A 115,343-nucleotide genomic window follows, 5' to 3' on the forward strand; every position below is an offset into this window, starting at 1 on the left:
ACGAGGGCTTCCGCCCGGCACGCCGAGAGCACGCACCAGACGCCGCGGGGCCCGCCCTCCGGGCGGACGACGGGACTTTGCGGACACGACCTAGGTCCACATGTAGCGATGAAATCGGCGCAGTTCAGAGGAGTCCCCCTCGTCTTCTCGTAGAAGTGCCGGGCTTCCTCAGGTTGGTCGCACGTCAGGACCATGCGGTGCGGGGCACACGCCAAGTGGGACGGGAGCTGCCATCCAGCGAAGCTGCGCGGCTGCCACAGGGAGAAGGCGGCACCTACCGGATCAATCAATGTCGCCGTGCGCCCCTGATCGCCCACGTCGAAGGGAGGTACGACAAGACGAGCGCCGTTCGCCGTCGCCACTTCGGCGCGGTGATCGACGTTGTCGACTGCCAAGTAGTAGGCGATGTGGGCGGGTGTTCCCGGTGGGTAGACCGGGTTCGCCAGGTCGCTCACGCTGCCGATCAGGTGGCCATCGACGGTTATCTTGGTGGCCTTTCGCCAGTCCTTCTCGTCCACCGCGAAGCGCCAGCCCAGCGTCTTCGAGAAGAAGGTGGTGGTGCCGGCTAAGTCACGGGTTTTGAGGTCCATCCAGCAGAACTCGTTCAGTGAACCCAGACGCGTCGTCATCCTGTGCTCCTTGTCGTCTCGATGCTGGGTATCGGGTGCTCAGACCACGCCGCAAGAGATTTTCGGCTGCGCTGCGTAGCAGGGCCGGCGGCAACCCGGTTCCCGCCACACCGATTCGAGCCTTCGCGGGCTTGTCCAGTCTTCGCCGGTCTGGATCAAGCTGCGGCCGTCAGGGGGCGTCCGCCCCAGCGAATGCCTTTCTCGCTGCGGATGCGGGCGCGTTCCTTGTGCTGAGCGGCAAGTACGTCGAGGTGGCGGGCGTTGGCGTTGCGCCAGCGCAGGTAGCGGTGCAAGGCCCAGGTCTGTGCAGGGTGGCTGCGGTGGTCGGAGTTGGCCAGGGTGAACTGCCTCAGCGGTCCGAAGTGCGCTTCGATGGGGTTGGCCCAGGAGGCGTAAGTCGGGGTGAAGCACAGCTCGACCTTGTTCTTCTTCGCCCAACGGCGGACGTCCGTGCCGGTGTGGGCGGAGAGGTTGTCCAGAATGATGTAGATCGGGGCTCCGTCGGGCCGGGCGGCGCGGATCGACTTCAGCGCGGTCAGGGTATTGGCGGTGCCCTTGCGGCGGCGATTGACGCCCCAGAGTGTGTCGTCGCCGACGGAGTAGCAGCCGTGGAAGTAGGTGACACCGTGAGTGCGGCGGTAGGTCGCCGGCAGGCGGTCGGGCTTGCCCTGCTTCGCCCAGCAGGAGCCCGCGGTGGGCCGGATCCCAAGGGGGCCGAACTCGTCGATGGCGAAAACCCGGTCCGGGAAGCGTTCCAGCACCTCCTCGATGCGGTCCAGCTTGGCCTCGCGTTCGGGGTCGGGGGACTCTTTCCAGGTCTTGGTGCGCTGGAAGGTGATGCCGCGGCGACGGAGCAGGCACCGTAAGGCTTCGCGGCCGATGCGGATGATGCGTCCGTGGATGCGGCGCAGGTAGGCGGCGAGTTTACGGATCGACCAGCGGGTGAAGGGCTGGCCGAGCTTGGTGGGGCGGGTGGTGGCCGTCTGGATGACGAAGTCCTCGTCGTCAGGGCTGAGCAGGCGGGGACGACCTCCCGCCCATCGAGGGTCCAGGCAGGCCAGGCCGATCTCATTGAACCAGTGGCACCGGCACTTCAAAGCAGCCACCGGCATGAGCCCGCTCAAGTACCAGAAACACCTGCGCCTGCAGGAGGCACGGCGGCGCCTGGTCGTCGGCGACGCCACCGCGGCCCAGGTCGCGCAGGCAGTCGGTTACGTGAGCGCCAGCCAGTTCAACCGCGAGTACCGCAGCACCTACGGCCTCCCGCCCGGCCAGGACGCGGCCCGCCTGCGCGCCCGACTCACCCACACCCCCGCTGCCACCACCCGGCAGGCATAGGCGGGGTCATCCTCCTCGGCCGGTCGACGCCGGGCACCCTGCAACTTTCGAGGTTTTCCGACCGTGTGCTGTCACCAGACGATGAGTGCCCGGCAAGGAGTTGCCGGACAACACACCGCACGGCACCAACGGGAGGAACCCATGTCCAAGATCCGTACCATGATCGCCGCTGGTGCGGCGACGGCCGCTCTCGCGGGTGGGCTGGCGCTGTCCACCGGATCGGCGGGCGCACAGCCGGTGGGCGTGCTCGCCAAGTGCAACACCGAGCATCACGCGGAGACCAGCGGAGCCGAAGCCGACTGGACCATCAACTGCTCGGGCGGCAAGGTCGACGTATTCGGCAACGTCACCGACAAGGCGGCCGACGGCGAGTGCGCCCGCGTCTACGCGGTCTACAACGACGGCTCCAAGCAGTACAGCGCGAAGGCCTGCCCCAAGGGGCAGACCAAGGAGTTCGACTTCACCGCGAAGTCGTACACCGATTCGAGCAACGCCGTGAGGGTGTACCTCCAGGAGCTCTGAGTCACATGGCGCGGCCCTCCGGTTCGGCCTGCCGGCCGGGCGGGAGGGCCGTTTCGCCGTGTGCGGCGGCCGCCAGGTTGCCGCAGACGGCCCCGGTGCCCTGGGGCTCCCCGCCGCCGCGGGGCGGGCGGCCCCCGTCCGCGCCGGACTCGGCCCTCGGCAGATCGAAGAGCTGCTGCCTCGTGGCTACTCTGATCTGGCCTGGTCCGCCTTGGATTCCATGGGTGAAAGACCCGCTTCCATTTGCAGGTCGGACAGATCCGCGTTCAGCGCAGCCATCAGCTCCTCCATCTGCTGCAGCAGCCCCTTCGGCTGACCGGCGCCGCCGGCCTGCTGCGGTGCGATTTCCTCGGACATGACGGCCTCCTCGGCCTCCGGCCCCGGACAGAGATGGGCCGAAACGGTGACGCCCCGGCGGTCGACGGCCGGAGCGGGAGCCGGCCGGTCCGGCTCCGCCGAGGCCAACGATCACCGTCGGGGGCGGTCACTGGCCCGGGCGAGGGGCGGCAACCGCATGGCGGGAATTCACTCGACCGGGGACACGGGAGGCCGGGGGACCGGTGCGGTCGGCCGGTGCGTCGGCGTGCAGGATGGAGGTATGGATCTTCGCATCTTCACCGAGCCCCAGCAGGGCGCCACCTACGACACCCTCCTCACCGTGGCGAAGGCCACCGAAGACCTTGGATTCGACGCGTTCTTCCGTTCGGACCACTACCTCAAGATGGGATCCGTCGACGGCCTTCCCGGCCCCACCGACGCCTGGATCACCCTCGCCGGCCTCGCACGCGAGACCAAGCGCATCCGCCTCGGCACCTTGATGACCGCCGGCACCTTCCGGCTGCCCGGCGTGCTCGCCATCCAGGTCGCGCAGGTCGACCAGATGTCCGGCGGCCGGGTCGAACTCGGCCTGGGAGCGGGCTGGTTCGAGGAGGAGCACAAGGCGTACGGCATCCCGTTCCCGAAGGAGAAGTTCGGGCGGCTGGAGGAGCAGCTCGCCATCGTCACCGGGCTGTGGGCCACCGAGGCCGGCCGGACTTTCGACTTCCACGGCACCTACTACGACCTCACCGACTCGCCGGCCCTGCCCAAGCCCGTCCAGGACAAGATCCCGGTCCTGATCGGCGGACACGGCGCCACCCGTACGCCCCGGCTCGCCGCCCGGTACGCCGACGAGTTCAACATGCCGTTCGCCTCGATCGAGGACAGCGAGCGGCAGTTCGGGCGCGTCCGGGCCGCCGCCGAGGAGGCCGGCCGCAAGGGTGACGAACTCGTCTACTCCAATGCCCTCGTCGTCTGCGTCGGCAAGGACGACCACGAGGTCGCCCGTCGCGCCGCCGCGATCGGGCGGGAGGTCGACGAGCTGAAGCTCAACGGGCTCGCCGGCTCCCCCGCGGAGGTCGTCGACAAGATCGGCCGGTACCAGGAGATCGGCTCGCGGCGGATCTACCTCCAGCTCCTCGACCTCGACGACCTGGACCACCTGGAGCTCATCTCCTCCCAGGTCCAGTCGCAGCTGTCGTAGACCACGAGCTGTCCAGTCGCCGTCCGGCGGATCGGCCGATGAGGACGATCCGCCGGAAGCGTCCTCACCTCTTGTGGCCGACCCCCACATACAGGGGTATCTCCTCGCCCCCGTGCCGCTCGCCGAGCTCGGGGTGCCATTCGGAGGCGAGCACCACGCCCGGGTCCACCAGGTCGAGCCCGGTGAAGAAGCCGGCGAACTCGGCGCGCGAGCGCACCTGCGCCGGGGTGCCGCCCTTGCGGTACACCTCGACGACGCGCTCCCAGGTCTCCGGGTCGAAGTCCCCCGTCGCATGGGACAACGTCAGGTGGCTTCCCGGCGGGAGGGGTTCGAGCAGCTCGCGCACGATCCGGCCGGGTTCGTCCTCGTCCACCACCAGGTGCAGCAGTGCCACCAGGGACAGTGCGACGGGCTGTGTGAAGTCGAGGGTCTCCCGCGCCGCCGCGAGGATCCTGCCCGGCTCCCGTACGTCGCCGTGGACGTAGGCCGTCCTTCCCTCGCGGGTGCTGTGCAGCAGGGCCTCGGCGTGCCTGAGGACGATCGGATCGTTGTCCGCGTACACCACCCGGGCGTCGGGGACGATCCCCTGCACGATCTGGTGGAGGTTCGGCTCGGTCGGAATCCCGGTTCCGATGTCGAGGAACTGGCGCACACCCCGCTCGGCCAGCAGCCGTGAGGCGCGCTGCATGAACCGGCGGTTGGTCCGCGCCATCTCCCGTACGGCGGGGAAGAGGGAGATCACCTGCTCGGCCGCCTCCGCGTCGACCGGGTAGTTGTCCTTCCCGCCGAGGAAGTAGTCGTACATGCGGGCCGAGTGGGGCTTGCTGGTGTCGATGGGGGTCGCGCGTAATCCGGCGTCTGTCATGTGAGGCCTCCGCTTCCGGTCATGCGTGGGCGATCGGTCGTGCGTCGTTCGAACGCCCGGACGGTTCCGGAGGCTAGCGAAAATTTACGGGTGCTGCCGTTGCCCGCTCTGTACGGTGTGCGTATCCGCAGTTCAGACCCCTACTCCAAGGCCTGCCCACCGTGTTCCTGACCATCACCACCACCGGCTCTCCAGAGCGCCCGGCCACCGACCTCGGCTACCTGCTGCACAAGCACCCCGAGAAATCCCAGGCGTTCTCCACCTCCTACGGCAAGGCCCACGTCCTCTACCCGGAGGCGGACGCCGAGCGCTGCACGGCGGCGCTGCTGCTGGAGGTCGACGCGGTGGCGCTGGTCCGGCGGGGCAAGGGCAAGGGCCGGGGCGGCGCACCCGACGCGGCGCTCGCACAGTACGTCAACGACCGCCCGTACGCGGCGTCCTCGCTGCTCGCGGTCGCGCTCAGCGGTGTGTTCTCCAGCGCGATGCGGGGCGTGTGCAACGCCCGCCCCGAGCGCGCCGCCCAGCCGCTGCCCCTGCGCATCGAGGTGCCGGCGCTGCCCGCACGAGGCGGCCCGGAGCTCGTACGACGCCTGTTCGAGCCGCTCGGCTGGGCGGTGACAGCCGAACCCGTGGCGCTGGATGTGCAGTTCCCCGAGTGGGGCGACTCGCGCTACGTGCGCCTCGTACTGGAGTCGGAGGCCCTGACCCTCGCCGAGGCCCTGCGCCACCTCTACGTCCTGCTCCCGGTCCTCGACGACGCCAAGCACTACTGGGTCTCGTCCGACGAGGTCGACAAGCTGCTGCGGGCAGGTGAGGGCTGGCTGCCGGACCACCCGGAGCAGAAGCTGATCACCAGCCGGTACCTGTCGCGCCGCTGGTCGCTGACCCGCGAGGCGATGGAGCGGCTGGAGCTGGTGCGGCTCGCGGAGGCCGACGACAGCGAGGTCGAGGCCATCGACAACGCCGTGGCCGACGAGAGCGAGGCCGAGGAGAAGCCGACGCCGCTCGCCGTGCAGCGACGGGACGCGATCATCGCCGCGCTCAAGGCGTCCGGTGCCGCCCGTGTGCTCGACCTCGGCTGCGGGCAGGGCCAGCTGGTGCAGGCCCTCCTCAAGGACCCGGCGTTCACCGAGATCGTCGGCGTGGACGTGTCCATGCGGGCGCTCACCATCGCCGGGCGGCGGCTGAAGCTGGACCGGATGGGCGAGCGGCAGGCCTCACGCGTGAAGCTCTTCCAGGGCTCCCTCGCCTACACCGACAACCGGCTCAAGGGCTACGACGCCGCCGTGCTCAGCGAGGTCATCGAGCACCTCGACCTGCCCCGGCTGCCCGCCCTGGAGTACGCGGTGTTCGGCTCGGCCCGCCCGAGGACCGTCCTCGTGACCACCCCGAACGTCGAGTACAACGTCCGCTGGGAGTCCCTCCCGGCCGGGCACGTCCGGCACGGCGACCACCGTTTCGAGTGGACGCGCGAGGAGTTCCGGGCGTGGGCGACGGCGGTCGCCGAACGGCACGGCTACGGCGTGGAGTTCGTGCCCGTGGGGCCGGACGACCCCGAGGTGGGACCGCCCACACAGATGGCCGTGTTCGACATGAAGACAGCCGACATGAACACAGCCGACATGAACACCGGCACCCGGAGCAACCCGAACGACGAGAAGAAGGAGGCGAAGGCCGCATGAGCGAGACCACCCAGGCAAGGAACGGGCGTGTCCTGCCCGTCACCGACCTCTCCCTCGTCGTCCTCGTCGGCGCCTCCGGCTCCGGCAAGTCCACCTTCGCCCGCCGGCACTTCAAGCCCACCGAGGTGATCTCCTCCGACTTCTGCCGCGGCCTGGTCTCCGACGACGAGAACGACCAGAGCGCGACCCGGGACGCCTTCGACGTCCTGCACTACATCGCGGGCAAGCGCCTGGCCGCCGGCCGCCGCACGGTCGTCGACGCCACCAGCGTGCAGCAGGACGCCCGGCGGCAGCTGATCGACCTCGCCAAGCGGTACGACGTGCTCCCGATAGCCATCGTGCTCGACGTACCGGAAGAGGTGTGCGCCGAGCGCAACGTGGCCCGCACCGACCGGGCGGACATGCCGCGCCGGGTCATCCAGCGGCACATCCGCGAACTCAGGCGGTCCGTACGGCACCTGGAGCGCGAGGGCTTCCGCAAGGTGCACGTCCTGCGCGGTGTGGAGGACGTCGAGAACGCCACCGTCGTCACCGAGAAGCGCTTCAACGACCTCACCCACCTCACCGGCCCCTTCGACATCGTCGGTGACATCCACGGCTGCGCCTCCGAACTGGAGTCGCTGCTGGGCAAGCTGGGCTACGTCGACGGAGCGCACCCGGACGGCCGTACCGCCGTCTTCGTCGGCGACCTCGTCGACCGCGGCCCGGACAGCCCGGGCGTGCTGCGCCGCGTGATGTCGATGGTGAAGTCGGGCAACGCGCTGTGCGTGCCGGGCAACCACGAGAACAAGTACGGGCGGTACCTCAAGGGCCGCAAGGTCCAGCACACACACGGACTCGCCGAGACCATCGAGCAGATGGAGACCGAGAGCGAGGAGTTCCGGGCCGAGGTAAGGGAGTTCATCGACGGGCTCGTCAGCCACTACGTCCTCGACGGCGGCCGCCTGGTGGTCTGTCACGCCGGTCTGCCGGAGAAGTACCACGGCCGTACGTCCGGACGGGTCCGTTCGCACGCGCTGTACGGCGACACCACCGGGGAGACGGACGAGTTCGGGCTGCCGGTGCGCTACCCGTGGGCCGAGGACTACCGGGGCCGCGCGGCCGTGGTGTACGGCCACACACCGGTGCCGGAGGCCACCTGGCTGAACAACACCATCTGCCTGGACACCGGCGCGGTCTTCGGCGGCAAGCTGACCGCACTGCGCTGGCCGGAGCGGGAACTGGTCGACGTACCGGCCGAGAAGGTCTGGTACGAGCCGACCAAGCCGCTGCGGACGGAGGCACCCGGCGGACACGACGGACGGCCGCTCGACCTGGCGGACGTGCACGGGCGCAGGGTCGTGGAGACCCGGCACCAGGGCCGCGTCTCGATCCGTGAGGAGAACGCGGCGGCGGCCCTGGAGGTCATGAGCCGCTTCGCGGTCGACCCGCGTCTGCTGCCGTACCTCCCGCCGACCATGGCGCCTACGGCGACCTCGCACATCGAGGGTTACCTGGAGCACCCTGCGGAGGCCTTCGCGCAGTACGCGCAGGACGGCGTCGAGCGGGTCGTGTGCGAGGAGAAGCACATGGGCTCGCGGGCGGTGGCCCTGGTGTGCCGGGACGCGGAGGCGGCGCGCAAGCGGTTCGGGGTCGACGGCCCGACGGGGTCGCTGTACACCCGCACCGGACGCCCGTTCTTCGACGACGAGTCGGTGACGGAGACGATCCTGGAGCGGGTCCGGGCCTCGGTGAGCGCTGCCGGCCTGTGGGAGGAACTGGAGACGGACTGGCTGCTGCTCGACGCCGAGCTGATGCCCTGGTCGCTGAAGGCCTCGGGCCTGCTGCGCTCGCAGTACGCGGCGGTCGGCGCCGCCTCCGGGGCCGCGTTCCCGGGTGCGCTGGCCGCGCTGGAGGGCGCTGCGGCGCGCGGCGTCGACGTGTCGGCCCTGCTGGCCCGCCAGCGAGAGCGGGCCTCGGACGCGGCCGCGTTCACGGAGGCGTACCGCCGCTACTGCTGGACGACGGACGGCCTGGACGGCGTACGCCTCGCTCCGTTCCAGATCCTGGCGGTCCAGGGCCGCAGCCTCGCCGCGCTCCCGCACGACGAGCAGCTCGCCCTTCTCGACCGGCTGGTGGAGCACGACGGCAGCGGGCTGCTCCAGACCACCCGGCGGCTGTACGTCGACACCGGGGACCCGGAGTCGGTACAGGCCGGCGTCGACTGGTGGCTGGAGATGACGGGTCGCGGCGGCGAGGGCATGGTCGTCAAGCCGCTCGGCGCGGTCGTACGACGGGGGTCCCCCCGCTCGAGCGAAGCCGAGAGTGGGGGAGGGGAGGGGCGCCTGGTGCAGCCCGGTATCAAGTGCCGGGGCCGTGAGTACCTGCGGATCATCTACGGTCCGGAGTACACGCGCCCGGACAACCTGGACCGGCTGCGCAAGCGGTTCCTCAACCACAAGCGGTCCCTCGCCATCCGCGAGTACGCGCTGGGTCTCGAGGCCCTGGACCGGCTGGCCGAGGGCGAGCCGCTGTGGCGGGTGCACGAGGCCGTGTTCGGAGTGCTGGCGCTGGAGTCGGAGCCGGCGGACCCGCGGCTGTGACGGTCAGCGGCGGTGACGGCCGGCGCTCCAGGCTCAGTTGACGAGGCGCAGACGGTCCCGGCACACACCCAACCGGACCGTCTGCCCCCAGGTCAGCTCGACCGCGTCCGTCTCCATCCCGTCACCGAAGGCGACCAGCCGCTCGGACTCGACCGTGATCCGGAGACGGGTCGCGGCGCCGAGTTCCCCGGCCACCAGCGACGTACCGGTGGCCGGGGACGGCCAGGCCTCGCGGACGTACCACAGCAGGCGGTCCTCCGTCGGGGCGGGCAGCCGCAGCCGCCGGCCCCGCTCCTGCCACACCGACCGGATCCAGCCGGTCGCCCCCGTGCCCGTACCGACGATCACCCCTGACGAAGCCTGGGCCTCGACGACACCCCCGTCGTCCTCCAGGCCCAGGCGGTATCGGGCCGTCTGATGACCGGCGGCGCCCAGGTAGATCTCGTTCAGTGCCACGAGGCGTTGCGTGTCGTCGGTGACGGCCTCGACCATGATGAGTTCGTCGCAGGGGACCCCTCCCGACTGCGTGGCGGCGAGCAACGGGCCGGCGTCCTCGGGACGGTGCCGTACCAGGACGCCCGGGTTGCGGCCGGGGTCGGTGTCGATGCCCAGCACCGGCTGTCCGGCGAGGTACTTGGCCACGTTCGCGACCAGCCCGTCCTGCCCGACCACGACCACCACGTCCTCCGGCGCGAACAGGAACCGGTCCAGGTCGGCCCGCTCCACCCAGGCCTGACGCCAGGTCAGCGGGATCGCCGCGGCAACCTCCGTCAGCGCCTGGCGCGTTCGGTGGTGGCGTTCCGCGATCTCCCCGATGTCGCGGCCCCGGGACGAGAGGAAGAAGGCGGCCTGGCCGTGCGTGCCGTGCCGGGCCACCAACTCCTCGTACTCCGTGGTGCGATGGACGAGGACGACCCGGGGCGCGAGGCTCACGACTGGTCCTGGATGCCGAGCCTGGCGAGCAGCCCCGTCAGGACGTCCGGCGACACCGTCACGCTGTCGATCCGCGGCAGGTTCTCCGCCAGCCGGGTCCCGGTCAGGGCGTGCAGCGTCGCCACGTCCACCTCCCCGTGCACCCGCAGCCAGGCCGCCTGGGCCTGCGCCCGCGCCTCACCGACCTCACGCGCGCCCTCGGCCTCCGCCCGGGCCAGCCGCACGGACCGGGTGGCCTCCGCCTCCGCGAGCCGCACCGTCCGCGCCGCCTCCGCCTGCGCGAGCCGTACGGTCCGTGCCGCCTCCGCCTCGGCCCTGACCGCGTCGGCCGCCGCGTGCTCCTCGGCCTCGCGGCGCGCGTTCGTGCCCCGCTGATCCACCAACTGCTCCTCGCGGCGGGCGAGTTCGATCTGGCTGGCCAGTTCGTTCTCGGCGATGGTCCGCTCCCGCTCGACGGCCACCGCCCGGCGTTCGTACGTCGCCCGGTCCGCCTCCTGCTGGATCTGCTCACGGGCCGGGGTGCGCAGCGCCCGCTCCACCTCGGGCTCCGGCCGCAGCGCCATGACGCGTACGGCGACGACCTCGATGCCGGTGGCCGGGAGGCGGGGCTCCCGGGCGAGGCCCGCCGCGATCCGCTCCCGCACCGCCGTGACCCCGTCGACCAGGGCCGCCGACAGGGGTGTGCGCGCCAGGACGTCCAGCGCATGCTGCTGGGCCGTCTCCGTCAGGAGCGTCCCCAGCTGCTCCAGCGGGGTGCCCCGCCACGCGCCCGTGTCCGGGTCGATCGAGAAGTCCAGGCGCGTCGCGGCCACCGCCGGGTCGCTGATCCGGTAGGTGACCGTCGCCTGTACGGACACGTCCTGGAAGTCGGACGTACGGGCATGGAAGGTCATCGCCAACTCGCGGTCGTCGACCGGGACTTCGGACAGCGCGGCGGTCAGTGCCCGGAACCAGAAGCTGAGCCCGGGGCCGTCGTGCAGCAGCTTTCCGCCGCGGTGGTGGCGGATGTGCGCCGTGGGCGCGCCGCGCAGATGGCGCCAGCCGAGGCGCCGGGTGATGTCGGCCATGTGATCCCCTCCGCGAGAGCGCGTCGCGCGTGTCGTACGCGAATCCCCTCCGCGTTTCTCGTCATTCAGACGATAATGGACGGACGCGGTTGTCGTCAAGAGGACGAAAACAAGAAGGGGGCAAGTAGGGGGTGAACGCGGCCCCCGATGGTCAGGATGGAGGCATGGCATTCCATGTCGACTCCGAGGCCGGGCGGCTGCGCCGCGTCATCCTGCACCGGCCTGATCTCGAGCTCAAAAGGCTCACCCCCAGCAACAAGGACGCGCTGCTCTTCGACGATGTCCTGTGGGTGCGCCGGGCGCGCGCCGAGCACGACGGGTTCGCCGACGTGCTGCGCGACCGTGGCGTCATCGTCCACCTCTTCGGCGACCTGCTCACCGAGGCCCTGGAGATGCCGGCGGCCAGGAAGCTCGTCCTCGACCGGGTCTTCGACGAGAAGGAGTACGGGGTGCTCGCCACCGACCACCTCCGTGCGGCCTTCGAGGGCCTGCCCTCTTCCGAACTGGTCGAGGCGCTCGTCGGGGGCATGACCAAGCGGGAGTTCCTGGAGGCGCACCCCGAGCCGACCTCCGTGCGCTTCCACGTCATGGAGCTCGACGACTTCCTGCTCGCGCCCCTGCCCAATCACCTCTTCACCCGCGACACCTCCGCCTGGATCTACGACGGCGTCTCCGTCAACGCCATGCGCTGGCCCGCCCGGCAACGCGAGACCGTGCACTTCGAGGCGATCTACCGGCACCATCCGCTGTTCCGGGACGAAACGTTCCCCTTCTGGTCGGAGGGGCAGGCGGACTACCCCTCCACCATCGAGGGCGGGGACGTCCTGGTGATCGGCAATGGCGCGGTCCTCATCGGGATGAGCGAGCGGACCACCCCGCAGGCCGTGGAGATGCTCGCCCACAAGCTGTTCGCCGCCGGTTCCGCCGAGACGATCGTGGCCCTCGACATGCCCAAGCGGCGCGCCCTCATGCACCTGGACACCGTGATGACGATGGTCGACGGCGACGTCTTCACTCAATACGCGGGGCTCGGCATGCTCCGCTCGTACACCATCGAGCCGGGCGCCGGCGACAAGGAGCTGAAGGTCACCGACCATCCGCCGGAGCACATGCACCGCGCGATCGCCGCCGCCCTGGGGCTGAGTGAGATCCGCGTGCTGACCGCGACCCAGGACGTCCATGCCGCCGAGCGCGAGCAGTGGGACGACGGCTGCAACGTGCTGGCCGTGGAGCCGGGCGTCGTCGTCGCCTACGAACGGAACTCCACCACCAACACGCATCTGCGCAAGCAGGGCGTCGAGGTGATCGAGATTCCGGGGAGCGAGCTGGGGCGGGGGAGGGGAGGCCCACGCTGTATGAGCTGTCCGGTCGAACGTGCGGCCGTATAGAAATGCCGAACATCGTATAGACTTCCAGAGTCCCTGTTCTCATACCTCTGGAGCGCCCTCATGGCGACTGTCCCGACCGCCCTCGCCGGCCGCCACTTCCTCAAGGAGCTCGACTTCACCGAGCAGGAGTTCCGTGGGCTGATCGAGCTGGCCGCCGAGCTGAAGGCCGCCAAGAAGGCCGGGGTCGAGACGCAGTACCTGCGGGGCAGGAACATCGCGCTGATCTTCGAGAAGACCTCGACGCGCACCCGCTGCGCATTCGAGGTCGCGGCCGCCGATCAGGGCGCCTCGACGACCTACCTGGATCCCTCGGGCTCGCAGATCGGCCACAAGGAGTCCGTGAAGGACACCGCGCGCGTGCTCGGGCGGATGTACGACGGGATCGAGTACCGCGGGGACAGTCAGCAGAAGGTGGAGGAGCTGGCGGCGTACGCGGGCGTGCCCGTGTACAACGGCCTGACCGACGACTGGCACCCCACGCAGATGCTGGCCGACGTGCTGACGATGACGGAGCACAGCGGCAAGCCGCTCCAGGAGATCGCCTTCGCCTACCTGGGCGACGCCCGCTTCAACATGGGCAACTCCTACCTGGTCACCGGCGCGCTGCTCGGCATGGACGTGCGGATCGTCGCCCCGAAGACCTACTGGCCCGCCCAGGAGATCGTCGAACGGGCCCGTGAGCTCGCCGAGACCAGCGGGGCGCGCATCACCCTCACCGAGGTGGTCGAGGAGGGTGTCGTGGGCGCGGACTTCGTCGCCACCGACGTGTGGGTCTCCATGGGTGAGCCCAAGGAGGTCTGGGACGAGCGGATCGCCGCGCTGGGTCCTTACGCGGTGACCATGGACGTCCTGCGCGCTACCGGCAACCCGGACGTGAAGTTCCTGCACTGCCTGCCGGCCTTCCACGATCTCGGCACGAAGGTGGGTCGCGAGATTTTCGAGAGCCACGGGCTGGAGTCGCTGGAGGTGACCGACGAGGTGTTCGAGTCGGCGCATTCGGTGGTGTTCGACGAGGCGGAGAACCGTATGCACACCATCAAGGCGGTTTTGGTGGCCACGCTGGCTTGAGAGTGCGGAGCGCCGTAGGGGTACAGGTCGTCCGCCGACCGTCGGTGGTGTGTGGCTTGTCGCGCGGTTCCTCGCGCCCCTAGGTCGGCCTTCGCTGGGCCGGGATGACCGGCAGTCGGAACCACACTGCCTTGCCGGAGTCGGTGGGCCGGTGGCCGCAGGACGAGCTGAGGGCGCGGATCAGGAGCAGTCCCCGCCCGTGCTCCTGCCAGGGGTCGGGCTCGCCCGCGGCCGGTCGGGTCAGGTTGCCCGGCGGTGCCGGGTCCGGGTCGTGTACCTCGACCTGGCAGCCGGACGGCAGCAGCTCCACCACCAGCTCTATGGGGCCGTCGCCCGCGGTGTGTTCGACGGCGTTCGCGACCAGCTCCGCCGTGAGCAGTTCCGCGGTGTCGCTGTCGGCGGCATGCTCCAGCTCGGCCAGCGCCGTACGGACCAGGGCGCGGGCGACGGGCACGGCCGCGGCGGTGTGCGGCAGCGCTATGCGCCAGGAGGCGGAGGCTGGCGGGCGATCTTGCAAGGCGGGTCCGTTCATGAGCAGGCTGTCCTGCTTTCAACCTTATGAATGGTACGGCGCCACCCGGCAGAGGCATCCGACGGGCACCGTTCGGGACCTTCGGCCCCGACTGCTGGGCGGCTTACCCAGGTGAACGGTCGGCCTCGCGCTGTCGATCCCGCCGTTACGGGGGCGTCGACGATCCGTGACGGATGTGACGGGGTCAGGTCACAGTCGAGCTCCCACCTGGGATCGCACCCGAACGGGTTATCGCGTGGTCGTGACGACAGTCAAAGTTGGGTGATAGCTTCGAGAGGTAGAGCTCGAAGGGTAGAGCTCAGTGAGCCAGTGCCCGCCGTCCGCCCGAGGAGGCCGCACGTCATGAGTCCCTTCACCGGCTCCGCCGTCCGCACCTTCGACTGGGAGCACCTGCGGGTCGAGCACGCCGACGGGGTCGCCACCGTCACCCTCGCGCGCCCCGAGAAACTCAACGCGCTCACCTTCGGCGCCTACGCCGACCTGCGCGACCTGCTCGCCGAGCTGTCCCGGGAGAAGACGGTACGGGCCCTGGTGCTGGCCGGCGAGGGGCGCGGTTTCTGCTCCGGCGGCGACGTCGACGAGATCATCGGCGCGACCCTGTCCATGGACACCGCCCAGCTGCTCGACTTCAACCGGATGACCGGCCAGGTCGTGCGGGCCGTACGGGAGTGCCCCTTCCCGGTGATCGCGGCGGTGCACGGAGTGGCGGCCGGAGCCGGCGCGGTACTGGCACTCGCGGCCGACTTCCGCATCGCCGACCCCTCCGCCCGCTTCGCCTTCCTCTTCACCCGAGTGGGCCTGTCGGGTGGCGACATGGGCGCGGCGTATCTGCTGCCGAGGGTGGTGGGCCTCGGTCACGCCACCCGGCTGCTGATGCTGGGCGAACCGGTCCGCGCTCCGGAGGCCGAGCGGATCGGTCTGATCAGCGAGCTCGTGGACGAGGGCCGGGCGGACGAGGCCGCACAGGCGCTGGCGCGTCGCCTGGCCGACGGCCCGGCACTGGCATACGCCCAGACGAAGGCGCTGCTGACGGCGGAGCTGGACATGCCGCTGGCGGCAGCGGTGGAGATGGACGCCGCCACGCAGGCCCTCCTGATGAACGGTGAGGACTACGCAGAGTTCCACGCGGCCTTCACGGAGAAGCGCCCACCGAAATGGCAGGGGAGGTAGGGATGTTGCCGGCTGACGGGGCTGTGCCAACCAAAGGGGCGCGGGGCGGTGTTGAATCTGCGACTACCGCCGCGTGGGCGCGACCAGCCACAACGCACCCGCAGCCGCCCAACGACACTGACCACCCCCTACGAGTCGCCATCATCGGCGGCGGCCCCGGCGGCCTCTACGCGGCGGCGTTGCTGAAACGCCTCGACCCATCCCGCGACGTCACCGTCTGGGAACGCAACGCCCCCAACGACACCTTCGGCTTCGGAGTGGTCCTCTCCGACGAAACCCTCGGCGGCATCGAACACGCCGACCCAGTCGTCTACGAGGCCCTCCAGCAACACTTCACCCGCTGGGACGACATCGACATCGTCCACCGCAGCACCCGCCAAACCTCCGGAGGACACGGCTTCGCGGCCCTCGGCAGAAAACGCCTCCTGCAGATCCTGCACGACCGCTGCCGCACCCTCGGCGTAGAACTCCGCTTCCGCGCCGAGGCCCCGCCCCCCGACCGGCTGGCGGAAACGCACGACCTGGTCATCGCCGCGGACGGTGTGCACAGCACCACCCGCGAGGCCTACGCCCATGTGTTCCGCCCCCATGTGGCCGAACACCACTGCCGCTACATCTGGCTCGCAGCGGACTTCGCCTTCGAAGCCTTCCGCTTCGAGATCGCCGAGACCGAGCACGGCGTGATGCAACTGCACGGCTACCCGTACGCGCCCGACGCCTCCACCGTCATCATCGAGATGCGCGAGGAGGTGTGGAACACGGCCGGGTTCGACGAAGTCACCCCGCAGGAGTCCGTCGACCGCTGCGCCAAGATCTTCACGGAAGCGCTCCGCGGACGGCCCCTCATGTCCAACAAGTCGGCCTGGACCACCTTCCGCACCGTCGTCAACGAACGCTGGTCGCACGGCAACATCGTGCTGCTCGGCGACGCCGCCCACACCGCCCACTTCTCCATCGGCTCCGGCACCAAGCTCGCCGTCGAGGACGCCCTCGCGCTCGCCGCCTGCCTGAAGGAACAGCCCTCGCTGGAGCGGGCGTTGACGGCGTACGAGGACGAGCGCAAGCCCGTCGTCGCCTCCACCCAGCGCGCCGCCCGGGCGAGCCTGGAGTGGTTCGAGAACCTCGGCCTCTACCTCGACCAGCCGCCCCGCCAGTTCGCCTTCAACCTGCTCACCCGCAGTCGCCGCGTCACCCACGACAACCTGCGCCTGCGCGACACCCGCTTCACCGAGGCCGTGGAGCGCGACTTCGGCTGCCCGCCGGGCACACCCCCGATGTTCACCCCGTTCCGGCTGCGCGGCCTGACCCTGCGCAACCGGGTCGTCGTGTCCCCGATGGACATGTACTCCGCCACCGACGGCGTCCCCGGCGACTTCCACCTCGTCCACCTCGGCGCCCGCGCCCTCGGCGGAGCCGGCCTGGTCATGACCGAGATGGTGTGCGTCAGCCCCGAGGGACGCATCACCCCCGGCTGCGCCGGCCTCTACACCGGCAGGCAGGCCGACGCCTGGAAGCGGATCGTCCAGTTCGTGCGCGCCCAGGCACCCGGAACCGCGATCGGTGTGCAACTCGGCCACAGCGGGCGCAAGGGCTCGACCAAGCTGATGTGGGAGGGCATGGACGAGCCCCTGGACGACGGCAACTGGCCGCTGGTCGCCCCGTCCCCGATCCCCTACAAGCCGTACAGCCAGACCCCGCGCGAACTCGGCCGCGCCCAACTCACCGACATCCGCGAGCAGTTCACCGCGGCCGCCTGGCGCGCCGCCCGGGCCGGCTTCGACCTCCTCGAACTGCACTGCGCGCACGGCTATCTGCTCTCCGGCTTCCTCTCCCCGCTCACCAACCGGCGCACCGACGCCTACGGCGGCACCCTGGAGAAACGACTCCGCTTCCCGCTGGAGGTCTTCGACGCCGTACGCGGCGTATGGCCCGAGGAACGGCCCATGACCGTCCGTATCTCCGCCACGGACTGGGCCGAGGGCGGCACGTCGGCCGAGGACGCCGTCGAGATCGCCCGCGCCTTCGCCGCGCACGGCGCCGACGCGATCGACGTGTCGACCGGGCAGGTGGTGGCCGACGAGCGGCCGGAGTTCGGGCGGTCGTACCAGACGCCGTACGCGGACCGGATCCGGCACACCACCGGCCTGCCGGTGATCGCGGTCGGCGCGATCTCCTCCTGGGACGACGTCAACTCCCTCATCCTGGCCGGCCGTACGGACCTGTGCGCCCTCGCCCGCCCGCACCTCTACGACCCGCACTGGACGCTGCACGCGGCGGCCGAGCAGGGCTACGACGGTCCGGGCGTCGTCTGGCCGGCCCCGTACCGGGCGGGCAGCCGACGGCCGCAGACCGGCCGCACGGACGCCCCCAAGCCCCGCCTGACGCTCGGGACTTGAGGACGTACACCCACGTCGGCGTACGACAGCTCGACCATCCCCGCGGTCAGCGTCGTCCCGTCCGCCGGGTCGATCAGAAGGAAGGCGCCGGCGACCTCACGGAAGATGTGGACGGCCTCGGACTCCAGGGCGTCCGTGCGAGAGGCTGAACCCGGTCACACCAGCCCCCGCTGCGCCGGCACCGCGTACACGGCGTCCGCGGACTCCCGGGGGGTCTGGTCCTGGGTCCTGAGGACCAGCGCCGGGTCGGCCGGCGGATCTCGTCGCCGTCGAGACCTCCAACAGTCCTCATCTCTTACCTGCGGACGACCCGACGGACGCTGGGTAAGAAACTTGAGAAGAGGCGCAGAGGAACCTGAGGCTTCCGTCAGTGGCGGATGGTGTGCCTGAGGTCACAGACCGGCGTACGTGGCTCCCGCGTCGCGCAGGCGCTCGTGCAGGCCGCGGAAGACGGCGGCCGAGCGTGCGCCCGGCCAGTCGCCCGGCAGCAGCCGGGCGGGCAGTCCGGGATCGGTGTAGGGGAGGTGGCGCCAGGAGTCGAGGGCGAGGAGGTAGTCGCGGTAGGCCTCCTCGGGCGGGGTGTCCTCGCGCCGCTCCCAGTCGTGCAGCACACGCGCGTGCCGGTCGAGGAACGCCTCGTGCTCCTTGGCGATCGCGGCCAGGTCCCACCAGCGGGCGACGGCCGCGGCGGTCGGCGCGAAGCCGAGGTGCTCGCCGCGGAAGAAGTCGACGTACTCCTCCAGCCGCAGCCGCTGCAGGGTGTGCCGGGCCTCCTCGTACAGCCGCGCCGGAGCGATCCAGACCCCGGGAGCCGCCGTGCCGAAGCCGAGCCCGGCCAGCCGGGAGCGCAGCACATGCCGCTTCTGCCGCTCCGACTCCGGCACCGAGAACACCGCGAGCACCCAGCCCTCGTCGGCGGGCGGCGCGGTGCTGTAGATGCGCTTGTCGCCGTCGTCGAGCAACTGACGGGCGTCCGGGGAGAGTTCGTACCCCGCCGCGCCCTGCGCCGTACGGGCGGGCAGCAGCAGCCCGCGCCGCTTCAGCCGCGACACCGACGAACGCACGGAGGGGGCGTCCACGCCGACCGCGGCCAGCAGTCTGATCAGCTCGGCGACCGGCACGGGGCCGGGCACATGGCGGCCGTATGCGCCGTAGAGCGTGACGATGAGAGACCGTGGTGCATGCTGGTCGGACACGTTGATCATCTTAGGTCTTACGGATCAATGCCGGTCACCCCGCGGGTGCCCGATCTCGCGCAGCCGGAACCGCTGGAGCTTGCCGGTCGCGGTGCGTGGCAGGGCGTCCAGGAAGACGATCTCGCGGGGGCATTTGTACGGCGCCAGCTCGGCCTTGACGAACGTGCGCAGCGCCTCCGCGTCCCGTCGCGCACCCTCCCTGAGCACCGCGTATGCCACCGCGACCTGGCCGCGCGCCTCGTCGGGCCGCCCCACCACCGCGGTCTCCAGCACGTCCGGGTGGCGCAGCAGCGCCTCCTCGACCTCCGGACCCGCGATGTTGTACCCGGCCGAGATGATCATGTCGTCCGCGCGGGCGACATAGCGGAAGTAGCCGTCACTCTCCCGGACGTAGGTGTCGCCGGTGATGTTCCAGCCGTGGCGCACGTATTCGCGCTGGCGGGGATCGGCGAGATAGCGGCAGCCGACGGGCCCGCGCACGGCGAGCAGCCCGGGCTCCCCGTCGGGCATTTCCCGGCCGTCCTCGTCGACCACGCGTGCCTGCCAGCCCGGTACCGGCACGCCCGTCGTTCCGGGCCTGATGTGCTCGTCGGCCGCGGAGATGAAGATGTGCAGCAACTCCGTGGCGCCTATGCCGTTGATGACGCGCAGCCCGGTCCGCTCGTGCCAGGCCTGCCAGGTGGCGGCGGGCAGGTTCTCCCCGGCGGAGACACAGCGGCGCAGGGAGGTGATGTCGTGCGAGTCGAGCTCGTCGAGCATCGCGCGGTACGCCGTCGGCGCGGTGAACAGCACGGACACCCGGTGCTCGGCGATCGCGGGCAACAGCTGCTTGGGACCGGCCTGTTCGAGCAGCAGGGCGCTGGCCCCGGCCCGCATCGGGAAGATGACGAGACCGCCGAGGCCGAAGGTGAAGCCGAGCGGGGGACTGCCGGCGAAGACATCGCCCACATGTGGTTGCAGCACATGTTCCGAGAAGGTGTCGGCTGTCGCGAGCACATCCCGGTGGAAGTGCATACAGCCCTTGGGGCGTCCGGTGGTGCCGGAGGTGAAGGCGATGAGCGCGACGTCGTCGGCCGCGGTGTCGACGGCCGGGTAGGGCACGTCGGGCGCCGGGAGACGCAGCAGATCGTCGGGGGCGTCGCCGCCGTACGCCGTGATGCGCAGGCCGGGTATCTCGGCCTTGGCCAGATCGTCGACCGCGCGGATGTCGCACAGCGCGTGCCGGACCTGGGCGATCTCACACATGGTCCGCAGCTCGTGCGACCGCTGCTGGGCCAGCACGGTGACGGCGACCGCGCCTGCCTTCAGCACCGCCAGCCAGCAGGCGGCCAGCCAGGGCGTGGTCGGGCCGCGCAGCAGCACGCGGTTGCCAGGGACCACGCCGAGGTGGTCGGTGAGCACATGTGCGAGCCGGTCGACACGAGCGCGCAGTGTGCCGTACGTCCATGTGGGGCCGGTCGGGGTGTGGAACACGGGGCGCTCGTCGTCGGGGCCGTCGAGCAGTTCGGCGGCGGCGTTGAGCCGTTCGGGGTAACGCAGCCCCGGAAGGTCGAAGCGGAGCTCGGGCCACTGGTCGGGCGGTGGCAGGTGCTCACGGGCGAAGGTGTCGACGTGCGCGGAGCGGTGCGGACCGGCCATGGCGGTTTCGCCCCCTTGCCGTGGTGGGCTGCCTTGTGGGCGTCGTGGTGGGCTCGCATGGGGAGCGTATCGTGTTGGTGACGGCAGTCAACAGGGCGCGATATCGTCGAGCTGGACCGTCGAGGAGGTCTGTCGAGAGGGCTCACCGCGGACGGCCCGCAGGGAGGTCGGCAATGCCCGCATTCTCACTCGATCCAACGCAAACCGCCTGGTGTGCCGAGCTGCGCACCCTGGCCGCCGAACGCCTGCGCCCGCTCGCGGAGAAGGGCGAACCCGGACACGTCAACCGCCCGCTGGTCGCCGAGCTCGGTCAACTTGGACTGCTGGGGCGGCTGTTCGGCTCAGGGGCGGTCGAGCTGTGCCTGATGCGGGAGTCCCTCGCGTACGCCTGCACGGAGGCGGAGACCGCGCTCGCCCTCCAGGGACTCGGCGCCCATCCGGTGCACTCCTACGGCACCCCGGCCCAGCGGGAGCGCTGGCTGCCCCGGGTGGCCGAGGGGAGCGCGGTGGCGGCCTTCGCACTGAGCGAGCCGGGAGCCGGTTCGGACGCGGCGGCGCTGGAGCTACGGGCGGAACGGGAGGCCTCGCGGCCGGGGGGACCGGCGGACACTCCGGGCGCCTCACGGCGGGGCGGGGTGGGCGGGACGCCGGGGTCCTCGTGGCCGGGCGGGCCGGGGGAGGCGCCGGTCGCCCCGCTCGCCGCCGCCCCCGACGGACCCGCCCGCTGGCGCCTCACCGGCCACAAGTGCTGGATCTCCAACGCCCCCGAAGCCGACTTCTACACCGTGTTCGCCCGCACCACCCCCGGCGCCGGTGCCCGAGGTGTCACCGCCTTCCTGGTTCCGGCCGACCGCCCCGGCCTCACCGGAGCGGGCCTGGACATGCTGTCCCCGCACCCCATCGGCACCCTCACCTTCGACGCCGTCCCCGTCACCGCCGACGACCTGCTCGGCGAGCCCGACCGCGGCTTCCGCGTCGCCATGGGCACCCTCAACCTCTTCCGGCCCAGTGTCGGCGCCTTCGCCGTGGGCATGGCCCAGGCGGCCCTGGACGCGACCCTCGCCCACACGGCCGAACGGGACGCGTTCGGCGGCAAGTTGAAAGACCTTCAGGCGGTCGCCCACCAGGTCGCCGAGATGGCCTTGCGCACGGAGGCGGCCCGCCTCATGGTGTACGCGGCGGCGACGGCGTACGACGAGCAGGCCCCCGATGTGCCGGGGCGCGCGGCGATGGCGAAGCTGCTCGCGACGGAGACGGCGCAGTATGTCGTCGATGCGGCGGTCCAGTTGCACGGTGCGCGTGCCCTGCGCCGCGGCCACCTGCTCGAGCACCTGTACCGCGAAGTGCGCGCCCCGCGTATCTACGAGGGCGCCAGCGAGGTCCAACGCGGCATCATCGCCAAGGAGTTGTACGCGAACATGGAGGCCGCCGAGTGAGTACCGAGCGCGTCAATCCGCCCGATCTCTCGCCGCCCACAGGCTTCTCCCACGCGGTGGTCGCCACCGGCTCCCGCGTGGTGTTCCTGGCCGGGCAGACCGCGCTCGACGCCGACGGGAAGGTGGTCGGGAAAACGCTGCCGGAGCAGTTCGAGCGGGCGCTCACGAACCTGCTGACCGCGCTGAAGGCGGCGGGTGGCACACCGGCCGACCTCGCCAGGGTCACCGTCTACGCCACCGATGTCGCGGCATACCGGGAACGCGCCGCCGAACTGGGCCGCATCTGGCGGCAGTCGGCGGGCCGTGACTATCCGGCGATGGCGGTCGTCGAGGTCGTGCGTCTCTGGGACGAACAGGCGATGGTGGAGCTCGACGGCTTCGCTGTGTTGCCGTAGCGCTTCACCGCTCTGCGCGCGCTGCGGTAGCGCCTCACCGCGCTGCCGTAGCGCTTCGCCGCGCTGCCACGCTGCTTGGCCGCGCTGCTGCCGTGCTTGGCCGTACGTCCGTCGATCCGGCTCACGCGGCCATCGCGAGCCGGTCGGCCGGTACCCGGTGCGGTGCGACGACGCGGCCGTCGGGGAGGAGCTCGCCGCTGTCGTCGAACACGATCGCACCGTTGCAGAGCAGGCTCCAGCCCTGCTCGGGGTGTGCGGCCACCACATGTGCGGTGAGGCTCTCGGAGGACGGGCACGAGGACTGGTGGGAACACATGGCGCACCTCCACATTGGGCGGACGAGCCGTGTATGGGTCGTCCATATGGGTAGACCATGCTCCCGCCGCGAACTCATCGGAACGGCCGGTCGTGAACCGTGACAACACGCGGACAACACTCTGACCGATCCACGAAGGTCGGGTCGGACTCGCCACCGAGTGGGTGACGGTCACGTCCGTCGGCGCGCCTGCCGGGTACGAGTGGAAGCCCCCACTCCGCTCATTCGGGAGGTCATCCCATGCATCTGCGCCCCGCTCTCGCCACCGGCGCCTTCGCCGCCCTGCTCCTGCTGGTCGCCGCCCCCTCGGCCCCCGCGAACGCCGCGGCGCCCGCCGCAGACCCCAAGGAGACCGTGACCGTCGACTCCACCGGCCGTATGTCCGCGGACGGCACCGTCACCCTGTCCGGCACCTACCGCTGCGTCGACAACGAGGGACCGGTGTTCGTGAGCTCCTCCATCGGCCAGAAGGCCGGCACCGTCCGCTACGCCATCGGCGGTACCGCCGCAGTCTGCGACGGCAAGCTGCACCGCTGGGAGAACGAGAGCAGGCCCGCACCGACCACCCTCAAGCACGGCAAGGCGGACGTCGAGGCCACCATCGTCGAACTCCACCCCGTGGGCATCCTGCCCCTGCCCCGCTTCCACGCGCTGTCGAAGGAAGAGATCTCCCTGTCGAAGCCGTAGGCGTTATCCCGCCGTACGACACCCGACACCCGACACCCGACACCCGACGCACGCGCACGACGCACGCGCACGACGCACGCGCACGACGCACGCGCACGACGCACGCGCACGACGCACGCGCACGCATACGGACTACGCACAACGCGCACCGCGCCCCTTTTCCGGCCTCCAGGTCGGGAGGGGGCGCTGCCGTGTCCCGGGACACTCCCGCGCTGCCCGACCGGCCGGCTCACGCGCGCTCCTCCGGCGGAACCGGCGCGTACGGCCGTACCACCACCGGGTCCCCGTCGGTCCGGGCCTCCAGTGCCCGCAGCACGGCCAGCATGTCCTCGCCACCTGGACCGGCCCAGTGGCCACGCTCGTGATCAGCGCCCTTTGACGGGGTGATCGTGATCGCCCGGGTGGAACAGGATGTCCGCGCGCTCACGACCGTGGCCCGCGAACTCGGGCCGCTCCTCGACGCGGCGGTGCGCGAGGACGGCTGACCGGCCGCCGCCGGCGTGATCCCGGGTGCCACGCCGAGTGTCACGCGGGGTAGGCGTGGGTCTGGGTCGCCTTCACCGCCGCCCAGACCGAGGCGCCGGTATGGAGACCGAGTTCGGCGGCGGCGACCGTGGTGAGGTCCGCGGTGAGGGTGAACGCGCCGGTCAGGGCCACGCGGATCTGGTCACCGTGGGTCTCCAGGCCGGCCACCTCGCACGGCCAGAGGTTGCGGGCGCTGGCCCCGGTGGGGCGGTCGCGGTAGAGGGTCACCGCGGCCGGGGGGAAGGTGACGAAGACCGGTCCGGTGAGGTCCTCCGTGGTCGTGATCTCCGGCCCGCCGTCCAGTCGTACGGTGTGCCCCTCGGACTGGCCCTTGTAGAGGTTCAGACCGACGAGGTGGGCGATGTAGTCCGTACGGGGATGGCGGGCGATGTGGGCCGGGGTGCCTTCCTGCACCACGTGGCCGTCCTCGATGACGACCAGGCGGTCGGCCAGGACCATGGCGTCGAGCGGGTCGTGCGTGACGAGGACCGCGACGGCCTCGAAGTCGGCCAGATGGCGCCGGAGCTGGGCGCGGACGTCGAGGCGGGTACGCGCGTCGAGCGCTGCCAGCGGTTCGTCGAGGAGCAGCAGCCGGGGGTGGGTGGCCAGCGCGCGGGCGAGGGCGACGCGCTGGGCCTGGCCTCCGGAGAGCCGGCGGGGCTTGGCGTCGGCGTGCTCGGCGAGGTCCATCCGCCGCAGCCACTCGGCGGCCCGCGCCCGTGCCTGAGCCTTGCCGGCGCCGTGGCAGCGGGGGCCGAAGGCGACGTTGTCGAGCGCGGTGAGGTGGGGGAAGAGCAGGTAGTCCTGGAAGACGACGCCGACCGGGCGGGACTCGGGCGGCGTACGGTCCAACTCGGCGCCGTCCAGGCGCAGGTGACCGCCCGTCAGTGGGACGAGCCCGGCCAGCGCGCGCAGGGCCGTGGTCTTGCCGGCGCCGTTGGGGCCGAGCAAGGCGACGACGTCACCCGGGGCGGCGATCAGGGACACGTCGAGGCGGAAACGGCCGCGGTCGACCACGAGACGGGCGTCCAGCCCCTCGTCGGCGGAACTCGGGCCGATGCCGCCCTCGGTGCCGGTGCCGGTGCCGGTGCCTGCGTCGGTACCGGCGTCGGCGTCGGCGTCGGTGTTCCGCACCCTCTCGTCGGTGTTCCGCACGTTCTTCTCGATGCCGGTCATGAGGCGGTCATCCAGCGGTCGCGCAGCCCCGCCAGGACCGCGATCGAGACGGTCAGCAGCAGCAGGCTGAGGGCGATGGCAGCCTCCGGGTCGCTCTGCAGGGCGAGGTAGACGGACAGCGGCATGGTCTGCGTACGGCCGGGGAAGTTGCCGGCGAAGGTGATGGTCGCGCCGAACTCGCCGAGCGCCCGCGCCCAGGCGAGGACGGCGCCCGCAGCGACGCCCGGCGCGATCAGCGGCAGCGTGACCCGCCGGAACGCCGTGAAGCGGGAGGCGCCGAGTGTGGTCGCGGCCTCCTCGTAGCGGGGGTCGGCGGCCCGCAGCGTGCCCTCGACGCTGATGACGAGGAACGGCAGGGCCACGAACGCCTCCGCGACCACGACCCCGGCGGTGGTGAAGGGCAGGGTGATCCCGAACCACGCGTCCAGCCACTTCCCGACGATCCCGTTGCGGCCCAGCGCCATCAGCAGCGCCACGCCCCCGACCACCGGGGGCAGCACCAGCGGCAGCGTGACCAGGGCCCGCACCAGCCCGCGTCCGGGGAACTCGACGCGCGCCAGCAGCCAGGCCAGTGGCACGCCGATCACCAGGCTCACCGCGGTGGCAGCCGTCGCGCACAGCAGGGACAGCCGCAGGGCCTGCCACACCTCGGGGCTGGTCAGCTGGTCCGGCAGGCTGTGCCAGGGGGTGCGGACCAGCAGGGCGATCAGCGGCACGATCAGGAACGCCAGGCCCACGAGCGCGGGCAGGAGCAGCGGGACGGGGACGGGACCGCGCCGGCGGGCGAGAGACGTACGGCCGCGCGGACGCCGCGGTCCGCCCGTCAGGGTGTCGGCCGCGGCGCCGGATGCGTCGGGCGGGCTCATGGCTTGAGGAACCCGGCCCCGGTCAGGACCTTCTGGCCGTCGGCGGATTGTACGAGCGCGATGAACGCCTTGGCCGCTTCGGCGTTGTCCGCCTCCTTGAGCAGGGTGATCGGGTAGTCGTTGACGGCATCGGCGGACTCGGGGAACTCCACGCCCGCCACCTTGTCACCCGCCGCCCGCACATCGGTCCGGTAGACGAGCGCGGCGTCCGCCTCCTTGAGCTCGACCTTGGTCAGGGCGGCCTTGACGTCCTGCTCGTACGACACCGGCGTGAGCTTCAGCCCGCTCGCGTCGAGGGCCTTTCGGGCGGCGGCGCCGCACGGCACCTCCTGGTCGCACAGGACGACCTTCAGGCCGGAGCCCGTGAGGTCCTTCAGGGAGTCGATCCGGTCCGGATTGCCCGGCAGGGTGGCGATCTCCAACTGGTTGCGGACGAAGGTGGCGGGCGTGCCGGAGGCGTCCCCGGCGTCCGTGACGATCTTCATCGTCTTGGGGCTGGCGGCGGCGAACACATCCGCCGGGGCGCCGCCCGTGATGCTCGCGGCCAGCGAGTCGCTGCCGCCGAAGCTGAAGGTCACCTTGGTACCTGGGTGCTCCTGCTCGAACCGCTTGCCCAGTTCCTCGAAGCTCTCCTTCAGCGAGGCGGCGGCGAAGACGGTGACATTGCCGGAGATCTCGGGGGAGCCGGACGCGGCGGGCGCGGCGTCCGACCCGGAGGAGTCCGAGTCGGAGGACGAGCAGGCGCTCAGGGCCAGCAGTGCGGCGGCGCTCGCGCCGGTCACCCGCAGCATCAGGCGGGTGCGGCGGGTCCGGCGCACGGAACGGGTCATCACGGGATCTGCCCCTTCTCGAGGACTCTCACTTGCTCACTGGGCGGGCATACGTCGAGCATACTGCCGCATATGCAAGGTGTAAGTCCCTAGTCGCTTCGTATAAGCACGCCTCAGGGTCTCGATGGTTGGTATATGCGTTTCTACAGTCACTGGGATGTCGGTTGCCGTGAAACGATCTCGCGACCTACCGTCGGGACCATGGCGGACGATGAACCCATGCGCGCGGCAAGGCTGTTGGATGCCCAGGCGAAGGCCGAGCGGCTCTTCGCGGAGATCGAGGAGCGCGGGCTCGTCGCGCCGGGGGAGGGGGAGCGGGCGGTCAGCGACCGTGTCAGGGACCTGGCGAACGAACTGTTCGGCACCACCCGGCACTGGCACAAGCGGATCGTGCGCTCGGGGCCGAACACGCTGATGCCGTACCGCGAGAACCCGCCGGACCGGGTGATCGGCGCGGACGACATCGTGTTCGCCGACTTCGGGCCGATCTTCGAGGAGTACGAGGCCGACTTCGGCCGGACCTTCGTCCTCGGCGACGACCCGGTCAAGCGGCGGCTGCGGGACGATCTGCCGAAGATCTTCGCCGCCGGGAAGCGGTTCTTCGAGAGCGACCCCGACATCACCGGCAAGCGGCTGTACGCCGAGGTCGAGCGGCTGGCCGCCGAGGCCGGGTGGGAGCTGGGCGGCTGGCATGCCGGGCACCTGGTCGGGGAGTTCCCGCACGAGTGGATCGACGGCGCCGACGTGGAGTCGTACATCGCACCCGGCAACGACACCCCGCTGCGCCGCACCGACAAGGCCGGGCGCCGCTGTCACTGGATCCTGGAGGTCCATCTCGTCGACCGGGAGCGGGAGTTCGGCGGCTTCTATGAGGAGCTGCTCACCCTCGGCTGATCGGTGGCGCCGGCTGCGCCGCCCAACTCTCCTCGTTGGCGCGGACTTCGCCGTGGGGGGGCAACGAGGCGCGACGAACGTATTGACGCCCCTGGCTCCGTGCATTTAGCGTCTGCCCGATTTCACGAACAACGTTCGACATATCGGCCGTCATCGAATGTCATCGAACGCCGTCGGACATCATGTCGTCCCGATCGAGGCACTCGCAGAAGACAGGAGTTCTCCATGGCCACGCTTCGCGCCCGGCTGTGGGCGGTACTGGTCACCGTCTGCCTGCTCCTCACCGCCCAGACCCTGGCCACGCCTCAGCGAGCCGTGGCCGCCGACCCGGGCTATCTGATGACGCACTTCATCGGAGAGGGGGCGACCGGTCAGCAGATCTACTTCTCGCACAGCACGGACGGCCTGCACTGGTCCGACCTCAACGGCGGGGGAATGACCCTGCGCTCCACGGTGGGTACCCGCGGCGTGCGTGATCCCGCTCTGGTCCGTTCCCCGAACGGCGACCGGTACTGGATCATCGCGACCGACCTGTGCATCGGCTGCGGGCAGTCCTGGGGCGACGCCATCGACAACGGCAGTCGCAACCTCGTGATCTGGGAGTCGAGGGACCTGGTCACCTGGTCGCAGCCGTGGCTGCTCAACGTCGCCGGCGCGATCCCGGACGGGCGCAACGCGTGGGCGCCGGAAGCGATCTGGAACCCGGAGACCAACGACTACGTCCTCTACTGGGCGACGAACGCGACTCTGAACGGCGTACGGAAACACCGCATCTACTACGCCCGCACCACGGACTTCCGCACCGTCACCACCCCGAGGCTCTACATCGACCGCCCCGGCACCCAGGGGATCATCGACACCCAGATCGTCGAGGTGCCGGCGGGCGTCGGAGGCCACCGCTACGTGCGAACCTCCGGCCAGATCACGATCGAAGGCGGCGACTCGATCCTCGGAACGTGGACCGAGCTGGGCAATCTCTCCGGCATCGGCCTCACCGGTTCCCAGGTCGAAGGACCCATGTGGATGAAGTTCCGCGACCGCGACGAGTGGGCCCTGTACCTCGACCAGTACGCCGCGGGGCGCGGCTACATGCCGGTCCTGACGACCGGCCCGGCCACCCCCGGCGCCTACCGGCTTCCGGGGTCGGGCACGTACGACATGGGCGGGACCAAGAAGCGGCACGGCTCGATCCTGAACCTGACGGCCGCCGAGGAGAGCCGCCTGCAGGCACGCTGGCCCGCCACCGCGGCCAACCGGCTCCAGTCGTACAACTACCAGGACCGCTACGTACGGCACGCCGACTTCGACGTACGCATCGACCCGAACGTCAGCCCCGCCGAGGACGCCCGGTTCCGGCTGCGGCCCGGCCTGGCGGGCTCCGGCACCGTCTCCTTCGAGTCGGTGAACTTCCCCGGCCACTTCCTGCGGCACGTCGGCTTCGACTTCCAACTGGCCTACGACGACGGCACCACGGCGTTCGCCGAGGACGCCACCTTCCGCCGGGTCGCCGGGCTCGCCGACTCGGGATGGTCCTCGTTCCAGTCGTACAACCACCCCGACCGGTACCTCCGCCACTACGGGTTCCGGCTGAGGCTCGACCCGATCACCACGGCGACGGGACGCGCCGACGCCACCTTCCGGGTGACGAGCTGACCCGACGCTCCGGTCACCCCGGCGGGCACTGATGTCGCTCCGCGCCCAGACGTGCGGGCGCGGAGCCTTGCGTGTGCGGCGGCAGCTGCTGCTCAGATGTCGCGGAAGGTCTCGATCTGTGCCCCGATCGAGTTCAGGCGCTCCGCGAGGTCCTCGTAACCCCGGTTGATGACATACACGTTGCGCAGCACGGACGTGCCCTCCGCCGCCATCATCGCCAGCAGCACGACCACGGCGGGGCGCAGTGCGGGCGGGCACATCATCTCGGCGGCGCGCCAGCGGGTCGGGCCCTCGACCAGGACGCGGTGCGGGTCCAGCAACTGGAGCCGGCCGCCGAGACGGTTGAGGTCGGTCAGGTAGATCGCGCGGTTGTCGTAGACCCAGTCGTGGATGAGGGTCTTGCCGGACGCGACGGCCGCGATGGCGGCGAAGAACGGGACGTTGTCGATGTTCAGGCCGGGGAACGGCATCGGGTGGATCTTGTCGATCGGCGCCTCCAGCTTGGAGGGCCGGACGGTGAGGTCCACCAGCCGCGTACGGCCGTTGTCCGCGAAGTACTCGGGCGTACGGTCGTGGTCGAGACCCATCTCCTCCAGGACCGCCAGCTCGATCTCCAGGAACTCGATGGGGACCCGACGCACCGTCAGTTCCGACTCCGTCACCACGGCCGCGGCCAGCAGGCTCATCGCCTCGACCGGGTCCTCGGAGGGGGAGTAGTCGACGTCGACGTCGATGGTCGGCACCCCGTGGACCGTCAGCGTCGTCGTGCCGATGCCCTCGACCCGGACGCCGAGCGCCTCCAGGAAGAAACACAGGTCCTGGACCATGTAGTTGGAGGACGCGTTGCGGATCACGGTGACGCCGTCGTGCCGCGCGGCGGCCAGCAACGCGTTCTCGGTCACCGTGTCGCCGCGCTCGGTCAGCACGATCGGCCGGCCCACGCGCACGGACCGGTCGACGGTGGCGTGGTACTGGCCCTCGGTCGCCGCGACGTCCAGGCCGAACCGGCGCAGCGCGATCATGTGCGGCTCGATGGTGCGCGTGCCGAGGTCGCAGCCGCCGGCGTACGGCAGCTTGAAGCGGTCCATGCGGTGCAGCAGCGGGCCCAGGAACATGATGATGGACCGCGTGCGTACGGCGGCCTCGGCGTCGATCGCCGCCATGTTCAGCTCGGCCGGCGGCACGATCTCCAGGTCCACGCCGTCGTTGATCCAACGGGTGCGCACGCCGATGGAGTTGAGCACCTCGAGCAGGCGGTAGACCTCCTCGATGCGGGCCACACGGCGCAGCACCGTGCGGCCCTTGTTGAGCAGCGAGGCGCACAGCAGGGCCACACAGGCGTTCTTGCTGGTCTTGACGTCGATGGAGCCGGACAGCCGACGTCCGCCGACGACCCTCAGATGCATCGGCCCGGCGTACCCCAGGGACACGATCTCGCTGTCCAGGGCTTCACCGATTCGGGCGATCATCTCAAGGCTGATGTTCTGGTTGCCGCGCTCGATGCGATTGACGGCGCTCTGGGAGGTGCCGAGCGCCTCGGCGAGCTGCGTCTGTGTCCAGCCACGGTGTTGCCGGGCGTCACGGATGAGCTTGCCGATGCGTACGAGGTAGTCGTCTGCCATGGGGTTGAGGTTATCTCAGATATGAGATGGCACATCCCTAGGGGGCCATTCGGGTGACAGGCCGTCAACGTCGCCTGGCGGTACGGGTGCGACGCCATCCGAAAGGTCCGGGCAAATCCACTGATGTCGTACGACGTCCGGTGCTGCTGCGGGTGTGTCGCGGGCTGTGCCCTCCGCCGGTCGTGATGGACCAGGAGCGCCGGTTGATGTTCAGCCGCACTCCCGGAAGGATCCGGAAACTCTTGCGGAACGTGAGGGGCATGGAAGCCTCCCTCCGGGTCGAGGTTTATCTCCCGATTACCCCGACTTGGCGAACTGATGGCAGAACTCGACGGGCTCCTCGAAAGTGACCGATGTCACCTGGTCGGCCGAGTGCGGTGGTGCGGCGGGAGCGACTGTGTAGTGGTGTCGGGCCACGTCTCCGTCCTCCGCTCGCAGTTCCACGACACCGGGCTCCGGACAGCACCAGGTCAGCCGGGTGACGTACTCCCCGAACCCGTTCGTCGAGCTGCTCCACCCCCGGCCGTCGGCGCGCAGCTCGAGTTCGGAACACTCCATCACGCCGTGATCGAAGGGGGCGCTGCTCCAGTGGCCGATCAGGTCGTCGTCCAGGCCGGTCCGCGGGTCGGCGGCGTCCTGCTCCGCGATCCGGAGCTGGAAGGCGGTGTCGGCCCCTCCCACGTCGACGACGCGCGTGCCGTGCATGAGCACACCCAGACCGTGCTCCTCGTCCCAGGAGCAGTCGAACTCGACGCCGACGTAGGGAATGCCGTTCCTCGCGACGGGGTGGACGTACAACGCACTGATGCCGAGGAGGTCTTCGAGTGACGGTTCCTCGCGACGCACCTCCTCGCCTTCCGGCTGAAGCGCACCGTGGTGAGCGCGCACTGCGGGCCGCAGCGCGGTGAGAAGGGCGGGCAGGTGGTCCACGACCCAGGCGGCCGACGCGATTTCGGCGTCGTCCAGGGGATGGTCCTCGCGGCCCTCGGGGGCGTAGTGCAGGGTGACCGGGTCCTCGGCGGCGGCCCAGCTGTCCGGCGGCAGCGGTACCCGCGTCGTCCACACGAACTCGTCCCTGGTGAAGTCGGCCTGTCTCACCGTGGGGAGGCCGCGTCGGCGATCAGGCGGGCGACCTGGGGAGGGGACACCCGGACGGTGTCGATGACCGTCCCCTCCCGGCTGAGCCAGGGCAGGGCCTCCCGGTATGCGGAGCGGTGGTCGAGGCGCCACTGGCGGGCCTGGGGGAACCGGGTGTTGGTCTCGCCGTCCGTCTCGATCCGCTCGGTGAGGGTGTCCGGGTCCGCGTGGAGTACGAAGTGGTGGACCGGGATGCCGTACTTGTCCAGTCCGGTGCGCATCTCCGTCCAGTACTGCTCGACCAGGACCGTCTGGGGGACGACGAGCACCCCGCCGACATAGCCGAGCAACTGCGCGGCGGTCTCCACCACCAGGTGGCGCCACGGCGGCCAGTGCTGGAAGTCGCCCAGCTGGGGGAGTTTCTCGACGTGTCTCAGCATGTAGCCGACGTACTCGGCGTCGAAGATCGCCGCGTCCGGGACGAGGTCGACCAGTTCTTTCGCCGTGGTCGTCTTGCCCGCGCCGAAGGTTCCGTTCAGCCAGATGATCACCCGGGGAGCCTAGCCACGCGGACTGATGGGCGGGCGGGAATGTCGCGAATGGGGCGAGGGGGCACGGCATGAAAAGGCCGGCTCGGCGCCCGCGGCGCCCAGCCGGCCTTCCCGGTGGTCCGTCCCCTCGCCGCCGTCAGTCCGTGCCGGACTCCATCGCGGCGCGGTCCAGCAGCGCGTCCTCCTCGGAGACCTCGCCGCGGGAGGCGATGGCCTCGGCGCCGCCCTCGGGGAGCTCCGGCATGGTGCCGATGAGGCCGGTCGCGGCCGCCTGGGAGGCGCCGACGGTGGGGCTGCCGGTGCCGATCAGGCCGAGGCCGACGTACTGCTCCAGCTTTGCGCGCGAGTCGGCGATGTCGAGGTTGCGCATGGTGAGCTGGCCGATCCGGTCGACCGGGCCGAACGCCGAGTCCTCGGTGCGCTCCATGGACAGCTTGTCCGGGTGGTACGAGAACGCCGGGCCGGTCGTGTCGAGGATCGAGTAGTCCTCGCCGCGCCGCAGCCGCAGGGTGACCTCACCGGTGATCGCCGCGCCGACCCAGCGCTGCAGCGACTCGCGGATCATCAGCGCCTGCGGGTCCAGCCAGCGGCCCTCGTACATCAACCGGCCGAGGCGGCGGCCCTCGTTGTGGTACTGGGCGAGGGTGTCCTCGTTGTGGATCGCGTTCACGAGGCGCTCGTACGCCGCGTGCAGCAGGGCCATGCCGGGCGCCTCGTAGATGCCGCGGCTCTTGGCCTCGATGATCCGGTTCTCGATCTGGTCGGACATGCCGAGGCCGTGCCGGCCGCCGATGGCGTTGGCCTCCATCACCAGGTCGACGGGGGAGGCGAACTCCTTGCCGTTGATGGTGACCGGGCGGCCCTGCTCGAAGCCGATCGTGACGTCCTCGGTCGCGATCTCGACGGACGGGTCCCAGAACCGCACACCCATGATCGGTTCGACGATCTCGATGCCGGTGTCCAGGTGCTCCAGGGTCTTGGCCTCGTGGGTGGCGCCCCAGATGTTGGCGTCGGTGGAGTAAGCCTTCTCCGTCGAGTCCCGGTAGGGCAGGTCGTGGGCGACCAGCCACTCCGACATCTCCTTGCGGCCGCCGAGCTCGGTCACGAACTTCGCGTCCAGCCAGGGCTTGTAGATCCGCAGGTTCGGGTTGGCGAGCAGGCCGTAGCGGTAGAACCGCTCGATGTCGTTGCCCTTGTACGTCGAGCCGTCGCCCCAGATCTGGACGTCGTCCTCGAGCATCGCCCGCACCAGCAGCGTGCCGGTGACGGCCCGGCCCAGCGGCGTGGTGTTGAAGTACGCCCGTCCGCCGGAACGGATGTGGAACGCGCCGCACGTCAGCGCGGCCAGTCCCTCCTCGACCAGCGCGGCACGGCAGTCGACCAGGCGCGCGATCTCCGCGCCGTACGTCTTCGCGCGGCCGGGCACCGAGGCGATGTCGGGCTCGTCGTACTGGCCGATGTCGGCGGTGTAGGTGCACGGGACGGCGCCCTTGTCGCGCATCCAGGCGACCGCGACCGAGGTGTCGAGACCGCCGGAGAAGGCGATGCCGACGCGCTCGCCGGTGGGCAGGGAGGTGAGGACCTTGGACATAGGAAGAGTATGCATGATCCCGCATGATCATGCAAAGGGGTCGTGCGGAAGCTCACGTTTCCCGGGTGTGCTCATGCGAGGACGGTGGCCCTCCGTCACATAGGGAGCGAGAACAGCCGTACTGGCCCCGAGGGCCACCGGGCGTCGTCGTGCAGGGGCGTCACCATGGTCCGCAGCGGCATGGCCGCCAGGCGGCCTTCGGGCTGTTCGACGAGTACGTCCTGGTCGAGCGGGTGCCATCCGAGGCGTTGGTAGAGCGGCACGAGGGGAGGTCGGCAGAACAGGAGTGCGTGCCGAGGGCCCATCGTGCGGGCGTGCTCCAGTGCGGCGGCGACGACGAGCCGGGCCAGGCCCTGACCTTGCATGCCGGGTGCGACGGCCACCCCGCCGACGCCCACCACCTCTGTCTCGGCGTCGCCGATCGCGACCGGCAATCGCAGCAGGCCGGCGTGCGCCACGAGCCGGCCTTCGTGCCTGATGCCGAAGTGTTCTTCTTTCGGCAGCCAGGTCAGACCGGTCGAGGCGACACCGAAGGGATCGTCGCCCTTGCCGAGGATCTCCTCCTGGTCCGCGTGCGTGTACTGGGGGAGCCGCACCACGGTCGGTGCCGCGGAGGGTCGGTTCTCAGGCATTCCCCCATGATGATCTGTCCGCCGGACACGGGCCAAGCCGTTCCGCCGACACTTGGGTGATGCCGCTCCCGGTCGGGAAGCGGAAGATCACATGCTTGACCTCGACTCCACTTGAGGTTCTACGGTCTCCGCATGACCTGCACCGACGTGCGGGCTCCGCGATCGAAGCATCAGGAGGGGACTTCCCATGACGACGGCCAGGCAGATCTCCGACGCCGAACTCGCCGGACAGCCCGCCGCCTACTGGACGGGTGTCGCCTACGAGGCGCTCATCGCGTACACCCGGGCCCGGCAGGCCGAAAAGGGCTACACCCAGCCCCAGTTCTGGCTGCTGCGCAACCTGTCGGTGAACGACATTTCGCCCGACGGGGAGGGAATGACCCTGCCCGAGTTGCAGTCGGCCATGGCCTCCTACATCCGGCCCGAGGACGACCTGTCGGCGGAGGCCGAGGTGCTCGTGGAGCGCGGCTGGCTGACTCGGGACACCGAGGGGCGGCTGTGGCTCACCGAGGAGGGGGAGCGGGCCCGCGTCGACCTCGCGCGCAACGCCCCCGCGATCCGCGCCGCCCTCCACGAGGGGATCGACGACGCGGACTACGTCACCACGGTGAAGGTGCTCCAGCGGCTGATCCGCAATGCGGGCGGGGCGACCGTCTGACGTGCCGAGAGCCGACACGGCGCCCCAACATCCCCCGGCGCGCCCCCGTACGCGACCAGGTCCACTGGCAGCGAAGCCGAAACGACGGGGTTCGTCGTCAAACGCCTGGATTGGATGGCAGCGGTCAGCGAGGGCGGGCATGACCATCCCGGCCCCATGTACTAGAGTTATCTCGACATCGAGATATCTGCCGAAGGTGCACCGCAGCCGCCACCCCCGGTAAGGGTTACCTAACTTAGCCTTACCTTAGCGGATCGGCCAAGATGCCGTGGCGGCAGGATCGTGGTGAGTACGCGCACATCAATGAAGGAGACTGTCGTGTCGGCGAACAGCTTCGACGCCCGCAGCACGCTGCAGGTGGGCGACGAGTCGTACGAGATCTTCCGGCTGGACAAGGTCGAGGGCTCCGCGCGCCTCCCCTACAGCCTGAAGGTGCTGCTGGAGAACCTCCTCCGCACCGAGGACGGCGCGAACATCACCGCCGACCACATCCGCGCCCTCGGCGGCTGGGACTCCCAGGCCCAGCCGTCGCAGGAGATCCAGTTCACGCCGGCCCGCGTGATCATGCAGGACTTCACCGGTGTTCCGTGTGTCGTGGACCTCGCGACCATGCGTGAGGCCGTGAAGGAGCTCGGCGGCGACCCCGCGAAGATCAACCCGCTGGCCCCGGCCGAGCTGGTCATCGACCACTCCGTCATCGCCGACAAGTTCGGCACCAACGAGGCCTTCGCACAGAACGTCGAGCTGGAGTACGGCCGCAACAAGGAGCGCTACCAGTTCCTGCGCTGGGGCCAGACCGCCTTCGACGAGTTCAAGGTCGTCCCGCCGGGCACCGGCATCGTCCACCAGGTGAACATCGAGCACCTCGCGCGTACGGTCATGGTCCGAGGCGGCCAGGCCTACCCCGACACCCTCGTCGGCACCGACTCGCACACCACCATGGTCAACGGCCTCGGCGTCCTCGGCTGGGGCGTCGGCGGCATCGAGGCCGAGGCCGCGATGCTCGGCCAGCCGGTCTCCATGCTCATCCCGCGCGTCGTCGGCTTCAAGCTGACCGGTGAGCTCACCCCGGGCACCACCGCCACCGACCTCGTGCTGACCATCACCGAGATGCTCCGCAAGCACGGTGTCGTCGGCAAGTTCGTCGAGTTCTACGGCGAGGGCGTGGCCGCCACCTCGCTCGCCAACCGCGCCACCATCGGCAACATGTCGCCGGAGTTCGGCTCCACCGCCGCGATCTTCCCGATCGACGGCGAGACCCTGAACTACCTGCGTCTGACCGGCCGCAGCGCCCAGCAGGTCGCGCTCGTCGAGGCGTACGCCAAGGAGCAGGGCCTCTGGCTGGACCCGAAGGCCGAGCCGGACTTCTCCGAGAAGCTGGAGCTCGACCTGTCGACGGTCGTCCCGTCGATCGCCGGCCCGAAGCGCCCGCAGGACCGCATCGTCCTCGCGAACGCCGCCGAGCAGTTCAAGCTGGACGTCCGCAACTACGTCGACGTCGTCGACGAGGCGGGCCAGGAGTCCTTCCCGGCCTCCGACGCCCCGGCCGTCGCCCCGAACGGCGCCCCGTCCAACCCGGTCACCGTGACCGCCCCCGACGGCTCGACGTACGAGATCGACCACGGTGCCGTGACGGTCGCGGCCATCACCTCCTGCACCAACACCTCCAACCCGTACGTCATGGTCGCCGCCGCGCTGGTGGCCAAGAAGGCGGTCGAGAAGGGCCTGACCCGCAAGCCGTGGGTCAAGACCACCCTCGCCCCGGGTTCGAAGGTCGTCACCGACTACTTCGACAAGGCGGGCCTGACCCCGTACCTGGACAAGGTCGGCTTCAACCTGGTCGGTTACGGCTGCACCACCTGCATCGGCAACTCCGGCCCGCTGCCGGAGGAGGTCTCCAAGGCCGTCAACGACCACGACCTCGCGGTCACCTCGGTCCTCTCCGGCAACCGGAACTTCGAGGGCCGTATCAACCCCGACGTCAAGATGAACTACCTGGCCTCCCCGCCGCTGGTCGTCGCGTACGCCATCGCGGGCTCCATGAAGGTGGACATCACGCGCGACGCCCTGGGCACCGACCAGGACGGCAACCCGGTCTACCTGACCGACATCTGGCCGACCGAGGCCGAGGTCAACGACGTCGTGGCGAACGCCATCGGCGAGGACATGTTCAACAAGTCCTACTCCGACGTCTTCGCGGGCGACCTGCAGTGGCAGTCCCTCCCCGTCCCGACCGGCAACACCTTCGAGTGGGACGCCGAGTCGACGTACGTCCGCAAGCCCCCGTACTTCGAGGGCATGGGCATGGACCCGGAGCCGGTCTCCGACATCTCCGGCGCCCGCGTCCTCGCCAAGCTGGGCGACTCGGTCACCACCGACCACATCTCGCCCGCCGGTGCCATCAAGGCCGACACCCCGGCCGGCAAGTACCTCACCGAGCACGGTGTGGAGCGTCGTGACTTCAACTCCTACGGCTCGCGCCGAGGCAACCACGAGGTCATGATCCGCGGCACGTTCGCCAACATCCGCCTGCGCAACCAGATCGCGCCGGGCACCGAGGGCGGCTACACCCGCGACTTCACCCAGCCCGACGGCCCGGTGTCGTTCATCTACGACGCCTCCCGCAACTACATCGAGCAGGGCATCCCGCTGGTCGTCCTGGCCGGCAAGGAGTACGGCTCCGGCTCGTCCCGCGACTGGGCCGCCAAGGGCACCGCGCTGCTCGGCGTCAAGGCCGTCATCGCCGAGTCGTACGAGCGCATCCACCGCTCCAACCTCATCGGCATGGGCGTCCTCCCGCTGCAGTTCCCGGAGGGCGCCTCGGCCGAGTCCCTCGGTCTGACCGGTGAGGAGACCTTCTCCTTCACGGGTGTCGAGGAGCTCAACAACGGCACCACGCCGCGCACGGTCAAGGTCACCACCGACACGGGCGTCGAGTTCGACGCGGTCGTCCGCATCGACACCCCCGGTGAGGCCGACTACTACCGCAACGGCGGCATCATGCAGTACGTGCTGCGCAGCCTGATCCGGAAGTAGTTCCGAACAGCACGGCAGCCGAGACAGCACGGCAGTCGAGGGCCGCATCCCCGGGTACGGGGGTGCGGCCCTTCGCCATGCTCGTGGCGCCGCAGGTCATCACCCACCCTCAGGTGGAACACAGGCTTCCCCAAGCGGGCGGGGACAGGATCGAGACATGAACGGCACACCCGGGTCCGGAAGATGACCGCCCTGCCGCGTCCGCGGTTGCGCACGCACTCGATGGGCACCCGCCTGCTCCTGTTCCTCGGTGCCACCCTTGCCGTCGCGTGCGCGGCGATGGCGCTCACCACCGCCCTTGCCCAGCGCGCCTATCTCATGGGCGGCCTGGACGACCGGGTCACCAACGCCGCCGAGCGCAGCCTGGACGGGGCAGGGCGGCATCCGCAGGACGAGGACAGCCTGTCCTTCCTCACCGACAACGGCCATCCCGCCGGCATGCTCGCCGCTCGCCTCGACGCCGACGGGGACATCGTCTCCGCCGCGACGGTCGGCGAGGACGCCCCTCCCCGGCACCTCACCGCCGCCCAGCGCGCCGCCCTGGCGGACATCGCCACCGACGGCTCCCGGCACACCCGGACCGTGCCCGGCCTCGGCACCTACCGGGTCACCGCCCTCGACAGCGACGGCGTCCGCGTCCTCACCGGGCTGCCGATGGACGACGTCCAGCACATGATCAGCGACCTGGCCGCGGTCGAGGCGGTCGTCGCGGGCGCAGGTTTGGTGGCGGCCGGGTCCCTGTGCGTGGTCGTCATACGACGGCAGCTGCGTCCCCTCGGCCGGCTCGCCGCCACCGCCGTGGCGATCTCCCGCGCACCGCTGGACCGCGGCGAGGTCACCGGCCTGCCCCGCGTCCCCGCTCGGCACACCCACCCCGGCAGTGAGGCCGGCCAAGTGGGCGCCGCGCTCAACCGGATGATCGACCACGTCGAGTCCTCCCACACGGCACGCCGGCGCACCGAGGAACGCATGCGGCGCTTCCTCGCCGACGCCAGCCATGAACTGCGCACCCCGCTCGCGTCGATCGCCGGCTACGCGGAGCTGATGAACCGCGGCACCGACAGGATCCAGCCGGTGCTCGCCTGGCGCCGCGTCTCCGCCGAGTCGGCGCGGATGACGGGCCTGGTGGAGGACCTGCTCCTGCTGGCCCGTCTCGACGAGGGACGCCCCCTGCACACCACCGAGGTGGACGTCTCGGCGCTGGTCGCCGAGGCGGTGCGGGACGCGCGGGCCACGGGCACCCGCCACGACTGGCAGCTCGAACTCCGCCTGGACACGGTGCCGTTGGTCTCCGGCGACGAGGCGAGACTGCGGCAGGTGGTGGCCAAACTGCTGGCCAACGCCCGTGTGCACACACCCGCGGGGACGACGGTCGCGGCCACCGTGGAGGCGCGGGACACCCGCCGCGTCGTCCTGCGCATCCGGGACGACGGCCCCGGCATCCCGCCCGACCTGCTGCCCACGGTCTTCGACCGCTTCACCCGCGCCGACACCTCCCGCGCGCGCGGCGGCCCGCACGACGGCGGATCCGGGCTCGGCCTCGCCATCGTGGCCGCGATCGTGTCCGCACACGGCGGCAGTGTCGAGGTGCGGAGCGAGCCGGGCCGTACGGAGTTCAGGATCGAACTGCCTTCGCTGGAGGCCGCGCCAGCCGCCGAGCCCCTGTCCGTGGACACGCCGTCGGGCCCGTCCGCTCCGGCACCGCATCATTCCGCCGATGTCGGCCGGACCATGAGCGAGCGCAGGACACCGGCTGCCGGTCAGCCCAGGAGCGCGGCCGTGAAGGCCCTCCTGTGATCCGCCAGCCACTCCCGCAGGCGATCCCACCGCTCCCAGCCACCCCGCTCGGCCGGCGCCCGGGCGTAGCCCGGATCACCGTCGGCCACCCGGCGCGCCATGAAGGCACGCCAGGCCCCCGTGGCCTGCTCGATGACACCGGGCAACTCGGCGCGGTCCCGCGGGCAGAGACCGTAGCCGTCGGCGAGGACCCGCAGCCTCGCGGGTGCGTCCAGGCGGGCGGGGGCTCCAAGTGCTTGACCTGGTCGAAGGTCCATCCGTCGGCCGGCGGGAACATCCAGGTTTCCTCAGTGGCCGGTCCCCGCTGGGATGTGGTCATCACTGCTCCCATGGACGCCAGTGCGGACGCCGATACGCGACGTGATCGTACGTACGAAGGACCGCCACCCGAACCGGCGAGACCACGGCGCGCCACGACAGGTGCGACCGGCGTTTACAACTGCGCCGCACGGCGCTACCGTCCGCAACAGACGGGGTGGGAGCGCTCCCATGAGTGGTGGACCGGAACCCGCCGCTCGACCGCTCCCACCTCGCGCATCCGCACACACCATCCACACGGCCCGTACCTCGAGGAACGGACTGGTCTGTCATGATCCTGACAAGCCCTGCGAGAACAAGTACGCCTGGACGCCGATTAACGCTCCCCACCCGCACCAGAGCCCTCTTCCTGGTCCTGGTCTCGCTGCTCGCCACCATCCCGGCCGTAGCCCTCGTCATGAGCACCGGCGGCGAGGCCGAGGCCCACGGCACCCCCATGAAGCCCGGCAGCCGCACCTTCCTGTGCTGGCAGGACGGGCTCACCGACACCGGTGAGATCAAGCCGGTCAACCCGGCCTGCAGGGCGGCCCAACAGGTCAGCGGCACAACGCCGTTCTACAACTGGTTCTCCGTGCTCCGCTCCGACGGCGCCGGCCGCACCCGTGGCTTCGTGCCCGACGGTGAGCTGTGCAGCGGCGGCAACACCAACTTCACCGGCTTCAACACCACGAGCAAGGACTGGCCGCTCACCCATCTCACCTCGGGTGCGACGGTCGACTTCTCGTACAACGCCTGGGCCGCGCACCCGGGTTGGTTCCACGTCTACATCACCAAGGACGGCTTCGACCCGACCCGAACCCTCACCTGGGACGACATGGAGGAGCGGCCCTTCCTCAGCGTCGACCACCCGCCGCTCAACGGCTCCCCGGGCACGGTCGAGGCCAACTACTCCTGGACCGGAAAGCTTCCCGACAACAAGTCGGGCCGCCACATCATCTACATGGTCTGGCAGCGCTCCGACAGTCAGGAAACCTTCTACTCCTGCTCCGACGTCGTCTTCGACGGCGGAAACGGCGAGGTGACCGGCATCAAGGAGCCCGGCAATCCGACCGACCCGGTGCCCGGCGAGTGCTCCGCCACCCGCCGCACGACCGGCAGCTGGAACGGCGGCTACCAGTCCGAGGTGACCGTCACCAACACCGGCGAAGTCCCGATGCTCGGCTGGATGGTCGACTGGTCGCTCCCTGCCGGCCAGAAGGTCGAGAGCCTCTGGAGCGGCAACGCGACCTACAACGGCCAGGCCGTGATGGTCCACAACGCGGATTGGAACGGCTCCCTGAGTCCCGGTCAGAGCACCACATTCGGCTACGTCGTCTCCGGTTCCGGCGGCGACAGTACGACGGCCCTGCCCTGCCGGGTGGGCTGAACCACCGCCCGGCGCGGACCCGGTGGGCGCGAGCCGTCGCCCACCGGGCCCGTCCGTGGCTCACACCTCGCCGAGGAACCCGGGATCGGCCGGGCCCAGCTGCCGGGCGAAGTCGGCGGCGACACCGAGGACTTCGCGCATCGGCAGGGCCCGCCGGCTCGTGGCCGCCAGATCGGCGTGAGCCTCCCTGGTCCACAGGAAGGGAAACACGGTGATCCCCTGGGAGTGGCTCAGGGCGGCGGCCTCCTCGCGCCAACCGGGCCAGCGCAGCCCGTCGTAGAACGTCTCCAGGCGGTCGGACAGCAGCCAGGAGATCCACGTCGAATGGCCCATGTCCATGGCCTCCCACTCCAGGGTGTCGGGAGCGAAGTAGGTCATCTGCCCGGGGGAACCCGGGCGGCCCGCGGCGGCGGGATCGTGGCCGTTCAACGCGAACACACCGCCCAGGACGTCCTGGCCGACGACCAGGCCGGTGGTGGGGTGCCAGGCGGGGTCGAAGGCCGCGGGGAAGCGGTTGACCCGGCCCAGGCTCGGCAGACCGTCAGGCGTCCGGGAGCCGCCGGCGAACACCCGCACCCATCCGTCGTCCAGGACCAGTCCGCCGCAGTTCAGTGCCAGGGCCCCGAGCGTCGATCGAGCGGTGACCTGCAGCTGCAGCAGGCAGCGGCGACCGCCGTCGGGCTCGGCGGGCAGGATCCGCACAGGCACGGCACTCCTCGCGAACTCCTCCTGAAGTACCGGCCACGCCGGATCGTCCACATCGGCCAGCTCATGGATATCGCGCACCTGAGGATGATGGCACCCACTGGCGTGAACGCTGCGACGCCCAAGGCCGTCATTGGGTGACCGGCAGGAGAACGAAGAGGTAACGGCGGGCAACTGACCGGGGGTGTCCCTGGTCTAGCTCGCATGAAGATCACCTTCCTGCTGCACAACGCCTACGGGATCGGAGGGACGATCACCACCACCTTCAACCTGGCCCAGGCGCTGGCCGAGCGGCACGACGTGGAGATCGTCTCCGTGCTGCGGCACCGGGAACGCCCCACCTTCACCCTGGACCCGAAGGTTTCCTTACGACCGCTGGTCGACCTGCGGCACGAGAAGGAACACCCCCTCCAGCTGAGACCGGCAAGAGTGTTTCCCGCCGCCGAGTACCGCCACCACCAGTACAGCGAGCTGACCGACCGGCGGATCGGCGAGTGCCTGGCGGCGATCGACGCCGACGTCGTCATCGGCACCCGGCCGGGACTCAATGTGCACCTGGCACTGCAGGCGCCCGAGCGCGTCGTCCGCATCGGGCAGGAGCACCTCACCCTCGGCAACCATCCACCCCGGCTGCGCACCGCGCTGCGCCGGGCCTACCGCCGGCTCGACGTGCTCACCACGGTCACGGAGGCGGACGCGGCCGCCTACCGGCGCAGGATGCGGTTGCCGGGAGTCCGGGTCGAAGCGCTCCCGAACAGCGTTCCCGATCCGGTGCTGCCCGCCGCGGACGGCACCGCCAAGGTCGTGGTCGCGGCGGGACGACTGGTCCCCGTGAAGCGGTACGACCTGCTCATCGAGGCGTTCGCGCTGGTTGCCGCCGAACACCCGGACTGGCACCTGCGCATCTACGGCAAGGGCGAGGAGCACACTCGACTCCGCCGGCTCATCCACCACCTCGGTCTGTACGAGAACGTCTTCCTGATGGGCGCGGCCGCACCCATGGAGGCGGAATGGGTCAAGGGCTCCATCGGCGCGGCCGCGTCCGACTTCGAGCCGTTCGGCATGACCATCGTCGAGGCGATGCGCTGCGGCCTGCCGGTCGTCAGCACCGACTGCCGGTACGGACCCGGCGAGATCATCAAGGACGGGGCCGATGGCCGGCTGGTGCCGGTCGGGGACCGTGACGCGTTCGGCGCCGCCCTCCTGGACCTCGTCCGCGACGACGAGCGGCGCCGGCGGATGGGCCGCACGGCCATGGCCAACGCGCGACGATTCGCCCCGGTCCCGGTCGTGGAGCACGCCGAGCGCCTGATGGACGAGGCGATGTCGGCCCGCCGGACCGGGCGACGGCTCGCACCGGAACGCGGCCGAATACGCGACGCCCTGGTGAGCCAGGGCTTCGCCGCACGCGACACCGCGCACGCCGCGGCTGCCCGCGTGCTGCACACCGTGCGGGGGAGAGGGCAGTGACGGTGATGACGACGGAACCGGGCGCCACGCGCGACGCACACCTTCGAGCCGACTGCACGATCGACACGGCCGGCCGGATCGCCTTCACTCTCCGGTCACCGGCGACCGCCCCGGACTCCCGGCCGCCCCGGTTGCTGCTGCGGCTGCGCCCCAAGAAGGGGCAGCCGGAGAAGGTGCTGCACGTCCTCGACCTGGAGTCCGTGGACGACGACCGACTGCGCGCCGTACTGGAGCCGCAGCTCGCCCTCGCCGAGGGCAGGTGGGACGTGTACCTGCTTCCCGGGCCGGGAGAGTCGGTGACGGGGCGGCAGCGTGTCCGTCCGGGTCTGAGTGACCTGCGGGCCCTCGTCGGCGGACAGACCCGTGACTGGCCGTCACCGCTCGCCGTACGGGTTCCGTACACCACCAAGGACGGCTGTCTCGCGGTGCGGGCCTGGCTGCGCACCGCCCACGCGGAGGTCGAGGGCATCGAGATCACGGACCGGACGATGACGGTGCGGGCCCGGCTGCACGGTGCGACGCTCGCCGAGGGGGCCGTCGTACGACTGCGTCTGCGCGGCGGGAAGGGCGTGCTGCGGACGCTGGAGCCACGGGCCGCGAGCGACGGCCGGGCGTTCTCCTTCACCGTGGATCACGGGGAGTTGGCCGCTGACCGAGGCACCGGTAGCGGTGTCTGGGACCTCTCCGTCCAGCCGCGGCCCGCTGCGGATGCCTCTCCGATCCGGATCGGCCGTCTGTTCGACGATGTGGCGGACCGCAAGGAGATATTCGTCTATCCGGCGACCGCGATCGGTGAAGTGGCCGTACGCCCCTACTACACGGTCGACAACGACCTCTCCGTGGAGGTCACCGCGGCGACGGCGTGATGTCCGTTCTCGAGCGGACCCGGTGGGCGTTGAGCCGTCGTCCACCGGGTCCGCGAGCCGGACGGGCCCGAGGGGGGAAAGAGGACCGTCCGGTTGGAGAGTGGCTTGTGCGTGAGACTGTCCGGCCGACGATCCGACAACGTTGTCGAACAGTTCCGCGCACGACTCTATCGCCTCAACGGGCAACAACGTCAATCCAGTTGGACAGCGTTCCGGATCACGCCGGTCGCTGCCCGAAGTCCAACACCTCGCACAGCCAGTCCAGTTGGCGGCGCACATGCACCTCGTCACCGCCCTCGTGGCCGTTGAACGGATAGGCGTGGATCTCCTTGCGGGGAGCGGCACCCGACAGCTCCGCATAGCGATTGAAGGCCCCGTACGCCCCGCTCGGCGGGCACACCGTGTCGCGCAGGCCCACCCCGAAGTGGGCCGGGGCATGGGCGCGCCGCGCGAAGGCGATCCCCTCCAGGTGGGCGAGGGTGTCGTACGCGGCCCGCTCGGCTCCCCGGTGCACGGAGAGGTACGCGGCGATCTCGCCGTACGGTCCCGCGTCGGTGAGGTCGAGGGCGCGCCGGATGCCGCACAGGAGCGGGGCGGTGGCCAGCAGTGCGGCGAGGTCGGGGACGAGGCCGGCGACGGCGACGGCGAGGCCGCCGCCCTGGCTGTTGCCGACGGCCGCGATCCGGGCGGCGTCCACGCCCGGCAGGTCCCGCACGGCCGTGACCGCTCGTACGGCGTCCGTGATGAGGCGGCGGTAGTGGTGGTCATGAGGCGACAGCAGCCCGCGTACCGCCGGGCCCGGGCCGCCCGGAGCCGTGGCGTGCGGGTCCGGGGTGGCGCCGCCGTTGCCGTACTGGTCGCCCTGGCCCCGGTTGTCCATCAGCAGGTGCGCGTACCCGGCGTTCACCCAGGTCAGCCGCTCATGGGGAAGGCCGCGGCCACGGCCGTAACCGGCGTACTCGACCACGCCGGGCAGCGGCTCGCGCACCCCGGCCGGTCTGCTGAACCAGGCCCGTACCGGGTCACCGGCGAACCCCCGGAAGGTCACGTCCCAGGTCTCGGTCAGCCGCAGCCCGGTCCGCACCGGGCGCGCCGACACCAACACCTCGTGCTGCGCCGCCTCCTTGAGGGTGTCGTGCCAGAACTCGTCGAACCCGGCGGGCTCCCGGGGATCCGGACGGTAGCGCTCCAGCTCCGCCAAGGGCAGGTCGAACGCGGGCACGGACACCTCCGATTGTTGCGGTCCTGGATATGAATGTTTCGTTGCCTCAGGCTCGACTCGGGCCGCAACCTCCTCAACTCACCATCCCTGTCAGCCCCATTGACAGCCATTACACCCGCCCCTAACCTCGCCGCAAAGTTGCCGGTACGACTCCGAAACTTTCGGTGCCACCGGGAGGCCCCCTGCATGAGCACCTCCACCACATCGGCTCCACCGCCCGGCACACACCAGCCGCCGCCGGCGAAAGCCCCGCCCCGCCGCAGGCGGCTGCCGACGCGCACGGGCTGGCGGCGGGCACTGCGCCGGGACTGGCAGCTGTACTCGCTCGCCCTGCTGCCACTGCTGTTCTTCCTGGTCTTCCGCTATCTGCCGATGATCGGCAACGTCATCGCCTTCCGGCGCTTCGAGCCGGGCGGGTCGATGTTCGGCGAGGAGTGGGTGGGCCTGCGCTATGTCGAGATGTTCCTGAGCGACCCCACCTTCTGGCAGGTGTTCCGCAACACCCTGTGGCTCGGCGGACTGACGCTCGTCTTCTGCTTCCCCGTCCCGATCGTGCTGGCGCTGCTGCTCAACGAGGTACGCCGACGTGCGCTGAAACGATTCGTGCAGTCGGTGTCGTATCTGCCGCACTTCCTGTCGATCGTGATCGTGGCGGGCATCACCATGCAGATGCTCGCCACGGACGGCCCGGTCAACCATGTGCTGGGCTGGTTCGGGCACGACCCGATCCGGTTCATCCAGGAGCCCGAGTGGTTCCGCACCGTCTACGTCGGCTCCGAGATCTGGCAGACCGCCGGCTGGGGCACGATCCTCTACCTCGCCGCGCTCACCACCATCGACGAGGACCTCTACGAGGCCGCCCGAATCGACGGCGCCAACCGCTGGCAGCAGATCTGGCACGTCACCCTGCCCGGCATCCGGCCCACCATGATCACGCTGCTGATCCTCAACGTCGGCACCTTCCTGGCCGTCGGCTTCGAGAAGGTCCTGTTGCTGTACAACCCGCTGACGTACCAGACCTCCGACGTGATCTCCACCTACGTCTACCGGACCGGCGTCGAGTCCAACAGCTTCAGCTACGCCGCCGCCATCGGCCTGTTCGAGGCGATCATCGGCCTGGTGCTGATCACGTCCGCCAACCAGCTCTCGCGCCGCACAGTGGGGACCAGCCTGTGGTGAAGCCGAGCCGTTCCTACCGCGTCTTCCAGGGCGTCAACGGGGTGATCCTCACCCTCGTCGTGGTCGTCACCCTGTACCCCTTCCTCAACATCCTCGCCCGGTCCTTCAGCGGGGAACGCCAGATCCGCGCCGGTGAAGTGACCCTGTGGCCCAAAGGGTTCAACCTCACCACGTACGAGATCGTGTTCCAGGACTCCATGTTCTGGCGCAACTACGGCAACACCGTGCTCTACACGGTCGTGGCGACCGCCGTCGCCATGGTGCTGACGACCTGTTACGCCTACGTCCTGTCGAAAAAGCACCTCAAGGGCCGTACCGCGCTCGTCGGCATCGCCGTGTTCACCATGTTCTTCACCGGCGGCCTGATCCCGAACTATGTGCTCATCACCAGTCTCGGCCTGAAGAACAGTGTGTGGGCGATCGCCCTCCCCAACGCGATCAGCGTCTTCAACCTGCTGGTGATGAAGGCCTTCTTCGAGAACCTGCCGACCGAACTGGAGGAGGCCGCGCAGATCGACGGGCTGAGCACCTACGGCATCCTGCTGCGGATCGTGCTGCCGCTGTCCAAGGCGGTCGTCGCGACGATGGTGCTCTTCTACTCGGTGTCGTTCTGGAACTCCTGGTTCAGCGCGTTCCTCTACATGGACCGCACCGATCTGATGCCGGTCACCGTCTATCTGCGCAACCTCATCCAGGGCGCCACCGGAGGCACCAACGCCGGTGCCGGCACTGAGCAGCTGAGCCAGGTCGGGGCGAACATCCAGGCGGTCACGATCGTGCTCACCGCGCTGCCGATCCTGTGCGTGTACCCGTTCGTCCAGCGCTACTTCGTCTCGGGCGTGATGCTCGGCGCCGTCAAGGGCTGACGCTCCGTCACCTCGCTTACGGAACAGCTCCGTCACCTCGCTTACGGAACAGGTCCGTCAACTCACTTACGGGACAAGGGAGTATCCGTGGAGAACTCAGGACAGCTGTCGCGTCGTCAGATCCTGTCCGCCGCCGGGTTCATCGGTCTGGCAACCCTCACGGGCTGCGGCAGCGGTGACGACGGAGGCGACTCCAAGGACCTGTCGAAGAAGCAGAACGGCGCGATGAAGGAGTACCGCGCCGGACAGCAGTTCAAGGCCGCCAAGCCGCTCTCCTTCTCGATGCTGCACAACAACAACCCCGTCTACCCGCTGAAGAGCGACTGGCTGTTCTGGACGGAGGTCACCAAGCGCACGGGCGTCACCATCAAGCCGGTCGACGTCCCGCTGGCCGACTACGAGAAGAAGCGCAGCGTCCTCATCGGCGCGGGTGACGCCCCCTTCCTGATCCCCAAGACGTACCACCCCTCCGAGGTCGCGTTCGTGTCGTCCGGCGCGATCCTCCCGGTCAGCGACTACGTGCACCTCATGCCCAACTACCAGGACAAGGTGAGGAGATGGAAGCTCGAGCCCGAGCTCGACTCCATCCGCCAGTCCGACGGCAAGTACTACCTGCTGCCCGGCCTGCACGAGAAGGTCAAGCCCGGCTACTCGCTGTCCTTCCGCACGGACGTCCTCGACAAGCACGGCCTCGCTCTGCCCACCACCTGGGACGAGGTGTACGACGTCCTGAAGGCGCTCAAGGCCGAGTACCCCCAGAAATACCCCTGGACCGACCGCTGGAGCACCAACACCCCGTTCCCCTGCGGCGCGTTGTTCAGCTACCTCGGCCAGGCGTACGGGGTCAAGGCGGGCTGGACGTACGACAACATCAGCTTCGACAGCAGGACGCGGAAGTTCGTCTTCACCGCCACCCAGGACGGCTACCGCCAGATGATCGAGTACCTGAGGAAGCTGGTCGCCGAGAAGCTGCTGGACCCGGAGAGCTTCACCCAGCAGGACGACCAGGCGGTGCAGAAACTGCTGGCCGAGAAGTCCTATGCCATCAGCGCCAACCCGCAGGAGCTGGTGCAGAACTACCGCTACAACCTGCAGAAGCAGGTCAAGGGCGCGCAGATCGAGATGGTGCCGGTACCGCTCGGCCCGGCGGGTCCGGTGGTGATCGGCGGGGCGCGGCTGGAGAACGGCGTCATGATCTCCAGCAAAGCCCTCAAGAGCGACAGCTTCGTCGCGATGATGCAGTTCGTGGACTGGCTCTGGTACTCCGACGAGGGCCAGAAGTTCTGCAAGTGGGGCGTCCCCGGCGTCACCTACACCGAGTCCGGCGGCAAGTACGAGCTGGAGCCGGGCATCTCCCTCATGGGCTCCGACCCGGACGCCCCGAAGGACCTCCAGAAGGACTACGGCTTCTTCAACGGCGTCTTCACCTACGGCGGCAGCTGGGCCCTGGTCTCCTCCAACTTCAGCCCGGACGAGCAGAAGTTCCAGGACGCCATGGCCGAGCGCGAGCAACTCCCCATCGACCCGGCACACCCGCTGCAGTCCTTCGAGCAGGAACAGGCGACGCTCTGGGAGACCCCGCTCAAGGACCACGCCATCCAGAACACCCTCAAGTTCGTCCTCGGCAAACGCCCGCTGTCCGAATGGGACGCCTTCGTCGCCGAGCTGAAGGCGAAGAACATGGACCAGCTCGTCGACCTGCACAACAAGGCCTACGAACGCTTCGAGAAGGAGAACGGGTGAGCCGCGCCCCGAGCCGCCGGAAGGGTCCCTCATGAGCGGCGCGCGTACGGCCGACTTCGGCACCGGAGCGCTCTCCCGTGCCGCCGGTCTGATCCACACCCTCGTCACCGTGGAGGCGCTGCTGCTCCTCGCCGCCTCGCCCGGCCTCGCCGGCCTGCTCCTCCTCGGTCCCGACCCCGCCAACCTGCCCCTCGCCGCCGGATGCCTGCTGCCGCTCGGCCCGGCACTCTCCGCGGCCCTGTACGCCCTGCACCACCGCACCGGCGATCTCACCGACCTGCACCCGGCCCGCACCTACGTCCGTGGCTGGCGGCTCAACGCCCTCCCCGCCCTGAAGCTCTGGACGCCGCTGCTGGCCTGGCTGACGGTCATCGCCTTCACCCTCACCCACTTCTCCGCCACCGGTCTGCCCGGCTGGTGGGCGGTGCTGCTCGGCGGGATCGGTATCGGCTCCCTGCTGTGGGGGGCGCACGCCCTGGTCCTCACCTCGCTGTTCACGTTCCGCGCCCGCGACACCGCCCGCCTCGCCGGGTACTTCCTCTTCCGGCACCCCCGCGCCACCCTCGGCGCCGCCTCCCTGCTCCTGCTGGTGGCCGCGTCCACCGCCCTGCTGACCGAGGCCCTGCCCGCCCTGCTGGCCGCCCCGCTGCTGCTCTCCCTGCTGCACAGCGGCCGCCCGGTGATCACCGAGACCCAGGAGGACTTCACGGCATGACCGCGCCGCGCACCCCGAAGATCCCCTACGGCGGCGACTACAACCCCGAGCAGTGGCCGGAACCGGTCTGGGACGACGACCACCGCCTGTTCGCACGGGCCCGCATCGACACCCTCACCGTCGGCGTCTTCTCCTGGTCCCTCACCCAACCCGCCCCCGAGACCTACGACTTCACGATCCTCGACCGCGTCCTCGACCGCGCCGCCACGGAGAACCGCCAGGTCTGCCTGGCCACCGGCACGGCGGCCCTCCCACCCTGGCTCGCCAGGAGACACCCGGACGTCAACCGCACCGACTTCGAGGGCCGCCGCCACCGCTACGGCCAGCGCCACAACTTCTGCCCCAGCTCACCGGCGTACCGCGACCACGCCACGGCGATGGCGTCCCGCCTCGCCGAACGCTATGCGGACCACCCGGCACTGCTGGCCTGGCACATCAACAACGAGTACGGCGGCGCCTGTTACTGCGACCTGTGCGCCGCGGCATTCAGGGAATGGCTGCAGCACAGGTACGGCACCCTCGACGCCCTCAACGACGCCTGGTGGACGACCTTCTGGTCCCACCGCTACACCGACTTCGCCGAGATCGAGCCGCCGAGCGCCCTCACCGAGCACTGGCGAGGCCCCGACCACACCGCCTTCCAGGGCATCACCCTGGACTACTTCCGCTTCACCACCGACGCCCTCCTCGGCTGCTTCCTCGCCGAGAAGGAGGTGATCCGCGCCCATGACCCCGACACACCCGTCACCACCAACTTCATGGGCATGTTTCGCCCCCTCGACTACCACCGCTGGGCGCCCCACCTCGACTTCGCCTCCTGGGACAGCTACCCGCCCCTCGACGCCCCGCCCACCTGGCCCGCCCTCGCCCACGACCTGATGCGCGGCCTCAAGGACGGCGCCCCCTTCTGGCTGATGGAACAGACCCCGTCCACGACCGCCTGCCGTGACGTCAACCCCCTGCGCCGCCCCGGCGAACTCCGCCTCGCCACCCTCCAGGCCATCGCGCACGGCGCCGACGCCGCCCTCTACTTCCAGCTGCGCGCCTCCCGCGGCGCCTGCGAGAAGTACCACGGCGCGGTCATCGGCCACGCCGGGCGTGACGACACCCGGGTGTTCCGTGAAGTCGCCGATCTGGGACGGCAGTTGGAAGTGCTCGGCGAGGCAACCCTTGGCGCGCGCACCCCGGCCCGCACCGCTCTCCTCTTCGACTGGGACAGCTGGTGGGCCCTGGAGATCTCCGACGGCCCTTCTCGGCTGGTCAAGTACCAGGAGGTGGTCCACGCCTACTACCGGGCGGCCCGTGAGGCCGGGGCGGACGTGGACGTCGTCCCGGTCACGGCCGACCTCACGGCGTACGACATGGTCCTCGCGCCTGCCCTGCACATGGTCAAGGGCGACCTGGCGCGGCGCCTGGAAGCCGTCGCCGCACGCGGCGGAACGGTCCTCACGACGTTCCTCTCCGGCCGTGTCGACGAACACGACCGCGCCTTCCTCGCCGATGTCCCCGGCCCGCTCGCCCGGCTCATGGGCGTCCGCGTCGACGAGTGGGACTCCCGGCCACGGGACTTCGTACAGCCCGTCCACCTGGGAGACTCGACCTGTGAGGCGCGCCTGGTCTTCGAGATCGTGCTCCCGCGTGGTGCCGAGCCGGTCGGCACCTACGGCGCCGACTTCTACGCGGGCACCCCGGCGGTGACCCGCAACCGCTTCGGGGAGAGCGGGGGAGAGGGCTGGTACGTCGCCACCGCCCTCGACCAGCCCGGCGTCGACTCGGTGGTCCGCCGGATCCTGGCCCGCCATGACCTGCTCGGCCCGTACGCCGACCGGCCGGCCCTGGAGACCGCGACCCGAGTGGCACCCGACGGCACCCGCCTCCTGTTCCTCCTCAACCACGCTCACGAGCCGGCGCACCTGACCTCCCACGCCACCGCCACCGACCTGCTCACCGGCAAGCGGGTCGAGGAGGGCGAGCCGCTGACACTCGACCCGCGCGGCACGGTCATCCTCCGCATTCAGTAGACGCGTTCCGTAGAAGCGATTCAGTAGATGCGTCGCCCATGTGCGTCGGCCACACCCGACTTGCGCGAGAAGTAGCTGTTGATCTGATCGCGCCACTCGCGGGCACTGCGGAGTTGTTCTTCGAACCGTTCCGTGACCCGTGCGTGGCGCGCCGGGTCCACCAGCCCGGCCAACGAGGCCCACACCTCCTGGGCCTCCGCCACCTCCGCCACGCCTTCGAAGTGCGTGTCGTATATGTGCTGGATCACCGTCTTCCCACTCCGAAGCACATGGCCGTACGACACGTGGTGGAAGAACAGCAGCAACTCGTCCGGACAGGTCTCCGGCGACTCGAACACCTCGGCCCACGCCTTTGCGTACTGGCCCGCATACCCGGTTCCCGTCGCCACGCTGCGGTCGACGCCGATGCCGTCGCGGTCGGCGAAGTGGTAGGTGCCCCACGGACTGTACTCGTAGCCGTCGACGCTCGGCCCGTAATGGTGACCCGGCTGCACCATCCAGCCCACCCCGAGCGGCGCGGTGTACTTCTCGTACGTCTGCCAGGAGCCGGCCAGCACCGCATACACCCCGGCCTCCAGCCGGGCGCTCTCCCCGGTCTTCTCCGGCGTGAAGGTCAGCCTGATCCACTCACCCAGGAGCCGGTAGGGGTTCGCGTCCGGCTGCCAGGCCAGCCGCCCGAAGGTGTACAGGTTCGCCTGGGCCAGCGGATGGCCGGTCCAGAACGGGTCGTCACCGACGTTGGACACCGCGACGAGGCCGCCGCGCGCCAACTCCCCGACGGACGGACCCTCCGGCCCTCCGGCGGGCCGGAACCGCAGCACCTTGCTCCACATCGGCCCGAGCCAGCACACATGCCGCTGCTGCCCGGTGTACTCCTGCGTGGCCTGCACCTCCACCGCGAGCCGGGTGCCCGGCATCGCGCCGATCAGCGGCGAGACAGGCTCGCGCACCTGGAAGTCCATCGGTCCGTGCTTGACCTGGAGGACGGCATTCGGGGCGAACTGCCCGTCCAGCGGCACGAAATGATCGTAGGCCGCACGTGCCCGGTCCGTCGTCCGGTCCCGCCAGTCCTGGCGGTGGTCGTAGACGAACGCCCGCCAGTGCACCGTGCCGCCGTACGGCTCCAGAGCGGCGGCCAGCATGTTCGCGCCGTCCGCGTGGCTGCGGCCGTAGGCGAACGGCCCCGGCTGCCCCTCGGAGTCGGCCTTGACCACGTACCCGCCGAAGTCGGGGATCACCTCGTACACCCGCGAGGTCGCCTCCGCCCACCAGCCCCGCACGTACTCGTCCAGCGGATCGGCCGTGGACAGCCCGCCGAGCACCATCGGCGCGGCGAAGGTGACCGACAGATGCACGCGGATGCCGTACGGCCGCAGCGCGTCCGCGATCGCGGCGACCTCACCGATCCGGTCCGTGAGCAGCTCGGCCTCGGTCTCGTGCACGTTGACGTTGTTGACCGCCACGGCGTTGATCCCGCAGGCCGCCAGCAGCCTGCCGTACGCCCGCACCCGCCCCAGCAGCTCGCCGCGCGCCCGGCCGTCCGCCCAGAACAGCGACCCACCGGCGTAACCGCGCTCCACCTGGCCCATCACCGGGTGCACGGCCACGTTGTCCCAGTGGTCGAGCATCCGCAAAGCCGCCGCGGGACGGTGCCGCTCGACCTGCCGCTCGCCGTGGAACGCCCGCTCGCCCAGCCGCACGACGTGGAACAGGCCGTACAGCAGACCGGCCTGACCCCGGGCGCTCACGGTCGTCCGGCCCTCCCGGCGCGCGTACGTGTACCCCTCGTCGCCGAGCCGGTCCGCGTCGCCGTTCAGGTCGAGCAGCAGGTCGTACGCCGTCGCGCCCGGTCCGGTATCGCGCTCTACGCGACCACCGAACCGGGCGCAGGCCTGCGCCACTTCCGCGTGCACCGTGTCCACCAGCGGACCCGAGCCGCGGATCAGGGTCCGCCGGGTGCCGATCGGCCGGAACGCCTCGTCCGGCAGCCAGGCCGGATCGACACCCCGCATGAGACCCCCAATGCACCCGATGCGTCCAATTCGCCTGCTCAGGCGAGCAGTTCGACCTCCGACAGCACCGCCTCGCCGTCGAGCACCAGGCGGTACCTCCCGAACGTACCCGGCGACCCCACGGTGAACGCCCGTGTCTGCCGGTCCCAGGTGAAGGACTGCCCGGAGCGCTCGTCGAGGGTCTGCCAGGTGGTGCCGTCCGTCGAGCCCTGGAGCTTCCAGCCGGCCGGCGCCTTCGTACGGTCCGACGGCGACGTCAGCGTGTACTGCACGGCCTTGGCGTTCTCGGCCACCGGCAGATCCACCGAAGTGACGCTCGCCTGGGTCGCCGAGGTGTTGTCGAACAGCGCCCCGTCACCCTTCAGCACGTCCGCCCGAGGCGTCGGCACCTCGTCGTCCCGGGTGATCGACACGGGCGCCGCGTTCTTGCCGGTGCCCCACGACGAGGGCCGCGGCCCCATGTCGAACTCCAGGACGCCGCCCTTCGCGATCAGCGAGTGCGGCAGCGCAGTCGACTTCCACGGAACGCCGTTGACCCTCAGGCCCTGTACGTACACATTGCGGGCGCTGTTCCTCGGCGCCTTGACGACCAGCTCCCGGCCGTTCTCCAGCTAGACGGTCGCCTTGGTGAACAGGGGCGAGCCGATGGCGTACTCGCCACTGCCCATCACCAGCGGATAGAAGCCCAGCGCGGAGAACAGGAACCAGGCCGACTGCTCGCCGTTGTCCTCGTCGCCGTGATAGCCCTGCCCGATCTCGCTGCCGACGTACAGCCGCGACAGCACCTCACGCACGTTCTTCTGCGCCTTCCAGGGCTGCCCGGCCGCGTCGTACATGTAGATCGCGTGGTGGGCGACCTGGTTGGAGTGGCCGTACATGCCCATCCGGACGTCCCGGGCCTCCGTCATCTCGTGGATGACCCCGCCGTAGGAGCCGACGAAGTCGGGCGAGGCCGTCTCCGGGGTGGAGAAGTACTCGTCGAGCTTGTCGGCGAGACCGCCGCGGCCGCCGTACAGGTTCGCCAGGCCCCGGCTGTCCTGCGGCGCGGTGAACGAGTACCCCCACCCGTTCGTCTCCGTGTAGTCGTAGCCCCACACGCGCGGGTCGTACTCCGACGACTCGACCCGCCAGTCGCCCTTCTCGTCGCGGCCCTGGAAGAAGCCGGCCTTGGAGTCGAAGAGGTTCACATAGTCCCGGGCGCGGTCGAGGAAGTACTCCGACTCCTCCTTGTACCGCTTGTCGCCGGTCTTCTTGTACAGCGCCTGCCCCATCCGCGCGATGCCGTAGTCGTTGAGGTAGCCCTCCAGCGCCCACGACAGGCCCTCGTGCGTCTCGGTGCTCGTGTAGCCGAGGAAGGGTGAGGTCGCCATGCCCTTGCGGCCCACGCCCGACGACGGCGGTACGACGGTCGCGTTCTTCACGGCCGCGTCGTACGCCGACCTCGCGTCGAAGTCGACGCCCTTGACGTAGGCGTCCGCGAAGGCGACGTCCGAGGAGGTGCCGGTCATCAGGTCGGCGTACCCGGGCGACGACCAGCGGGAGGTCCAGCCGCCGTCCTTGTACTGCTGCACGAATCCGTCGACCATGTCGCCCGCCTGGCTCGGGGTGAGCAGCGAGTACGCCGGCCACGTCGTCCGGTAGGTGTCCCAGAACCCGTTGTTGACGTATACCTTTCCGTCCACGATCTTCGCGCCCGTGTGCGTCGGGGTGTCGGGGTTCGGCATCGGCGAGAACGGCGACGCGTACCGGTACGTCGAACCGACCTTCTCGAAACCGGAGTTGGGGTACAGGTACAGCCGGTAGAGGCTGGAGTACAGCGTCGTCAGCTGCTCCGGCGTCGCGCCCTCCACCTCGACCTTGCCGAGCAGCCGGTCCCACTGGCGCTGGGCGCGAGACTTCACCGTGTCGAAGGAGGTGCCGTCGGGGATCTCCTGGCGCAGGTTGTCCTTCGCCTGGTCGACGCTGATGAGGGAGGTGGCGAGGCGGAGGGTGACGGTCCGGTCGTCACCGGCGTCGAAGCGCAGGTGCCCCTTCACTCCGCTGGCGGAGCCCTCGGTCACCGGCGTGTCGAACACGCCGTACACGAACAGCCGGGTCGCACCCGTCGACAGCCCGGACTTCACGTCCGAGTAGCCGGTGACGATCCCGTTCTCCTTGTCGAGCGTGAGCCCCGCCTGGTCCGTCACGTTGTCGAAGAGGACGCTCGCGTCGTCACCCGGATAGGTGAAGCGCAGCACCGCCGCGTGGTCGGTCGGCGCCATCTCCGCCTTCAGCCCGTTCTCGAACCGCACCCCGTAGTAGTACGGCCGCGCGGTCTCGTTCTCGTGCCGGAAGGCGAGCTCGCGGGCCTCACGCCCGGTGTCGGGGGTGCCGGCGGCCGCCGACGGCATCACCTGGAAGGTCTGCCGGTCGCCCATCCAGGGGCTCGGCTCATGGCTGGCGCTGAACGCCTGGATCGTCGGCAGGTTGTCGTCGTTGTTCGCGCGGGCGTAGTCGTACAGCCAGCTCAGCGAGCCCGCGTTCGTCACCGGCGTCCAGAAGTTGAAGCCGTGCGGCACGGCCGTCGCCGGGAAGTTGTTGCCGCGCGAGAAACCGCCGCTGGAGAGGGTGCCGCGGGTGGTGAGCGCGTAGTCGGACGGGTGGGCCTTCGGCCTCTCGGGCGCGACGGTCTTCAGCGTGATGTCGTCCAGCCAGCCCCGGAACTTCGCCGGGCCCCTGGGGGAGTCGTACGCCACGAGGATCCGGTCGACGGTCTTGCCCGCCGCGACCGAGCCGATCCGCGAGGCGACGTGGTTCCACTGGTTGACGTACAGCACCTTGGCCGCGCCCTGCCCGCGCGGCGACAGCGGGAAGCCGTGCTGGTCGGTGGCGCCGAGGTCGCTGAGGTGGGTGCCGTCGGTGAAGGCGAGGTCGACGGAGACGTTCGTGGCGTCGTAGTCGAGGTCGCGGTCCGCCATCGACGGGAAGACACGGTAGGACAGGCGGGTGTGACGGCCGACGGCCACATTCACGTCGTAGATCTTGTTGTACGAGTACGCCCGCCCGTCCGCCGTGTGCCGGCCGGCGTAGCGCAGCGCCCGCTTGCCGGTGAAGCCGGCGCCCGCCTTGGCGGTCGGGGAGCCGCTCGGGCCGCGGTCGACGAGGGAGAGCATGTCCTGCGGGACCGGGCCGTCGCTGCCGCCCGTGGAGAACTGGACGTCGGCGAGCTGGAGGATGTCGGAGGCGCCGTTGTTCCGGGTGACTTCCAGCCGGAAGTGCTGATACTCGGCCGGTTCCGCGATGTCGTATTTCTTTGTCTGGAACCGTTCGGCGAACGTCTCACCGGAGCGGGTGTCGAGGGTCTTCCAGTCCTTGCCGTCCGTGGAACCCTTCAGGGTCCAGTCCCGTGGGTCGCGCTCGGCGTAGTCATTGGCTGAGGTGAGCGCGTATTTCGCGATACGTTCTGGTTTGTCCAGGTCGAACTCCACCCACCCGGTGGGCTCGAAGACCAGCCACTTGCTGCTCGACTCCCCGTCGACGAGGTTCTCCTTCACCTCCCCGCCGCCGGTGTTCTCGCCGTTGGCCCGTACGTCCGTGACATGGTCGGTCACATTGCCCGGTATGCCGCTGCTGTAGCCGCCGTCGACGCCCGAGGCGCGCTTGGTGCCGTCCGGCGCGGTGTCGACCGTGTTGAGCCAGTCGGGTGCCGGGTCGCCGGCCTCGAACGAGGATGCGAACTCCCGGTCGGCCGCCGCAGGTGCCTCGGGCAGGGCGACCGCCACGCCCGGCGAGCCCACGGCCAAACAAAAGGCGGTCGCCGACACGACCGCCGTACCCCAGCTGTGCCGAGCTCTCTGCTGCATCAACGGGTACCCTCCCTGCGCACGGGACAACGTTGTCAACTTCGCTGCGCAAGGACCAGTTGTGGCTCAAGTGCCAAGTCTTGTCAAGGGTGTTGGCTGTGGCATTCGGGGTCTATGTCGCGGATTTTTCCGGCAAGCCGCACTCAGGCCACTCATATTTCCGCGAGGTCTCAACTCGGAAAAGACCCATGGCCAACCTTGCATTCGATCTTGCTCCGCTGGCGGGAAGTGGACTATACCTGTCGGCACTTCACATGATTCCGCACTTCCTGCACGAACCCAGCTTGACCCGATCGCGGTGCCGGGGAGGATCCGGTTCACCGCCTGAGTCCTGGAGAAGGCGAGGACTTGAGCATGGGATCCACTGCTGCCGAGAACCCTGAGAACAACGGCGCGGGCACACCGGGTGTCGGACGCCGCGATCTGATCAAGCGGTCCGCCGCGCTCGGCCTGATCTCCGTACCCACGATGAGCTTCCTGTCCGCCTGCGCCAGCGGCGGCGGAGACGGTGACAAGGTCGACAAGGGCGAGAAGACCGAGCAGAACCCGCTCGGCGTCAACGAGAAGGCGGCCATGGAGGCCGTCATCTTCGACGGCGGCTTCGGCACCCAGTACGTCGAGGACGCGATAAAGGACTACGAGAGGTCCTTCGGCAAGGTCAAGTTCACGGCCACTCAGGACATCCAGCCCCTGCTTCAGCCCCGCCTGGTCGGCGGCAACCCGCCGGACGTGATCGACAACTCCGGAGCAAAGGCGATGGACGCCGCGACCCTGATCTCCAAGGATCAGCTCGCCGACCTCACCCCGCTGCTCGACGCCCCGTCCTTCGACGATCCGGGCAAGAAGGTCCGGGACATCCTCGTGCCCGGCACCATCGAGATGGGCCAGTACGGCGACGACAAGTGTTATCGCCTGAACTACGCCTTCACCACTTTCGGAGTCTGGTACTCCAAGAAGCTGCTGGACGACAATGGCTGGGAGTATCCGAAGACCTGGGACGAGATGCTCGCCCTGTGCGCGAAGGCGAAGAAGAAGGGCATCGCAGGCTGGACGTACGCCGGTAAACACCCGTACTACATCCCGTTCACGCTCTACCCGTTCATCGCCAAGATCGGCGGGTGGGACGTGATGAAGAGCATCGACAACCTGGAGCCCAATGCGTGGAAGCACGACGCGGTGAAGAAGGCGTTCGACGCGTATTACGAGCTCGCCGCCAAGGGATACGTCCTCAAGGGCACCCCGGGTCTGGACCACATCCAGTCGCAGACCCAGTGGACCAAGGGCAAGGCCGTGTTCATCCCCAACGGTTCGTGGGTGGAGAACGAGGCCGCGCCGACCACGCCCAAGGACTTCGAGATGACGATGGCCCCGCCGTCCAGCCTCGACGCCTCCGACAAGATGCCCTTCGAGACCATCTGGGCCCAGGCCGGTGAGCCGTTCATCGTCCCCCAGCAGGCGAAGAACGTCGACGGCGGCATGGAGCTGCTGCGCATCATGCTCAGCAAGAAGCACGCCCAGAACTTCGCCAAGCTCGTCAAGTCCCTCACCTGCGTGCAGGGCGCGACCGAGGGCATGTCACTGCCGCCCGGCCTGGCCTCGTCGAGCGCGGCGCTCGACGCCGCGGGCGACAACGTGGTGAACCCGCGCCTGCCCGACTGGTACCAGACGCTGCACAAGGAGGACGTCGGCGGTGCGCTGGCCGAGATGATGGCCGGACGGATGAAGCCCGACGAGGCGATCACGAAGATCCAGGCCGCCGCCGACAAGACGGCCAAGGACGACTCCATCAAGAAGTACAAGCACGCCTGAGTGCTCGCTTCGGGGCGAGAGGAGTACGAGCATGGAGCGGGGCGGGTATGGCGACTGAAAGCCGGGTGGTGACCAAGGGCACCGCGAGGCCCACACCGGGAAAGCCGGCCGGGCAGGGGGGTTTCAAGTCCTCGCCCCGCTATCGGACCTTCGTCAAGTACCGGTTCATCGTGGGGTTCCTGGCGGTACCGCTGGCCCTGTACGCGGTGCTGGTCGTCTCGCCGTTCGTCCAGACCTTCTACTACGCATTGACGGACTGGACGGGCTACAGCAGCGACTTCGCGATGGTCGGCTTCGACAACTTCAGCAAGTTGTTCGAGGACGACCTGTTCTGGAAGTCGCTGCAGCACAACCTCGTGCTCCTCATCGGCATGCCGGTGCTCGCCATCGGGATGGGCCTGTTCTTCGCCTTCATGCTCAGCGCCGGCGGCCGGCACAAGCACGGTGAGGCGGCCACCGGCGTCCGGGGCTCGAAGGGGTACAAGATCCTCTACTTCTTCCCCCAGGTGCTGTCGATCGCGATCGTCGCGGTCCTGTGGGGCAACATCTACAACCCGCAGGGCGGCCTGCTCAACGGCGTCCTGGACGCCCTCGGGCTCTCCTTTCTGGAACAGAACTGGCTCGGCGACCCCGGCATCGCCCTGCTCTGTGTGCTGGCCGTGATGGTGTGGGCGAACGTCGGCTTCTACATCGTGTTGTTCTCCGCGGCGATGGGCTCGATCCCCAAGGAGATCTACGAGGCCGCGCTCCTCGACGGCGCGAGCCGGGTCACCACCTTCTTCCGGGTCACCCTGCCGCTGATCAGGGACAACATCCAGACCGCGTACGTGTACGCGGGGATCATGGCGCTGGAGACCTCCTTCGCCTACGTCATGATCATGACGGTCAACCAGGGCGGGCCGGACCACTCGACGCTCGTCCTGCCGGTGTACATGTACAACAAGGCCTTCCGGGACGGGCAGGCCGGCTACGCCACCGCCGTGGGCGTGGCGATGCTCATCGTCACCATGATCTTCGCGGTGCTCGCGCTGAGTATCGGACGCCGCCGTGACCGGCTCGAATTCTGAGATGAGCGGGGAGAACGCAAGGATGACCACCGCGGAACCCACCGACATCGCCACCCCGTCGAAGGCGGATCCCGGCCGCCCGGCGACCGCCGTCGGCCGGTCCGGGAAGTCTGGCGGCGGCGAGGGCAGGACGCTCAACGTGTTCTCGCAGGCCTTCCTCGTCCTGTGGGCCGTCATGGCCGCGGGCCCGCTCCTCTGGGCCTTCATGAGCGCCTTCAAGACCTCGGGGCAGATCCTGGACAGCCCCTGGTCACTGCCGGACGGCATCAGCTTCGACGCCTTCGCCCGCGCCTGGACCAAGGCCAACATCGGCCAGTTCACGGTCAATTCACTGGTCGTGGTCGTCCCGTCGGTGCTCGGCACGATGCTGCTCGGGTCCATGGCCGCCTATGTCCTGGCGCGCTTCGACTTCCCCGGCAACCGGTTCGTCTACTACCTGTTCGTCGGCGGCATGACCTTCCCGGTGATCATGGCGATCGTCCCGCTGTTCTTCGTCCTGAAGAACCTGGCCCTGCTGAACACCCCGCACGGCCTGATCCTCGTCTACATCGCCTACTCGCTGCCCTTCACGACCTTCTTCATGACGGCGTTCTTCCGCACGCTGCCGGGGTCCATCGCGGAGGCGGCGATGATCGACGGCGCCTCCCACAGCAGGGTCTTCTTCCAGGTCATGCTGCCGATGGCCAAGCCGGGCCTGATCAGCATCGGGATCTTCAACTTCCTCGGCCAGTGGAACCAGTACATCCTGCCGATGGCCCTCAACACCGAGAGCCCGGACAGCTATCTGCTCACCCAGGGCCTCGCGACCCTCGCGGTCAGCCAGGGCTACAAGGGTGACTGGTCGGGACTCTTCGCCGGGCTGACCATCGCGACACTCCCCGTACTCGTCGTGTACGCCGTCTTCCAGCGCCAGGTGCAGGCCGGCCTCACCGCCGGCGCGCTGAAGTAGGCGCCGGTCAGCGTCGAGTCACCCAGCGGCAACGATGAGCCACCCCGCCGTGGGGTGGCTCACGTGCGCGCGTGCACATTCCCGGATCCGGTTCAACCTCTTGACGGGAGGCAACCCGAACGGCTCAGCTTAGAGTTCACTAGTTGGACACGAACGGGGCCTCACCGAAGCGGCCCCGCGCGCAGGAGGTCGTCGTGGAGACTCCGGGGTCGCAGTCATCGCTGCACCGAGCCAACCTGGAGCGGGTCGTTCGGGCCGTCCGGCTGGCCGGATCCCTCACCCAGGCGGAGATCGCCAGGACCACGGGTCTGTCCGCGGCGACGGTCTCCAATATCGTCCGGGAGCTCAAGGACGGCGGAACGGTCGAGGTCACGCCCACATCGGCGGGTGGCCGCCGGGCCCGCAGCGTCTCGCTGAGCGGGGACGCCGGCATCGTCATAGGGGTCGACTTCGGCCACACCCATCTGCGCGTCGCGGTGGGGAACCTCGCCCACCAGGTACTGGCCGAGGAGTCCGAGCCGCTGGACGTCGACGCCTCCTCGACCCAAGGGTTCGACCGGGCCGAGGAGCTGGTCAACCGGCTGATCGCGGCGACCGGCGTGGACCGCTCCAAGGTCGCCGGGGTCGGTCTCGGCGTCCCCGGCCCGATCGACGTCGAGTCGGGCACCCTCGGCTCGACCGCCATCCTGCCCGGCTGGACCGGCACCAAGCCCGCCGAGGAGCTGCGCGGCCGGCTCGGCGTGCCCGTGCACGTGGACAACGACGCCAACCTGGGCGCCCTCGGCGAGATGGTCTGGGGCAGCGGCAGAGGCGTCAGAGACCTGGCCTACATCAAGGTCGCCAGCGGTGTCGGCGCCGGCCTGGTCATCGACGGCAAGATCTACCGGGGCCCCGGCGGCACCGCAGGAGAAATCGGGCATATTACCCTGGATGAATCCGGCCCGGTCTGCCGCTGCGGAAACCGGGGCTGCCTGGAGACCTTCGCGGCCGCCCGCTATGTGCTCCCGCTCCTCCAGTCCAGTCACGGCACCGATCTGACCATGGAGGGAGTCGTACGGCTGGCCAGGGACGGAGACCCGGGCTGCCGTCGGGTGATCGCCGACGTCGGCCGCCACATCGGCAGTGGAGTCGCCAATCTCTGCAATCTCCTGAACCCGAGCCGTGTGGTCCTCGGTGGCGATCTCGCCGAGGCCGGTGAGCTGGTTCTCGGGCCGATCCGGGAGTCGGTCGGCCGCTACGCCATCCCCAGCGCGGCGCGCCAACTGTCCGTTCTTCCCGGGGCACTTGGCGGTCGTGCGGAGGTGCTGGGAGCGCTCGCGCTGGCGCTCAGTGAGATGGGCGATTCAACCCTTTTGGACAGCACGCTGCACACGGCTGCGCCTGCCTTCACTTAGAGAACGGATGGCACCGTTGCCAACCCGTTAAGGATTTACTTCTTGACGTCGCACGTGTGGCCGAGTTGACTTCCAGCCACCTCGGCCGCAGCGTTGCGGCCCTGTCAGGGAGGCACAACCCACATGAACGCAACGATGCGTAGAGTCGTGATCGGCGCCACCGCCGTCTCCGTGGCACTGTCGATTGCCGCGTGCGGCAAGGCGGGCGACGACAAGGACGACTCCGGCAGCACCTCGGACAGCAAGTCCATCGGCCTGCTGCTCCCCGACAACGTCACCGCGCGCTACGAGAAGTTCGACCGGCCGTACTTCCAGGACAAGGTCAAGGAACTCTGCTCCGACTGTGACGTCCAGTACGCGAACGCCGCTGCCGACCCGGCCAAGCAGGCCCAGCAGATGAGCAGCATGGTGACCAAGGGCGTGAAGGTCATCGTGATCTCCGCCCAGGACTCCGCCGCCATCAAGTCCTCCATCCAGTCCGCGGTGGACAAGGGCGTCAAGGTCATCGCGTACGACCGCCTCGCCCAGGGCCCGGTCTCGGCCTACGTCTCCTTCGACAACGTCAAGGTCGGCGAGCTCCAGGGCCAGGCCCTGCTCGAGGCGCTCGGCGACAAGGCGACCCCCAAGTCCAAGGTCGTCATGATCAACGGTGACGACGCCGACCCGAACGCCGGCCAGTTCAAGGAAGGCGCCCACAAGGCCCTCGACGGCAAGGTCGACATCGCCTACGAGCAGTCCGGCCTGTGGAAGGACACCGTCGCCGCCCAGAAGATGTCCGCGGCGATCACGCAGCTGGGCGCCAAGAACATCGCGGGCGTCTACGCCGCCAACGACGGCATGGCCGGTGGCATCGCCAACACCCTCAAGGGCGCGAAGATCAGCGGCATCCCGCTGACCGGTCAGGACGCCGAACTGGCCGCCATCCAGCGGATCGTCGCCGGCACTCAGTCCTCCACGGTCTACAAGGCCTACAAGCCCGAGGCCGACACCGCCGCCGAGCTCGCCGTCAACCTGCTGCAGGGCAAGGACATCAAGTCCCTGGCCGACACCACGGTGACCAGCGGCTCCGGCGACAAGGTGCAGGCCAAGCTGCTGACTCCGGTGTCCGTCACCAAGGAGAACATCAAGGACACGGTCGTCAAGGACGGCCTGTACACGGTCGCCGACATCTGCACCGCCGAGTTCGCCAAGGCGTGCAAGGACGCCGGCCTGGAGTAGTCGCGCCACCGCACGCAACCCGGTCCGAGTCCCCGGTGCGGGACTCGGGCCCGGACCCGCGAGCGGTGCCACAGACCCCCTCCGACGCCCGCCCCGCCTTCAGACCCCGCTGCGGGGCGGGCGTCGGACGGAACTTGTTCGCTTTGTAAACCACGTGCGTTGGCGCGGCCTCCGGCCCCGGCCCGCACGTCGCTCCGCGCACACCCCAAGCGCGGCATCCCCGCCGGTCAGGCGGCGAAGGAGATGGTTCACGTGTCCGCTACGCCCGTGCTGGCGTTGCGCGGAGTCTCCAAGCGATTCGGTGCGGTGCAGGCACTCACCGATGTCGATCTGGAGGTCCACGCCGGAGAAGTGGTCGCCCTGGTGGGCGACAACGGCGCAGGTAAGTCCACCCTGGTCAAGACGATCGCGGGTGTCCACCCCATCGATGACGGCGCCATCGAGTGGCAGGGCGACCCGGTGAAGATCAACAAGCCGCACGACGCACAGGGCCTCGGTATCGCGACGGTCTACCAGGACCTCGCGCTCTGCGACAACCTGGACGTGGTGGGCAACCTCTACCTCGGCCGCGAACTGCTGCACCGAGGCGTCATCGACGAGGTGACGATGGAGAAGAAGGCCCGCGAGCTGCTGTCGACGCTCTCCATCCGGATCCCGAGCGTGCGCATCCCGATCGCGAGCCTCTCCGGCGGTCAGCGTCAGGTCGTCGCCATCGCCCGTGCCCTGATCGGCGACCCCAAGCTCGTCATCCTGGACGAGCCCACCGCCGCCCTCGGCGTCGAGCAGACCGCCCAGGTCCTCGACCTGGTCGAGCGGCTGCGCGAACGCGACCTCGCCGTCATCCTCATCAGCCACAACATGGCCGATGTCAAGGCGGTCGCCGACACTGTCGCCGTGCTGCGCCTGGGCAAGAACAACGGCTCCTTCCCCGTGAAGGACACCAGCCACGAAGAGATCATCGCCGCCATCACGGGTGCCACGGACAACGCCGTGACCCGTCGCGCGGAGCGGCGCACCACGGAGGCGTCAAAGTGAGCGACACGTCGAAAACCGTGAAGACCGATTCCGCCGAGACCGCGAAGGTCGGCGCGGGCGCGGCAGAGGGCCAGACCACCGTCGCTCCCGCCGACGACCCCACGGCCGCGCCGGTCACCGTCGTCGACCCGCGTCTGCTGGTCCGCGAGGAGGGCTTCAAGGGCTACCTCACCGAGTTCAAGCGCAAGGTGAAGGGCGGCGAGCTGGGCTCGCTGCCGGTGGTCATCGGCCTGATCGTCATCTGGACGATCTTCCAGCTGCAGAACGACCGCTTCCTGAGCGCCGACAACCTTTCGAACATCAGCTACTTCCTGTCGGCCACCGGCATGCTCGCCATCGGCCTGGTATTCGTCCTGCTGCTCGGCGAGATCGACCTGTCGGTGGGCTCGGTCAGCGGTCTGGCCTCCACCCTGTTCGCCGTGTTCGTGGTGAACCAGGGGATGAACGCCTGGTTGTCGCTGGTCCTCGCGGTCCTCACGGGCATCGCCATCGGCGCGCTGCACGGCTGGTTCTTCGCCAGGATCGGCGTACCGGCCTTCGTCGTCACCCTGGCCGGCTTCCTCGGCTGGAACGGTCTGATGCTCTGGCTGCTGGGCGACAGCGGCACGATCAACATCCCCTCCGAGGCGGGTCCGGTCCATCTGCTCGGCCAGAGCTCCTTCTTCATGGACCAGGCCATCATCGGCGCGTACCTGCTCGCCGGCCTCGCCGTCGCGCTCACCCTCGTCGGCAACTTCAACGAGCAGCGCCGCCGCAAGGCCGCGGGGGTGCCGTTCCGGCCGACCAGCGAGATCCTGCTGCGCGTGGGCGCGCTCGGCGTGGCGTCCTTCGTCGCCGCGGCCGTGCTCAACAACGCGGCCGGTGTCTCCAACGCGCTGGTGATCTTCCTGGCGGCGCTGGTGATCGTGGACTTCGTGCTGCGTCGTACGACCTACGGCCGCCAGGTCTTCGCGGTCGGCGGCGGCATCGAGGCCGCCCGCCGTGCCGGTATCAACGTGCCGATGATCCGGATCACCGTGTTCGCCATCTCCGGCGGCTTCGCGGCGGTCGGCGGTATGTTCTTCGCCGGTCAGACCGCGAGCGCGACGCTCTCCGCCGGTGGCGGCAACACCCTGATGCTCGCCATCGCGGCCGCCGTCATCGGTGGAACCAGCCTCTTCGGCGGGCGTGGGTCCGTGTGGTCGGCGCTGCTGGGCATGCTGGTGATCCAGTCGATTCAGACGGGTCTTGACCTGCTGAACATGAACACGTCGATCCAGTACATGATCACTGGTGCGGTGCTCCTGGGTGCGGTTGTCATCGACTCCGTCTCGCGTCGGAGCCAGAAGGCCGCGGGGCGCGCGTAGCGCTCCGCTCGGAACGCCGTTGCGCCATAGCGCCGTAGGGGCGCGGGTGAGATTGCGGGTGCCGGTCCGTTGTGGCCGGTCGCGCAGTTCCCCGCGCCCCTTGCGGCGTTGTAGTGCAGCGTGTTGCTGGGTAGAGCCGAATGCGTGACGAACGACTCCCGGGCCGGGAACCTTCCGCCTGAGCGGAACATTAGACTCGACAAGCCCGGCAACAGCTCGAACAGCTCTACTGCAAGGAGGCACGGGTGCCGCTGCTGACCCGCATCACGGGACCGCGCGATCTGGACCGGCTCAGCTCCGAGGAACTGGATCAGCTGGCGGAGGAGATCCGTACCTTCCTCGTCGAGGCGGTTTCCAAGACCGGCGGCCACCTCGGCCCCAACCTCGGTGTGGTCGAGCTGACCATCGCCCTGCACCGGGTCTTCGACTCGCCCAGGGACAAGGTGCTGTGGGACACCGGTCACCAGTCCTATGTGCACAAGCTGCTCACCGGCCGCCAGGACTTCAGCAGGCTGAAGATGAAGGGCGGTCTGTCCGGGTATCCCTCGCAGGCCGAGTCCGAGCACGACGTCATCGAGAACAGCCACGCCTCGACGGTCCTCGGGTGGGCCGACGGACTCGCCAAAGCCAATCAGCTGCTCAAACGCGACGACCATGTCGTGGCCGTCATCGGCGACGGCGCCCTGACCGGCGGCATGGCCTGGGAGGCGCTCAACAACATCGCCGAGGCCAAGGACCGCCCCCTCGTCATCGTCGTCAACGACAACGAGCGGTCGTACGCACCGACCATCGGCGGTCTGGCCAATCATCTGGCGACGCTGCGGACGACCGACGGCTACGAGCGCTTCCTCGCCCGCACGAAGGAGATCCTCGACCGCACGCCCGTCGTCGGCAAGCCGCTCTACGAGACGCTGCACGGCGCGAAGAAGGGCCTCAAGGACTTCATCGCGCCGCAGGGCATGTTCGAGGACCTCGGGCTGAAGTACGTCGGGCCGATCGACGGGCACGACATCGAGGCGCTGGAGTCGGCGCTCGCGCGGGCCAAGCGCTTCGGCGGGCCGGTCATCGTGCACTGCCTCACCGAGAAGGGCCGCGGCTACCAGCCCGCCCTCCAGGACGAGGCTGACCGCTTCCACGCCGTCGGCAAGATCCACCCCGACACCGGACTGCCGATCGCCAGCAGCGGCGCCGACTGGACGTCCGTGTTCGGCGACGAGATGGTCAAGCTCGGCCAGGAGCGCGAGGACATCGTCGCCATCACGGCCGCCATGCTCCAGCCGGTGGGCCTGGAGAAGTTCGCCAAGCGGTTCCCCGAGCGCGTCTACGACGTCGGCATCGCCGAGCAGCACGGCGCCGTCTCCGCGGCGGGCCTGGCGACGGGCGGCGTGCACCCCGTCTTCGCCGTCTACGCGACCTTCCTGAACCGTGCCTTCGACCAGGTCCTCATGGACGTCGCGCTGCACAAGTGCGGTGTCACCTTCGTGCTCGACCGCGCCGGCATCACCGGCACCGACGGCGCCTCCCACAACGGCATGTGGGACATGTCGATCCTCCAGGTCGTGCCCGGGCTGCGGCTGGCCGCCCCGCGCGACGCCGACCAGGTGCGGGCGCAGCTGCGCGAGGCCGTCGAGGTCAAGGACGCGCCGACCGTCGTCCGCTTCTCCAAGGGCGCCGTCGGCCCCGCCGTACCCGCCGTGGGCCGCGTCGGCGGCATGGACGTGCTGCGCGAGCCGGGCACCGACACCCCCGACGTGCTCCTCGTCTCCGTCGGAGCGCTGGCCCCCATGTGCCTGGAGATCGCCTCGCTCCTCGACAAGCAGGGCATCTCCACCACCGTCGTCGACCCGCGCTGGGTCAAGCCCGTCGACGAGGCCATGGCCCCGCTCGCCGAGCGGCACCGGGTGGTCGTCACCGTCGAGGACAACAGCCGCGTCGGCGGTGTCGGCTCGGCGGTCGCACAGGCCCTGCGCGACGCGGGCGTCGACGTCCCGCTGCGTGACTTCGGCATCCCGCCGCGCTTCCTCGACCACGCCTCCCGCGCCGAGGTGATGGCCGAGATCGGCCTCACCGCCCCCGACATCGCCCGTCAGGTCACCGGACTGGTCGCCAGGCTGGACGGCCGGTTCGACCGTACGGCCGCCGAGGTCGACTCGGTGGAGCCCGCCCGGGACTGACCCGGCCGGGAACCCACAACACCGGTAGGGCCGGATGGGCCGGTTCGCCACTCATGCTGGTGGCGAAACCGGCCCATCTGTGTGAATCCGCCCGCGCCCGGGCATGCGTACCACGCCCCCTCTCGATCATGTCGAGGACGACAAGCGTGGGAGGTATGACCGTGAGCAGCACACTCTTCCGGACGAAGAGAGTCGAACAGTCCATCCTCGATACCGAGGAGCCAGAGCACGCGCTCAAGAAGTCCTTGTCCGCGCTGGATCTGACCGTCTTCGGTGTCGGCGTGATCATCGGCACCGGCATCTTCGTGCTCACCGGCACCGTCGCCAAGAACAACGCCGGGCCCGCGGTGGCCCTGGCGTTCGTCGCGGCCGGTGTCGCCTGCGCGCTGGCCGCGCTGTGTTACGCCGAGTTCGCGTCCACGGTGCCGGTCGCCGGGTCCGCGTACACATTCTCGTACGCCTCCCTCGGCGAACTGCCCGCCTGGATCATCGGCTGGGACCTGGTCCTGGAGTTCGCGCTCGGTACGGCGGTGGTGGCCGTCGGCTGGTCGGGCTATGTCCAGTCGCTCATGGACAACGCGGGCTGGGAGATGCCCGCCGCGCTGGGCAGCAGAGAGGGCGCCGGTGACTTCGGCTTCGACATCCTCGCCGCCGCGCTCGTCCTTGTCCTTACTTTCATCCTCGTACTCGGCATGAAGCTGTCCGCACGGATCACGTCCCTCGTCGTCGCCATCAAGGTGACCGTCGTGCTGACCGTGATCATCGCGGGCGCGTTCCTCATCGACGGCGACAACTACGACCCGTTCATCCCGAAGCAGCAGGCCGTGGAGGCCGGGGAGAGTCTGCAGGCACCACTGATCCAGTTGATGTTCGGCTGGGCACCCTCCAACTTCGGCGTGATGGGCATCTTCACCGCCGCCTCCGTCGTGTTCTTCGCCTTCATCGGCTTCGACGTGGTGGCGACGGCCGCCGAGGAGACCAAGAACCCGCAGCGCGACATGCCGCGCGGCATCATCGGCTCCCTGCTCATCTGCACCACGCTGTACGTCGCCGTGTCGATCGTCGTCACGGGCATGCAGCACTACAGCCGGCTGTCCGTCGACGCCCCGCTCGCCGACGCCTTCAAGGCCACCGGGCATCCCTGGTTCGCGGGCTTCATCAGCTTCGGCGCCGCGGTCGGCCTGACGACGGTCTGCATGATCCTGCTCCTCGGCCAGACCCGCGTCTTCTTCGCCATGAGCCGCGACGGACTGCTGCCCCGCTTCTTCTCCCACGTCCACCCGAAGTACAAGACACCGCACCGGCCGACCATCCTGCTCGGCGTGGTCATCGCCATCCTCGCCGGCTTCACCCCGCTCACCGAGCTCGCCGCCCTGGTGAACATCGGCACCCTGTTCGCCTTCGTGGTGGTGGCGATCGGCGTGATCATCCTCCGCAAGACCCGCCCCGACCTGCACCGGGCCTTCCGCACCCCGTGGGTTCCGGTCATCCCGATCCTGTCGGTGCTGGCCTCCCTGTGGCTGATGATCAACCTGCCCGCCGAGACATGGGTGCGGTTCGCCATCTGGATGGCGGCCGGGTTCTTCGTCTACTTCCTCTACGGCCGCTCCCACAGCCGCCTCGGACGGCATGAGGAGACCACCGTCGGTGAGGTCATCAAGCCGCCGAAGGGAGACACCCCGTAGCCGAGCCGCCCGGTCGACGGGCGGTCAAGCACGACTCCCCGGCCCCGTATGTCCTGCTCAGGCAGGGACTGCGGGGCCGGATAGCGTTCATCCCATGCTCGCCGAGCTCCTCGCACCGCCACGCTCCGGACCCGAACCGCGCGCGGCACGTCGCTACTGGAGACGGCTGCTGCCCGCCCTGGCCCTGCTGGCCTGCGTCACCCGCCTGCCGTCCTTCACCCGGCCGCTGTGGAGCCCCGACGAGGGCTATCTCGCCGTACAGGCACGGATGCTGGCGCGGGGCGGAGAGCTGTACGAGACGGTCGTCGACCGCAAGCCGCCGCTGGTGCCGTGGCTGTACGAGGCCGCGTTCGCGGTGGCCGGTTCCGGATCGCTCACGTCGGTGCGGGTCCTGGCGGTCGCGGCTCAGCTGCTGACCGCCGCGCTGCTGGCCTCGCTGGCGCGTCGCCGCTGGGGCGACACGGCGGGCGGGACGGCCGGGGTGCTCTATCTGCTGGTGTCGGTGGGGCTCAACCCCGAGGACGCCCAGGCCGCGACCTTCGAGGTGTTCATGCTGCCCTGCACGGCGGCGGCGATGTGGTGCGCCGACCGGCGCCGATGGAGTGCGGCGGGCCTGGCTGTCGCGGCCGCGTTCCTCGCCAAGCAGACCGGTGGCGCGGTGCTGGTGCCGGTGGTGTGGCTGTGCGTGTCGGCGGGGGAGGCACGGGCAGGGGGACTGGCCCGGCTGGGCGCCGGGGCCGTGGTGCCGGTCCTGGCCGCGGCCGCGGTGACCGACCCGGCCGGGTTCCTGTTCTGGACGGTCACCGGATCGGGGGCGTACGCCTCCTTCACCGGGTCCGAGATCCACGTCCTCGCACGGGGCTTGACGAACACGGCGATCCTAGTGGTGGGCTGCGCGGGACTGATCCCGCCGGTGCTACGCGTCCTGCGGCCCGCCCGCACCGGGGCCGCGGACCTGTGGCTGTGGACGGCCGCCTCGGCCGGGGCGGTCATGCTGGGCTTCCACTTCTTCGGCCACTACTACCTGCAACTCCTCCCGCCCCTGGCCCTGCTGGCGACGGCCGCTCTGCAGAGCCTGCCGCGCGACCGCCTGACCCATGCCCTGGTGACCTCGGCCTGCTGCTGTGCCCTGTTCCTGGCCTGGGGACTGCTCGCGCCCCGACCCGACCTCGACCACGCGAGGCGCATCGCCGACGAGGTGGCGGCCCGGACGGAGTCACGCGACCGGGTCCTGGTCTGGGGCATACACCCCGAGACCTACTGGCTGGCCGGTCGCAGACCCGCGAGCCGCTACCTCACGGCCGGGCTCCTCACCAACTACAGCGGAGGGCGGGACGGACCGCGGGTCGGGGAGCGGTACGCCGTCGACGGGGCCTGGGCGGTCTTCCGGGCGGAGATGACCGAGCGGGCGCCGACGCTGGTCGTCGACGACTCGCAGGGGAAGCCGTACGGGCCGGAGAGGGTGCCGGGTCTGCGGCGGTTGCTGGCCGAGGGGTACGAGGAGGCGGGGGTGGTGGAGGGGGCGGTGCTGTACGTGCGGAGCCGCGCCTAGCAAGCCGTACCGAGTCGGCGTACGGCCACTGCACACGGCTGTCGCTAGGGCCGTACCGTACGCGGCCCCGCCACCTCCGCCCCCAACTCCGCGACTCTGCACCGCAGTTCCCGGTCCGCGGTCACCACCAGGCAGGGCCGCCCACCGGCCCGGGCGACGAGCTCGACCATGTGGTCGTCCCCGCTCCCGCCCGCGGCCTCCACCCGCACCCCCGGTACGGACTCCACCCCCCGAGCGGCCCCCTCCACCACGAGCACGATCTCCACGGGCCCCGCCCGTCCCGGCACACCGTCCACCGCCAGCCGATCCCGCAACCGCTCAGCGGCCCCCCGCCGATCCCGCCACCACCCGTCGGGCACCGACCCGACGACATTCGCGGCGTCGACGATCACGAGCAGGGGAGCGTCCTCATCCATGGGGCAAGGGTCGCACGGCGTTCACCGCCGGGGTGGCCCTACAACGCTCGGGGGCGTCACTCCTCGGCCGTCCCCTCCTCGTCGAAGCTGGCGAAGTACGCCGCGGCCATGTCCTCGTTGCCGTGCCCCTGCGCAGCCGCCCGCTCGAAGCGCTCCGCACTCGCCGCGGCCACGTCCAGGCGTACGCCGTACCGCTCACCCGCCTCCACGATGAGCCGCGCGTCCTTGCCGGCCGTGGTCACCGCGAACGCGGCCGGGGTCAGCCCGCCGTTCAGCACCAGGCCGGTCTTGGCCCGCAGGTAGCCCATGTCGAGCGGGCCGCCGTCGATCACCTCGAAGAAGTGCCGGGGCTCGACGTCGAGCGCCTTGGCGAGGGCCAGTACCTCACCGGCGGCGTTGGTGACCGCCAGCACCCAGCTGTTGGCGACCAGCTTCAGCCGCGTCGCCGTGCCCGCCCCGCCGTCCTCGCCGGTCCACACCGTACGGGCGCCGACGGCGTCGAACACCGGGGTCACCGTCTCCCGCCCGGCGACCGGCCCGGCCGCCAGGACCGTGAGCTGACCGGCCTCGGCGGGCTGGCGGGTGCCGAGCACCGGGGCGTCGTAGAAGACGAGGCCGTGTTCGCGGGCGAAGGCGGCCAGGTCGGAGATCGCCTCGATGCCGGCCGTGGTCGACTGGACCCAGGCCGCCCCGGAGCGCAGTGCCGGCCCCGCCTCACGCATCACGTCCAGCGTCGCGGGGCCGTCGTACAGCATGGTCAGGACGACGTCGGCGCCCTGCACCGCCTCGGCGGGCGAGTCGGCGACGAGGGCGCCGTCGGCGGCCAGGGGCTCGGCCTTGGCGCGGGTGCGGTTCCAGGCGCGGACGGTGTGCCCGGCCCTGGCCAGGTTGCGGGCCATCGCGGCGCCCATGATGCCGGTGCCCAGGACGCTCACGGTGAGCTTGTCGGTCATGACGTCGACTTCCTGTTCTCGTACGGACGTTGTTGCCGTGATCCAGCTTGCCCGGGGGCGGGCCGCCGAGCCGCCGCCACCCCGAATAGAGTGAACCGGTGAACGGCGACTGGCTCATCCGCGGCCGCGACGGCCGCCTCAGCGTCTATCTGCCGACCGACGACGCCGTCCTGTGCCGGGCGGAACTCGGACCCGGCGGCCCCTGGGAACCCCCGCGCAGGATCGGCGGCGACCAGAAGCTGCGCCCCGGCCCCGCGGTCGGCCAGGGCGCCGACTCCTACGCCCATCTGGCCGCCTGGCGGCCGACCAAGCCGGGTGAGGCGGGCCTGGTGCACTCCACGCACTTCCGCCCGCGTCTGGCCGCCCTGGACTGGATCTCCATCGGCCATCCGGACCAGAGCGGCGACCGCACCGGCACACCGGCCGTCACGGTCGACGCACAGGGCCGGGCCCATGTCTTCGTACGCAACAGGGCGGGCGGAGTGAGCATGCGCGGCCAGAAGGAGGTGGGCGGCTGGGGGCCGTGGCGCGATCTGAAGGGGCGCGAGGTCGACGACCGGCTGGCCGCGGTGACGGGGGAGTCGGGGCGGGTCGAGCTGTATGCCGCCGTTCCGGGCGCCATCCTGCACTGGCGGCAGGAGAAGCCGGGCAGCGTCCCCGTCCTGGAGGAGGCGATGGAGACCCCGGTCCGCCCGGGCACCCTGCGCGCGCTGGCCACCTCCGCCGAGCACACCACGCTCTTCTACGCCGACGACTCCGGCGACCTGTGCGCCTGGCGCCCGGGGACCAAGCCGGTCACCCTGCTGGCCTCCGCAGGCCCCGGTCCGGTCTCCGCGATCCGCTGCGAACTCGACGACCACGACTGCACGTTGCTCGCCCAGCGCTCGGCGAGCGGCCGCGTCGCCTTCGCCGCGTATCCGACGCAGCAGGAGTCGGCGGGCGCGTGGTGGACGGAATCGGGCCCGCAGCTTCCGGCGGACGCGGTGGTGGCGCTGGCGGTGGACGAGGACGAGCGGGTGGTGGCGGCCACGTTGTCGCCGTCGACGGGGCAACTGCTCGTCAGCCGGCGCAAGGACGAGCCGGGGTTGGCCCTGGAGGCTTGGCGGGAGGTCTGAGCGCACATAAGAGCCTGTGTCATATCCCCGGCCGGGCGCGCGACGCCTGGCACGCACTCCCCCAAGCTCTTCGAGCAGGGGGGACCCCCAGCCGCGTTGCCGAAACGCCCACGAAGTTCCTCCCCCATGCGCGAACCGAGCTTCGCTCGACTTGCGCGGGGGCACCCCCGTCGAGGGCGGCTCCGGCGCCTTGCGAGCGCACGCTCCCCCACCCTCGAACCGCGCTTCGCACGGCTCGGGCGGGAGGTGCCCCACGACGCCGCGCGCTGATCCGGCCGGGGATATGACACAGGCTCTAATGCGCAGGACCGTTCGGGCACCCCTGCGCCAGGATGGCGGTCATGGACACGGACAACACGAAAAGCCTGGTCGAGGCCTGGCGGCGGATCCTGGCGCCCTCAGGGACCTCTTGGGTGCTCTTCGAGCACGGGACGTGCGTGGTGCTGAAGCAGCCCGCGGACGACCTCGCGGGACAGGCCTCGGGGATTCTCGGCGAGTTCGGCCCGGTGCACGTGGGTTCCCCGGCCGGTGATTTCAACGTCCTCACGCTCAAGGACGACCTGGGCTGGCTGGTCACCGGACATCACCCGGACGTCGTCACCTACGTCGCTCCTGACGAACCCGTCGATCCGTCGCATCTGGCCGTCGGTATCCACGGCCGCACCAAGCGCCACCAGGACGGGACAGACCTCCGTATCGTCCATGTGGAGGACCGGCGCCAGGCCGTCGGCTGAGACGCCGGTGCCCCGCAGACCAGCAGGCCTGCGGGGCACCGGCTTCACAGGGGAGCGTTACGCCGGAACCGACGCCACGCCCGGAGCCAGGAACTTCTTGCCGTTCACGCGCTCGGAGACACCCTCGCGGTCCAGGTACGGCGTGATGCCGCCCAGGTGGAAGGGCCAGCCGGCGCCCGTGATCAGGCAGAGGTCGATGTCCTGGGCCTCGGCGACGACGCCCTCGTCGAGCATGAGCCCGATCTCCTGCGCCACGGCGTCCAGGACGCGGTCGCGGACCTGCTCCTCGGTCAGGACGACATCGCCCTGCTTGAGGAGCGCGGCGACCTCGGGGTCCAGCTCCGGCTTGCCGGAGTCGTAGACGTAGAAGCCGCGCTTGCCCGCCTTGACGACGGCCGCGAGGTTCGGGGAGACCTTGAAGCGGTCCGGGAAGGCCCGGTTGAGGGTCTCCGAGACGTGCAGACCGATCGCGGGACCGACCAGCTCCAGCAGCACCAGCGGGGACATCGGCAGACCGAGCGGCTCGACGGCCTTCTCGGCGACCTCGACCGGGGTGCCCTCGTCGATGACGTTCTGGATCTCACCCATGAAGCGGGTCAGGATGCGGTTCACGACGAACGCCGGGGCGTCCTTCGTCAGCACCGCGGTCTTCTTCAGCTTCTTGGCGACGGCGAAGGCCGTGGCCAGCGAGGCGTCGTCCGTCTTCTCGCCGCGGACGATCTCAAGGAGCGGCAGGACGGCGACCGGGTTGAAGAAGTGGAAGCCGACGACCCGCTCGGGGTGCTTCAGCTTCGACGCCATCTCCGAGACGGAGAGGGAGGAGGTGTTCGTCGCGAAGATGGCGTGCGCCGGGGCGACCGCCTCGACCTCCGCGAACACCTGCTGCTTGACGCCGATCTCCTCGAAGACGGCCTCGATGACGAAGTCGGCGTCCGCGAAGCCCTCGGCCTTGTCCAGGACACCGGTGACCAGGGCCTTGAGGCGGTTGGCCTTGTCCTGGTTGATACGGCCCTTGCCGAGCAGCTTGTCGATCTCGGCGTGGACGTAGCCCACACCCTTGTCGACGCGCTCCTGGTCGATGTCGGTCAGCACGACCGGCACCTCGAGGCGGCGCAGGAAGAGCAGCGCGAGCTGGGAGGCCATCAGACCGGCGCCGACGACACCGACCTTGGTGACCGGGCGGGCCAGGTTCTTGTCCGGCGCACCGGCCGGGCGCTTGCCGCGCTTTTGGACCAGGTTGAAGGCGTAGATGCCGGCACGCAGTTCGCCGCCCATGATCAGGTCGGCGAGGGCCTTGTCCTCGGCGTCGTAGCCCTGCTGCAGGTCGCCGTTCTTGGCGGCGGCGATGATGTCGAGGGCGCGGTAGGCGGCCGGAGCGGCCCCGTGCACCTTGCCGTCGGCGATGAAGCGGCCCTTGGCGACGGCCTGGTCCCAGGCCTCACCGCGGTCGATCACCGGACGCTCGACCTCGATGTCGCCCTTGAGGACCTGCGCCGTCCAGATCAGGGACTGCTCCAGGAAGTCCGCGCCCTCGAAGATGGCGTCGGCGATGCCCAGGTCGAAGACCTGCTGGCCCTTGAGCTGCTTGTTCTGGTTGAGGCTGTTCTCGATGATCACCGAGACTGCCTTGTCGGCACCGATCAGGTTCGGCAGGATCGTGCAGCCGCCCCAGCCCGGGACCAGGCCGAGGAAGACCTCGGGCAGCGAGAACGCCGGGAGCGCCTTGCTGACGGTCCGGTACTTGCAGTGCAGACCGACCTCGACGCCACCGCCCATCGCGGCACCGTTGTAGTACGCGAAGGTCGGCACCGCGAGGGCCGCGAGGCGCTTGAAGACCTCGTGGCCGCCCTTGCCGATGGCCAGCGCGTCCTTGTGCTCCTTCAGCAGCTCGACGCCCTTGAGGTCGGCGCCGACGGCGAAGATGAACGGCTTGCCGGTGATACCGACGCCGACGATGTCACCGGCGGCGGCCTCCGCCTCGACCTGGTCGATGGCCTTGTCGAGGTTGGCCAGCGACTGCGGGCCGAAGGTGGTCGGCTTGGTGTGGTCGAAGCCGTTGTCCAGCGTGATCAGGGCGAAGCGCCCGGCGCCGAACGGCAGGTCGAGGTGGCGTACGTGCGCGGACGTGACGACCTCGTCAGGGAACAGCTCGGCCGCACCCTTCAAAAGCTCAGCGGTGGTGCTCACTTGTCCCCCTCGAAGTGCGGGTTCTCCCAGATGACCGTCGCGCCCATGCCGAAGCCGACGCACATGGTGGTGAGGCCGTAACGGACGTTCGGCTGCTCCTCGAACTGGCGGGCCAGCTGCGTCATCAGACGGACGCCGGAGGAGGCCAGCGGGTGACCGAAGGCGATGGCGCCGCCGTACTGGTTGACGCGCTCGTCGTCGTCGGCGATGCCGTAGTGGTCGAGGAAGGCCAGGACCTGGACGGCGAAGGCCTCGTTGATCTCGAAGAGGTTGATGTCCTCGATGGACAGACCGGCCTTGGCGAGGGCCTTCTCCGTGGCCGGGATCGGGCCGTAGCCCATGACCTCCGGCTCGACGCCAGCGAAGGCGTAGGAGACCAGGCGCATCTTCACCGGCAGGTTGTTCTCGCGGGCGAAGTCCTCGGACGCGATGATCGAGGCGGTGGCGCCGTCGTTCAGACCGGCCGCGTTACCGGCGGTGACCCGGCCGTGGACGCGGAACGGGGTCTTCAGGCCCTGGAGGTTCTCCAGCGTGGTGCCCGGGCGCATCGGCTCGTCGGCGGTCACCAGGCCCCAGCCGGTCTCACCGGCCTCCGGGTTGGTGCGGCGCACCGAGATCGGCACCAGGTCCTGCTGGATCTTGCCGTTGGCGTACGCCTTGGCGGCCTTCTCCTGCGAGCGCACGGCGTATTCGTCGGCGCGCTGCTTGGTGATGTGCGGGTAGCGGTCGTGCAGGTTCTCGGCGGTCATGCCCATGAACAGGGCGGACTCGTCGACCAGCTTCTCGCTGACGAACCGCGGGTTCGGGTCCACGCCCTCACCCATGGGGTGGCGGCCCATGTGCTCGACACCGCCGGCGATGACGGCGTCGTAGGCGCCGAAGGCGATGGAGCCGGCGACCGTGGTGACGGCGGTCAGGGCGCCGGCGCACATACGGTCGATGGAGTAGCCGGGCACCGACTGGGGGAGGCCGGCGAGGATGCCCGCCGTACGGCCGATGGTGAGGCCCTGGTCACCGATCTGCGTGGTCGCGGCGATGGCGACCTCGTCGATCTTCTTGGGGTCGAGACCGGGGTTGCGGCGCAGCAGCTCCCGGATCGCCTTCACGACAAGGTCGTCGGCGCGGGTCTCGTGGTAGATGCCCTTCGGGCCCGCCTTGCCGAACGGGGTGCGGACGCCGTCGACGAAGACGACGTCCCTGACGGTACGAGGCACGATGGCTCTCCTCCAGATGCGGGATGGCACTGCTGCGATGCGCTGAGCGCGCGCTCAGGACCCATGCTACTTACGGGTAACGTAGCTGCACAGCCCTGGCGGCACGAGCGGCGAAGGTCACACATCTTGGCGCGTCTCAAGTGGCACCCGGCGCTGCAGGCCGTGCCCACCCTCCCCCACTGTCGGCTTCGCTCGAGCGGGGGCGCCCCCATCGCCCTGCGGAACGACTGCCCACGGGGTGGCTGTCCCCGCGGCGGCGCCGTCGAGCCCCTCGGAGTGAGTACGGGAGTGGGTGCGGGATGCGAGCCTCGCCACCGACAACCCCGCCACCGCCATGATCTCGTTGTCGTACACGATCGCCGTCGGCCGATCAGGCGGCGCAGCCGTGAGCAGGGACCTCGTCGCCCGCGCACCCGCATCGCCCGAGAAGCCGGTCGCCACCTGCCATGCCCCGGCCAGCGCCTCGAACGCGTCAGATGCGGGTTCGCGGCGAACGCGGACCACGTCGGCGCGACGAACGCCCTCAACAGGGCCGGGCTGGTCCTCTGCGCGGCGGCTCAGCCACCGACGCAGGAAGCCCGCGCGAGGGTGCGGGCCGTGACGATGATGCCGCCGGGCACGACAGCGACCTCGAACTCCGGCCGGGGATACGGCACTTCCCGGTCCGGCGCGGGGAAGTGCACGGCGCGCAGACCGTCCGCGTCCGCCATCAGGAAGGTGGCGACCTTCCAGATCGTCACCGGCCTCGGCATGTTCCTGCAGTTCGTCCGCTCGATCCCCGCCTCACTGGACGAGGCGGCCCGCCTGGACGGCGCGAACGCCTTCACGATCTACCGCAGGATCATCTCCCCCCTGCTGAAACCGGCGATCGCGACGGTGGTGATCGTCAAGGGCATCACCACCTACAACGACTTCTGCATCCCGTTCCTCTGCATGCCCTCGGAAGACCTTGGCGTGATCTCGACATTCCTGTTCCGCTTCAAGGGCCCGTTCGGCGCCCACGGGGAAACGATCTCGGCAGGAGCGGTGCTGGTGATCCTGCCGATGCTGATCGTGTTCCTGCTGCTGCAGCGGTTCATCTACAACGGGTTCATGCGAGGTGCGACCAGGTGAGGTGCTTTCAGGGGCGCGGCGGTCAGGCGGACAACGCAGCAACCAGAACCGGAGTGACCTGCTCGACCTGCCACGGCCGAGCCCCATGACCGGCCAACGCCTCCGCAACCGACCCGGCGTCGACGACCTTCGGCGGCTCCCAGCAAACCCGCCGCACGGTGTCCGGAGTGATCAGATTCTCCTGCGGCATGTTGAGCTGCTCGGCGAGCGCGGACACCGCAGCCCGGGCGGCGGAGAGCCGAGCCGCGGCGACGGGGTCCTTGTCGGCCCAGGCACGAGGCGGCGGCGGCCCGGTGACGGGCTGCCCCGGCGCCGGCATCTGCGACTCGGTCAAAGCCTTCGCACGATCCACGGCGGCCTGCCACTGCTCCAGCTGCCGCCGCCCCATCCGATGCCCGTAACCGTTCAGCGCGGCCAGGGCATGCACATTGCCCGGCATGGCGAGCGCGGCCTCCACGATGGCCGCGTCACTCAGCACCTTGCCCGGCGACACATCCCGCTTCTGCGCGATCCGGTCCCGCGTCTGCCACAGCTCCCGCACCACGGCCAGCTGCCGACGCCGCCGCACCTTGTGCATGCCGGACGTCCGCCGCCAGGGATCCTTGCGCGGCTCGGCCGGCGGCGCGGCCGCGATCGCCTCGAACTCCTGCCGCGCCCACTCCAGCTTTCCCTGCCGGTCGAGCTCCTTCTCCAGCGCGTCGCGCAGGTCCACGAGCAGCTCTACATCCAGCGTCGCGTACCGCAGCCACGGCTCGGGCAGCGGCCGGGTCGACCAGTCGACGGCCGAGTGGCCCTTCTCCAGGACGTAGCCGAGCACGCTCTCGACCATCGCGCCGAGGCCGACCCTGGGGAACCCGGCGAGCCGACCGGCCAGCTCGGTGTCGAACAGCAGGCTCGGCACCATGCCTATCTCGCGCAGACAGGGCAGATCCTGGGTGGCCGCGTGCAGCACCCACTCCACGCCGGACAGCGCCTCACCGAGTCCCGACAGATCGGGACAGGCCACGGGATCGATCAACGCGGACCCGGCGCCCGCGCGGCGCAGCTGCACCAGATAGGCGCGCTGCCCGTAGCGATAGCCGGACGCGCGTTCGGCGTCGACGGCCACCGGGCCCGAGCCCGCGGCGAAGGCCGCGATCACCTCGGTGAGCGCGGCCTCGTCGGCGATCACGGGCGGAATGCCCTCGCGGGGCTCCAGCAAAGGGATCGGCGCCTCTGTAACAGAAGATCCGCCGTCGTCCGGAGGGGCGCCTCCGGTGGTTCGCAGTGAAGTGTCTGCTGCGGTCTCTTGGGCGTCGGTCACCTGTCAAGGGTATCTGTGTATGGACAGCGCCCGCCGACGGAACGTTCCGTCGGCGGGCGCCTGAGGGTCGTAAACCAGTCAGCCAAGTGATGGATCCGGCTCACGACAGCTGCGGACGTGGGCGGGGATCAGCGGCCGATCCCGTTCACGTCAGTGAATGATCAAGCGTTCAAAGGGTCCTGTGACGCGGCTCAAGGGTCGGTGAGGGGCTCAAGTGTCTGTCATGCGGCTCAGCGGCTGGTGATGCGGCTCATGGGAATGCCGGTGGGCCGTCAGTGGATGTGCCGGTGGGGTCGTCAGTGGATGTGCGGGTGGGGTCCTCAGTGGATGATCCCGGTCCGCAGGGCCACGGCGACCATGCCGGCGCGGTCACCGGTGCCGAGCTTGCGGGCGATCCGGGCGAGGTGGCTCTTGACGGTCAGCGCGGACAGGCCCATCGAGACGCCGATCGCCTTGTTCGACTGGCCCTCCGCCACCAGCCGCAGCACCTCGACCTCACGACCGGAGAGCTCGCGGTAGCCGCCCGGGTGGCTCGGGGCACCCGGGTGGCGACGGTGCATACGGGCGGCGGCAGCGCCGATGGGGGCCGCACCGGGCCGGGTGGGGAGCCCGACGTTGGTGCGGGTGCCGGTGACGACATAGCCCTTCACACCGCCGGCGAGGGCGTTGCGTACGGCGCCGATGTCGTCGGCGGCGGACAGGGCGAGGCCGTTGGGCCAGCCCGCGGCGCGGGTCTCCGACAGGAGGGTGAGGCCGGAGCCGTCGGGCAGGTGGACATCTGCGACGCAGATGTCGCGGGGGTTGCCGATCCGGGGACGAGCCTCCGCGATGGACGAGGCCTCGATGACGTCGCGCACACCGAGCGCCCACAGGTGGCGGGTGACGGTGGAGCGGACGCGGGGATCGGCCACGACCACCATGGCGGTCGGCTTGTTCGGGCGGTAGGCGACCAGGCTTGCGGGCTGCTCGAGGAGAACGGACACCAGGCCTCCTGGGGTGCGGGGACGACTTCAAGGTCACAGTCGTCTTCGGCACCAAACCTGTGGCCCTTTAGAGAAAGATCACGATTTAGTGAGTAACAATTGGGGCAATTCGGACGCTTGGTCGATCGTTCAGTGAGCAAATCGGCTCGATCAAGGGCTGTTCATGACCGAAAGTGGCCGTATCGACAAAGTGACGGTCAAGACGGTGGCGGTCACCGGGACTGTGGATCACGGCGCTGCGGCAGCGTCACCACCGAGGCGTCACCCGGGCCCGCCGGAGGCAGCCCCGCGACCTGGGCGAGCAGGTCGCACCAGGACGCCAGGTGGGCCGCCGTGTCCGGAACACCGCCCAGGCCCTCTCGGGGCGTCCAGGAGGCGCGGATCTCGATCTGCGAGGCCGCCGGGCGCTCGGACAGGCCGCCGAAGTAATGGGAGCTCGCGCGCGTGACGGTGCCGCTCGGTTCGCCGTACGACAACCCGCGCGCCTGGAGCGCACCGGTCAGCCAGGACCAGCACACCTCGGGCAGCAGCGGGTCGGCGGCCATCTCCGGCTCCAGCTCGGCGCGCACCAGGGTCACCAGCCGGAAGGCACCCCGCCAGGCGTCGTGCCCGGCCGGATCGTGCAGCAGCACCAGCCGGCCGTCGGCCAGGTCCTGGTCGCCGTCGACGACCGTGGCCTCCAGCGCGTACGCGTACGGGGCGAGGCGCTGGGGCGCCTTGGTCTGCTCGACCTCGATCTGCGGGCGCAGGCGACTGCCGCGCAGGGCATCGACCGCGGCCCGGAACGCCGCTGGAGCCGTTCCGCGCGAATGCCGGTCCCCCTCCCCGGCCTCCTTCGCGTCATCCATCCCGCCCGTACCGTCCGACAGTCTTCCCTGAGCCGCAGCCATGCCGGAAGGTTAAGGGGAACCGGGGCTCCGTGCTGGGCTAGACACCCCGTTCCCGGTGCCGGCGTGGCCGTCACCGGGCGCCTCGTGCCGGACGGGCTGAAAGAAGCGGACCGGCGTCGTGCGAGACTTGCCACCGTGAGTGCCAACACGCAGCCGACGCCGCCGACCGCCACCTACGACTCCGCCTTCCTCAAGGCGTGCAGGCGTGAACCCGTGCCGCACACGCCGGTGTGGTTCATGCGGCAGGCCGGGCGCTCCCTGCCGGAGTACCGCAAGGTGCGCGAGGGCATTCCCATGCTCGAGTCCTGTATGCGGCCCGAGCTGGTCACCGAGATCACCCTGCAGCCCGTGCGCCGGCACGACGTGGACGCGGCGATCTACTTCAGCGACATCGTCGTCCCGCTCAAGGCCATCGGCATCGACCTCGACATCAAGCCCGGCGTCGGCCCGGTCGTCGAGCGCCCGATCCGCACCCGCGCCGACCTGGCCCGGCTGCGCGACCTGACCCCCGAGGACGTCTCGTACGTCACGGAGGCGATCGGCCTGCTCACCGGCGAGCTCGGCGCGACCCCGCTCATCGGTTTCGCCGGCGCGCCTTTCACCCTCGCGAGCTACCTCGTCGAGGGCGGCCCGTCGCGCACGTACGAGAACGCCAAGGCGATGATGTACGGCGACCCCGAGCTCTGGGCCGACCTGCTCGACCGCCTCGCGGACATCACCGCGGCCTTCCTCAAGGTGCAGATCGAGGCCGGCGCCTCCGCGGTCCAGCTCTTCGACTCCTGGGTCGGCTCCCTCGCCCCCGCCGACTACCGGCGCTCGGTGATGCCCGCCTCCGCGAAGGTCTTCGAGGCCGTCGCCGGGTACGGCGTCCCGCGCATCCACTTCGGCGTCGGCACCGGCGAGCTGCTGAAGCTCATGGGGGAGGCCGGCGCGGACGTCGTCGGCGTCGACTGGCGCGTCCCGCTCGACGAGGCCGCCCGCCGCGTCGGCCCCGGCAAGGCGCTCCAGGGCAACCTCGACCCGACCGTCCTGTTCGCCACCCCGGAGGCGGTCGAGACCAAGACCCGCGAGGTGCTCGATGCCGCGGCCGGACTCGAGGGGCATGTCTTCAACCTCGGCCACGGGGTCATGCCGTCCACGGACCCGGACGCGCTGACCCGGCTCGTCGAGTACGTCCACACGCGGACCGCGCGCTGAGCCCGGCCGGCACCGGAGCGTGCAAGGGGCTGGGCCACGGGCAGGGTCCGGCTCGATAATGGTCTCCACATGATGGAACCGGGTGTGAGGCGATAGTGGCGCCTCACACCCGGTTCTTTCCCTTTTCAGGGGCCCCTCAGGAGGGGATTCAGCAGCCCGTGCTGGCCGAGGAGGTCGGGAGCTCCGCCTCGTCGCCGGCGGTCTCCAGGCCCTGCAGGTCGAGGATCTGGTCCATGGTGTGCACCTCCTTTCTGTGGTCAGGTCCCGTGTCGGGAGGGGGTTCAGCAGTTGGTGCTGGCGGAAGAGGTCGGGAGCTCCGCCTCGTCGCCGGCGGTCTCCAGGCCCTGCAGGTCGAGGATCTGGTCCATGGTGTGCACCTCCTTTCTGTGGTCAGGTCCCGTGTCGGGAGGGGGTTCAGCAGTTGGTGCTGGCCGAGGAGGTCGGGAGCTCCGCCTCGTCGCCGGCGGTCTCCAGGCCCTGCAGGTCGAGGATCTGGTCCATGGTGTGCACCTCCTTTCGTGCTGCGTGAGTGAACCGGGGGACACCGGACACACGGGGTGTCCGAACCCACGATCAGAGATCAGTGGGGGTCTGTGGGGCCGCCCGCGGGGGACGGCCGGTCGGTGAAGAAGGGCAGGAACCGGCCCTGGCCGCCCATCACACCCTGGGTGGTGAGCAGGACGCCCGCCGTGCCGGTGGCCACGTCCATGGACAGCTTCATCAGCAGGTCGCCGGGGAAGGCCAGGTGGCCTTCGTAGGACAGCGCGTACCAGCCGAGCCGCTCCAGGTGCCGGGCCACGACCTGGTCCTTGGCCAGTGCCGGGTCGCGGCGACCGGCGCGCTCCAGGGCGGCGACCAGTCCGGCGCGGCCCATGAACAGCTGGGGCATGACCACGAACTCCGGTGTGCAGGCGGCCAGCAGGGCCGGCAACTGCTCCCGCAGCCGGGCGTCCTCGTGCACGGTGAGCACCTCGTCGGCCACCAGGGCGATACCGGCGCTGCCCACGTCGAGGTAGCACAGGGTCCGTACGCCCGCCTCCTCCACCTGCAACGACCCGTTGGGCGTCGGCACACAGCGGTCGAGATCGCGATGCAGGGCGGCCACGGCCCGTTCCAGATGGGCCGACTCTCCCCACACCTCGTACAACCGCAGGAAGAACAGGGCCACTCCGGACCAGCCGCGCATCAGGCCGGCTCTGACCGGGGGCAGCCCGCTCGCGCGGGCCGGGCCGCCGTGCCATGGGGCGGTGACCGGACGGTTCGCCCGGAGTGCCTCGTCGAGCAGTTCGGCGATCCGGCGGATGTCGTCGTCGAAGGACACGGTCTGCCAACGGTCCGCCAGATGCAGGTAGTTGAGGCCGATGCCGGCCAGTCCGTCGTACAGTCCGATGCCCCGGGCCTCGCGGGACGGCTCCATGGCCCGCTCGATGAGCTTTCCGGCGGCCTCGGTGTGGCCGAGGTGGTCCAGGACGTGGGCCACGCCGTGTGTGCCGTTGTAGAAGCCCTGTCGGGGCCTCGGCGCAGCGGCCGCTGTCAGCAGCCACTCCTGGTGGGCGTCGGCCACCGGGAAGCCGCAGGCGGACAGCGTCCAGAGCACTCCGGCGGCGCCGTTGGAGAAGGTGGCACCTCCCGTCGTGAACTGCTCGCAGTCTCCCGGGAAGAGCCGGTCCGTGCGGGTGGGGTCGGCGGCGGCCGCGATGGCCGAGGCCATCGAGAGGGCCGCCTCCCTGGTGTACGGGGCGGGGCGGTGCGGTGCGGAGGGGGGGCTCCCGGCGGGCAGGAGCATCTCGCGCACCGGGTCGAGCCAGCCGTCGGGCAGCGGGAACCGTTCGGCTGTGAAGTCCAGTTGCTGGGCGATCTTCGAGGGGTCGAGGGCGCGCAGCTTCTCGTACGGCAGGAACAGGGCCGCCTTGAGGGAGGCCAGACAGTAGCGGTCGAGGTCGAGGCCGCGGCGGCCGGACTCGGCCGAGAACCCCATCGTGGCGACGGCCGGCAGATGCTCGCTGTCGGCGGCGTCGAAGGACGCCTCGTAGTCGATCAGCGCGACCGAGTCGTCGGGCCGGACGAGCACATTGCCGTAGTGCAGATCGCCGAAGCCGACCCCACGGGCGTGGAACCCGGCCAGGACCCGCTCGATACGGTCGAGGACGGCCACCGCTCGCTCGGTGTAGGCGGCGTAGTCCGCGGGGGAGGAGTTCTCGGAGACGATCATCGGATGGATGCGGGCCATCCACACCCAGAGGTTCGACGAGTCCACGTATTCCATCGCCAGGAATTCATGGCTGTCCATCGTGAAGTGGTCGAGTAATTCAGGGGCGCCGTCCGCGCCCGCCAGACGCTCCAGGGCCCATTTCTCCCGGCGCAGCCTCTTCACCGCGTCATCGGATTTCATGTCGAGGCCGGCACCCGGTCGGGCCTCCTTGAGAACGCAGACCCTTCCGTCAGATTTGCGTTCGGCCAGATAGACCCCGCCTGCGTTGGAGAAATGCATGGCGCGCTGAATTCGGTAAGGGAATTCCGGACCGGTCCTGCGGCGTTCCAGGAGGTCCTTGACGAAGGGCGGGACCGGGGCCCACTCGGGGACGGTGAACACCGGGCGGCGCAGGTCCGGGGTCAGGGTGCCGTCGGGCTTCACCAGGGCCGGCACCACGGCGCCGCTGTCGTCGGTGCAGAAGCGCTCGACGAACGCGCCGTAGCGCAGGTGCAGCGGGCTGTCCGGCCACTGCAGATCGCTCAGGATGCGCGGCCCGGTGATGCCGTCGAGCTCCTTCGTCAGGTCCTGCAGGACCGTGAGCAGCCGCTCCTGCGTGGGGTAGACGGTGATCAGCTTGCCGCTGCCGGACCGGGGCGCGTACTTCGTGTTGTGTGCCAGGTGGACCTCGGGCGTGCTGAGGTGCTTGAACTGGACGCCCTCGCGGACGCAGTAGTCCCAGACCAGCTCCAGGGCGCGGTCGGCCTGGTCGCGGCCGGCCGAGACATGGATCTTCCAGCCCTGATCGGGCAGGGGGCGCCGCGGCGGGACCAGGTGGGTCCAGCTGCTGCGCACGGTCCGGGTCCATCCGGCCGGCACCGGCCGGGACGCGATGGCGAAGGGGAGGAATCCGCGGTCCCAGCGGTCGGGCGTCTCGAAGAAGAGCGGGTCGGCGTAACAGTAGATCTGGGGATCTCCGATGGCCATGAAAACATTCCGTTCTTTCAATGGCTGGGCCGCGGCGGGGGAGGGGGACGAAGAGCGAGTGGCCGCAAGCCGGAATCCCGCCGCACAGAGCATTCAGATCTGCTCCGGATTTCGGAATTCAATTCCGTCTCCGGCGGGCTTTCCGGGGTTTATCTTTGCTTACTCGATCGGGTCCGTCAATGCGTTTTCCGAGGTTTCTTTAATTTCTTCCCCGGGGGGTTCGGGCAGGACTTTGCGCAACCGCTCCAGCTCGCCGAGCACGACCGGCAGCGGCGGCGCGGTACGGCCGTCGCGCCGGCCCGTGGTCATGCTGACGCCGGGCTGGGTGGGCGCGACGGAAACGTTCGGGCGCTCGGCGAGCGCCTTGAGGTGCTGGACGTAGGCGGGATTGTCCTCCACCCGCGGCGGCAGCGAGGGGGCCAGCACCACGGGTGCCGCGGTGCTGTGCAGCGCCAGCAGACTGGGGCTGTCCCCCATGCCGAGCGCCGCCCGCGCCATGTAGTGCAGCGAGGCCGGGTACACGGCCACCGAGTCGGCCCACTCCGCCAGTTCCACATGCAGTGCGGTGGGGAGCGGATCGTCCGGCCAGGCATCGGTGATCGCCTGGTGGGAGGTGAGCGCGGACAGCGCCTGAAGCGTGACGAAGCGCTGGGCGCTGCGGGTGGCGACCACCTTCACCGCCACGTCGGGGTGTTTGCTGCGCAGCCAGGTCAACCAGTACGGCAGATGCACGGCGTTGACGGCTCCCGAGGCGATCAGCAGCAGCCGGCGACCGCTGAAGTCGGCGTCGGGCGCGGGGGGCTTCGCGGACGACGGGGCCGGCGTACCGGTCATGCGGGGGTCCTCCTTGCCGGGGCGGGTGTGGGCGGCGCCGGATCGTCCGGCGGGAACATCACCCTCGGCACCGGCCCGTCCTTGGGCAGTGCGGCACCCGGGAGCATCCGGTAGAGCCGGGTGTGGTCCAAGGTGCAGGCCGGCTGCTCCTCGCCCTCGACCATCAGCGACAGCGCGAGCACGACCTCCAGGAAGCCGCGCGGCCGGATGCGTACGGCCTTGACGTGGGCCATGGCCCGGACCCGGGAGCCGACCGGTACGGGAGTGAGGAAACGGACCCGGTCGAGCCGGTAGTTGAGGGCGACCTCGATCCAGCTCGGATCGAACAGGGTGGACGTCAGGTACGGGACCAGTCCCAGCGTGTAGAACCCGTGGGCCACCGGCACCCCGTAGGGCCCCTGGGCCGCCTGCTCGGCGTCCAGGTGGATCCCCTGCCAGTCCTGGGTGGCGTCCGCGAAACCGCGTACGGCCGCGGGCGTCACCTCGTGCCAGGGGCTCGGTCCGAGCTCCTTCCCGATGCGCTGCTCGAACCACTGGGCGAAGTCGTCCAGTGTCAGGGCCGGCGGCTCGGCCGGCTCAGAATCCCATGGCATGGACGCCTCCGTCGACGTGGACGATCTCACCGGTCGTCGCCGTGAAGTAGTCGGACAGCAGGGCCACACACGCCTTCGCCACGGGGCCGGCGTTGTCCTCGTCCCAGCCCAGCGGCGCCAGGTCGGCCCAGTCGCCGCCCTCCTCGTCCGGCGGCGTGTCGGAGATCCCGTTCGCCGCCAGCGTGTTGAGCGGTCCGGCGGCGACCAGGTTCACCCGGATCCCCTCGGGGCCGAGGTAGCGGGCGAGATACCGGGCCGTGGACTCCAGCCCCGCCTTCGCGACGCCCATCCAGTCGTACTCCGGCCAGGACACCGAGGCGTCGAAGTCGAGACCGACCACGGAACCTCCGCCCTTCATCATCGGAAGGACCGCGCTGACCAGGGACTTCAGCGAGTACGCCGAGGTGTGCAGGGCGGTGGCGACGTCCTCCCACGGCGTCTGCATGAACCGTCCGCCGAGCGCGCCGGGCGGGGCGTAGGCGATGGAGTGCAGCACCCCGTCGAAGCGGTCGCTGTGTTCCGCGAGCCGGGCCGGCAGCGTGCGCAGCTGCTCGGCGTCCGTCACATCCAGCTCGACGACCGGTGCGGGCTCGGGCATGCGCTCCACGAGCCGCCGCACCAGCCGCGGTCGGATGCTGGTGAGCACCACATCGGCGCCGGCCCGCTGGGCCTCGACCGCGGTGTGAAAGGCGATGGAGGACTGGGTGATGACACCCGTGACCAGGATCTTCTTTCCGGCGAGCAGCATCGTCACGCTCCCAGGGAGAGGCCGCCGTCGACGGGCAGGACCGCGCCCGTGACGTAGCTCGACGCCTCCGAGGCGAGGAAGCCGACCACCTCGGCGACCTCGTCGGGAAGACCCGAACGGCCCAGTGGCACCTGGGACTTGACGCCCTCCTTGATCTTGTCGGGCAATTGCGCGGTCATGTCGGTGTCGACCCAGCCGGGCGCCACGGTGTTGACCGTCACTCCGTAGGAGCTCAGTTCCAGTGCCAGCGAGCGGGCCAGCCCGATCATCCCTGCCTTGGACGAGGCGTAGTTGGCCTGGCCGACGGAGCCCGTCAGACCGGCCACCGACGAGATGAAGACGATCCGCCCGGCGCGCCCCCGCATCATGTCGCGTACGACGGCACGGGCGACGCGGTAGGCGCCGGTCAGGTTCGTGTCCATCACCGCCGCGAAGTCCGGCTCGGACATGACCGCGAAGGCGCGGTCGCGGGTGATCCCCGAGTTGGCGACCAGCACGTCGACGGGGCCCAGCGTCTGCTGCACCTCCTTGACGGCGCGGTTGACCGACTCCGGGTCCCGGACGTCGCACTGGACGGCGAGGACGTCCGCCTCCGCAGGGGGATCGGTGCGGTAGGTGACCGCGACCTTCATGCCACCGGCCGCGAGCCGCCGTGCCACGGCCAGGCCGATCCCTCGGTTGCCGCCCGTGACGAGTGCCACTCGGCTCATGGTGGGGTCTCCTTCTTCTGCTTCTGGTTCGGCGGCCGGTCCGGCCTGTTGCGGTGCCTCGGGCAGGGACTGCCGCAGGAACGCCGCCAGCGAGGCCACGGTGGGGTGTTCGCGCAGCGTCTCCGGCGTCAGCTCCAGGCCGAGCGCCGCCGACAACCGGCCCAGGACGACCAGGCTCATCAGCGAGTCCATGCCGGCCGTGAACAGGTTCTGCCGGGTGCGGACCTCCTCGGGCGCGCACTCCATGGCGTCGGCCACCTCGGCCCGGACCAGGGCTTCGAGATCGGTGCGGGTGTGGCCTTGCGGGGTGGGCACGGCGGGGGCGGGAGTCGGGGCCGCCGCGGGGTTCGGTGACGGGGCCGGGGTGCGGGACTTCTGCGTCGTACGGACGCGTCGGGCCCGGCCGGCCAGGGACGGGGCGCGGATCAGGGGCTCGACGTCCGGGTCGGTCCCGTCCTGCGCGGGTTCGACGTCCGTGTCGGTCCCGTCCTGCGCGCCGGCCCGGCCGAGCCAGTACGCGTGGCGGTGGTCCCAGTGGCGCGGCGGCAGCGACAGCAGGTCGCCGCCGGACCACAGCCGGCTCCAGCTGATCGGGTGCCCGTGGCAGTGCAGCAGCCCGGCGCTCTCCGCCAGGACGTCCATGGGGTGCTCGTCGCGCCGCAGCGTGGGCAGGACCACCGCCTCCCCGAGGTCGAGGGCGCGCAGGGTGGCCCGGACCGGTCCGACCAGCACCGGGTGCGGGCTCACCTCGACGAAGACCTCGTGCCCGTCCCGTGCCGCGGCGCGCACGGCGTCGGTCAGCAGGACCGGCCGGCGGAGGTTGTCGACCCAGTACCGGGCGTCCATCGGCGTCTCGCGGCCCGGCGTGACCGTGGAGTACAGGGGGATCCGCGGGGTGCGCGGGCGGATGTCCGCGAGCCGCTCGGCGAGCTCGTCGAGGATCTCGTCGACCTGCGCGGAATGGCAGGCGACGTCGATGTTGACGGGCAGGGCCTGCGTGCCCCGCTCGGTCCAGGCGTCCTTCAGGGACTCCACCGCATCGCGGTCACCGGAGACGACGGTCGTCGTGGGGCTCAGCCGGATGGCGACCGTCACCGAGGAGGCGAGCCCGCGCTCGGCGACGAACTCCGTGACCTCCTCGGGCCCGGCGGGCAGTACCGCCATCGCGCCCCGTCCCGAGAGCCCCTTCATCAGCTGGGAGCGCCGGCAGGTGACCCGTACCCCGTCCTGCGGCGACAGCGCACCGCTGACCACGGCCGCGGCGACCTCGCCCATGGAGTGGCCGATCACCGCGGCGGGTTCGACGCCGCGCGCCCGCCAGGACGCGGCGAGCGCCACGTGGACGCAGAACAGCACCGGCTGCATCACATCGGTCGGCTCCAGCGCGGCCTCGTCGCCCTCGGCCAGCACCTCGCGCACCGAGAAGCCCGACTCCTGCCGCACCAGCGGGTCCAGCGCGTCGACGACCTCCGCGAAGGCAGGGTCGTCGGTCAGCAACTCCCTCGCCATGCCAGGCCATTGGGCGCCCTGGCCGGAGAAGACGAACACCGGCCGCGGGTTGTCGCGGACCGTGCCGGTGACCACCCCGGTCCCGTCGCCGTCCGCGGCCAGCAGGTCCAGGCGTGCCAGCAACTCCTCGGTGTCGCGGGCGACGACCGCGGCGCGCACCGGCCCGTGCGAGCGGCGGACCGTGGTGGTGTGCGCCACACTCGCCACGCTCACCTCGTCGCCGCGCCCGGCCACCCAGGCGCGCAGCCGGGCCGCCTGCTCGCGGCAGGACTCCGTGGAACTGCCGTCGACGGTGACGACGACCGGCCGGTCCGTTCCCGGTGCCTGGTGCGTCGCGTCCTCGCGGGCGGTCGGCCGCGGCGCCTCTTGCAGGACCACATGGGCGTTCGCCCCACCGAAGCCGAAGGAGCTCACACCCGCCGTCCGGACGTCGGACCCGGGCCACGGCGTGCGCTCGGCCACCACCCGGATCGGTGCGTCGGCCGGCACGGCCGGGTTCAGGGAGCGGAAGTGCAGGGTGGGCGGGATCTCGCCGTGGTGCAGGGCCAGTACGGTCTTGAGGAACCCGGCGACGCCCGCCGCGGCCTCCAGATGCCCCAGGTTCGTCTTGACCGCGCCGAGCAGCAGCGGCCGGTCCGGGGCGCGGCCCTGGCCGGTGACGGCGGTGATGCCGCCGATCTCGATGGGGTCGCCCACCGAGGTGCCGGTGCCGTGCGCCTCCAGGTAGTCCACGCCGGCGGGATCGAGGTCCGCGTTCTCGTAGGCGGTGCGCAGCAGTTCGGCCTGGGCCTGGCCGTTGGGCGCCATGATGCCGTTGGAGCGGCCGTTGTGGTTCACGGCACTGCCCCGGACCACGGCCAGCACCCGGTCACCGTCCCGCACCGCGTCGGACAGCCGCTTCAGGACGACGATGCCGCCGCCCTCGCCGCGCCCGTACCCGTGGGCGCCCGCGTCGAAGGTGTGGCAGCGGCCGTCGGGCGACAGCATCCCGGCCTCGTCGAAGCCGATCGAGACGCCCGGGTCGAGAAGCAGGTTCACCCCGCCGGCCAGGGCGAGTTCGCACTCACCGGCCCGCAGGCTCTGGCAGGCGAGATGGACGGCGACCAGCGAGGCCGAGCAGGCGGTGTCCACCAGCATGCTGGGTCCGCGCACACCGAGCGTGTACGACAGCCGGCCGGCGATGACGCCCATCGACGAGCCCGCGGCGCTCCAACCACCCATGTCCTGCGGACTGTCGGGGGCGTAGTCGGCGGTGCTGGCGCCGAGGAAGACGCCGACGCGGCGGCCCCGCACCGTGTCCGGGGCGATTCCGGCGTGCTCCAGCGCCTCCCAGGCGACCTCCAGCACCAGGCGCTGCTGGGGGTCCATCATCGTCGCCTCTTTGGGCGAGACGCCGAAGTACGGGGCGTCGAACCGGTCGATGCCGTCCAGGAAGCCGCCCAGACCCGCCGGGCCCTCACTGATCCGGCTGTCGGCGCCCGGCCCGCTCCAGCGCCCCTCGGGCACTCGGCGGATGCCGTCGCCGCCGTCCAGGAGGAACTGCCAGAACTCCTCCGGGCCGCGCACCCCGCCGGGGAAGCGGCAGCCGGCGCCCACGACAGCGACGGGTTCCAGAGTGGGCGCTCCAGGGGAGGAGCCGGACGGCCGCGCGGCATCGGCGGCGTCGGCGTCGTCGGAACCGGGGGCCAGATGCCGGACGAGGGCGGTGATGCTGGGAAAGCTGTAGGCGACGTCGACGGGCAGGTTCCGGTGGAGGAGCTCGGAGAGTTCCCCGGAAAGGGAGACCAGCTTCATGGACGACAGCCCGTAATCCCCGAACGGCCGGTCGGCATCCACCGCGTCGCGGGGGACATCGGCGTTCCGGGTCACCCAGTCGACGGCCCAGGCGCGCAGCTCAGACTCTGGTATCGGCATCGGAAACACCTCCGTTCATACGGGCGAGACGGTCCGCCGATATCCGTTCGTACTGTTCCTGCAGCATTCTCCTGGCGTCGGACTTGTCATCCTGCGGAATGAGGTTCGCAGGGCTGGTGCCCAACCTCGTCAGAAATCCGTAGTACTCGTTACGGAGAATCGACCCGACCAGGCAGTCGTGATAGTCGCCGTCGAGGAAGAAGAAGTCACGGAGAACTCCCTCGACCTTGATCGGGCCCTTGAGGAAGATCTGCACCATCTGCTTGTTGTACAGCCCCGCCATCAGATGCACGCGATGTGCGTTGCGCTGGTGGAAGAGATGGTCGAGCAGCAGGTGCATGGATTCCATCCCGTAGCCGAGGCCCCATAGCTCGGCCGCGCCGACGACGTTGCCGACCTCGAAGTTTCCGGGGTAGGTGAGCTGCTTGTAGGTGACGCCGCCCACCGGTTCCCCGGATTGGTCCACGACCATCAGATAGGTGATGCCGTGTTGCGCCACGAGGGATTCCATCTCCTCGGCGGTGACGAAGGCCTGCCCGCCGGAGGAGTACGCGGACGCGACGGAGGACGACCACCGGGCGATGAGCTCGTAGTCCTGCCGGCCCTGGATCGGGCGCAGCGAGACGTACTCTCCTTGCATTTATCCAACCCTTCGACTGCCGGAGCGGGACGGCCCGGGCTGTGAATCCTGAGTGCTTGGGAACCCACTGGTAAACCCACTGGTGAAAGCCTGCGGAATGTGAGCGGTTGGGGCTGCTGCCGACCGGCGGGGGACGTCAGGTCGGCAGCAGCGTGTCGCGGCTCCAAGAGAACAGGCGGGCTGTCGGAAGTGTCAAGCAGAAAGTGCCGTATCAGCCATGGTGAACGGGCAAGTGCCGTAGTATCCGGGGCGGTTCGGTCCGGCCGCCCAGGGGTCCGGGAATTCATTTCTGCGGGTGACGGACTTTCCGCTGTCGGCAAGTGCCGTAGTGTCCGGGAATTCGGCCTGCGAGAGTCGAGGAATCCCGGCCGGATCGGTTAGCGTCCTCGTTGTGGTCACCGGCGGCACCGCACTGAGCGGGCCGCCCCCGCATTCCCCTCGCTCCGGAGCCGCGCTCCGTCGAGCCGACACCGCAACCGTGGAGCGCATCCCATGAGCGTGCTCACCGAACGTTCCGCAGACCCCGTCGGAACCCTCGTCCGCCCCGGCGCCCAGGTGCACCGGACCGCGGACGCGCTGAAGGGCATGGGCGTCCTGCCGAGCCACCGGGTCGCCCTGCACGCGGGCAACTCACCCGCGTTCGTACGGGTGTTGCTCGGCCTGATGCAGCTGGGCGCGGGCGTCGTCCTCGTCGACCATCTCCGGTCCGCCGGCTCGGCGCAGCAGGCCGCCGTCCGGGTCGGCGCCGACTGGCTGGTCCGGGACCGGCAGCCGGCCGCGGAGCCGACCGGCCCGGTCCCCGTGCTGTCCCTGGCCGACCTGACGGAGCGCCTGCCCCCGCCGCACGGGCCCGACGCCGAACGGGCCCCGGATGCCGACGAGTTGTCCTTCGGCGGCTGGGCGAGCCGCGACGACGCGCTGATCGCCTGGTCCTCCGGATCCACCGGGGAACCGAAGGCCGTCGTCCGTTCGGGCCGCTCCGTCCTCGCCAACACCGCCCGCACGATCGCCCGCATGGGCTACCGGCGGCAGGACGTCCTGGCCCCCCTGCTGCCCTTCTCGCACCAGTACGGCTTCTCGCTGGTGCTGATCGCCCAAGTCACCGGCTGCGACCTGCTGTTGACGCCGTACACCCGGCTGGACCGGGCCCTGACGGCCGTGGGCGAACACCGGGCGACCGTCGTGGACGCCACACCGTCGTCCTTCCGTTCGCTGCTGCGGCTGGCCGACGGGCGGCCCGCGCTCGTGGCGGGGCTGCGCTCGGTACGGATGTGGTGCACCGGCGGCGCCCCCCTCGACGACAACCTGGCCCGCGACTTCCGCGCCGCGCTGGGGCTGCCGCTGCTCGACGGGTACGGCAGCACCGAACTCGGCAACGTGGCCCTGGCCGGCCCCGAAGCGCCCGACGACTGCCTGCCGCTCGCGGGCCTGGAGGTGTCGGTCCGCGACGCCTCGGGCCGCCGGCTGCCGGCCGGGCAGCCGGGCGAGGTGTGGGTGCGCAGCCCCGATGTGATGCGCGGATGCCTGCGGCCGGACGGCACCACCGTGGAGCCACCGGCGCCGGGCGACTTCCGCACCCACGACCTCGGCGTCCTGGACGCCCGGGGCGGCCTGCGGGTGCTGGGCCGGATGTCCGCGACGACCCGCCACGGCTACACGCTCTACCCGGCCGAGCTGGCCCGCAGGGCCGAACGGCACGGCAGGCAGGTGCATGTCGCTCCCGTACACGACGGGCGGCGCGGCACCCGGCTGGTGTTCTTCGTGGAGGACCCCGAACGACGCGCCCCCGGGGAGTGGTTCGCCGACTTCGAGAAGGTCCTCGAGCCCTACGAGCTGCCCAACCTCGTGCTGGTGCTGGACCGCTTCCCACTGAACAACAACGGCAAGACCGATGTGCATGCGCTTGAGGAACGAGCCCGCTGGGTTCTGACGAAGGGTGAGCAGACATGAGCAGCGAGACGCAGACCCGGGCAGGCGTCCCGGCCCCCGCCCCCGGCCCGGGACCGCGCCGGGTGGTCATCACCGGCCGCGGGGCCATCACCCCCCTGGGACTGACCTGGGACGAGACCTGGACGGCCCTGCTGGACGGCCGCAGCGGCATCGCCCCGCTCGCCGAGGTCGACACCACCGACATCCCGGTGCGCTTCGGCGGTGAGGTGAAGGGCTTCCGTGCCGAGGACCACCTGCCGGTGAAGACGGTGCGCCGACTGGACCGCACCGTGCACCTGGCCCTTGCCGCCGCCGACCAGGCGGTCAGGGACGCGGGACTGGAGGTCACCCCCGAACTGGCGCCGCGCGCCGCCGTCATCCTCGGTACCGCGAGCGGTCCGGCGCGCAACGCCGTGAACGCCCATGACGCGATGTACCGGCGCGGGCCGCGCGCGGTCAGCCCCTACTTCTTCCCCAGCAGCGGTGTCGACAGCGCCTGCGGCGAGGTCTCCCTGCGGTTCGGCCTGCAGGGCTCCTCCACCTGCATGGTGACCGCCTGCGCCACCGGCAGCACCTGCCTGGGCGAGGCGATGCGGATGATCCGGTACGGCATCGCGGACGTGGTGATCGCCGGCGGTGTCGACGACTCCCTGACCCGCGTCGACATCAACGGCGCGGCCGTGTCCCGGGCACTGTCCCGGCGCAACGACGACCCGGAGCGGGCCTGCCGGCCCTTCGACACCGGGCGCGACGGCTTCGTCATGAGCGCCGGCGCCGGCGTCGTCGTCCTGGAGAGCGAGGAGCACGCCCTCGCCCGGGGCGCCACCATCCACGGCGAACTGGCCGGATACGGCGCCACCACCGACGCCTTCCATGTGACCTCCCCCCACCCGGAGGGCCTGCTCGCGCAGCGCGCCGCACTGCAGGCCCTCGCCGAGGCGGGGCTCCGCCCCGACGACGTCGACTACATCAACGCCCACGGCACCAGCACGCCGAAGAACGACACCACCGAGATCAAGGTGATCCGCGGTGTCTTCGGCTCCCGCGCACCGCGGATTCCCATCAGCTCGATCAAGAGCATGACGGGTCACATGCTCGGCGCGTCCGGTGCCGTCGAGGCCATCACCTCCGTCGAGGTCATCAAGACCGGGCTCGTTCCGCCGACGATCAACTGCGACGACCCGGAGGACCCGGAACTCGACTTCGTTCCGCACAAGGCGCGCACGCACGACGTGGACGTCGCCATCAGCAACTCATTCGGCTTCGGGGGACACAACGCCGCACTCGTACTGCGCCGTTGGCAGGCGACCCACTGATCCACGCACGGACGGATGGAGAACATGGTGAACACTGCAGTCAGCGGGAAGCGCGGGAACTTCGCCGCTCCCGACGACCTGGACGCCGGGCCCGAGGTACCCGTCTTCCATGCCCCTTACGACTGGCCCGCCATCGAGGACTGCGTCCGCACCACGGGAGCGGCCATCGTGCGGGGGCTGGTCGACCGCTCCCTCGTCGACGCCTTCAACCGCGAACTCGACGCATGGCTGGAGAAGAACCCGCGGGCCACCGGCTCCGACACCGGCTCCAGCGTGTACAACCTGTTCCTCGGCCGCAAGACGCTGCGGGTGCACGGCATCGCGGGGAAGGTGCGGGCCTCCCACGACCTGATCAACCACCCCGAGATCGTCGCCTCCATGCGCCGGCTGCTGAGCCCCTGGTCCAACGAGATCCTGCTGAGCGTCGCCGAGCTCATCCAGATCGGTCCCAGGGAGTCGGCCCAGATGATCCATCGCGACACCGGCTCGTGGTGGCCGCATCTGCCCCGCGAGGAGCACCCGTGGAACGCCAGCGCCATGGTCGCGCTGACCCCGTTCACCGCCGAGACCGGGGCCACCCGAGTGGTGCCGGGCAGTTGCCACTGGCCGCTGGAGCAGAGCCCGCGCCCCGACCAGATCGGCCGCGCCGTGATGGAACCCGGCGACGCCATGCTCTTCCGCGGTGACGTGCTGCACGGCGGCGGCGCCAACAAGACCACCGACCGCTCCCGCCGCGGCATCGCCCTCAGCTACTGCGCGGGCTGGCTGCGCCCCGTCGACAACAGCATGCTCGCCGTCCCGCCGAGCATGGCCAAGGACCTCCCCGACGACCTGCTCGGCCTCCTCGGCTACGCCGCGCACGACGCGACCCGCCAGGGCGGCGGTCTGGTCGGCATGTACGACAACGGCGACCCGCTGAGCGCCCTGCGCCGCGGCGAACTCGACTGACCCACCGACCGCGACAACCCCCGGTCGGGCTCGGCCCCCCTTCCGAACGCCGCTCGACGGCAGGTGACCCCATGTCAGGAGGAAACGTGTCCGAACCACCGGCCGCAGCGCCGATGCCGCACGGGCCCGGGACCGCGGTGATGGGCCCGGCGCTCAGCGGCGGCGGGGCTCAGCACCGGCACCCCGGCGGCGACGGCTTCGCCGAGGACGCCGCAGAGGCGGTGTGGCGCAACCGTGCGGAACTGCTCGCCACCCTGGAGACCATCGCCACGAGGAAGGCCGCCGAGGAGGAGGTCGGCTACGCGCTGTCCGCGCTGCGCGGCGCAACCGGCGAACTCGCCGCCCACCGGCCGCGTACCATCCGCGAACTCGGCGTCTTCCTCCCGTCCAACAACATCCTCTACTCGTACGTCCTCTTCGGGCTGATCCCCGCGCTGTACTCCGAGCGGATCGTGATGCGCCCGTCCCAGCGGGCCGCCGAACAGGCCCGGGAGATCCACCGGATCATGACCGGAGATCCGCTGCTGCGCGGGCGGGTCCCGGTCGAGTGCGTGTCGCTGACTCAACGTCAGTTCCTCGCGCGCTGCGCCGAGTCGGAGGCCGTGGTCTTCAACGGCCGCCCGGAGAACGCCCTCGACGTCGGGGCCCGGGTGGGCCGCTCCACCCTGTTCCTCGCCTTCGGCTCCGGCCCCAACCCGCTCGTCGTCGGCCCCCGGGGCGATGTGAAACAGGCGGCCGAGGACGTCGTCGGCACCCGTATGTTCAACTCCGGCCAGGACTGCCTGTGCCCGGACGTCGTACTCGCCCACGACGACGTGGCCGACGACCTGGTGACCGCCCTGCGCGAGGGCGTCGAGACGATACCCGTCGGCCCCCTCGCCGACCCGCACACGGTGGTGGCCCCGCTCAGCTACCCGGACGCGGTGGAGCAGGCGGCCGGGTTCCTCGACGCCCACCGTGAGTACGTGCTGACCGGCGGCCGGGTCGACACCGGCACCGGCCTGGTCGAACCCACCGTGCTGGACCTGCCCTGGGACCCCGCGTTCTCCCCGCCCGAGTTCTTCGCGCCGATCGTCTGCGTGATGCGGTACTCCTCCGGCGACGACGTCGTGCGCTGGCTGGAGAGCCCCGCCGAGACCCGGCGCGGCATGTACGTGTCGGTGTACGGCGAGCCCGCGCTGCGCGGCGACCGGGTCGGCACCAGCGTCGTGCTGCGCGGCCGGACCGCCCTCGACGCCGAGGACGGCAACCAGCCCCTCGGCGGCTACGGCTGGGAGGCCAGCCATGTGAGCCTCGGCGGCCGGGTCACCCCCAGGCCGCTGCTGCTCTCCGCCGAACTGGGGCGCGGCCGGCCGGGGTCGACGGGTGGCCCGCGGGATTCCGGGCGGGCGGGGGACCAGCCGTGACCGACAGGACCGACGCAACCGACGCGACCGACAGTACCGACAGCCTCGAAAGCCCCCACGGCCCCCACATCACCGACCCGCCCGACGCTCCCGGCCGCCCCGCCCCGCAAGGATGCTGGGAGGCGGTGGCCCGTACGCTCGCCGACGCCGGCGTACGCACGATCCTGGGCCTGCCGTCCGACGAACCCGGCCTCCTCGACGCCGCCACCGCACTGCCCGAACTCCAGGTGCGCGTCATCGGCGACCAGCGCATCGCCGCGTGCGCCGCCGCCGGTTACGCCGTGGCCGCACGGGAACCCGTCGTCCTCGCCCTGAACTCGGGGCCCGCCTTCGCCAACGCCGTGGCGGGGCTGCTGGAGGCGGCCTCGCTGGCCGTGCCCGTCGTCGTGATCACCACCCGGGTCCCGGCGGACCACATCGGGCAGGGCGCGTTCCAGTACCTCGACCAGCGCGGCATGGTGGAGTCCCTGGCGGGCTGGACCCACCTGGTGGAACGGCCGGAGCAGCTGCGGTGGGCGGTGCGCAGGGCCGTGCGGCTCGCCCGGGACGGCGGCCCCTGCCTGACCGTGCTGGAGATCGCCGACGAGGTGACCCGCGAGCAGGTGCCCGCCGCCCCCGCCCGGCCCCGGGTACGCCCCGTCCGGTCACTGCCGCCGGCCGCCGAACTCGACGCCGCCGCAGCCGCGTTGCGTACCGCACGCCGTCCCCTGATCGTGGCCGGAGGCGGCACCCGCTGGTCCGACGTGCGCGGCCTCGCCGCCCTCGCCGAGACGCTGGCCTGCCCGGTGTTCACCACGGCCGCCGGCCGCGGCGCCCTCGACGAGCACCACGAACGGGCCTTCGGCCTGCTCGGCCTCTACACCACCCCACCCGCCGGCGACCTCCTCGACTCCGCCGACACCCTGCTCGTCCTCGGCAGCCGGCTGGAGGAGACGGCACGGATGGGCTGGCGCTCCTGGCAGACCGCGCACGTCATCCAGGCCGACCACCGCGTGGCCGCCTTCGACGAGGGCTGCCCCGTCGCACAGCCCCTGCTCGGCGACGCGGGCCTGATCGTCGACGAACTGGCCGCCCGGCTCGCCGTCGACCCGCCCCGCCCCGACCCTGCCTGGAGCGCGCGCCAGCGCTCCGTCGCCGCCGCCCAACGCACCCACGCCGAAGCGGACTTCGCGACGTCCCCGGTCCGTGCCGTGCTGCGCGCCGCACAGCGGGAGCTGGGCACCCGGATCACCCTGGTCCAGGAGAACGGCCTGCACGACATCTGGAGCTACCACTACCCGGTCCTGCGCCTCGGCCCCGACACCACCGTCGTCTGCCCGGGCGAGCAGACCATGATGGGCTTCGGACTCGGCGCCGCCGCGGGTGCCGCCCTGGCCCGGCCCGACCGGCCGACCCTGCTCGTCACCGGCGACAGCGCCTTCCGGATGAGCGTGGGGGCACTGGACACCCTGCGGCGCCACGAACTGGGCGTGATCACCGTCGTCCTGGACAACCAGGGCTTCGGCTGGCCCCGGCGGCTGCGCTCCGCGGACCCGGACGGCAGCCACGTACCCACCACCTGGCAGGCCGCCGCGCCGCCGGACCGCATCGCCGAGGCCTTCGGCGGCTGGGGAACCACGGCGCACGACGCGGCGACGCTGTACGACGCCCTGCGGCAGGCGGCCGAGCGGGAGCCGAAGGGACAGTTCTCCGTCATCCGTGTGCCCGTCCCCGACACCGATGTACCCCTCGGAATCCAGGCGGCCGGCTACTGACCGCGGCACCGCCCGCCTCCCCCCGATCCCCGCTCACCTCGCCCCGGTCCCCGCTCACCTTTCACCGAACCCCGTCCCAAGCATGAGGAGAGACGACATGGCCCCGAGCCCCGGCCCGCTGCCCCGCTGGCGCGGTTTCAACCTGCACCAGATGTTCTCCACCAGCGCCCGCTGGGCCGAGATGATGCCCATGGACGACTTCCGGATCAGCGAGAACGACTTCCGCTGGATCCGCGACTGGGGATTCGACTACGTACGCGTCCCGTTCTCGTACCTGTTCTTCATCGCGGACATGGACCGCCGTACCTACCCCGAGGAGCGGCTCGCGATCCTGGACCGCGTCGTGGAGCTGGGGAAGACCTACGACGTCCACGTCCAGCTGAACCTGTGGCGGGCCCCCGGCCACACCAACTTCGGCTACCCGTACAACGAACCGGAGCCCGGATCCCTGTGGGTCGACGACCCCTTCGGCTCCCGCGACCTGTTCGTGCACCTCTGGGAGATCCTGGCCGAACGCTACCGGGGCATCTCCTCGCACCGGCTGAGCTTCGACATCGTCAACGAGCCGCCCGCCGCGCTCCTCGTGCCCGGCCTGGAGGACCGCGACGTCCTCGACGTGTACGACGCGGCGATCCGCGCGATCCACGCCAAGGACCCGGACCGGCTGGTCCTCGTCGAGGGCCTGGACTGGGCCTACACCCCGGTCTCCGCCGACTGGTGCGCCGAGCGCGGAGTGGCGCAGAGCCTGCACTCCTTCGCGCCGCTCGCCCTGTCCCACTACCGCTGCGAACACGCCCCCGAGGCCCTGCGCGCCACCGACCCGGTGCCCACCTGGCCCATGCAACTGCCGCCCCTCACCGACGACATGCCCGTCCCCGAGGAAGCGCGGGAGCAGGCCAGGACCATGATGCGGGACCGCGGCATCAAGGGCGGCACCTACGGCCGTGACGAGCTCGCGGCCTCGCTGCAGCCGTGGTTCGACGTCGCCGCCTCCGGCGTCGGGGTGCACGCCGGGGAGACCGGGGCGCACAACACCGTGCCGCACCACGTGGTGCTGCCCTGGCTCGACGACATGCTCGGACTGCTGGCCGACCACGGCATCGGCTGGGCCCTGTGGAACCTGCGCGGCCCGTTCGGCGTGCTCGACTCCCGCCGCGGCGACGTCACCTACGAGGACTGGCAGGGCCACCAGCTGGACCGGGAGATGCTCCGCCTGCTCCAGAAGCACTGAGAGCCCGACCCGAACCCCCCAAGGGAATGAATGGAGTTCCTCTCTTGCAGACCGACCCCCAGCCGTCCCGCCCCGCCTTCGTGGACGTGCGCACCGATGGACTGGTGGCCGCCGTCCGGGGGCACGCCGCCGCGGGGGACGACCTTGCCGTCTCCTTCGTGGACTACACGGAGGACCACGACGGGTTCGTCCGGACGGTGACCTACGGCGAACTGGACCGCAAGGCCCGCGCGGTGGCCGCCGCCCTGCAGAAGAACGCCCCGCCGGGCGCCCGCGTGGCCGTGGTGTGCCCGCACGAGATCAGCTACGTCCTCGGCTTCCTCGGATGCCTGTACGCAGGGCTGGTCGCCGTGCCGCTGCCCGCTCCCGAGGCCAGTCGCGCCCGGGACCGCATCGGCTCGGTCCTGCTGGACGCCGACCCCGTGCTGGTGCTCACCACAGCCGGGACCGCCGAGCGGGTGACCGCCTCGCTCGGTCCCTCGGGCGGGCCCCGGGTGCTGATCATCGACGAGCTCGCCGAGGAGGACGCCGACGACTGGCGGGAGCCGGTGATCGACACCGACACCCTGGCGTACCTGCAGTACACCTCCGGCTCCACCGGCACCCCGAGCGGGGTCCGCGTCACCCACGGCAACCTGGCCGCCAACTGCCGTCAGATCGCACAGGCCTCGACCTATCTGGCGCCCGGCCGGGTCATCGCCACGTGGGTGCCGTTCTTCCACGACATGGGCCTGATCCTGGGACTCGCCCTGCCTCTCATCCAGGGCGTGCACTCCGTCCACCTCAGCCCCGCCGACTTCATCCAGTCGCCGTACCGCTGGCTCAAGCTCATCAGCGACTTCCGAGCCGTGTGGACGGGCGGCCCCAACTTCGCGTACGACCTGTGCGTCGACCGGATCACCGAGGCGCAGAAGGAGACCCTCGACCTCAGCTGCCTGGAGGGCCTCGTCAACGGCAGCGAGGTGGTGCGCCCGCACAGCATGGACCGGTTCAACCGGGCCTTCGCCCGGTGCGGCCTGCCGCAGGGCCTGGACAGCCCGGCCTACGGGCTCGCCGAGGCCACGCTGGCCGTCACCGCCCCGCCGGCCACCATGGAACCCGACCTCGTGTACTCCTTCCACCGCGAGGCGCTCGCCGACGGCAAGGTCGAGCCGTGCCCCGACGACGACCCGGCCGCCCGGCAGATGGTGGCCTGCGGGACGCCCCTGGAGGGCGTCCACATCAGAATCGTCGACCCCGAGAGCCGGCAGGAGACCGAGCCGGACCGGGTCGGCGAGATCTGGGTGCAGGGACCCAACGTCGCCGACGGCTACTGGCGCCGGCCCCAGCGCACCGAAGAGGTCTTCAACGCCCGCTGCACGGGCCGCGACGGACAGCCCGTGATGGGGGAGTGGCTGCGCACCGGCGACATGGGCTTCGTCCACCTGGACCGGCTGTTCATCGCCGGACGCCTGAAGGACCTGATCATCATCGACGGCAGGAACCACGACCCCGCCGACGTCGAGGCCACCGTGCAGAGCGCACTGGACGGCCACGGGCTCGGCACGGGCGGCGTGGCGGTCTTCGCCGTCGACGGCGACGGCCGGGAACGGGTCGCGGTGGTGGCCGAGGTGAAACGCCGCGGCGCCGACCTCGACCGGGTCCGGTCCGACGTACGCCGCGCGGTCGCCGACGGACACGGCGTCCCCGTGAGCGACGTCCTCCTGATCGCCTGGGGCGGGATCCCCCGCACCAGCAGCCGCAAGGTGAAGCGCGGCCTGTGCCGCGAGCACTATCTGCGCGGCGAACTCAAAACACTCTGAAAACACACAACACGTACAACCGCACAACCCCTACAAACCGCACAGCCCATAGAAATCAGACAGGGAGACCGCTGTGACCAAGGAAGAAGTGTTCCAGAACCTCGCCCTCGTCATCTCGGAGCTGACCGAGACCGACGCGGCCGACATAGCGCCGGAGAAGAGCTTCCAGGAGGACCTCGACATCGACTCCCTGGAACTCGTCGAGCTCGGCGTGACGGTGGAGGAGAAGTTCTCCGTGAAGATCCCCGACGACGTGCTGGGCACGCTGAAGACGGTCGGCGCCATGTCCGACTTCATCGCGCAGCAGCTGTAGCGGTCGCGATGGGTACGCCGACCGGACCCCCGGCACCCCGGGACAACACCGTGGACCACCTGTTCGGCCACGTGGTCGCCGACCCCTATCGCTGGCTGGAGGACGCCTCCTCGGAGCGGACCGCGCGCTGGCTCCGCTTCCAGGAGGAGCGGTTCCACACCGCCGTACGCGACCGTGGCGAACGGGCGGACTGGCACCGGCTGTTGGACTCCCTCGCCGGAACGGGCGCGGTCAACCCGCCCGTCCGGCGGGGGGACCGGTGCTTCTTCGAGGACCTGCGGCCCGGCCGGGAGCATCCGGTGCTGTACGTCGCCGGGCCGGGCGCAGAAGTGCGGGCCCTGGTGGACCCGGAGCGGCTGGACCCGTCCGGCCGGACGGTCCTCGGCTCCTGGTCGGTGTCCCCGGACGGCGGGCTGCTGGCCTGCCAGCTGTCCTCGGACGGGCTGGAGGAACCCGCGCTGCACGTCCTGGACACGCAGACGGGCACCCTCGTCGAGGGGCCCGTGGACCGTACTCGCGGCCCGGCGCCCGTATGGGTGCCGGGCCGCTCCGGCCACGACGGCTACTACTACGTCCGCCGGCTCCCGCCCACCGAAGTGCCCGCCGGCATGCCCTCCGGCCAGGGCGGCTTGCATCGCCGTGTCCACTGGCACGCGGTCGGCACCGACCCGGACACCGACCCCGTGGTGTTCGGCGACGACGCGAACCCGTCCGCCGCGTACGGCCTGTCGGTCAGCGGCGACGGACGCTGGCTGACCGTCAGCGTCCGTCGGGGCAGCCGGCCGGGCAACCGCCTCTGGCTCGCCGACCTCACCGCCGGCCCACCGCACGCCCCCGAGTTCCGGCCGGTGGCCGGCGGGGCCGGGGCCGACTCGGCTCTGGAGGTGGGCGCCGACGGGGTGGCACGCGTCCTCACCGGCTCCGGTGCCGACGGGCGGCGGCTGTGCGCCTTCGATCCGGCCGATCCCGGCGCCGAGTGGACCGAGGTGATCGGCGAGCGGCCCGGGGCGGTGCTGCAGGCGGCGGTGGCCCTGGACGGCGCCGGCGGACGGCCGCTGCTGCTCGCCCTGTGGTCCAGGGACGCCTGTGCCGAACTCACCCTGCACGAGCGGGAGTCGGGCCGGCTCACCGGTACGGTGCCGTTGCCGGGACTCGGCACGGTGTTCCGGATGACCGCACGGCCGGGCGCGGGCGGCGAGGTGTGGTTCTCGTACACCGACTACGCCACCCCGCAGCGGGTCCTGCGCTTCGACGCCCGCGACGGGGCAGTGACCCCGTGGCAGGTCCCCGGCCGCGACGAGCAGACATACGACGAGGGACGCCTGCCCGGCGTGCGGACCGCGCACGTCGAGTACTCCTCCACCGACTCGGCCGCCGTGACCATGGCCCTCGTGGTCCCCGACGACGTGACCGACGACGAGCTCGTGGGGGACACCGCCCCGAGGCGCCCCCGGCCCGTGCTGATGCGCGGCTACGGCGGCTTCGGCGTCCAGGCCCGGCCGTACTGCGCGCCGGAGGTGCTCGCCTGGGTCCGCTCCGGCGGCGTCTTCGCCGAGCCGCAGATCCGCGGGGGCGGCGAACGGGGCGAGCAATGGCACCGCGCGGGCTGCCGGGACGCCAAGCAGCAGTCGATCGACGACTTCCACGCGGCGGCGACCTGGCTGATCGACCGGGGCTGGACGACACCCCGGCAGCTCGCCCTCACCGGCACCTCCAACGGCGGCCTGCTGGTCGGCGCGGCGGCGGTGCAGCGTCCCGAGCTGTACGCGGCGGTCAACTGCGCCGCCGCACTGCTCGACATGGTCCGCTACGAACGCTTCGGCCTCGGCCGGGCCTGGGCGCACGAGTACGGCAGCGCGAGCGTGCCGGAGGAACTGGACTGGCTGCTGGCCTACTCGCCGTACCACAACGTCCGAGAGGGCGTGCGCTACCCGGCCCTGCTGTTCTCCGCCTTCGACAACGACACCCGGGTCGATCCGCTGCACAGCCGCAAGATGTGCGCGGTCGTCCAGCATGCGGCCACCAACCCCGCCGACGTGGTGCTGCGCCGCGAGAACCTCGGGCACGGCGCGCGCTCGCAGAGCAGCGCCATCGGGTACGCCGCCGATGTACTGGCCTTCCTCGGGAGCGTCACCGGACTCAAGCCGGTGCGGCCGTAGGCCGCGCTCCCCGGTGCGTGAACGACGTCCGGACACCTCCGTGCTGGGAGGTGTCCGGACATCGTCGTCGACTGCCCGTCCTGCTACGTCAGTTGAACGCCTCGGGAACCCACAGCCGGGCCGCCGCGTCCCGGGCGACGAGGAAGCCGGCGATGGCCAGGATCCAGCCCGTGGCACCGGTCGCCTTCTTGGAGATCCAGTTGTTCATGCGCTCCAGCATCGGTTCGACGAGCGAGCGCAGCAGCATCCGCCCGAGCAGCAGCACGGCGGCGGGCACGACCATGATCAGGCAGTAGCCGGCCAGCAGCGTGACGACCTCGACCTGGTTCAGGCCGGAGGTGGTGAGCATGCTGATGGCGCCGAGGTACGGCAGCATGGTCGCGACCTCGGCCAGCCCGGCCAGCAGCGCGAGCCCGACCATCCAGCCGACGGAGGAGTTGGCCCCGACCCGCTGCTGCCACTTGCCGGTGCTGCTCTTGCCCTTCTTCGCCTGGCGCTTGGGGTCGAAGCGGAAACTCAGCAGGAACAGGCCGACACCGACACCCAGTTGGATCCAGAGCGCGGTCCTGCCGTCCAGGGCCTTGCCCGCGGAGAAGAGAGTGTCCGCGCCGTAGACGATGGCGAGTCCGACACCGAAGTAGAAGACGGTGATGGTGGTCAGATAGACCATCACCTTGCCGACGTTGAATCGTCCCGGCGACAGCAGCAGCCATACGGGGATGAACAGGGTGCCCATGCTGGTGCTGTCGAGCAGGGCCAGACCGGCCAGGGACAGCAGTAATGCGGTGCTCAAAGAGCTTCTCCTAAGTGAGGGTGGTCGAACAGCCGGTCCAGGTAGTGGCTCAGCGCATGCCGGACGCGGTCGGCGCTCATCAGCTCCGGCTCGACGGCGCGCTGGAGGGTCAGCCCGTCCGTGAAGGCGAGCAGGGCGACGGCCTCGTCCTGGTCGTCCAGGCCGGCGGACAGCAGGTCGAGTCTGCGGGCGAGCCGGAGGGAATCGCGGCATCGGTCGCGGATCTCCCGGGAGCCGGCGACATGGACCTCCCGCAGGGCGGGGTGGAAGGCGGCCCGGGCGAGGAAGGCCAGCCAGATCCTCGCCTCGGCCGGGGAGCTCTCGTCGGCCCCGGTGAGCACGCTCAGGGAGATCAGCAGGCGTTGCCGGATGTCCTTCGGGTCGCACGCGGCGAGCGCGGCCGCGACCCGTGCGTTCATCACCTCGCCGAGATACCGCGCGGCGAAGATCAGTAGTTCGTCCTTGGTCCGGAAGTACGTCTGCACCAGGCCGGTGGTGGCGCCGAGTTCACGCGCGATGCGCGGGATGCTCGCGGCCTCCAGGCCCTCGGACTCGACGACGCGCAACAGCGCCTGAGCCACCTGCCGACGTCGTTCCACGGGGTCTGCGTAACGTGGCACGACGTTAGATTAAGGCCTTAATCCAACGCTGGTCAACGGCGTGCGGCCGGGCCTGGGAGCCCTCCGGGCGCGCTGGCCGAAAGCCGCCCGGCCGGGCGTGCGCGCGGGCTCCCGCACCCGGCCTTCCAGCGCGAACGACCGGAAGGCGTACGCCAGGAGCGACAGGGTGGTGTGCCGGTACCAGCCGGTGACCGTGCGCACCTGGTACTCGTCCAGGCCGACCTCGTTCCTGAGCACGTCGAGACAGTGCCGCGCCCTCGTCTGCGCCCGCACCGCGCGGATGAACTCGGCGACGGTGGTGGCGGGCGGCCCGGAGCAGAGGTAGCCCTCGGGACGCCCGGCCGCGGCCGAGTGATGGACCAGCAGCCACTGGGCGCGCCCGCCGGGGGCCGTCCCCGGCAGCCTGACGGTCTGCCAGGGCAGCGTGTTCAGCCCGCTGCTCGAGCCGGGCGCCCGGCCGGGCCCGGTGGCGCCGAGTACGCCGGTCATGCCACGGGGCAGCAGCGACGCGGCCTCCTCCGGCGCCAGCCTGAGGGCATGGGGCAGGCCCCGCCCGTCCAGCCAGAGCCTCAACTCCTCGTCCCACAAGTCCCGTTCGGGCACGCTGATCCAGGGGCGAGGCAGACCACCGTCCAGAGCCCGGGCGATCATCCGCTGGGTCAGCCGCGCCTTCGAGGCGTACGACGCCTGCTGCCGAAGCCCCGACGCGATGACCTGCGGCCGGTCCCGCAGCCACTCCTGGGGCAGATACAGTTCCCGGTCGAGCACCCCGCTGCCCCGAGCCGACACATGGGTCAGGAACAGGCCGATCTGGCAGTTCTCCATTCGTCTGTGCCGGCTGGAGTACTGCCAGGTGACACCGGCCGAGTGTCTGCCCTTCTTGACGAAGGCCTCCTGCGCCGCGACGAGGACGCCGTCGCCGTGGCCCGGCTGGTCCCCGCCCTCGACGCGGGTGTGCCGCAGGACGTAGGCGAGCAGGTCGTCACGCACTTCGTCGGCGTCCCACTTCGCGGTGCGCAGCAGTCGCTGCATCCCGTCGGGGCCCACCTCGCGCGCGTGCGAGGCGAGGGCGAAGGCGTTCTTGCGCAGGGAGTGCGACAACAGCCCCTCCATGTAGGCCACCACGCGCCTGCGCGGCTCCGCCCGGGCGAACCGGTGCGAAATCAGAGTCGCCAAATCCTCCATACTGCACCACCTCCGCGGAGTTCATGGATTTGCCACGACTCACCGAATGCGTTCCGCTGGGTTTCTTGCGGTGTTTTCGGTGGGCCGACGCAATCCATCTCATCAGCGGCGGCGGGTAACGGCGATACACATTCCGGGGGAGTTCGGGTAATCCAAAGGATTACCCGGACCGGGAAATCAGCGCCCGGCACCCACGGGTACGAGGACGCGGTCCATGCCGTCCCGGACGGCGAGCGCGGCCTCGACCCGGCTGCGCAGGCCCAGCTTTGCCAGCAGCCGGCTGACATGGGTCTTCACGGTGTTCTCGGAGACCATCAGCCGCTGCGCGATCTCGGCGTTCGACCGGCCCTCGCCGAGGAAGGCCAGCACCTGCCGCTCGCGGGGCGTGAGCACCTCGGCCAGTCGGCTGTCGGTGAGCGGCGCCTCGTCGGCCTGCCGTCCCAGCGCCCGGGTGAGGGGACGGATGATGGTCGGGTCCATGAACCCGTGCCCCTCGGCGATCATCAGGAGCGCCCGGCCGAGGTCCCCGGTCTGCGAGTCCATGGGGAGGAAGCCGACCGCGCCGGCCTCCCACGCCTCCAGCACGCGGGCGTCGGGGTGCGGTGGGGTCAGCACCAGGACGTCGGTGCCGGCGCGGACGACGGCGCCGATGGTCTCGGGCCGGGTGAAGGCGTGGCTCGAACCGTCGACGATCGCGACGTCGGCCTCGGTCAGCCGGCTCATCCGGATCGTCTGAGCCGGGGTGGACGCCTGCGCCACCACGCGCATGTCGCCGAGTGTCCCGAGCAGCTGGATGATTCCGGCTCGCGCGAGTCCCTCGGCGTGTGCCACGAGTATCCGTATGGTCATTTTCCGTCGTCCATTTCCGGCCGGTCGGCCCGTGCGCCTCGGTCGTATGGGGGAGCGGTCCCCAGAGCATCCCTGTGAGCGCTCTCAAGCGCATCACGAGACTAACCACGCGTCGTTTGCCGGCGCTTTCGGTCGCCGGCGCGCGACGAAAACCTCGTCGAAACGCGAACGGAAACCGGGTCAGGGCACGTCCAGCGCCTGGGTCAGGCGCCCGATACTGGCCGGCAGGTCCTCACTCAGCCCGTCCAGCAGATCCCGCAGATGGAGGGCGCGCTCCTCCCACACGGGGGCGTTGAGGCGCCGGAAGACCGCGAGCGCCCGGTGCAGGCACACCCGCGCCGCCCCGTGCTCGCCCCGCAGTACCTTCACACAGGCCAGGTCCACCTCGACCCGGGCCTGCAGGAAGCGGTCGCCGACGTCCTCGGCGGCCTCGTGGGCGTCCCGCAGCGACTCCTCGGCCTCGTCCACCAGGTTCTGCCGCCACTGCGCCTCGCCCAGAGCGCGCAGTCCGTACGCCTCGCCCATGCGGTCGCGTTGGACACGTGTCAGTGCGATCGCCCTGCGGCTGGTTTCCTCCGCGTCGCGCAACTCACCGGCGCGCAGCAGCGCCTCGGCCAGCCGGTAGATGTTCTGCGTCTTGGTGCGCAGCGCCGACGGGCTCTCGCTCATCGCGATGGCCTCGCGCGTCAACCCGATGCCGAGCTGGACGTTCCCCCGCTCCAGCTCGATCTGGGCCAGCAGCCCCAGGGTGTGCGAACGGCCGCTGACATCCTCGGTCCGCTCGAACAGCCGCAGGGCAGCACGGCAGTGGCGTGCGCCGCTGTCCAGGTCACCGGCGAAGCGCGCGCACACGGCGAAGTTGCGCAGGACGAGGGCCTGGCCCTGCACCTCGCCCGCCTCCACCAGGGCCTCCATGGCCAGTCCGAGCAGTGACTCGGCCTGCTGGTACTGGCGTTGGTAGATCGCCAGCGCGCCCAGCGAGCGCAGCATCGTGCCCACGCCCAGGACGTCTCCCGCCTCCCGCGCGGCCCGTAACGCGTGCTCGGAGGTGGTACGCCAGTCCTCGGGGTAGCCGAGTGTTTCGAACAGCGGGACCAGACGCGCCGCCAGGGCCCAGGCGTACAGGGCCCGGCTTGAGTCCGCGCAGACCTTCACCAGTTCGACGATGCGCTGCCGCTCCGACTCGAACCAGTTCATGGGGCACGCCATGATCGAGGCGACCTGGTGGGGGAGGAGCTTGAGCCCCGGCACCTGCGGCAGCGCGGGGATGTGTCCCTTGCCGCTGAGCTGCTCGTGCGCCAGGTCGGCCAGGGTGAGGATCGTGCCCAGCAGCCGGTCGAGCGCGGCCTCGATCTCGCTCTGCGGTTCCTCCTCCTGGGCCCGCTCCCACGCGAACAGCCGCAGCAGGTCCAGGAAGCGGTAGCGCGGCGCGCCGGAGGCGTCCTGCACGGCGACCTCCAGCAACTGGGCGTCCACCAGCTGGTCCAGCAGATCCTCGGCCTGGTCGATGTCGATGTCCAGGAGAGCCGCCCCGACCCAGGCGGGGAAGGGCGGCGGACACAGCATGCTGAGGTGGCGGTACATCCGCGCGGCGTCCGGCGAGAGTTCCCGGTAGCTGAGCCAGAACTCGGCCCGTAAGCCGCCGTGATCCGGACTGAGCAGGTCCAGCCGTCTGCGCCGGTCCTCCAGCCGGGCGACCGCCTGGGAGAGCGACCGGTGCGGTTTGTTGATGAGCTGGGCCCCTAGGATCCGCAGCGCCAGCGGCAGCCCGTCGCACAGCTCGGCGAGCCGGGCCGCCATCTCCGGGGCGGCGGTGACCCGTTCGCGCCCGATCATCGCCTCCAGCATCCGGCACGATTCGTCGGTGTTCAGGGGCCGCAGGGGGACCCGTAGCACCGGATAGTCCCCGGCGAGGTGCCCCAGTGGGTCCCGGCTGGTGATCACCACACAGCAGTCGCCGCGGCCCGGGAAGAGCGGCAGGATCTGGTCGATCGAGCGCACGTTGTCCAGCACGATGAGCATGCGCCTGCCGTCCAGCAGGCTCCGGAACAGCGCGGCACGTTCCTGCAGTTCGGCCGGGATCTCCGGACCCTGGACACCGAGGGCGCGCAGACAGCTGTCGAGGGCGCTCATCGGGGAGAAGGGCTGGTCGTGCTTGTCGTAGCCGCGCAGGTCCACGAACAGCTGGCCGTCGGGGAAGTGTTCGACGACCCGGTTGGCCCAGTGGACCGCGAGAGCGCTCTTGCCGACCCCGCTGGCCCCGGAGAGGGCGGCGATGGCCAGCGGTGTCGCGTCCGTGCGGGAGTGCAGCAGCTCGTCCAGCGCGGCGATCTCCTTCTCCCGCCCGGTGAAACTGGCGGAGGGCAGCGGCAGTTGGGCCGGCGGGCCCGCCTTCGCCGTCAAGCGTCCGGTCATCGCGTGCTCATGCGGACCCGTCGTGTCGGAGTCCTGCAGGATGCGACGGTGGAGCTGCTGCAGCTCCGGACCGGGCTCGATGCCGAGCTCCTCCACCAGCACCTTGCGCCCGACGCGGTAGGTCTCCAGGGCGTCGGCCCGTCGGCCCCCCAGATGCTGGGCCGACATGAGGTGCAGCCGTGCCTGCTCCCGCAGCGGATACTGCTCGACGAGGGTGGCGAGCCGGTCCGCCGCCGCCCGGTAGCGCCCCAACTGCAACTGGAGCGCGGCGTACTCCTCGTTGAGGTCGAGCCACAGTTCGGTCAACCGGGCGGCGGCATGGTCGAGATGGCCGCCGGCGAGGCCCTCCAGGGGAGAGCCGTACCACATCGCCAGTACCTGTTCGAACAGCTCCGCGGCCTCCTCCGGCGCGCCCTCGGTCGAGGCCGTGCGGGCCCGGGCGAGCAGGGAGTGCATCTCGTGGATGTCGATGCGATGGTCACCCTGGATCAGGGAGTAGCCGTTGTGCGCGGTCCGGATGAGTTCCTCGTCCGCCGTGGCGTAGCGGAAGATCCGGCGCAGTGCCGTGATGCAGATGGCTATCTGGTTGCGGGCCGTCGTGGGCGGTGCGCCCTGCCACACGGCCTCGGTCAGGCTCTCGACGGAGACGACCTGCCCGGGCGCCAGGAGCAGCATCGCCAGCACCTTGCGCTGTCTTGCTCCGCCGAGGTTGAGGGGTTCCCCGCCCACCTCGGCCCTGAGTGGACCCAGCGCCCTGAAGGATAACCGACTCAACGAGACACCCTTTCGGCCCATTGATCCCCGTGAACGTAAACCTACGTGAAGGGTATGTCACGGTACGTGATGACCCAAACAGCGAGTTCCCCCTGGAGATCGCTGTTTGGGATATGCACGTTGTGTCCGTTTCTGGTCTGAAGTGGGCTGTTGTTTCGGTGTTATTTCGGGGTGTTTACTCTCCTATCAGCGTCCAGGGGAACTCGCTCTTGTGCCTCGTCCAGGGCAGTTCATCCTGAGGGACGGGTGTGTTGAGCGGTGCGTTGGCGGTGAATTCGGCCATTGTGGCCGACGGATCGTTGCCCTCCGGTCCGGCAACCGTGGAGGTCACAGCCGCAGCCGACCCCACCCATAGAGTCATCAGGAATACCGTCCCGACGATAGTCGCGAAGAAAGCGTGCGCCTTGGGCATGTAATGTCCTCTCGATTAGTGGATTACGGAGCAATCCGGGCAGTGGCAAGGTTACCCGCACGGGCTTTCGGTGCTGTTTCGATGGAATTTTCGGAAACGAGCCGTGGTCGGCGGCCGTCCGATTGACGCCCGCAACATTTCACTTCGTCTTTGACGAGACTTTGCCGCCCTTGGAAGAAAATCAATAGGACTGGGCGAAGGGAGGCGGCAGAAGTCCGCCTCACCAACCCGGGCGGGCCCGCCGGCCGAACAACAGGCCGCGCGGCTCCGGTGGCGGCGGGGTGCCGGGCCGCAGTGGCCAGGCGATCGCCATGCCGGCCAGGAAACCCACGATGTGCGCCGCGTACGCCACCGTGCCCGCGGCCGTGACACCCTCGCCGGA

General features: G+C 70.3%; 91 protein-coding genes and 6 pseudogenes (1 of these 97 running past the window's edge). 49 read left to right on the forward strand and 48 right to left on the reverse strand.

The window, feature by feature from the left end; all coding sequences use genetic code 11:
- Window positions 1–629 (reverse strand): VOC family protein (locus ACIBAG_RS32015; RefSeq protein WP_399109863.1); only part of this gene is annotated, 629 nt, incomplete at its 3' end.
- Between the two features lie 155 nt (window positions 630–784).
- The gene (locus ACIBAG_RS32020; RefSeq protein ID WP_399109865.1) at window positions 785–1,735 is read right to left on the reverse strand and encodes an IS630 family transposase; all 951 of its coding nucleotides are present in this window, start codon (window positions 1,733–1,735) and stop codon (window positions 785–787) included.
- Between ACIBAG_RS32020 and ACIBAG_RS32025 the strand changes: the two are divergent.
- Together ACIBAG_RS32025 and ACIBAG_RS32030 are read left to right on the forward strand one after the other, a co-directional pair.
- Window positions 1,713–1,967, forward strand: a pseudogene (locus tag ACIBAG_RS32025) (helix-turn-helix domain-containing protein); the annotation flags it as partial. The gene ACIBAG_RS32020 and the pseudogene ACIBAG_RS32025 sit on opposite strands and share 23 nt — an antisense overlap.
- A gap of 141 nt (window positions 1,968–2,108) precedes the next feature.
- Window positions 2,109–2,489: a hypothetical protein gene (locus ACIBAG_RS32030; protein WP_399109867.1), complete on the forward strand. Its 381-nt coding sequence runs from the start codon at window positions 2,109–2,111 to the stop codon at window positions 2,487–2,489.
- A gap of 186 nt (window positions 2,490–2,675) precedes the next feature.
- Here the strand turns inward: ACIBAG_RS32030 and ACIBAG_RS32035 are convergent, their stop codons facing one another.
- On the reverse strand, window positions 2,676–2,846 hold the full coding sequence (locus tag ACIBAG_RS32035) for a hypothetical protein (protein ID WP_399109868.1): 171 nt from the start codon (window positions 2,844–2,846) through the stop codon (window positions 2,676–2,678).
- 241 nt (window positions 2,847–3,087) lie between these two features.
- Here ACIBAG_RS32035 and ACIBAG_RS32040 point away from each other — a divergent pair, with 241 nt between their 5' ends.
- Window positions 3,088–4,011, forward strand: coding sequence for an LLM class F420-dependent oxidoreductase (locus ACIBAG_RS32040; RefSeq protein WP_399109869.1), 924 nt, complete (start codon window positions 3,088–3,090; stop codon window positions 4,009–4,011).
- 64 nt (window positions 4,012–4,075) lie between these two features.
- On the opposite strand, the gene ACIBAG_RS32045 is transcribed toward ACIBAG_RS32040, so the two are convergent.
- Window positions 4,076–4,876: an SAM-dependent methyltransferase gene (locus tag ACIBAG_RS32045; protein WP_399109870.1), complete on the reverse strand. Its 801-nt coding sequence runs from the start codon at window positions 4,874–4,876 to the stop codon at window positions 4,076–4,078.
- A 161-nt stretch (window positions 4,877–5,037) separates the two neighbouring features.
- On the opposite strand from ACIBAG_RS32045, the gene ACIBAG_RS32050 reads away from it, so the two are divergent.
- Window positions 5,038–6,558: a 3' terminal RNA ribose 2'-O-methyltransferase Hen1 gene (locus ACIBAG_RS32050; protein WP_399109871.1), complete on the forward strand. Its 1,521-nt coding sequence runs from the start codon at window positions 5,038–5,040 to the stop codon at window positions 6,556–6,558.
- Window positions 6,555–9,140, forward strand: a complete 2,586-nt coding sequence (locus ACIBAG_RS32055; RefSeq protein ID WP_399109873.1) for a polynucleotide kinase-phosphatase — start codon at window positions 6,555–6,557, stop codon at window positions 9,138–9,140. Before ACIBAG_RS32050 ends, ACIBAG_RS32055 begins: the two co-directional genes overlap by 4 nt.
- 33 nt (window positions 9,141–9,173) lie before the next feature.
- Here the strand turns inward: ACIBAG_RS32055 and ACIBAG_RS32060 are convergent, their stop codons facing one another.
- Together ACIBAG_RS32060 and ACIBAG_RS32065 are read right to left on the reverse strand one after the other, a co-directional pair.
- Window positions 9,174–10,073, reverse strand: coding sequence for a hypothetical protein (locus ACIBAG_RS32060; RefSeq protein WP_399109874.1), 900 nt, complete (start codon window positions 10,071–10,073; stop codon window positions 9,174–9,176).
- Entirely contained in the window at window positions 10,070–11,140 is a 1,071-nt protein-coding gene (locus ACIBAG_RS32065; protein ID WP_399109876.1) for an SPFH domain-containing protein, read from the reverse strand. Before ACIBAG_RS32065 ends, ACIBAG_RS32060 begins: the two co-directional genes overlap by 4 nt.
- Window positions 11,141–11,304: 164 nt before the next feature.
- Between ACIBAG_RS32065 and ACIBAG_RS32070 the strand changes: the two genes are divergently transcribed.
- Together ACIBAG_RS32070 and argF are read left to right on the forward strand one after the other, a co-directional pair.
- Entirely contained in the window at window positions 11,305–12,528 is a 1,224-nt protein-coding gene (locus tag ACIBAG_RS32070; RefSeq protein WP_399109878.1) for an arginine deiminase, read from the forward strand.
- A 60-nt stretch (window positions 12,529–12,588) separates the two neighbouring features.
- Window positions 12,589–13,596 carry an ornithine carbamoyltransferase gene (argF, locus tag ACIBAG_RS32075; RefSeq protein ID WP_399109880.1) on the forward strand — a complete coding sequence of 336 codons (1,008 nt, stop codon included), beginning with the start codon at window positions 12,589–12,591 and terminating at the stop codon, window positions 13,594–13,596.
- A 79-nt stretch (window positions 13,597–13,675) separates the two neighbouring features.
- On the opposite strand, the gene ACIBAG_RS32080 is transcribed toward argF, so the two are convergent.
- The gene (locus tag ACIBAG_RS32080; RefSeq protein WP_399109882.1) at window positions 13,676–14,128 is read right to left on the reverse strand and encodes an ATP-binding protein; all 453 of its coding nucleotides are present in this window, start codon (window positions 14,126–14,128) and stop codon (window positions 13,676–13,678) included.
- A gap of 342 nt (window positions 14,129–14,470) precedes the next feature.
- Here ACIBAG_RS32080 and ACIBAG_RS32085 point away from each other — a divergent pair, with 342 nt between their 5' ends.
- A complete protein-coding gene (locus ACIBAG_RS32085; RefSeq protein WP_399109884.1) occupies window positions 14,471–15,298 on the forward strand; it encodes an enoyl-CoA hydratase family protein in 828 nt (275 codons plus the stop codon).
- Window positions 15,299–15,300: 2 nt separating this feature from the next.
- Entirely contained in the window at window positions 15,301–17,694 is a 2,394-nt protein-coding gene (locus ACIBAG_RS32090) for a bifunctional salicylyl-CoA 5-hydroxylase/oxidoreductase (protein ID WP_399109886.1), read from the forward strand.
- A gap of 392 nt (window positions 17,695–18,086) precedes the next feature.
- Here ACIBAG_RS32090 and ACIBAG_RS32095 read toward each other — a convergent pair whose 3' ends face one another.
- Complete coding sequence (locus ACIBAG_RS32095) at window positions 18,087–18,899, reverse strand: PaaX family transcriptional regulator C-terminal domain-containing protein (RefSeq protein ID WP_399109888.1); 813 nt, start codon at window positions 18,897–18,899, stop codon at window positions 18,087–18,089.
- A 15-nt stretch (window positions 18,900–18,914) separates the two neighbouring features.
- Window positions 18,915–20,528 carry an AMP-binding protein gene (locus ACIBAG_RS32100; RefSeq protein ID WP_399109890.1) on the reverse strand — a complete coding sequence of 538 codons (1,614 nt, stop codon included), beginning with the start codon at window positions 20,526–20,528 and terminating at the stop codon, window positions 18,915–18,917.
- Window positions 20,529–20,701: 173 nt separating this feature from the next.
- Between ACIBAG_RS32100 and ACIBAG_RS32105 the strand changes: the two genes are divergently transcribed.
- Together ACIBAG_RS32105 and ACIBAG_RS32110 are read left to right on the forward strand one after the other, a co-directional pair.
- The gene (locus ACIBAG_RS32105; protein ID WP_399109891.1) at window positions 20,702–21,964 is read left to right on the forward strand and encodes an acyl-CoA dehydrogenase family protein; all 1,263 of its coding nucleotides are present in this window, start codon (window positions 20,702–20,704) and stop codon (window positions 21,962–21,964) included.
- Window positions 21,961–22,359 carry a RidA family protein gene (locus ACIBAG_RS32110; protein WP_399109893.1) on the forward strand — a complete coding sequence of 133 codons (399 nt, stop codon included), beginning with the start codon at window positions 21,961–21,963 and terminating at the stop codon, window positions 22,357–22,359. Before ACIBAG_RS32105 ends, ACIBAG_RS32110 begins: the two co-directional genes overlap by 4 nt.
- Window positions 22,360–22,480: 121 nt before the next feature.
- Here ACIBAG_RS32110 and ACIBAG_RS32115 read toward each other — a convergent pair whose 3' ends face one another.
- A complete protein-coding gene (locus tag ACIBAG_RS32115; protein WP_399109894.1) occupies window positions 22,481–22,675 on the reverse strand; it encodes a DUF5999 family protein in 195 nt (64 codons plus the stop codon).
- Window positions 22,676–22,915: 240 nt separating this feature from the next.
- On the opposite strand from ACIBAG_RS32115, the gene ACIBAG_RS32120 reads away from it, so the two are divergent.
- A complete protein-coding gene (locus tag ACIBAG_RS32120; RefSeq protein WP_399109896.1) occupies window positions 22,916–23,362 on the forward strand; it encodes a DUF6299 family protein in 447 nt (148 codons plus the stop codon).
- Between the two features lie 343 nt (window positions 23,363–23,705).
- Window positions 23,706–23,847 (forward strand): annotated as a pseudogene (locus ACIBAG_RS32125) (TetR/AcrR family transcriptional regulator); the annotation flags it as partial.
- 40 nt (window positions 23,848–23,887) lie between these two features.
- Here ACIBAG_RS32125 and ACIBAG_RS32130 read toward each other — a convergent pair.
- Genes ACIBAG_RS32130 through modA form a run of 3 tightly spaced genes read right to left on the reverse strand, consistent with a single transcriptional unit; the run spans window position 23,888 to window position 26,759 of the window.
- The gene (locus ACIBAG_RS32130) at window positions 23,888–25,063 is read right to left on the reverse strand and encodes an ABC transporter ATP-binding protein (protein ID WP_399109898.1); all 1,176 of its coding nucleotides are present in this window, start codon (window positions 25,061–25,063) and stop codon (window positions 23,888–23,890) included.
- Window positions 25,060–25,929, reverse strand: coding sequence for an ABC transporter permease (locus tag ACIBAG_RS32135; protein ID WP_399109900.1), 870 nt, complete (start codon window positions 25,927–25,929; stop codon window positions 25,060–25,062). Before ACIBAG_RS32135 ends, ACIBAG_RS32130 begins: the two co-directional genes overlap by 4 nt.
- Window positions 25,926–26,759 carry a molybdate ABC transporter substrate-binding protein gene (modA, locus tag ACIBAG_RS32140; protein ID WP_399109901.1) on the reverse strand — a complete coding sequence of 278 codons (834 nt, stop codon included), beginning with the start codon at window positions 26,757–26,759 and terminating at the stop codon, window positions 25,926–25,928. Before modA ends, ACIBAG_RS32135 begins: the two co-directional genes overlap by 4 nt.
- A gap of 201 nt (window positions 26,760–26,960) precedes the next feature.
- Here modA and ACIBAG_RS32145 point away from each other — a divergent pair, with 201 nt between their 5' ends.
- Both ACIBAG_RS32145 and ACIBAG_RS32150 read left to right on the forward strand, forming a co-directional pair.
- The gene (locus ACIBAG_RS32145; RefSeq protein ID WP_399109903.1) at window positions 26,961–27,653 is read left to right on the forward strand and encodes a M24 family metallopeptidase; all 693 of its coding nucleotides are present in this window, start codon (window positions 26,961–26,963) and stop codon (window positions 27,651–27,653) included.
- A 225-nt stretch (window positions 27,654–27,878) separates the two neighbouring features.
- Window positions 27,879–29,306, forward strand: a complete 1,428-nt coding sequence (locus ACIBAG_RS32150; protein WP_399109905.1) for a glycoside hydrolase family 43 protein — start codon at window positions 27,879–27,881, stop codon at window positions 29,304–29,306.
- Window positions 29,307–29,398: 92 nt separating this feature from the next.
- Here the strand turns inward: ACIBAG_RS32150 and ACIBAG_RS32155 are convergent, their stop codons facing one another.
- The 6 genes from ACIBAG_RS32155 to ACIBAG_RS32180 form a co-directional block, all read right to left on the reverse strand.
- Window positions 29,399–30,928 (reverse strand): helix-turn-helix domain-containing protein, encoded by a 1,530-nt coding sequence (locus ACIBAG_RS32155; RefSeq protein ID WP_399109906.1) that lies wholly within the window; start codon window positions 30,926–30,928, stop codon window positions 29,399–29,401.
- Between the two features lie 64 nt (window positions 30,929–30,992).
- Window positions 30,993–31,190 (reverse strand): DUF4236 domain-containing protein, encoded by a 198-nt coding sequence (locus tag ACIBAG_RS32160; protein WP_399109908.1) that lies wholly within the window; start codon window positions 31,188–31,190, stop codon window positions 30,993–30,995.
- 35 nt (window positions 31,191–31,225) lie between these two features.
- On the reverse strand, window positions 31,226–32,026 hold the full coding sequence (locus tag ACIBAG_RS32165) for a DUF6985 domain-containing protein (protein ID WP_399109909.1): 801 nt from the start codon (window positions 32,024–32,026) through the stop codon (window positions 31,226–31,228).
- A complete protein-coding gene (locus ACIBAG_RS32170) occupies window positions 32,023–32,556 on the reverse strand; it encodes an AAA family ATPase (protein ID WP_399109911.1) in 534 nt (177 codons plus the stop codon). The genes ACIBAG_RS32165 and ACIBAG_RS32170 overlap by 4 nt, the downstream gene beginning before the upstream one ends.
- A 136-nt stretch (window positions 32,557–32,692) precedes the next feature.
- Window positions 32,693–34,147, reverse strand: coding sequence for an argininosuccinate synthase (gene argG / locus ACIBAG_RS32175; RefSeq protein ID WP_399109913.1), 1,455 nt, complete (start codon window positions 34,145–34,147; stop codon window positions 32,693–32,695).
- 95 nt (window positions 34,148–34,242) lie between these two features.
- Window positions 34,243–34,779, reverse strand: a complete 537-nt coding sequence (locus ACIBAG_RS32180; RefSeq protein WP_399109915.1) for a GNAT family N-acetyltransferase — start codon at window positions 34,777–34,779, stop codon at window positions 34,243–34,245.
- A 187-nt stretch (window positions 34,780–34,966) separates the two neighbouring features.
- Between ACIBAG_RS32180 and ACIBAG_RS32185 the strand changes: the two genes are divergently transcribed.
- From ACIBAG_RS32185 to ACIBAG_RS32195, 3 genes are all read left to right on the forward strand, one after another.
- The gene (locus ACIBAG_RS32185; RefSeq protein WP_399109917.1) at window positions 34,967–35,437 is read left to right on the forward strand and encodes a MarR family transcriptional regulator; all 471 of its coding nucleotides are present in this window, start codon (window positions 34,967–34,969) and stop codon (window positions 35,435–35,437) included.
- 318 nt (window positions 35,438–35,755) lie between these two features.
- The gene (gene acnA / locus ACIBAG_RS32190; protein ID WP_399109919.1) at window positions 35,756–38,473 is read left to right on the forward strand and encodes an aconitate hydratase AcnA; all 2,718 of its coding nucleotides are present in this window, start codon (window positions 35,756–35,758) and stop codon (window positions 38,471–38,473) included.
- 183 nt (window positions 38,474–38,656) lie between these two features.
- Window positions 38,657–40,270 carry an ATP-binding protein gene (locus ACIBAG_RS32195; RefSeq protein ID WP_399109921.1) on the forward strand — a complete coding sequence of 538 codons (1,614 nt, stop codon included), beginning with the start codon at window positions 38,657–38,659 and terminating at the stop codon, window positions 40,268–40,270.
- On the opposite strand, the pseudogene ACIBAG_RS32200 reads toward ACIBAG_RS32195, so the two are convergent.
- Window positions 40,234–40,494: pseudogene (locus ACIBAG_RS32200) on the reverse strand (aminoglycoside phosphotransferase family protein); the annotation flags it as partial. The gene ACIBAG_RS32195 and the pseudogene ACIBAG_RS32200 sit on opposite strands and share 37 nt — an antisense overlap.
- 365 nt (window positions 40,495–40,859) lie before the next feature.
- On the opposite strand from ACIBAG_RS32200, the gene ACIBAG_RS32205 reads away from it, so the two are divergent.
- The gene (locus tag ACIBAG_RS32205) at window positions 40,860–41,954 is read left to right on the forward strand and encodes a lytic polysaccharide monooxygenase (protein WP_399109922.1); all 1,095 of its coding nucleotides are present in this window, start codon (window positions 40,860–40,862) and stop codon (window positions 41,952–41,954) included.
- 60 nt (window positions 41,955–42,014) lie between these two features.
- On the opposite strand, the gene ACIBAG_RS32210 is transcribed toward ACIBAG_RS32205, so the two are convergent.
- Complete coding sequence (locus ACIBAG_RS32210) at window positions 42,015–42,740, reverse strand: DUF2625 domain-containing protein (protein ID WP_399109924.1); 726 nt, start codon at window positions 42,738–42,740, stop codon at window positions 42,015–42,017.
- A 123-nt stretch (window positions 42,741–42,863) separates the two neighbouring features.
- Between ACIBAG_RS32210 and ACIBAG_RS32215 the strand changes: the two genes are divergently transcribed.
- Complete coding sequence (locus tag ACIBAG_RS32215) at window positions 42,864–44,129, forward strand: glycosyltransferase family 4 protein (protein WP_399109926.1); 1,266 nt, start codon at window positions 42,864–42,866, stop codon at window positions 44,127–44,129.
- Window positions 44,130–44,134: 5 nt separating this feature from the next.
- Window positions 44,135–44,995: a transferase gene (locus tag ACIBAG_RS32220; RefSeq protein ID WP_399110220.1), complete on the forward strand. Its 861-nt coding sequence runs from the start codon at window positions 44,135–44,137 to the stop codon at window positions 44,993–44,995.
- 217 nt (window positions 44,996–45,212) lie between these two features.
- Here ACIBAG_RS32220 and ACIBAG_RS32225 read toward each other — a convergent pair whose 3' ends face one another.
- The gene (locus ACIBAG_RS32225; protein WP_399109928.1) at window positions 45,213–46,217 is read right to left on the reverse strand and encodes an acetylxylan esterase; all 1,005 of its coding nucleotides are present in this window, start codon (window positions 46,215–46,217) and stop codon (window positions 45,213–45,215) included.
- A gap of 186 nt (window positions 46,218–46,403) precedes the next feature.
- Between ACIBAG_RS32225 and ACIBAG_RS32230 the strand changes: the two genes are divergently transcribed.
- From ACIBAG_RS32230 to ACIBAG_RS32250, 5 genes are all read left to right on the forward strand, one after another.
- Window positions 46,404–47,396 carry an ABC transporter permease gene (locus ACIBAG_RS32230; RefSeq protein WP_399109929.1) on the forward strand — a complete coding sequence of 331 codons (993 nt, stop codon included), beginning with the start codon at window positions 46,404–46,406 and terminating at the stop codon, window positions 47,394–47,396.
- Window positions 47,390–48,262 carry a carbohydrate ABC transporter permease gene (locus ACIBAG_RS32235; RefSeq protein ID WP_399109931.1) on the forward strand — a complete coding sequence of 291 codons (873 nt, stop codon included), beginning with the start codon at window positions 47,390–47,392 and terminating at the stop codon, window positions 48,260–48,262. Before ACIBAG_RS32230 ends, ACIBAG_RS32235 begins: the two co-directional genes overlap by 7 nt.
- Before the next feature lie 87 nt (window positions 48,263–48,349).
- Window positions 48,350–50,005, forward strand: a complete 1,656-nt coding sequence (locus ACIBAG_RS32240; protein ID WP_399109933.1) for an extracellular solute-binding protein — start codon at window positions 48,350–48,352, stop codon at window positions 50,003–50,005.
- Window positions 50,006–50,036: 31 nt separating this feature from the next.
- Window positions 50,037–50,720, forward strand: coding sequence for a hypothetical protein (locus tag ACIBAG_RS32245; protein WP_399109935.1), 684 nt, complete (start codon window positions 50,037–50,039; stop codon window positions 50,718–50,720).
- Window positions 50,717–52,741, forward strand: coding sequence for a beta-galactosidase (locus ACIBAG_RS32250; RefSeq protein WP_399109936.1), 2,025 nt, complete (start codon window positions 50,717–50,719; stop codon window positions 52,739–52,741). Before ACIBAG_RS32245 ends, ACIBAG_RS32250 begins: the two co-directional genes overlap by 4 nt.
- 20 nt (window positions 52,742–52,761) lie before the next feature.
- Here the strand turns inward: ACIBAG_RS32250 and ACIBAG_RS32255 are convergent, their stop codons facing one another.
- Window positions 52,762–54,753 carry an alpha-glucuronidase gene (locus ACIBAG_RS32255; protein ID WP_399109937.1) on the reverse strand — a complete coding sequence of 664 codons (1,992 nt, stop codon included), beginning with the start codon at window positions 54,751–54,753 and terminating at the stop codon, window positions 52,762–52,764.
- Between the two features lie 38 nt (window positions 54,754–54,791).
- Window positions 54,792–58,595: pseudogene (locus ACIBAG_RS32260) on the reverse strand (GH92 family glycosyl hydrolase).
- Window positions 58,596–58,949: 354 nt separating this feature from the next.
- On the opposite strand from ACIBAG_RS32260, the gene ngcE reads away from it, so the two are divergent.
- The 10 genes from ngcE to ACIBAG_RS32310 all read left to right on the forward strand — a co-directional run bounded on the left by ngcE (window position 58,950) and on the right by ACIBAG_RS32310 (window position 72,824).
- Window positions 58,950–60,404 carry an N-acetylglucosamine/diacetylchitobiose ABC transporter substrate-binding protein gene (gene ngcE / locus ACIBAG_RS32265; protein WP_399109939.1) on the forward strand — a complete coding sequence of 485 codons (1,455 nt, stop codon included), beginning with the start codon at window positions 58,950–58,952 and terminating at the stop codon, window positions 60,402–60,404.
- Between the two features lie 47 nt (window positions 60,405–60,451).
- Window positions 60,452–61,471: a carbohydrate ABC transporter permease gene (locus ACIBAG_RS32270; RefSeq protein ID WP_399109940.1), complete on the forward strand. Its 1,020-nt coding sequence runs from the start codon at window positions 60,452–60,454 to the stop codon at window positions 61,469–61,471.
- A gap of 22 nt (window positions 61,472–61,493) precedes the next feature.
- Complete coding sequence (locus ACIBAG_RS32275; RefSeq protein WP_399109941.1) at window positions 61,494–62,420, forward strand: carbohydrate ABC transporter permease; 927 nt, start codon at window positions 61,494–61,496, stop codon at window positions 62,418–62,420.
- Between the two features lie 194 nt (window positions 62,421–62,614).
- Complete coding sequence (locus ACIBAG_RS32280; RefSeq protein ID WP_399110222.1) at window positions 62,615–63,814, forward strand: ROK family transcriptional regulator; 1,200 nt, start codon at window positions 62,615–62,617, stop codon at window positions 63,812–63,814.
- Between the two features lie 123 nt (window positions 63,815–63,937).
- Window positions 63,938–65,032 (forward strand): sugar ABC transporter substrate-binding protein, encoded by a 1,095-nt coding sequence (locus ACIBAG_RS32285; protein ID WP_399109943.1) that lies wholly within the window; start codon window positions 63,938–63,940, stop codon window positions 65,030–65,032.
- A gap of 243 nt (window positions 65,033–65,275) precedes the next feature.
- The gene (locus ACIBAG_RS32290) at window positions 65,276–66,067 is read left to right on the forward strand and encodes an ATP-binding cassette domain-containing protein (RefSeq protein WP_399109944.1); all 792 of its coding nucleotides are present in this window, start codon (window positions 65,276–65,278) and stop codon (window positions 66,065–66,067) included.
- Entirely contained in the window at window positions 66,064–67,413 is a 1,350-nt protein-coding gene (locus ACIBAG_RS32295; RefSeq protein WP_399109946.1) for a sugar ABC transporter permease, read from the forward strand. Before ACIBAG_RS32290 ends, ACIBAG_RS32295 begins: the two co-directional genes overlap by 4 nt.
- Window positions 67,414–67,658: 245 nt before the next feature.
- Window positions 67,659–69,587 carry a 1-deoxy-D-xylulose-5-phosphate synthase gene (gene dxs, locus ACIBAG_RS32300; RefSeq protein WP_399109947.1) on the forward strand — a complete coding sequence of 643 codons (1,929 nt, stop codon included), beginning with the start codon at window positions 67,659–67,661 and terminating at the stop codon, window positions 69,585–69,587.
- 161 nt (window positions 69,588–69,748) lie between these two features.
- On the forward strand, window positions 69,749–71,272 hold the full coding sequence (locus tag ACIBAG_RS32305; RefSeq protein ID WP_399109949.1) for an amino acid permease: 1,524 nt from the start codon (window positions 69,749–69,751) through the stop codon (window positions 71,270–71,272).
- A gap of 94 nt (window positions 71,273–71,366) precedes the next feature.
- A complete protein-coding gene (locus ACIBAG_RS32310; protein ID WP_399109951.1) occupies window positions 71,367–72,824 on the forward strand; it encodes a glycosyltransferase family 39 protein in 1,458 nt (485 codons plus the stop codon).
- 44 nt (window positions 72,825–72,868) lie between these two features.
- Here the strand turns inward: ACIBAG_RS32310 and ACIBAG_RS32315 are convergent, their stop codons facing one another.
- On the reverse strand, window positions 72,869–73,240 hold the full coding sequence (locus ACIBAG_RS32315) for an NTP pyrophosphohydrolase (RefSeq protein ID WP_399109953.1): 372 nt from the start codon (window positions 73,238–73,240) through the stop codon (window positions 72,869–72,871).
- A gap of 56 nt (window positions 73,241–73,296) precedes the next feature.
- On the reverse strand, window positions 73,297–74,193 hold the full coding sequence (locus ACIBAG_RS32320; protein WP_399109955.1) for an NAD(P)-dependent oxidoreductase: 897 nt from the start codon (window positions 74,191–74,193) through the stop codon (window positions 73,297–73,299).
- Between the two features lie 98 nt (window positions 74,194–74,291).
- Here ACIBAG_RS32320 and ACIBAG_RS32325 point away from each other — a divergent pair, with 98 nt between their 5' ends.
- Window positions 74,292–75,308, forward strand: coding sequence for a hypothetical protein (locus ACIBAG_RS32325; RefSeq protein WP_399109956.1), 1,017 nt, complete (start codon window positions 74,292–74,294; stop codon window positions 75,306–75,308).
- A gap of 332 nt (window positions 75,309–75,640) precedes the next feature.
- Window positions 75,641–76,042, forward strand: a complete 402-nt coding sequence (locus ACIBAG_RS32330; protein WP_399109957.1) for a hypothetical protein — start codon at window positions 75,641–75,643, stop codon at window positions 76,040–76,042.
- Between the two features lie 57 nt (window positions 76,043–76,099).
- Here the strand turns inward: ACIBAG_RS32330 and ACIBAG_RS32335 are convergent, their stop codons facing one another.
- From ACIBAG_RS32335 to ACIBAG_RS32350, 4 genes and pseudogenes are all read right to left on the reverse strand, one after another.
- Entirely contained in the window at window positions 76,100–78,229 is a 2,130-nt protein-coding gene (locus ACIBAG_RS32335; RefSeq protein ID WP_399109959.1) for a 3-hydroxyacyl-CoA dehydrogenase NAD-binding domain-containing protein, read from the reverse strand.
- Complete coding sequence (locus ACIBAG_RS32340) at window positions 78,226–79,443, reverse strand: thiolase family protein (RefSeq protein WP_399109960.1); 1,218 nt, start codon at window positions 79,441–79,443, stop codon at window positions 78,226–78,228. The genes ACIBAG_RS32335 and ACIBAG_RS32340 overlap by 4 nt, the downstream gene beginning before the upstream one ends.
- Before the next feature lie 248 nt (window positions 79,444–79,691).
- A pseudogene (locus ACIBAG_RS32345) lies at window positions 79,692–79,902 on the reverse strand (LacI family transcriptional regulator); the annotation flags it as partial.
- A 98-nt stretch (window positions 79,903–80,000) separates the two neighbouring features.
- Window positions 80,001–80,183 (reverse strand): hypothetical protein, encoded by a 183-nt coding sequence (locus ACIBAG_RS32350; RefSeq protein WP_399110243.1) that lies wholly within the window; start codon window positions 80,181–80,183, stop codon window positions 80,001–80,003.
- Between ACIBAG_RS32350 and ACIBAG_RS32355 the strand changes: the two are divergent.
- Window positions 80,158–80,556 (forward strand): annotated as a pseudogene (locus tag ACIBAG_RS32355) (ABC transporter permease subunit); the annotation flags it as partial. The gene ACIBAG_RS32350 and the pseudogene ACIBAG_RS32355 sit on opposite strands and share 26 nt — an antisense overlap.
- A 22-nt stretch (window positions 80,557–80,578) precedes the next feature.
- Here the strand turns inward: ACIBAG_RS32355 and ACIBAG_RS32360 are convergent.
- The 3 genes from ACIBAG_RS32360 to ACIBAG_RS32370 form a co-directional block, all read right to left on the reverse strand.
- Entirely contained in the window at window positions 80,579–81,859 is a 1,281-nt protein-coding gene (locus tag ACIBAG_RS32360; RefSeq protein WP_399109961.1) for an HRDC domain-containing protein, read from the reverse strand.
- Between the two features lie 320 nt (window positions 81,860–82,179).
- On the reverse strand, window positions 82,180–82,842 hold the full coding sequence (locus ACIBAG_RS32365; RefSeq protein WP_003997051.1) for a response regulator transcription factor: 663 nt from the start codon (window positions 82,840–82,842) through the stop codon (window positions 82,180–82,182).
- 212 nt (window positions 82,843–83,054) lie between these two features.
- On the reverse strand, window positions 83,055–83,732 hold the full coding sequence (locus ACIBAG_RS32370; RefSeq protein ID WP_399109962.1) for a DUF3000 domain-containing protein: 678 nt from the start codon (window positions 83,730–83,732) through the stop codon (window positions 83,055–83,057).
- 135 nt (window positions 83,733–83,867) lie between these two features.
- Between ACIBAG_RS32370 and hemE the strand changes: the two genes are divergently transcribed.
- A complete protein-coding gene (gene hemE, locus ACIBAG_RS32375) occupies window positions 83,868–84,929 on the forward strand; it encodes a uroporphyrinogen decarboxylase (protein ID WP_399109964.1) in 1,062 nt (353 codons plus the stop codon).
- 148 nt (window positions 84,930–85,077) lie between these two features.
- Here the strand turns inward: hemE and ACIBAG_RS32380 are convergent, their stop codons facing one another.
- From ACIBAG_RS32380 to ACIBAG_RS32420, 9 genes are all read right to left on the reverse strand, one after another.
- Window positions 85,078–85,173, reverse strand: coding sequence for a class III lanthipeptide (locus ACIBAG_RS32380; RefSeq protein ID WP_399109965.1), 96 nt, complete (start codon window positions 85,171–85,173; stop codon window positions 85,078–85,080).
- 37 nt (window positions 85,174–85,210) lie between these two features.
- Entirely contained in the window at window positions 85,211–85,306 is a 96-nt protein-coding gene (locus ACIBAG_RS32385) for a class III lanthipeptide (RefSeq protein WP_399109967.1), read from the reverse strand.
- 37 nt (window positions 85,307–85,343) lie between these two features.
- Window positions 85,344–85,439, reverse strand: a complete 96-nt coding sequence (locus ACIBAG_RS32390) for a class III lanthipeptide (protein WP_399109967.1) — start codon at window positions 85,437–85,439, stop codon at window positions 85,344–85,346.
- Between the two features lie 70 nt (window positions 85,440–85,509).
- Window positions 85,510–88,107 carry a class III lanthionine synthetase LanKC gene (gene lanKC, locus ACIBAG_RS32395; RefSeq protein ID WP_399109968.1) on the reverse strand — a complete coding sequence of 866 codons (2,598 nt, stop codon included), beginning with the start codon at window positions 88,105–88,107 and terminating at the stop codon, window positions 85,510–85,512.
- A 159-nt stretch (window positions 88,108–88,266) separates the two neighbouring features.
- Window positions 88,267–88,941 carry a flavoprotein gene (locus ACIBAG_RS32400; protein ID WP_399109970.1) on the reverse strand — a complete coding sequence of 225 codons (675 nt, stop codon included), beginning with the start codon at window positions 88,939–88,941 and terminating at the stop codon, window positions 88,267–88,269.
- Entirely contained in the window at window positions 88,938–89,534 is a 597-nt protein-coding gene (locus ACIBAG_RS32405) for a MaoC family dehydratase (RefSeq protein ID WP_399109972.1), read from the reverse strand. Before ACIBAG_RS32405 ends, ACIBAG_RS32400 begins: the two co-directional genes overlap by 4 nt.
- Window positions 89,518–90,288 carry an enoyl-ACP reductase FabI gene (gene fabI / locus ACIBAG_RS32410; RefSeq protein WP_399109973.1) on the reverse strand — a complete coding sequence of 257 codons (771 nt, stop codon included), beginning with the start codon at window positions 90,286–90,288 and terminating at the stop codon, window positions 89,518–89,520. Before fabI ends, ACIBAG_RS32405 begins: the two co-directional genes overlap by 17 nt.
- Window positions 90,285–94,415: a 3-oxoacyl-ACP reductase FabG gene (gene fabG, locus ACIBAG_RS32415; RefSeq protein ID WP_399109975.1), complete on the reverse strand. Its 4,131-nt coding sequence runs from the start codon at window positions 94,413–94,415 to the stop codon at window positions 90,285–90,287. Before fabG ends, fabI begins: the two co-directional genes overlap by 4 nt.
- Window positions 94,396–95,055, reverse strand: coding sequence for a GNAT family N-acetyltransferase (locus ACIBAG_RS32420; RefSeq protein WP_399109977.1), 660 nt, complete (start codon window positions 95,053–95,055; stop codon window positions 94,396–94,398). The genes fabG and ACIBAG_RS32420 overlap by 20 nt, the downstream gene beginning before the upstream one ends.
- 492 nt (window positions 95,056–95,547) lie before the next feature.
- On the opposite strand from ACIBAG_RS32420, the gene ACIBAG_RS32425 reads away from it, so the two are divergent.
- The 9 genes from ACIBAG_RS32425 (at window position 95,548) to ACIBAG_RS32465 (ending at window position 107,913) form a co-directional block, all read left to right on the forward strand.
- A complete protein-coding gene (locus tag ACIBAG_RS32425) occupies window positions 95,548–97,005 on the forward strand; it encodes a class I adenylate-forming enzyme family protein (protein WP_399109979.1) in 1,458 nt (485 codons plus the stop codon).
- On the forward strand, window positions 97,002–98,300 hold the full coding sequence (fabF, locus tag ACIBAG_RS32430; protein ID WP_399109980.1) for a beta-ketoacyl-ACP synthase II: 1,299 nt from the start codon (window positions 97,002–97,004) through the stop codon (window positions 98,298–98,300). The genes ACIBAG_RS32425 and fabF overlap by 4 nt, the downstream gene beginning before the upstream one ends.
- A 24-nt stretch (window positions 98,301–98,324) precedes the next feature.
- On the forward strand, window positions 98,325–99,248 hold the full coding sequence (locus tag ACIBAG_RS32435) for a phytanoyl-CoA dioxygenase family protein (protein ID WP_399109981.1): 924 nt from the start codon (window positions 98,325–98,327) through the stop codon (window positions 99,246–99,248).
- Window positions 99,249–99,334: 86 nt separating this feature from the next.
- Window positions 99,335–100,654 (forward strand): aldehyde dehydrogenase family protein, encoded by a 1,320-nt coding sequence (locus ACIBAG_RS32440; RefSeq protein ID WP_399109983.1) that lies wholly within the window; start codon window positions 99,335–99,337, stop codon window positions 100,652–100,654.
- Window positions 100,651–102,408, forward strand: a complete 1,758-nt coding sequence (locus ACIBAG_RS32445; RefSeq protein ID WP_399109985.1) for a thiamine pyrophosphate-binding protein — start codon at window positions 100,651–100,653, stop codon at window positions 102,406–102,408. The genes ACIBAG_RS32440 and ACIBAG_RS32445 overlap by 4 nt, the downstream gene beginning before the upstream one ends.
- A 97-nt stretch (window positions 102,409–102,505) precedes the next feature.
- Entirely contained in the window at window positions 102,506–103,639 is a 1,134-nt protein-coding gene (locus tag ACIBAG_RS32450) for a glycoside hydrolase family 5 protein (RefSeq protein ID WP_399109987.1), read from the forward strand.
- A 44-nt stretch (window positions 103,640–103,683) separates the two neighbouring features.
- Window positions 103,684–105,441: a fatty acyl-AMP ligase gene (locus ACIBAG_RS32455; RefSeq protein ID WP_399109989.1), complete on the forward strand. Its 1,758-nt coding sequence runs from the start codon at window positions 103,684–103,686 to the stop codon at window positions 105,439–105,441.
- A 73-nt stretch (window positions 105,442–105,514) separates the two neighbouring features.
- On the forward strand, window positions 105,515–105,754 hold the full coding sequence (locus tag ACIBAG_RS32460) for a phosphopantetheine-binding protein (protein ID WP_399109990.1): 240 nt from the start codon (window positions 105,515–105,517) through the stop codon (window positions 105,752–105,754).
- Between the two features lie 8 nt (window positions 105,755–105,762).
- Complete coding sequence (locus ACIBAG_RS32465; RefSeq protein WP_399109991.1) at window positions 105,763–107,913, forward strand: prolyl oligopeptidase family protein; 2,151 nt, start codon at window positions 105,763–105,765, stop codon at window positions 107,911–107,913.
- 88 nt (window positions 107,914–108,001) lie between these two features.
- Here ACIBAG_RS32465 and ACIBAG_RS32470 read toward each other — a convergent pair whose 3' ends face one another.
- The 6 genes from ACIBAG_RS32470 to ACIBAG_RS32495 all read right to left on the reverse strand — a co-directional run.
- On the reverse strand, window positions 108,002–108,706 hold the full coding sequence (locus ACIBAG_RS32470) for a GAP family protein (protein WP_399109992.1): 705 nt from the start codon (window positions 108,704–108,706) through the stop codon (window positions 108,002–108,004).
- Window positions 108,703–109,305 (reverse strand): TetR/AcrR family transcriptional regulator, encoded by a 603-nt coding sequence (locus ACIBAG_RS32475; protein ID WP_399109994.1) that lies wholly within the window; start codon window positions 109,303–109,305, stop codon window positions 108,703–108,705. Before ACIBAG_RS32475 ends, ACIBAG_RS32470 begins: the two co-directional genes overlap by 4 nt.
- 30 nt (window positions 109,306–109,335) lie before the next feature.
- Entirely contained in the window at window positions 109,336–110,502 is a 1,167-nt protein-coding gene (locus ACIBAG_RS32480; protein ID WP_399109995.1) for an IS701 family transposase, read from the reverse strand.
- A gap of 186 nt (window positions 110,503–110,688) precedes the next feature.
- Window positions 110,689–111,360, reverse strand: coding sequence for a LuxR C-terminal-related transcriptional regulator (locus ACIBAG_RS32485; protein WP_399109996.1), 672 nt, complete (start codon window positions 111,358–111,360; stop codon window positions 110,689–110,691).
- A 180-nt stretch (window positions 111,361–111,540) separates the two neighbouring features.
- Entirely contained in the window at window positions 111,541–114,549 is a 3,009-nt protein-coding gene (locus ACIBAG_RS32490; RefSeq protein ID WP_399109998.1) for an AfsR/SARP family transcriptional regulator, read from the reverse strand.
- A gap of 632 nt (window positions 114,550–115,181) precedes the next feature.
- A protein-coding gene (locus tag ACIBAG_RS32495; protein ID WP_399110000.1) for a rhomboid family intramembrane serine protease crosses the window boundary here: on the reverse strand, window positions 115,182–115,343 show its final stretch. Its footprint extends 657 nt past the window's final position; 162 of the gene's 819 nt are visible here — the last part of the coding sequence; its start codon lies beyond the right edge, outside the window; it ends in the stop codon at window positions 115,182–115,184.

The organism is Streptomyces sp. NPDC051243 (assembly GCF_044455405.1).
Taxonomy (GTDB): domain Bacteria; phylum Actinomycetota; class Actinomycetes; order Streptomycetales; family Streptomycetaceae; genus Streptomyces.

Coding starts and splice junctions, on each gene's coding strand:
- ACIBAG_RS32030 (WP_399109867.1), top strand. CDS start 2,109: ATGTCCAAGATCCGTACCATGATCGCCGCTGGTGCGGCGACGGCCGCT.
- ACIBAG_RS32035 (WP_399109868.1), bottom strand. CDS start 2,846: ATGTCCGAGGAAATCGCACCGCAGCAGGCCGGCGGCGCCGGTCAGCCG.
- ACIBAG_RS32040 (WP_399109869.1), top strand. CDS start 3,088: ATGGATCTTCGCATCTTCACCGAGCCCCAGCAGGGCGCCACCTACGAC.
- ACIBAG_RS32045 (WP_399109870.1), bottom strand. CDS start 4,876: ATGACAGACGCCGGATTACGCGCGACCCCCATCGACACCAGCAAGCCC.
- ACIBAG_RS32055 (WP_399109873.1), top strand. CDS start 6,555: ATGAGCGAGACCACCCAGGCAAGGAACGGGCGTGTCCTGCCCGTCACC.
- ACIBAG_RS32065 (WP_399109876.1), bottom strand. CDS start 11,140: ATGGCCGACATCACCCGGCGCCTCGGCTGGCGCCATCTGCGCGGCGCG.
- ACIBAG_RS32070 (WP_399109878.1), top strand. CDS start 11,305: ATGGCATTCCATGTCGACTCCGAGGCCGGGCGGCTGCGCCGCGTCATC.
- argF (WP_399109880.1), top strand. CDS start 12,589: ATGGCGACTGTCCCGACCGCCCTCGCCGGCCGCCACTTCCTCAAGGAG.
- ACIBAG_RS32080 (WP_399109882.1), bottom strand. CDS start 14,128: ATGAACGGACCCGCCTTGCAAGATCGCCCGCCAGCCTCCGCCTCCTGG.
- ACIBAG_RS32085 (WP_399109884.1), top strand. CDS start 14,471: ATGAGTCCCTTCACCGGCTCCGCCGTCCGCACCTTCGACTGGGAGCAC.
- ACIBAG_RS32090 (WP_399109886.1), top strand. CDS start 15,301: ATGTTGCCGGCTGACGGGGCTGTGCCAACCAAAGGGGCGCGGGGCGGT.
- ACIBAG_RS32095 (WP_399109888.1), bottom strand. CDS start 18,899: ATGATCAACGTGTCCGACCAGCATGCACCACGGTCTCTCATCGTCACG.
- ACIBAG_RS32100 (WP_399109890.1), bottom strand. CDS start 20,528: ATGGCCGGTCCGCACCGCTCCGCGCACGTCGACACCTTCGCCCGTGAG.
- ACIBAG_RS32105 (WP_399109891.1), top strand. CDS start 20,702: ATGCCCGCATTCTCACTCGATCCAACGCAAACCGCCTGGTGTGCCGAG.
- ACIBAG_RS32115 (WP_399109894.1), bottom strand. CDS start 22,675: ATGTGTTCCCACCAGTCCTCGTGCCCGTCCTCCGAGAGCCTCACCGCA.
- ACIBAG_RS32120 (WP_399109896.1), top strand. CDS start 22,916: ATGCATCTGCGCCCCGCTCTCGCCACCGGCGCCTTCGCCGCCCTGCTC.
- ACIBAG_RS32130 (WP_399109898.1), bottom strand. CDS start 25,063: ATGACCGGCATCGAGAAGAACGTGCGGAACACCGACGAGAGGGTGCGG.
- ACIBAG_RS32135 (WP_399109900.1), bottom strand. CDS start 25,929: ATGAGCCCGCCCGACGCATCCGGCGCCGCGGCCGACACCCTGACGGGC.
- modA (WP_399109901.1), bottom strand. CDS start 26,759: ATGACCCGTTCCGTGCGCCGGACCCGCCGCACCCGCCTGATGCTGCGG.
- ACIBAG_RS32145 (WP_399109903.1), top strand. CDS start 26,961: ATGGCGGACGATGAACCCATGCGCGCGGCAAGGCTGTTGGATGCCCAG.
- ACIBAG_RS32150 (WP_399109905.1), top strand. CDS start 27,879: ATGGCCACGCTTCGCGCCCGGCTGTGGGCGGTACTGGTCACCGTCTGC.
- ACIBAG_RS32155 (WP_399109906.1), bottom strand. CDS start 30,928: ATGGCAGACGACTACCTCGTACGCATCGGCAAGCTCATCCGTGACGCC.
- ACIBAG_RS32160 (WP_399109908.1), bottom strand. CDS start 31,190: ATGCCCCTCACGTTCCGCAAGAGTTTCCGGATCCTTCCGGGAGTGCGG.
- argG (WP_399109913.1), bottom strand. CDS start 34,147: ATGTCCAAGGTCCTCACCTCCCTGCCCACCGGCGAGCGCGTCGGCATC.
- ACIBAG_RS32180 (WP_399109915.1), bottom strand. CDS start 34,779: ATGCCTGAGAACCGACCCTCCGCGGCACCGACCGTGGTGCGGCTCCCC.
- ACIBAG_RS32185 (WP_399109917.1), top strand. CDS start 34,967: ATGACGACGGCCAGGCAGATCTCCGACGCCGAACTCGCCGGACAGCCC.
- ACIBAG_RS32195 (WP_399109921.1), top strand. CDS start 38,657: ATGACCGCCCTGCCGCGTCCGCGGTTGCGCACGCACTCGATGGGCACC.
- ACIBAG_RS32205 (WP_399109922.1), top strand. CDS start 40,860: ATGATCCTGACAAGCCCTGCGAGAACAAGTACGCCTGGACGCCGATTA.
- ACIBAG_RS32215 (WP_399109926.1), top strand. CDS start 42,864: ATGAAGATCACCTTCCTGCTGCACAACGCCTACGGGATCGGAGGGACG.
- ACIBAG_RS32220 (WP_399110220.1), top strand. CDS start 44,135: ATGACGACGGAACCGGGCGCCACGCGCGACGCACACCTTCGAGCCGAC.
- ACIBAG_RS32230 (WP_399109929.1), top strand. CDS start 46,404: ATGAGCACCTCCACCACATCGGCTCCACCGCCCGGCACACACCAGCCG.
- ACIBAG_RS32245 (WP_399109935.1), top strand. CDS start 50,037: ATGAGCGGCGCGCGTACGGCCGACTTCGGCACCGGAGCGCTCTCCCGT.
- ACIBAG_RS32250 (WP_399109936.1), top strand. CDS start 50,717: ATGACCGCGCCGCGCACCCCGAAGATCCCCTACGGCGGCGACTACAAC.
- ACIBAG_RS32255 (WP_399109937.1), bottom strand. CDS start 54,753: ATGCGGGGTGTCGATCCGGCCTGGCTGCCGGACGAGGCGTTCCGGCCG.
- ngcE (WP_399109939.1), top strand. CDS start 58,950: ATGGGATCCACTGCTGCCGAGAACCCTGAGAACAACGGCGCGGGCACA.
- ACIBAG_RS32270 (WP_399109940.1), top strand. CDS start 60,452: ATGGCGACTGAAAGCCGGGTGGTGACCAAGGGCACCGCGAGGCCCACA.
- ACIBAG_RS32275 (WP_399109941.1), top strand. CDS start 61,494: ATGACCACCGCGGAACCCACCGACATCGCCACCCCGTCGAAGGCGGAT.
- ACIBAG_RS32285 (WP_399109943.1), top strand. CDS start 63,938: ATGAACGCAACGATGCGTAGAGTCGTGATCGGCGCCACCGCCGTCTCC.
- ACIBAG_RS32290 (WP_399109944.1), top strand. CDS start 65,276: ATGGTTCACGTGTCCGCTACGCCCGTGCTGGCGTTGCGCGGAGTCTCC.
- ACIBAG_RS32310 (WP_399109951.1), top strand. CDS start 71,367: ATGCTCGCCGAGCTCCTCGCACCGCCACGCTCCGGACCCGAACCGCGC.
- ACIBAG_RS32315 (WP_399109953.1), bottom strand. CDS start 73,240: ATGGATGAGGACGCTCCCCTGCTCGTGATCGTCGACGCCGCGAATGTC.
- ACIBAG_RS32320 (WP_399109955.1), bottom strand. CDS start 74,193: ATGACCGACAAGCTCACCGTGAGCGTCCTGGGCACCGGCATCATGGGC.
- ACIBAG_RS32330 (WP_399109957.1), top strand. CDS start 75,641: ATGGCGGTCATGGACACGGACAACACGAAAAGCCTGGTCGAGGCCTGG.
- ACIBAG_RS32370 (WP_399109962.1), bottom strand. CDS start 83,732: ATGGCTGCGGCTCAGGGAAGACTGTCGGACGGTACGGGCGGGATGGAT.
- lanKC (WP_399109968.1), bottom strand. CDS start 88,107: ATGGCCATCGGAGATCCCCAGATCTACTGTTACGCCGACCCGCTCTTC.
- ACIBAG_RS32400 (WP_399109970.1), bottom strand. CDS start 88,941: ATGACCGGTACGCCGGCCCCGTCGTCCGCGAAGCCCCCCGCGCCCGAC.
- ACIBAG_RS32405 (WP_399109972.1), bottom strand. CDS start 89,534: ATGCCATGGGATTCTGAGCCGGCCGAGCCGCCGGCCCTGACACTGGAC.
- fabG (WP_399109975.1), bottom strand. CDS start 94,415: ATGCCGATACCAGAGTCTGAGCTGCGCGCCTGGGCCGTCGACTGGGTG.
- ACIBAG_RS32420 (WP_399109977.1), bottom strand. CDS start 95,055: ATGCAAGGAGAGTACGTCTCGCTGCGCCCGATCCAGGGCCGGCAGGAC.
- ACIBAG_RS32425 (WP_399109979.1), top strand. CDS start 95,548: ATGAGCGTGCTCACCGAACGTTCCGCAGACCCCGTCGGAACCCTCGTC.
- fabF (WP_399109980.1), top strand. CDS start 97,002: ATGAGCAGCGAGACGCAGACCCGGGCAGGCGTCCCGGCCCCCGCCCCC.
- ACIBAG_RS32435 (WP_399109981.1), top strand. CDS start 98,325: ATGGTGAACACTGCAGTCAGCGGGAAGCGCGGGAACTTCGCCGCTCCC.
- ACIBAG_RS32450 (WP_399109987.1), top strand. CDS start 102,506: ATGGCCCCGAGCCCCGGCCCGCTGCCCCGCTGGCGCGGTTTCAACCTG.
- ACIBAG_RS32465 (WP_399109991.1), top strand. CDS start 105,763: ATGGGTACGCCGACCGGACCCCCGGCACCCCGGGACAACACCGTGGAC.
- ACIBAG_RS32485 (WP_399109996.1), bottom strand. CDS start 111,360: ATGACCATACGGATACTCGTGGCACACGCCGAGGGACTCGCGCGAGCC.